The sequence below is a fragment of the Noviherbaspirillum saxi genome (assembly GCF_003591035.1).
In the GTDB taxonomy this organism is placed as follows: Bacteria; Pseudomonadota; Gammaproteobacteria; order Burkholderiales; family Burkholderiaceae_D; genus Noviherbaspirillum; species Noviherbaspirillum saxi.
Window position 1 is genome coordinate 749,571 of the sequence record NZ_QYUO01000003.1, and the last position, 115,343, is coordinate 864,913.

At 57.2% G+C, this 115,343-nt stretch carries 98 protein-coding genes and 12 pseudogenes (2 of these 110 cut by a window edge); 81 read left to right on the top strand and 29 right to left on the bottom strand.

The features are described from left to right. Both D3871_RS31580 and tnpA read left to right on the top strand, forming a co-directional pair. A pseudogene (locus D3871_RS31580) lies at positions 1 to 174 on the top strand (TonB-dependent receptor plug domain-containing protein) (its annotated part extends 183 nt beyond the left edge of the window); the annotation flags it as partial. A gap of 493 nt (positions 175 to 667) precedes the next feature. Continuing rightward, positions 668 to 910: pseudogene (gene tnpA, locus D3871_RS26545) on the top strand (IS200/IS605 family transposase); the annotation flags it as partial. Between the two features lie 275 nt (positions 911 to 1,185). Here tnpA and amrS read toward each other — a convergent pair. Beyond that, the gene (gene amrS, locus D3871_RS26550) at positions 1,186 to 2,262 is read right to left on the bottom strand and encodes an AmmeMemoRadiSam system radical SAM enzyme (RefSeq protein ID WP_119772082.1); all 1,077 of its coding nucleotides are present in this window, start codon (positions 2,260 to 2,262) and stop codon (positions 1,186 to 1,188) included. A gap of 324 nt (positions 2,263 to 2,586) precedes the next feature. Between amrS and D3871_RS26560 the strand changes: the two genes are divergently transcribed. Then, positions 2,587 to 3,996, top strand: coding sequence for an acyl-CoA dehydrogenase family protein (locus tag D3871_RS26560; RefSeq protein WP_158598076.1), 1,410 nt, complete (start codon positions 2,587 to 2,589; stop codon positions 3,994 to 3,996). Between the two features lie 260 nt (positions 3,997 to 4,256). After that, on the top strand, positions 4,257 to 4,727 hold the full coding sequence (locus D3871_RS26565) for a DM13 domain-containing protein (RefSeq protein WP_119772821.1): 471 nt from the start codon (positions 4,257 to 4,259) through the stop codon (positions 4,725 to 4,727). Positions 4,728 to 4,789: 62 nt separating this feature from the next. Here D3871_RS26565 and D3871_RS26570 read toward each other — a convergent pair whose 3' ends face one another. The 7 genes and pseudogenes from D3871_RS26570 to D3871_RS26600 all read right to left on the bottom strand — a co-directional run bounded on the left by D3871_RS26570 (position 4,790) and on the right by D3871_RS26600 (position 9,982). Beyond that, positions 4,790 to 5,176, bottom strand: coding sequence for a DUF488 domain-containing protein (locus D3871_RS26570; RefSeq protein ID WP_119772083.1), 387 nt, complete (start codon positions 5,174 to 5,176; stop codon positions 4,790 to 4,792). Between the two features lie 143 nt (positions 5,177 to 5,319). Continuing rightward, positions 5,320 to 5,448, bottom strand: a pseudogene (locus D3871_RS26575) (bifunctional glyoxylate/hydroxypyruvate reductase B); the annotation flags it as partial. Between the two features lie 2 nt (positions 5,449 to 5,450). Continuing rightward, positions 5,451 to 6,404, bottom strand: coding sequence for a sugar kinase (locus tag D3871_RS26580; protein WP_119772085.1), 954 nt, complete (start codon positions 6,402 to 6,404; stop codon positions 5,451 to 5,453). Between the two features lie 64 nt (positions 6,405 to 6,468). Next, positions 6,469 to 6,552, bottom strand: a pseudogene (locus D3871_RS31795) (amino acid ABC transporter permease); the annotation flags it as partial. A 106-nt stretch (positions 6,553 to 6,658) separates the two neighbouring features. Further along, positions 6,659 to 7,717: a LacI family DNA-binding transcriptional regulator gene (locus tag D3871_RS26590; protein ID WP_119772086.1), complete on the bottom strand. Its 1,059-nt coding sequence runs from the start codon at positions 7,715 to 7,717 to the stop codon at positions 6,659 to 6,661. Positions 7,718 to 7,844: 127 nt separating this feature from the next. Further along, positions 7,845 to 8,678: a DMT family transporter gene (locus tag D3871_RS26595; RefSeq protein WP_119772087.1), complete on the bottom strand. Its 834-nt coding sequence runs from the start codon at positions 8,676 to 8,678 to the stop codon at positions 7,845 to 7,847. A gap of 377 nt (positions 8,679 to 9,055) precedes the next feature. Then, a complete protein-coding gene (locus D3871_RS26600) occupies positions 9,056 to 9,982 on the bottom strand; it encodes a LysR family transcriptional regulator (protein ID WP_119772088.1) in 927 nt (308 codons plus the stop codon). A 100-nt stretch (positions 9,983 to 10,082) separates the two neighbouring features. Here D3871_RS26600 and D3871_RS26605 point away from each other — a divergent pair, with 100 nt between their 5' ends. From D3871_RS26605 to leuD (D3871_RS26615), 3 genes are read left to right on the top strand one after another with little or no spacing between them, the layout of a single operon-like run. Further along, a complete protein-coding gene (locus tag D3871_RS26605) occupies positions 10,083 to 11,051 on the top strand; it encodes a tripartite tricarboxylate transporter substrate binding protein (protein WP_119772089.1) in 969 nt (322 codons plus the stop codon). 20 nt (positions 11,052 to 11,071) lie between these two features. Then, on the top strand, positions 11,072 to 12,487 hold the full coding sequence (gene leuC, locus D3871_RS26610) for a 3-isopropylmalate dehydratase large subunit (protein ID WP_119772090.1): 1,416 nt from the start codon (positions 11,072 to 11,074) through the stop codon (positions 12,485 to 12,487). Continuing rightward, a complete protein-coding gene (leuD, locus tag D3871_RS26615; protein ID WP_119772091.1) occupies positions 12,480 to 13,136 on the top strand; it encodes a 3-isopropylmalate dehydratase small subunit in 657 nt (218 codons plus the stop codon). The genes leuC (D3871_RS26610) and leuD (D3871_RS26615) overlap by 8 nt, the downstream gene beginning before the upstream one ends. A 385-nt stretch (positions 13,137 to 13,521) precedes the next feature. Here the strand turns inward: leuD (D3871_RS26615) and D3871_RS31800 are convergent. Both D3871_RS31800 and D3871_RS31805 read right to left on the bottom strand, forming a co-directional pair. Further along, positions 13,522 to 13,797: pseudogene (locus D3871_RS31800) on the bottom strand (tyrosine-type recombinase/integrase); the annotation flags it as partial. After that, positions 13,695 to 13,955 (bottom strand): annotated as a pseudogene (locus D3871_RS31805) (phage integrase N-terminal SAM-like domain-containing protein); the annotation flags it as partial. The pseudogenes D3871_RS31800 and D3871_RS31805, both read right to left, overlap by 103 nt. Before the next feature lie 252 nt (positions 13,956 to 14,207). Between D3871_RS31805 and D3871_RS26630 the strand changes: the two are divergent. The 4 genes from D3871_RS26630 (at position 14,208) to D3871_RS26645 (ending at position 16,498) form a co-directional block, all read left to right on the top strand. Continuing rightward, entirely contained in the window at positions 14,208 to 14,585 is a 378-nt protein-coding gene (locus tag D3871_RS26630) for a VOC family protein (RefSeq protein ID WP_119772094.1), read from the top strand. 174 nt (positions 14,586 to 14,759) lie between these two features. Further along, complete coding sequence (locus D3871_RS26635) at positions 14,760 to 15,263, top strand: DUF421 domain-containing protein (RefSeq protein WP_119772095.1); 504 nt, start codon at positions 14,760 to 14,762, stop codon at positions 15,261 to 15,263. A 172-nt stretch (positions 15,264 to 15,435) separates the two neighbouring features. Beyond that, on the top strand, positions 15,436 to 15,663 hold the full coding sequence (locus D3871_RS26640) for an oxidoreductase-like domain-containing protein (RefSeq protein WP_119772096.1): 228 nt from the start codon (positions 15,436 to 15,438) through the stop codon (positions 15,661 to 15,663). A 352-nt stretch (positions 15,664 to 16,015) separates the two neighbouring features. After that, positions 16,016 to 16,498 carry an AAC(3)-I family aminoglycoside N-acetyltransferase gene (locus tag D3871_RS26645; protein WP_119772097.1) on the top strand — a complete coding sequence of 161 codons (483 nt, stop codon included), beginning with the start codon at positions 16,016 to 16,018 and terminating at the stop codon, positions 16,496 to 16,498. Positions 16,499 to 16,763: 265 nt separating this feature from the next. Here the strand turns inward: D3871_RS26645 and D3871_RS26650 are convergent, their stop codons facing one another. Then, positions 16,764 to 18,077, bottom strand: coding sequence for a serine hydrolase domain-containing protein (locus D3871_RS26650; RefSeq protein WP_119772098.1), 1,314 nt, complete (start codon positions 18,075 to 18,077; stop codon positions 16,764 to 16,766). 154 nt (positions 18,078 to 18,231) lie between these two features. On the opposite strand from D3871_RS26650, the gene D3871_RS26655 reads away from it, so the two are divergent. Then, positions 18,232 to 18,870, top strand: coding sequence for a Crp/Fnr family transcriptional regulator (locus D3871_RS26655; protein WP_158598077.1), 639 nt, complete (start codon positions 18,232 to 18,234; stop codon positions 18,868 to 18,870). A gap of 108 nt (positions 18,871 to 18,978) precedes the next feature. Here D3871_RS26655 and D3871_RS26660 read toward each other — a convergent pair whose 3' ends face one another. Beyond that, positions 18,979 to 19,977: an NAD-dependent epimerase/dehydratase family protein gene (locus D3871_RS26660; RefSeq protein WP_158598078.1), complete on the bottom strand. Its 999-nt coding sequence runs from the start codon at positions 19,975 to 19,977 to the stop codon at positions 18,979 to 18,981. Positions 19,978 to 20,082: 105 nt separating this feature from the next. Here D3871_RS26660 and D3871_RS26665 point away from each other — a divergent pair, with 105 nt between their 5' ends. Both D3871_RS26665 and D3871_RS26670 read left to right on the top strand, forming a co-directional pair. Beyond that, on the top strand, positions 20,083 to 21,069 hold the full coding sequence (locus tag D3871_RS26665; RefSeq protein ID WP_119772101.1) for a LysR family transcriptional regulator: 987 nt from the start codon (positions 20,083 to 20,085) through the stop codon (positions 21,067 to 21,069). A 496-nt stretch (positions 21,070 to 21,565) separates the two neighbouring features. Continuing rightward, positions 21,566 to 23,788 carry an OsmC domain/YcaO domain-containing protein gene (locus tag D3871_RS26670; protein ID WP_119772102.1) on the top strand — a complete coding sequence of 741 codons (2,223 nt, stop codon included), beginning with the start codon at positions 21,566 to 21,568 and terminating at the stop codon, positions 23,786 to 23,788. Between the two features lie 908 nt (positions 23,789 to 24,696). On the opposite strand, the gene D3871_RS26675 is transcribed toward D3871_RS26670, so the two are convergent. Then, positions 24,697 to 25,782 (bottom strand): IS110 family RNA-guided transposase, encoded by a 1,086-nt coding sequence (locus D3871_RS26675; protein ID WP_119767376.1) that lies wholly within the window; start codon positions 25,780 to 25,782, stop codon positions 24,697 to 24,699. 96 nt (positions 25,783 to 25,878) lie between these two features. On the opposite strand from D3871_RS26675, the gene D3871_RS26680 reads away from it, so the two are divergent. The 4 genes from D3871_RS26680 (at position 25,879) to D3871_RS26700 (ending at position 30,352) form a co-directional block, all read left to right on the top strand. Next, a complete protein-coding gene (locus D3871_RS26680) occupies positions 25,879 to 26,397 on the top strand; it encodes a hypothetical protein (protein ID WP_119772103.1) in 519 nt (172 codons plus the stop codon). Between the two features lie 297 nt (positions 26,398 to 26,694). Then, complete coding sequence (locus D3871_RS26685; RefSeq protein WP_119772104.1) at positions 26,695 to 27,321, top strand: tyrosine-type recombinase/integrase; 627 nt, start codon at positions 26,695 to 26,697, stop codon at positions 27,319 to 27,321. Positions 27,322 to 27,958: 637 nt separating this feature from the next. After that, positions 27,959 to 28,996, top strand: coding sequence for a TIR domain-containing protein (locus D3871_RS26695; RefSeq protein WP_119772106.1), 1,038 nt, complete (start codon positions 27,959 to 27,961; stop codon positions 28,994 to 28,996). 276 nt (positions 28,997 to 29,272) lie between these two features. Beyond that, positions 29,273 to 30,352 (top strand): SMEK domain-containing protein, encoded by a 1,080-nt coding sequence (locus tag D3871_RS26700; protein ID WP_119772107.1) that lies wholly within the window; start codon positions 29,273 to 29,275, stop codon positions 30,350 to 30,352. 147 nt (positions 30,353 to 30,499) lie between these two features. On the opposite strand, the gene D3871_RS30410 is transcribed toward D3871_RS26700, so the two are convergent. Beyond that, positions 30,500 to 30,664 (bottom strand): hypothetical protein, encoded by a 165-nt coding sequence (locus D3871_RS30410; protein WP_158598079.1) that lies wholly within the window; start codon positions 30,662 to 30,664, stop codon positions 30,500 to 30,502. Positions 30,665 to 31,446: 782 nt separating this feature from the next. Here D3871_RS30410 and D3871_RS26710 point away from each other — a divergent pair. The 20 genes from D3871_RS26710 to D3871_RS26805 all read left to right on the top strand — a co-directional run bounded on the left by D3871_RS26710 (position 31,447) and on the right by D3871_RS26805 (position 49,737). After that, the gene (locus D3871_RS26710) at positions 31,447 to 32,235 is read left to right on the top strand and encodes an ABC transporter ATP-binding protein (RefSeq protein WP_119772109.1); all 789 of its coding nucleotides are present in this window, start codon (positions 31,447 to 31,449) and stop codon (positions 32,233 to 32,235) included. A gap of 38 nt (positions 32,236 to 32,273) precedes the next feature. Next, positions 32,274 to 33,260, top strand: a complete 987-nt coding sequence (locus D3871_RS26715; protein ID WP_119772110.1) for an ABC transporter substrate-binding protein — start codon at positions 32,274 to 32,276, stop codon at positions 33,258 to 33,260. Next, positions 33,260 to 34,099 carry an ABC transporter permease gene (locus D3871_RS26720; protein WP_119772111.1) on the top strand — a complete coding sequence of 280 codons (840 nt, stop codon included), beginning with the start codon at positions 33,260 to 33,262 and terminating at the stop codon, positions 34,097 to 34,099. The genes D3871_RS26715 and D3871_RS26720 overlap by 1 nt, the downstream gene beginning before the upstream one ends. Positions 34,100 to 34,106: 7 nt before the next feature. Next, positions 34,107 to 34,877 carry an SDR family oxidoreductase gene (locus D3871_RS26725; RefSeq protein WP_119772112.1) on the top strand — a complete coding sequence of 257 codons (771 nt, stop codon included), beginning with the start codon at positions 34,107 to 34,109 and terminating at the stop codon, positions 34,875 to 34,877. 20 nt (positions 34,878 to 34,897) lie between these two features. Then, the gene (locus D3871_RS26730; protein WP_119772113.1) at positions 34,898 to 35,437 is read left to right on the top strand and encodes a cupin domain-containing protein; all 540 of its coding nucleotides are present in this window, start codon (positions 34,898 to 34,900) and stop codon (positions 35,435 to 35,437) included. A gap of 1 nt (position 35,438) precedes the next feature. Continuing rightward, on the top strand, positions 35,439 to 36,323 hold the full coding sequence (locus D3871_RS26735) for an alpha/beta fold hydrolase (protein ID WP_119772114.1): 885 nt from the start codon (positions 35,439 to 35,441) through the stop codon (positions 36,321 to 36,323). Further along, entirely contained in the window at positions 36,316 to 37,149 is an 834-nt protein-coding gene (locus D3871_RS26740; RefSeq protein ID WP_119772115.1) for an IclR family transcriptional regulator, read from the top strand. The genes D3871_RS26735 and D3871_RS26740 overlap by 8 nt, the downstream gene beginning before the upstream one ends. 5 nt (positions 37,150 to 37,154) lie before the next feature. Continuing rightward, positions 37,155 to 37,958, top strand: coding sequence for an SDR family oxidoreductase (locus D3871_RS26745; protein ID WP_119772116.1), 804 nt, complete (start codon positions 37,155 to 37,157; stop codon positions 37,956 to 37,958). Beyond that, positions 37,951 to 39,633, top strand: a complete 1,683-nt coding sequence (locus tag D3871_RS26750) for a thiamine pyrophosphate-binding protein (RefSeq protein ID WP_119772117.1) — start codon at positions 37,951 to 37,953, stop codon at positions 39,631 to 39,633. Before D3871_RS26745 ends, D3871_RS26750 begins: the two co-directional genes overlap by 8 nt. 13 nt (positions 39,634 to 39,646) lie before the next feature. After that, positions 39,647 to 40,453 carry an aspartate dehydrogenase gene (locus D3871_RS26755; RefSeq protein ID WP_119772118.1) on the top strand — a complete coding sequence of 269 codons (807 nt, stop codon included), beginning with the start codon at positions 39,647 to 39,649 and terminating at the stop codon, positions 40,451 to 40,453. Positions 40,454 to 40,475: 22 nt separating this feature from the next. Continuing rightward, the gene (locus tag D3871_RS26760) at positions 40,476 to 41,951 is read left to right on the top strand and encodes an aldehyde dehydrogenase (protein WP_119772119.1); all 1,476 of its coding nucleotides are present in this window, start codon (positions 40,476 to 40,478) and stop codon (positions 41,949 to 41,951) included. A 24-nt stretch (positions 41,952 to 41,975) separates the two neighbouring features. Continuing rightward, positions 41,976 to 42,941 (top strand): VOC family protein, encoded by a 966-nt coding sequence (locus tag D3871_RS26765; protein WP_119772120.1) that lies wholly within the window; start codon positions 41,976 to 41,978, stop codon positions 42,939 to 42,941. A gap of 13 nt (positions 42,942 to 42,954) precedes the next feature. Further along, positions 42,955 to 43,281 carry a hypothetical protein gene (locus tag D3871_RS26770; protein WP_119772121.1) on the top strand — a complete coding sequence of 109 codons (327 nt, stop codon included), beginning with the start codon at positions 42,955 to 42,957 and terminating at the stop codon, positions 43,279 to 43,281. Continuing rightward, positions 43,278 to 43,505 (top strand): recombinase-like helix-turn-helix domain-containing protein, encoded by a 228-nt coding sequence (locus D3871_RS26775; protein ID WP_199724938.1) that lies wholly within the window; start codon positions 43,278 to 43,280, stop codon positions 43,503 to 43,505. The genes D3871_RS26770 and D3871_RS26775 overlap by 4 nt, the downstream gene beginning before the upstream one ends. A gap of 21 nt (positions 43,506 to 43,526) precedes the next feature. Then, positions 43,527 to 44,552: an aromatic ring-hydroxylating oxygenase subunit alpha gene (locus D3871_RS26780; protein ID WP_119772122.1), complete on the top strand. Its 1,026-nt coding sequence runs from the start codon at positions 43,527 to 43,529 to the stop codon at positions 44,550 to 44,552. Then, positions 44,549 to 44,971 (top strand): RidA family protein, encoded by a 423-nt coding sequence (locus D3871_RS26785; RefSeq protein WP_119772123.1) that lies wholly within the window; start codon positions 44,549 to 44,551, stop codon positions 44,969 to 44,971. The genes D3871_RS26780 and D3871_RS26785 overlap by 4 nt, the downstream gene beginning before the upstream one ends. 14 nt (positions 44,972 to 44,985) lie before the next feature. Then, a complete protein-coding gene (locus D3871_RS26790; RefSeq protein WP_119772124.1) occupies positions 44,986 to 45,939 on the top strand; it encodes a PDR/VanB family oxidoreductase in 954 nt (317 codons plus the stop codon). 237 nt (positions 45,940 to 46,176) lie between these two features. Further along, on the top strand, positions 46,177 to 47,241 hold the full coding sequence (locus tag D3871_RS26795) for a porin (RefSeq protein WP_199724939.1): 1,065 nt from the start codon (positions 46,177 to 46,179) through the stop codon (positions 47,239 to 47,241). Positions 47,242 to 47,316: 75 nt separating this feature from the next. Next, a complete protein-coding gene (locus D3871_RS31475; RefSeq protein ID WP_274381787.1) occupies positions 47,317 to 48,864 on the top strand; it encodes a methyl-accepting chemotaxis protein in 1,548 nt (515 codons plus the stop codon). A 78-nt stretch (positions 48,865 to 48,942) separates the two neighbouring features. Beyond that, on the top strand, positions 48,943 to 49,737 hold the full coding sequence (locus D3871_RS26805; RefSeq protein WP_119772125.1) for an FRG domain-containing protein: 795 nt from the start codon (positions 48,943 to 48,945) through the stop codon (positions 49,735 to 49,737). A gap of 34 nt (positions 49,738 to 49,771) precedes the next feature. Here D3871_RS26805 and D3871_RS26810 read toward each other — a convergent pair whose 3' ends face one another. The 3 genes from D3871_RS26810 to D3871_RS26820 are packed head-to-tail and all read right to left on the bottom strand — an operon-like array spanning position 49,772 to position 53,038. Further along, positions 49,772 to 50,875, bottom strand: a complete 1,104-nt coding sequence (locus tag D3871_RS26810; RefSeq protein WP_158598080.1) for a porin — start codon at positions 50,873 to 50,875, stop codon at positions 49,772 to 49,774. 32 nt (positions 50,876 to 50,907) lie between these two features. Beyond that, positions 50,908 to 51,834, bottom strand: a complete 927-nt coding sequence (locus D3871_RS26815) for an MBL fold metallo-hydrolase (RefSeq protein ID WP_119772127.1) — start codon at positions 51,832 to 51,834, stop codon at positions 50,908 to 50,910. Between the two features lie 40 nt (positions 51,835 to 51,874). Beyond that, the gene (locus D3871_RS26820; protein WP_119772128.1) at positions 51,875 to 53,038 is read right to left on the bottom strand and encodes an FAD-dependent monooxygenase; all 1,164 of its coding nucleotides are present in this window, start codon (positions 53,036 to 53,038) and stop codon (positions 51,875 to 51,877) included. 263 nt (positions 53,039 to 53,301) lie between these two features. On the opposite strand from D3871_RS26820, the gene D3871_RS26825 reads away from it, so the two are divergent. The 7 genes from D3871_RS26825 to D3871_RS26855 all read left to right on the top strand — a co-directional run bounded on the left by D3871_RS26825 (position 53,302) and on the right by D3871_RS26855 (position 58,048). Further along, positions 53,302 to 54,120, top strand: coding sequence for an IclR family transcriptional regulator (locus D3871_RS26825; protein WP_119772129.1), 819 nt, complete (start codon positions 53,302 to 53,304; stop codon positions 54,118 to 54,120). Between the two features lie 203 nt (positions 54,121 to 54,323). Beyond that, entirely contained in the window at positions 54,324 to 54,767 is a 444-nt protein-coding gene (locus tag D3871_RS26830; protein ID WP_119772130.1) for an SRPBCC family protein, read from the top strand. 93 nt (positions 54,768 to 54,860) lie between these two features. Further along, a complete protein-coding gene (locus D3871_RS26835; protein WP_119772131.1) occupies positions 54,861 to 55,076 on the top strand; it encodes a DUF4287 domain-containing protein in 216 nt (71 codons plus the stop codon). Between the two features lie 106 nt (positions 55,077 to 55,182). Next, a complete protein-coding gene (locus D3871_RS31585; protein WP_158598081.1) occupies positions 55,183 to 55,308 on the top strand; it encodes a winged helix-turn-helix domain-containing protein in 126 nt (41 codons plus the stop codon). Between the two features lie 15 nt (positions 55,309 to 55,323). Continuing rightward, on the top strand, positions 55,324 to 55,521 hold the full coding sequence (locus D3871_RS31810) for a winged helix-turn-helix domain-containing protein (RefSeq protein WP_119772133.1): 198 nt from the start codon (positions 55,324 to 55,326) through the stop codon (positions 55,519 to 55,521). A gap of 367 nt (positions 55,522 to 55,888) precedes the next feature. Next, positions 55,889 to 56,569: a flavin reductase family protein gene (locus D3871_RS26850; RefSeq protein WP_119772134.1), complete on the top strand. Its 681-nt coding sequence runs from the start codon at positions 55,889 to 55,891 to the stop codon at positions 56,567 to 56,569. Positions 56,570 to 56,602: 33 nt separating this feature from the next. Beyond that, positions 56,603 to 58,048, top strand: a complete 1,446-nt coding sequence (locus D3871_RS26855; protein ID WP_119772135.1) for a 4-hydroxyphenylacetate 3-hydroxylase N-terminal domain-containing protein — start codon at positions 56,603 to 56,605, stop codon at positions 58,046 to 58,048. 15 nt (positions 58,049 to 58,063) lie between these two features. On the opposite strand, the gene D3871_RS31815 is transcribed toward D3871_RS26855, so the two are convergent. Beyond that, positions 58,064 to 59,017, bottom strand: coding sequence for a helix-turn-helix domain-containing protein (locus D3871_RS31815; protein ID WP_119772136.1), 954 nt, complete (start codon positions 59,015 to 59,017; stop codon positions 58,064 to 58,066). A 724-nt stretch (positions 59,018 to 59,741) separates the two neighbouring features. Here D3871_RS31815 and D3871_RS26865 point away from each other — a divergent pair. The 4 genes and pseudogenes from D3871_RS26865 to D3871_RS30040 all read left to right on the top strand — a co-directional run. Then, positions 59,742 to 60,656, top strand: coding sequence for an alpha/beta hydrolase (locus D3871_RS26865; RefSeq protein ID WP_119772137.1), 915 nt, complete (start codon positions 59,742 to 59,744; stop codon positions 60,654 to 60,656). After that, positions 60,653 to 61,999 (top strand): MFS transporter, encoded by a 1,347-nt coding sequence (locus tag D3871_RS26870; protein ID WP_119772138.1) that lies wholly within the window; start codon positions 60,653 to 60,655, stop codon positions 61,997 to 61,999. Before D3871_RS26865 ends, D3871_RS26870 begins: the two co-directional genes overlap by 4 nt. A gap of 408 nt (positions 62,000 to 62,407) precedes the next feature. Then, positions 62,408 to 62,608: a hypothetical protein gene (locus D3871_RS26875; protein WP_119772139.1), complete on the top strand. Its 201-nt coding sequence runs from the start codon at positions 62,408 to 62,410 to the stop codon at positions 62,606 to 62,608. 183 nt (positions 62,609 to 62,791) lie between these two features. Then, positions 62,792 to 63,043: pseudogene (locus D3871_RS30040) on the top strand (IS5/IS1182 family transposase); the annotation flags it as partial. Here the strand turns inward: D3871_RS30040 and D3871_RS31185 are convergent. Then, a pseudogene (locus D3871_RS31185) lies at positions 63,043 to 63,291 on the bottom strand (IS701 family transposase); the annotation flags it as partial. The pseudogenes D3871_RS30040 and D3871_RS31185 sit on opposite strands and share 1 nt — an antisense overlap. Here D3871_RS31185 and dcd point away from each other — a divergent pair. The 6 genes and pseudogenes from dcd to D3871_RS26910 all read left to right on the top strand — a co-directional run. After that, positions 63,276 to 63,653: pseudogene (gene dcd, locus D3871_RS26885) on the top strand (dCTP deaminase); the annotation flags it as partial. The pseudogenes D3871_RS31185 and dcd sit on opposite strands and share 16 nt — an antisense overlap. Before the next feature lie 497 nt (positions 63,654 to 64,150). Beyond that, on the top strand, positions 64,151 to 64,372 hold the full coding sequence (locus D3871_RS26890; RefSeq protein ID WP_119772140.1) for a hypothetical protein: 222 nt from the start codon (positions 64,151 to 64,153) through the stop codon (positions 64,370 to 64,372). A gap of 216 nt (positions 64,373 to 64,588) precedes the next feature. Next, entirely contained in the window at positions 64,589 to 65,236 is a 648-nt protein-coding gene (locus tag D3871_RS26895) for a LuxR C-terminal-related transcriptional regulator (RefSeq protein ID WP_119772141.1), read from the top strand. A gap of 296 nt (positions 65,237 to 65,532) precedes the next feature. After that, on the top strand, positions 65,533 to 68,502 hold the full coding sequence (locus tag D3871_RS26900; RefSeq protein ID WP_119772142.1) for an EAL domain-containing protein: 2,970 nt from the start codon (positions 65,533 to 65,535) through the stop codon (positions 68,500 to 68,502). A 232-nt stretch (positions 68,503 to 68,734) separates the two neighbouring features. After that, a complete protein-coding gene (locus D3871_RS31480; protein WP_119772143.1) occupies positions 68,735 to 70,474 on the top strand; it encodes a methyl-accepting chemotaxis protein in 1,740 nt (579 codons plus the stop codon). A 225-nt stretch (positions 70,475 to 70,699) separates the two neighbouring features. Further along, positions 70,700 to 72,976, top strand: coding sequence for a putative bifunctional diguanylate cyclase/phosphodiesterase (locus D3871_RS26910; RefSeq protein WP_119772144.1), 2,277 nt, complete (start codon positions 70,700 to 70,702; stop codon positions 72,974 to 72,976). Between the two features lie 54 nt (positions 72,977 to 73,030). Here D3871_RS26910 and D3871_RS26915 read toward each other — a convergent pair. The 8 genes and pseudogenes from D3871_RS26915 to D3871_RS26950 all read right to left on the bottom strand — a co-directional run. Further along, a pseudogene (locus D3871_RS26915) lies at positions 73,031 to 73,489 on the bottom strand (IS630 family transposase); the annotation flags it as partial. Positions 73,490 to 73,663: 174 nt separating this feature from the next. Beyond that, positions 73,664 to 74,656 carry a Bug family tripartite tricarboxylate transporter substrate binding protein gene (locus tag D3871_RS26920; RefSeq protein ID WP_119772145.1) on the bottom strand — a complete coding sequence of 331 codons (993 nt, stop codon included), beginning with the start codon at positions 74,654 to 74,656 and terminating at the stop codon, positions 73,664 to 73,666. A 33-nt stretch (positions 74,657 to 74,689) separates the two neighbouring features. Beyond that, the gene (locus tag D3871_RS26925) at positions 74,690 to 75,895 is read right to left on the bottom strand and encodes an FAD-dependent oxidoreductase (RefSeq protein ID WP_158598082.1); all 1,206 of its coding nucleotides are present in this window, start codon (positions 75,893 to 75,895) and stop codon (positions 74,690 to 74,692) included. Between the two features lie 76 nt (positions 75,896 to 75,971). Then, positions 75,972 to 77,036 carry a gentisate 1,2-dioxygenase gene (gene gtdA / locus D3871_RS26930; RefSeq protein WP_119772147.1) on the bottom strand — a complete coding sequence of 355 codons (1,065 nt, stop codon included), beginning with the start codon at positions 77,034 to 77,036 and terminating at the stop codon, positions 75,972 to 75,974. Positions 77,037 to 77,114: 78 nt separating this feature from the next. Then, positions 77,115 to 77,987: a fumarylacetoacetate hydrolase family protein gene (locus tag D3871_RS26935; protein WP_119772148.1), complete on the bottom strand. Its 873-nt coding sequence runs from the start codon at positions 77,985 to 77,987 to the stop codon at positions 77,115 to 77,117. Positions 77,988 to 78,709: 722 nt separating this feature from the next. Beyond that, positions 78,710 to 79,876, bottom strand: a complete 1,167-nt coding sequence (locus D3871_RS26940) for an acyl-CoA dehydrogenase family protein (protein ID WP_119772149.1) — start codon at positions 79,874 to 79,876, stop codon at positions 78,710 to 78,712. A 29-nt stretch (positions 79,877 to 79,905) separates the two neighbouring features. Next, positions 79,906 to 82,020, bottom strand: a complete 2,115-nt coding sequence (locus tag D3871_RS26945; protein WP_119772150.1) for an acetate--CoA ligase family protein — start codon at positions 82,018 to 82,020, stop codon at positions 79,906 to 79,908. Between the two features lie 21 nt (positions 82,021 to 82,041). After that, positions 82,042 to 82,902 carry a p-hydroxycinnamoyl CoA hydratase/lyase gene (locus D3871_RS26950; RefSeq protein WP_119772151.1) on the bottom strand — a complete coding sequence of 287 codons (861 nt, stop codon included), beginning with the start codon at positions 82,900 to 82,902 and terminating at the stop codon, positions 82,042 to 82,044. Positions 82,903 to 83,158: 256 nt separating this feature from the next. Here D3871_RS26950 and D3871_RS26955 point away from each other — a divergent pair, with 256 nt between their 5' ends. The 14 genes and pseudogenes from D3871_RS26955 to D3871_RS27030 form a co-directional block, all read left to right on the top strand. After that, positions 83,159 to 83,989 carry an alpha/beta fold hydrolase gene (locus tag D3871_RS26955; RefSeq protein ID WP_158598083.1) on the top strand — a complete coding sequence of 277 codons (831 nt, stop codon included), beginning with the start codon at positions 83,159 to 83,161 and terminating at the stop codon, positions 83,987 to 83,989. 75 nt (positions 83,990 to 84,064) lie between these two features. Then, positions 84,065 to 85,510 (top strand): NAD-dependent succinate-semialdehyde dehydrogenase, encoded by a 1,446-nt coding sequence (locus D3871_RS26960; protein ID WP_420799684.1) that lies wholly within the window; start codon positions 84,065 to 84,067, stop codon positions 85,508 to 85,510. 100 nt (positions 85,511 to 85,610) lie between these two features. Further along, on the top strand, positions 85,611 to 86,084 hold the full coding sequence (locus D3871_RS26965) for a MarR family winged helix-turn-helix transcriptional regulator (protein WP_119772154.1): 474 nt from the start codon (positions 85,611 to 85,613) through the stop codon (positions 86,082 to 86,084). 166 nt (positions 86,085 to 86,250) lie between these two features. Next, entirely contained in the window at positions 86,251 to 87,231 is a 981-nt protein-coding gene (locus D3871_RS26970; RefSeq protein ID WP_158598084.1) for a Bug family tripartite tricarboxylate transporter substrate binding protein, read from the top strand. A 665-nt stretch (positions 87,232 to 87,896) separates the two neighbouring features. Further along, positions 87,897 to 88,988, top strand: coding sequence for a porin (locus D3871_RS26975; RefSeq protein ID WP_119772156.1), 1,092 nt, complete (start codon positions 87,897 to 87,899; stop codon positions 88,986 to 88,988). Positions 88,989 to 89,071: 83 nt separating this feature from the next. Then, complete coding sequence (locus D3871_RS26980) at positions 89,072 to 89,821, top strand: electron transfer flavoprotein subunit beta/FixA family protein (protein WP_119772157.1); 750 nt, start codon at positions 89,072 to 89,074, stop codon at positions 89,819 to 89,821. 39 nt (positions 89,822 to 89,860) lie between these two features. After that, positions 89,861 to 90,793 carry an electron transfer flavoprotein subunit alpha/FixB family protein gene (locus D3871_RS26985; RefSeq protein ID WP_119772158.1) on the top strand — a complete coding sequence of 311 codons (933 nt, stop codon included), beginning with the start codon at positions 89,861 to 89,863 and terminating at the stop codon, positions 90,791 to 90,793. A 402-nt stretch (positions 90,794 to 91,195) separates the two neighbouring features. Then, positions 91,196 to 91,939, top strand: a complete 744-nt coding sequence (locus tag D3871_RS26995) for a TetR/AcrR family transcriptional regulator (protein ID WP_119772160.1) — start codon at positions 91,196 to 91,198, stop codon at positions 91,937 to 91,939. A gap of 111 nt (positions 91,940 to 92,050) precedes the next feature. After that, entirely contained in the window at positions 92,051 to 93,460 is a 1,410-nt protein-coding gene (gene leuC, locus D3871_RS27000; protein WP_119772161.1) for a 3-isopropylmalate dehydratase large subunit, read from the top strand. Beyond that, positions 93,457 to 94,095, top strand: coding sequence for a 3-isopropylmalate dehydratase small subunit (gene leuD / locus D3871_RS27005; RefSeq protein ID WP_119772162.1), 639 nt, complete (start codon positions 93,457 to 93,459; stop codon positions 94,093 to 94,095). The genes leuC (D3871_RS27000) and leuD (D3871_RS27005) overlap by 4 nt, the downstream gene beginning before the upstream one ends. Positions 94,096 to 94,945: 850 nt before the next feature. Continuing rightward, positions 94,946 to 95,024, top strand: a pseudogene (locus D3871_RS27015) (Y-family DNA polymerase); the annotation flags it as partial. A gap of 496 nt (positions 95,025 to 95,520) precedes the next feature. Continuing rightward, on the top strand, positions 95,521 to 96,561 hold the full coding sequence (locus tag D3871_RS27020) for an aromatic ring-hydroxylating dioxygenase subunit alpha (RefSeq protein WP_119772164.1): 1,041 nt from the start codon (positions 95,521 to 95,523) through the stop codon (positions 96,559 to 96,561). A gap of 45 nt (positions 96,562 to 96,606) precedes the next feature. After that, on the top strand, positions 96,607 to 97,578 hold the full coding sequence (locus D3871_RS27025; protein WP_119772165.1) for a PDR/VanB family oxidoreductase: 972 nt from the start codon (positions 96,607 to 96,609) through the stop codon (positions 97,576 to 97,578). A 255-nt stretch (positions 97,579 to 97,833) separates the two neighbouring features. Continuing rightward, positions 97,834 to 97,986 (top strand): annotated as a pseudogene (locus D3871_RS27030) (IS481 family transposase); the annotation flags it as partial. A gap of 405 nt (positions 97,987 to 98,391) precedes the next feature. On the opposite strand, the gene D3871_RS31820 reads toward D3871_RS27030, so the two are convergent. Beyond that, a complete protein-coding gene (locus D3871_RS31820; protein ID WP_119772166.1) occupies positions 98,392 to 98,523 on the bottom strand; it encodes a transposase in 132 nt (43 codons plus the stop codon). A 367-nt stretch (positions 98,524 to 98,890) separates the two neighbouring features. Between D3871_RS31820 and D3871_RS27040 the strand changes: the two genes are divergently transcribed. The 11 genes from D3871_RS27040 to folD all read left to right on the top strand — a co-directional run bounded on the left by D3871_RS27040 (position 98,891) and on the right by folD (position 112,828). Beyond that, positions 98,891 to 99,430, top strand: coding sequence for a MarR family winged helix-turn-helix transcriptional regulator (locus D3871_RS27040; RefSeq protein ID WP_119772167.1), 540 nt, complete (start codon positions 98,891 to 98,893; stop codon positions 99,428 to 99,430). A gap of 492 nt (positions 99,431 to 99,922) precedes the next feature. Then, complete coding sequence (locus tag D3871_RS30415; RefSeq protein WP_158598085.1) at positions 99,923 to 100,246, top strand: hypothetical protein; 324 nt, start codon at positions 99,923 to 99,925, stop codon at positions 100,244 to 100,246. 502 nt (positions 100,247 to 100,748) lie between these two features. Then, positions 100,749 to 101,546: an alpha/beta hydrolase gene (locus D3871_RS27050; RefSeq protein ID WP_233575907.1), complete on the top strand. Its 798-nt coding sequence runs from the start codon at positions 100,749 to 100,751 to the stop codon at positions 101,544 to 101,546. Positions 101,547 to 101,675: 129 nt separating this feature from the next. Then, positions 101,676 to 103,073 carry a carotenoid oxygenase family protein gene (locus D3871_RS27055; protein WP_119772169.1) on the top strand — a complete coding sequence of 466 codons (1,398 nt, stop codon included), beginning with the start codon at positions 101,676 to 101,678 and terminating at the stop codon, positions 103,071 to 103,073. A 46-nt stretch (positions 103,074 to 103,119) separates the two neighbouring features. Continuing rightward, positions 103,120 to 104,808: a DUF1302 domain-containing protein gene (locus D3871_RS27060; protein ID WP_119772170.1), complete on the top strand. Its 1,689-nt coding sequence runs from the start codon at positions 103,120 to 103,122 to the stop codon at positions 104,806 to 104,808. Between the two features lie 15 nt (positions 104,809 to 104,823). Further along, positions 104,824 to 106,182 carry a DUF1329 domain-containing protein gene (locus D3871_RS27065; protein WP_119772171.1) on the top strand — a complete coding sequence of 453 codons (1,359 nt, stop codon included), beginning with the start codon at positions 104,824 to 104,826 and terminating at the stop codon, positions 106,180 to 106,182. 149 nt (positions 106,183 to 106,331) lie between these two features. Further along, complete coding sequence (locus D3871_RS27070; RefSeq protein ID WP_158598086.1) at positions 106,332 to 107,309, top strand: WD40/YVTN/BNR-like repeat-containing protein; 978 nt, start codon at positions 106,332 to 106,334, stop codon at positions 107,307 to 107,309. After that, entirely contained in the window at positions 107,306 to 109,714 is a 2,409-nt protein-coding gene (locus tag D3871_RS27075; protein ID WP_119772173.1) for an efflux RND transporter permease subunit, read from the top strand. The genes D3871_RS27070 and D3871_RS27075 overlap by 4 nt, the downstream gene beginning before the upstream one ends. Before the next feature lie 42 nt (positions 109,715 to 109,756). Further along, positions 109,757 to 111,031 carry a glycine cleavage T C-terminal barrel domain-containing protein gene (locus D3871_RS27080; protein WP_119772174.1) on the top strand — a complete coding sequence of 425 codons (1,275 nt, stop codon included), beginning with the start codon at positions 109,757 to 109,759 and terminating at the stop codon, positions 111,029 to 111,031. 28 nt (positions 111,032 to 111,059) lie between these two features. Continuing rightward, positions 111,060 to 111,932 carry a formyltetrahydrofolate deformylase gene (purU, locus tag D3871_RS27085; RefSeq protein WP_119772175.1) on the top strand — a complete coding sequence of 291 codons (873 nt, stop codon included), beginning with the start codon at positions 111,060 to 111,062 and terminating at the stop codon, positions 111,930 to 111,932. Next, on the top strand, positions 111,929 to 112,828 hold the full coding sequence (folD, locus tag D3871_RS27090; RefSeq protein ID WP_119772176.1) for a bifunctional methylenetetrahydrofolate dehydrogenase/methenyltetrahydrofolate cyclohydrolase FolD: 900 nt from the start codon (positions 111,929 to 111,931) through the stop codon (positions 112,826 to 112,828). The genes purU and folD overlap by 4 nt, the downstream gene beginning before the upstream one ends. A 194-nt stretch (positions 112,829 to 113,022) precedes the next feature. On the opposite strand, the gene D3871_RS27095 is transcribed toward folD, so the two are convergent. Next, positions 113,023 to 114,057, bottom strand: a complete 1,035-nt coding sequence (locus D3871_RS27095; RefSeq protein WP_158598087.1) for a MarR family winged helix-turn-helix transcriptional regulator — start codon at positions 114,055 to 114,057, stop codon at positions 113,023 to 113,025. Between the two features lie 421 nt (positions 114,058 to 114,478). Here D3871_RS27095 and D3871_RS27100 point away from each other — a divergent pair, with 421 nt between their 5' ends. Continuing rightward, positions 114,479 to 115,343 carry the 5' portion of an aromatic ring-hydroxylating dioxygenase subunit alpha gene (locus D3871_RS27100; protein WP_119772178.1) on the top strand. It continues 188 nt past the right edge of the window, so 865 of the gene's 1,053 nt are visible here — the first part of the coding sequence; the start codon lies at positions 114,479 to 114,481; its stop codon lies beyond the right edge, outside the window.

A 115,343-nucleotide genomic window follows, 5' to 3' on the forward strand; every position in this document is an offset into this window, starting at 1 on the left:
GTGCGGGGCTTCGGTACGCGTTCGACCTTTGGCGTGCGTGGCGTGAGGATGTTGATCGACGGCATACCGGCCACCATGCCCGATGGTCAAGGCCAGGCCGCAACCGCCAGCCTTGCCGCTGCAAGACGCATCGAAGTCTTGCGCGGCCCAGTTGCCCAGCTATATGGCAACGCCGCCGGTGGTGTGGTGCAGGTATTTACGGCAGACCCGCCGCTTGCACCTGCAATGCCATTCGGTGCGGTGGCGGTCGGTGCCGGCGCCTATGGCCAGCGCATGATCAGTGCCTCCGCCGGCGGCGGTACGGAGACGATTGGCGGCGCATTCGATATTTCCCGTTTTTCAACCGACGGTTACCGCGACCATAGCGCCGCTGAACGTTTGCACATGAATGCGAAGGTGCTTGCGCGGCCTTCCGTCGATACAAGGATTACCGGCGTAATCAATATTTTCGATCAGCCGCAAGCGCAGGACCCGTTGGGCCTGACGCATGCGGCCTTCGATCAGAATCCGCGTCAGGCGATTCCTGCGGCTAGGCTTTTCGACACGCGCAAGAAAGTCGAGCAGCAGCAGGCTGGAATGACTGTCGAGCACAAACTCGCAGCCAGCGACACTTTGTATGCGCGAGTCTATGGAGGCACGCGCAAGATCAACCAGAACCTGGAATTCAGTGAAAGTGCCGCCGAAGTTGTCGATATCGGAGCTGATGGGTGTCCTGAAAGGACGTACGGCGATCAGGCTATTCAATGTATTTCCGCAGATGAGGAAGAAGCCGTATTGGGGCAATCATTTTTGGGCGAAAGGCTACTGCGTGGACACGGTGGGACTGGACAGTGAAATGATCCGGGAGTACGTCAATTTTCAGGAAAAAGAAGAATCGCATCAACAGGAACTGCAATTGCGGTCAAGTTAGCGGGCCTTCTACGAAGGGCCGCTGGTGTGCCCCCTCTGGGGGGCGTAAGGCAAAACCACGTTCTACGAACGTGGTTCATTTACTTCGACTATGGTCACATCACAGATGAAATGCTCCAACCCAAGCGAACGGCCTAGCATTCCGAAACAGCCACGCGCCGTCCTATTTCACTGGATATTCGCAAACGTCAGCTTGGGGTCGAGGCCAGAAATATGGGAGGACTGAAAGCATCAAAGACTGACTACTCGCCTCGACCACCTAAGTTACCGGAGACTCTACCTTCCGATCCGAATCGGAATTCGACGGCGCCCGAACTGACGGTCGAACTGTCCAAACCGCCCCGCAATCTGCGTGAAGCATTTGGGACACTTTCCTTCTTGAGTCAGGCGGTAGGATTCGATCTCATGCCAGTCGCGTACGATGAGCCGCGCGCGACATGCCGGGCAGTATGTTGAGCCGCCATCGGTGTCATGCACGTTACCCGTGTAGACATATTGCAATCCTTCCGCAAGCGCGATCTTGCGCGCGCGGGTCAGCGTGGACGGCGGCGTCGGCGGCACATCGGTCATTTTGTAGTCGGGATGGAAGGCCGTGAAATGCAGTGGCACGTCGTCGCCCAATTCCTTTGCGATCCATTGCGCCTCGGCGCGAATTTCGTCGTTGCTATCGTTTCTGCCGGGAATGAGCAGCGTCGTGATTTCGAGCCAGACATCGGTCTCGTACTTCAGGTACTTGAGCGTGTCCAATACCGGCTGCAAGCGCGCACCGGTAACCATGAAATAAAATTCGTTGGTGAATGCCTTCAAGTCGACGTTCGCCGCATCCATCTTGGCGTAGAAGTCGCGCCGTGCTTCCGCGCCCATGTAGCCGGCCGTCACTGCCACTGCCTTGATGCCGCGCTCGTGGCAAGCGTCGGCCACGTCCATTGCATACTCGGCGAAAATCACCGGGTCGTTGTAGGTGAAGGCCACGCTGTTGCACCCGTAGGTCGCTGCCGTCTCGCTGATTGCTTCGGGCCTGGCCACGGCGGCGAGGGTCTCCATCTCCCGGGACTTGCTGATGTCCCAGTTCTGGCAAAACTTGCACGCCAGGTTACAGCCAGCCGTGCCGAACGACAGAACGCTGCTGCCGGGGTAAAAATGGTTGAGCGGCTTCTTCTCGATCGGATCGATGCAGAACCCCGATGAACGGCCATAGGCGGTAAGGATCATCTGGTCATCGATGCGCTGGCGCACAAAGCAGGCGCCGCGCTGGCCGATGTGCAGGCGGCAGTTGCGGGGGCACAGGTCGCACTGGATACGTCCATCAGGCAGGAAATGCCAGTAACGACCTGGGTAAAGAACTTCCTTCATGGTAATGGCAGCGCTGACGGCTGCTTCAAAAAAGCTGAGGCCATGTTGACCCGCTCGTGTGTATTCAAAGCTACAGACTCACACTTAATCATTATCTGCCTTCCTGTCGCGCCCATCAATTTCCCCGAGCAACAGACGGAAGAAGATTGTTGTGCCCCATCCGGCAAGCGGCACGACCTTGGCTAACCATCAATAGCCCCCACCCGACTCGGGTGTCGTGCGTTTCCACCCATGCATTGAAACTAGACCCCTGAATTGTGCGCAGCGATGGCCGCCACTCACTAATCATTGTCCGCACGGCAAGCGGATTAACAGGAGATCCCGATGCATATCCACCGTACCGTCTACCGTGACGATCATGAGATGCTGCGCGAAACCGCGCGGCGCTTTTTTGAGCGTGAGTGCTTGCCGCGCCAGGCCGCATGGGATGAAGCCGGTTATGTCGATCGCGAAACCTGGCTCAAGGCCGGTCGCGAGGGCCTGCTGTGCCTGACCGTGCCCACCGAGTATGGCGGGGGCGGTGGCGACTTTGGTCATTCTGCCGTCCTGATCGAGGAGTTGCATCGCTCAGGCATCTCCGGCTGGAGCCTGGGAGTCCACTCCGACATCGTGGCCCCCTATATCGTGCGTCTCGGCACCGAGGAGCAGAAGCAGAAGTGGCTGCCCAAAATCTGCCGCGGCGAGACCATCCTGGCGCTGGCGAGCAACATGGAGAGACTTACATTGATTGGTAGCAGTACGATCAATGGTACGGGCAATACGCTTGGAAATGTCCTGATCGGCAATCGCGCGGCTAACACTCTCGAAGGCCTGACAGGCGCGGACAGTATGTCTGGTGGTACCGGTAACGATATCTACGTAGTGGATAACACCGGTGACGTCGTTACTGAAAATGCGGATGAAGGAACCGACCTTGTCAGGTCCGGCATAACGTACACGCTGAGTGCGAATACGGAAAACCTGGTGTTGACGGGAACAACCGTGCTTAATGGCACAGGCAACGTTTTGGACAATCTGTTGACCGGAAATTCTGCGATCAACACACTAACAGGCAACGCAGGAAACGATACGCTAGACGGTGGCGCCGGAGCGGACAAGCTTCTTGGTGGCGTGGGCAATGATGTATACCTCATCGATAACGCAAGCGACGTTGTGACTGAAAGCATCAATGAAGGGATTGATCAGGTCAGGTCCTCAGTCACGCTTACGGCAGCCACGAATGTCGAATCGCTGGCACGGACAGGAACTGCAGCTATCAACGGTACCGGCAACGCTTTGGCGAATCTGATTCTCGGTAACGGCGGAAACAATACGCTGGATGGGAGTAGCGGTACGGATCTGCTGCAAGGTGGTGCCGGTGTCGATACCGTCAAGGACACATCGGGCAACAGCCTGTTGGATGGCGGATCCGGTGCTGATATCCTCACAGGTGGTACAGGCAAAGAGCTGTTGATTGGTGGAGCCGGGAACGACACCATCACCACCGGCACCGGTGCTGATGTCATTGTATTTAACCATGGCGACGGCCAGGACACGATCGCAGCAAGTACGGGAAAGGACAATACGATATCGCTGGGACGAGGTATCACCTATGCAGACCTCGTGTTCAAGAAAAGCAGCAAGTATCTCGTTCTGGTGACTGGTACCAGCGAGCAGTTGACATTGAAGGGCTGGTATCTTACGACGAACAACCGGAATGTAGCGAATCTGCAGTTGGTGATCGAAGATCTTTGAAGCGACCCGGCATGGCTCCAGGGACTGACGGTTGGCAATCTATTCCCGAACGGTCACCGGAACATCGCATTAAGAAAGCGGTCAGCCTGATAAGAAAGAGCAATCACGTTTATCACACCGAACTCGCTCGCATTTCAACCCGGCTTGTGCAGGATCAAACTACAATGATTATGAGCCTACCACTGTAAATATCGGACTGCACGGTCCGTATGGCTACCGGTCGGGTGCCTTTTATCTGGTTTTACTGGACTTCAGCTCCCATGAAGAAACTGCTGCTTCTCGTTGCCTCTCACGCTGTCGCGCTAGGACTTGGCTTCGCCCTCGGCATCTACGCTCTTCCCATCCTTACGGCGCCAGCGGGGCCCAGCTCGGCCGAGGCGGCATCGGCAGCGAGTCAAGCCAGCTATAGCGGCCAGTTTCGCCGGGACCTCAAGGACAGCGATTTGCTGCACTGGGGAGAAGGCAAGGTCTCGGTTGGTCGTCAACACATTGTTCTTACTGGCAAGCTTGCTCCGGGGCCTGACTACAAGCTTTACCTGTCGCCGGAATTCGTGGAAACCGAGGCGGACTTCATGCGACTGAAATCGCGCATGGTGCGGGTGGGCGACGTGCGGACGTTCGAGAACTTCACGGTCGCGGTGCCTGAGGCGATCGACGTATCGCACTACAACACCGTGATCGTCTGGTGCGAGTCGTTCAGTCAATTCATTACAGCGGCCAAGTACCGATAGATCATTGTGTTGCTGTCGCGCCTAAAAGGATGAACGGGATGCAGAGACACATGGGCGTGAATTCAGCGCATATCGGCGCCGCGTTCGACCAGCAAAGCACGCAGTATCGATCGGTGGCAATGCGCTTCATCTTCGCAATAGCAGCCCATCGACATATTGGTGCGGTGCGATAGTGCGGCAAGCAGGTCCAGCGTCCGGGTCGCTTCGGGCTTCTTCATTTCGGCAATGAATTTACGCCTGAAGCTCGCCCAGGATTTGGCATCTCCGGCATGCTGACCTTCCTTCAATAGCTCTTCACTGGGCGACAGGTTAGGGTACCAGACGTCGTAGATATTCTTGCTTGCATAGTCTTCCTTTCGCACCCCTCTCGGTGGCCGGCGAACCGTTCCAATGCGAAGGCCTTCATCCTTGTCGCGCGGGCTTCCCAGTCTTACTATCTTGATTGCCATCACAGGTCCCTTTTTTAGATGAAAAAATAGTACCAGTGAAAGCTTGCAGGCTCAATCCGCCTCGTACACGGCAGGAGGCCTTTGCCCGGCCAGCGCCCTCAGCAGGTTGGTCGTCGCCAGCTTCGCCATCCGGTAGTGCGTCTCATGCGTCGCGATGTTGCCATGATTAATCCGAAGATGGTGTCTGCGGTGGTCTCGGTGAGCACTCCCGGCGTGTGACACAGCGTGATCCCGCGTTCCTTCATGGCGCCCCAGGGATAATTGTCGATGCCATTTACATACCTGCCGCAATGGTCTCTGCCCGTGTGGGTAATCCTTCCGTATCCCCGACAACCTGCACCGCACGAGCGCCTATCCACGCTGCGCGCCTGACCGCCTGCCGCACCGAGCGGCCTTCCAGTAACACACTGACGATGCCTGCGGCGAAGCCGTCGCCGGCGCCGACGGTGTCGACCACCTCGTCTACCGGAAAAGAAGGGAAGTATTCGCATACTTTCTCGCCATGCACGTCGCCATGGACAAACGCGCCGTCCGCACCGAGCTTCACTATCACCAGATCGGCCCCCTGGTCGCGATAAAACCGCGCGATACCCTCCGGTGTACTTTCCCCGGTAAGAAAGCGGCCTTCTTCGATTCCCGGCAATACCCAGTTCGCAAGAAAAGCCATGTTGTTGATGTTTTCTCTCATCAGCTCAGGCGTTGCCCATAAGGTCGGCCGCAGGTTGGGATCGAACGAAATCGAGCGGCCGGCTTCGCGCATCAATCGGAGGGAGGCAAACGCTACTTCGCGGCAGGTGTCCGAGATTGCGGCGAACACGCCGGTGGCGTGAAGATGACGTGCGGACCGCAGCCATTCCACATCGATGTCGTCGACCGTCATCTGGCTGGCGGCAGAACCCTTGCGATGGTATTCGACCGGCGGATCGCCGCCGTCCTCGACCCGGCCCTTGAACTGAAACGCGGTACGCTGGTCCGGTATACAGGCGACATGGGAACAATCGATTCCCTCTTCTTGCATCGCCGCGAGCAGGTAGCGGCCCATTGAATCGGTGCCAAGGCGGCTTGCCCATCCCACCTTGAACCCGAGACGCGACAGGCCGATGGCGACATTGGTCTCCGCACCGGCGGTACGCTTGTAGAAAGCCTGTGCGTTTTCGATCGGCCCGGGCCGGTCGGCGACAAGCAGCATCATTGCTTCGCCATAGGTGACGATATCGAGAGCGTTCATTGCAAGGCCTTTGCAGAGAGGGAGTCAATCATGATCTTGCGCGGCTTGCATGCCTGATGTCATAAATGAAGCGAAATATCTGCAACCGGTTGAGATTCAATGCCAGGCCTGCCTCGATCTGCCCCTTTGCGATTGATTCGATGCCGGCCATGCCGCAAGGGCCGGTCCGAAGACTGAAGATTCATTCTACTGAAACCGGTTTCAAAGTGCAAGAAACCGGTTTCAGATTTTTGCAGTCTAAGGCAGCGGATAATTCAGGCGGCCGGCTGGGATGAGCCGCGTAATATCAGCCTTCCCGGTAACAGCATTTGTCGCGGCGCGATATTGGAGCCGGCAATTCTTTCAATCAGGCATCGCGCCGCAGTGCGTCCGATTTCTTCGGTTGGCTGTGCGACCGTCGTTATCCCGGTGCCAATCAGCGGCGCCCATTCGGCATCGTCGAATCCGACCAGACCGGCGTCGAGCCCATATCGCAAACCCAGGCGAGCGAAAGCGCTCGCGACAACGAGGGTCATCACCGCATTGCCGGTAATGATGGCAGTGCGCGCGCCCGAGCGCTTGCGCAGTTTTTGAATGGCGCGATCGAGTGCCTTTGCGTCGTCTTCCATAATTTCAAAAGTCGTTCCCCGCACCGTTGAGGCATGCCGCTTCATACCATCCTGAAACGCCGACTCGCGCTCGAGGCGAGAACTGACATTGGCGAGGGGCTGCGTCACGAAAAGAAAGTCGCGGTAGCCGGCATCGATCAGGTGATCGATTGCAATTGTCATGGCATAGGCGTTGTCGAGCGAAACGAAGTCTTCATGCATGTTGGCATGTCGCCGGTCGACCAGTACTGCGGGCTTGCCATAATGATTTGTCTGACGCGATTTCATGGACCCATAACCCGAGGTATTGAGGATAAATCCCTCGACCTGGTAGGACGTCAGTGCTGCGATCGCCTCTTGCTCGCGGGCGCGGTCGTTGCCGAGATTGAAAATGATGACCAGATAGCCTGCTTCCCGGCAGGCCAGTTCCACACCGCGCAGTACCGCCACGGAATAAGGATTGGTGACGTCCGCCACCACCAGGCCGATCAGTCCCGACCGGCCGCGCTTGAGTGACTGCGCCATTGGACTCGGCGTATAGCGTAGCATTGCGATCGCGGCTTCGACGCGCGCGGCGATATCGTCCGACAGCAGCGTGTCGCGATGATTCAGAAAGCGCGAGACGGTCGCTTTGGAAACACCTGCCTCCTTCGCGACGTCGGCGATGGTGGTTTTAGGCGTCGGTCCCGGAGGTGTAGTAACACGCGAAGTCGTCTTTGAACGCATGAGCTGGAAAATAATTATGAAACCGGTTTCATAATCGTAGCATTAACTTGCCAGAATTGCCATTAAAAACCAGCGGCCGTACGGTAATCCTGGAAAGACGAGGCAGCCTTCGGGACGGTGTCAATTTTTACTTTCGAATAATTACCAGCGCCACGCCGCTCAGGACTGTGGCAGCGCAAAGCACCAGGCGTAGGCTGAGCGGTTCGGCAAGGATCAGGACGCCGCCGGCGCCCGCAATCACCGGTACGCTGAGCTGTACCGTGGCGGCTTCCACAGAATTCAAGCCGGACAGCGCCATGTACCAGATTACATAGCCGATGCCTGAAGCGAACGCGCCCGACAGAACCGCATAAGCAAGTCCCGCCAAATCGATCGAAGACCAGGGAAGCATGATGATGCTCAGTCCCACCGCGAAACACGCGGCACGGCAAAAATTTCCAGCCGTTACGGCGGTCGGATCGGTGGCGCCTTTTCCTCGTAATGAGTAAACGGCCCAGGCAATGCCCGATCCGACCATCAGGACAGAACCGGGCAAAGGCGGTGCGGATACGCCTGGCAGCAATAGTGCAACCAGCCCGGCCAGTGCAGCCAGAAATCCGATCAGGCGAACTCCGCGCAGGCGTTCGCCGTGCATTAAGCCATAGCCGATCATCGTCGCCTGTACCGAGCCGAACAGGAGCAATGCCCCGGTGGCGGCCGGCAGGCTGACATACGCGAATGAAAAAGCCGCCGCATAGCCGAATAGCGCGAACGCGGAGCGCCAGTTGCCCTGCATGCCGTGTTGAGGTGTCCGTAGCCGCGTGATGAGCCACAGGATCACGGCGCCGGACAGAATGCGAATACTGGTAAAGCTGGCCGGGTCCGTATCGCTATGGCTTAACGCATACCGGCACAGCAATGAGTTTGCTGCGAAAGCGATCATCGCAATCATCGTCAGGACCAGCGTTTGTGCTCGCAACATGCTTTGCCTCATTCAATAAATATCGATGCGCAAGCCGACCGATTCGGTATGCATTCAGCTGCCGCCTGAATATTAAGGCTACGCTGAACAAGTCCTCGCGTGTCGCACATCCTGATTTCGGGCGATCCGCGACGTTGCAAATCCTCGCCATGGCCCCGCCATGTCTGTGGTTTGCGCCTTGCGCCTCATCCCGAAATCAGGCCTGCGCCATCGCGGGACTTATTCAGCGTAGCCTTAACGTTCAAGCGTGCCTTCAACGTTAATGGATGCGCTGCCAAGAGTAGCATTCCCCGGCATGGAACTATGAATGACCGATATTAAATTCCGCCATTGCCGTATATATCGGGACGGTACACTGCGTTACTCATACAGCAGATTTACCACATAGACTGATTCTTTTCTCTCCCGCTATCGCGATATCTGGCAAAGGACTCCAACATATACTCAACAAATGCGCGCGTTTTCGCAGACAAGTTATGTTTGGTAGGATAGACAACATAAATATCCGCAGGTGGTACCTCCCACTCCTCAAGCAATCTCCTTAGTCTTCCTGAGCGTAAGTACGCGGCGACATCCCATTCCGAGCGGATGATGAGACCGTGGCCATCAAGTGCCCAGCCTAAGGCACTTTCCCCATCATTTGTGCTTAATTGTCCCCGTACCTTAACAGTCTCCTGCCGGTCTTTATAGCGAAAGTGCCACGTTCCATAGGTCTCGTCGCTTTCACGGATAAATATGCATTCGTGTTTAGATAGCTCCTTGGGATGTGCCGGAATACCGTGTTGAGAGATGTACGAATGGGAGGCGCATATGAAACGGCGGTTATTCGCCAGCTTGCGAGCCGTCATCCGCGTATCGGGAAGCTCCCCAAACCGAATCGCTATATCAAAACCATGCTCTGCCATATTCACCGGCCGGTCACTAAGATGCATCTGAACTTCTACGTCTGGATATTTCCGGGCAAACGTCGAAATGACCGGCATGATGTGACGACGTCCAAAACCCAAAGTGGCGCTTACTTTCAATAGGCCCTTTGGCGTATCTGCGCTCCCGGAAATTCTTTGTTCCAGAGCATCCAGATCGGAAATAATTCTTTCCCCTTCCGTTAAATACAGTTCACCTTCCGGGGTCAGACTTATGCGGCGGGTTGTCCGATTCAGCAAGCGAACACGAAGTCTTGTCTCAAGACCGGCCAAGCGCTTGCTAACGGACGAAGGCGTTACGCCAAGTTCCTGGGCTGCTGCGGCCAAGCTCCCCGACTTTACTAATATTGCAAAAAAGCTCAGGTCAGTGATTCCGTCCATTCATTCCTTGTACGACATAATGAATTGTGCAAGGGGAAATTATACGGCGCGAATTTACGAATAGTATAGCGACACATACGATTCGCCTATTGGAGACACCATGAATTCTCGCCGGAAGACACTCATTGCCCTTGCACTTGCATCATTAGCAATGGCGCCTGCCTATGCAGAGACCTACCCGTCGCGCCCGATCAGGTTGGTTGTGCCCTACGCTCCGGGCGGAAGTGCAGACATTGTCGCGCGCCGCATTTCCGAAGAATGGTCGAAACAGCTTGGTGGCTCCATATATGTTGAAAACAAAGCCGGAGCGGGTGGAAACATTGGGGTCAACGACGTTGCAAAATCGACACCGGATGGTTACTCAATAGGCTTGCACACCGTTTCCCTGGCGATCAATCCTTCGATCTTCAAAAAGATGCCGTATGACACTCTCAAAGAGATTGCCCCGATCGGTATGGTAGCTACCTCGCAACATGTCTTAATCGTCAACAACAACTTCCCCGCAAAAAATACAGCGGAACTGATTACGGCGGCCAAGGCTGCGCCCGGAAAATTCAACTATGGCTCAGCAGGGAGTGGCAGCACATTCCACATGTCTGCAGAACTGTTCAAGTCGGCGGCTGGGACTGATATCACGCATATCCCTTACAAAGGAGGCGGTCCGGCACTGATTGACACCATCGCAGGCCAAGTAGACATGAGCTTTCCCGTGCTTTCAGCGGCTCAACCACATATTCAAGCAGGCAAAGTGCGTGCGTTGGGTGTGACAGGTCCTAAGCGTTCCAGCCTGATGCCTAATGTGCCCACCTTGGCGGAATCCGGTGTTCCGAACTACAACTTCGAAACCTGGTTTATCGTATTTGCACCAGCGGGCACTCCGAAGGACATCGTCGATAAGCTTAATGCGGCTCTGAATAAGACATTGAGCAACGCCACGCTCAAAGAGCGCATGGTGAAGGAAGGTTTTGACCCTACGCCATCGACGCCGCCGCAGGCCCAGGAAAAAGTCAAAACAGAAATGGATGCATGGGCAAAGCTGGTAAAAACACGTGGCATCACAGCGGAATAGCAATCTGGAGTAGTTAAAACATGGGTAAGACTTTATATCAGAAGCTGGTAGGCTCGCATACCGTCGCAAAGCTGGACGCGGACAATGTCCTGCTGTTTGCGGACCTGCACTTGATGAATGAGTACACCAGCCCACAAGCCTTTGCGGGACTGGAAGAGCGTGGCCTTATGACATTGATGCCAGGGCAGAACGTCTCAACGGTAAGCCATATTATTCCAACGAAGCCTCAAGCCATCAGAGTCATCGCCGACGGCCCGTCTGCACTACAGGCAAGCAATTTGAAGCGCAATTGCGATCGCCACGGGATCCCGCTGTTTGATACCAACGACGTATGGCAAGGGATTGAACATGTGATTGCGCCAGAACACGGGATGGTTCGCCCTGGTATGGTCATCATTTGCGGCGACAGCCATACGACGACATACGGGGCATTGGGCGCTCTGGGATTCGGCATCGGAACTACCGAAGTCGAGCATGTATTGGCGACGCAAACCTTGGTTTACCGTCTTGCAGGCAATATGAGAATCCGGCTCGATGGCGAAATCCCATCAGGTACGACAGCCAAGGACATCATCCTGATGATCATCAGTCGTATCAGTGCACAAGGTGCACGCGGCTATGTGGTCGAATATACCGGATCCGCCTTGAAAGGATTGAGTACCGAAGCAAGGTTCACATTGTGCAATATGACTGTCGAGGCAGGTGCCAGGGGAGCCCTTATCGCGCCTGATGACGTGACGACGCAGTATATTCTGGCCAAATGCCCTGATATTGCGGAGAACCCTGCCTGGCTAGCGCAAGCGCGCGAGCATTGGAGCACACTCCATTCCGATAATGACGCGGTTTTTGACGTTGAACATAGCTTCGATGTATCAGCTGTCGAGCCTTACGTCACATGGGGAACAAGCCCGGACCAGGCGATACCCATTTCAGGCCGCACACCTCTGGTCGGTGACGCCAACGTCGAAGATCAAGCCAACGAGCGTGCACGGCGTTACACCATGCTTGCGCCAGACTCGGCAATCGACGGCGTCAAGATTGATCACGTATTCATCGGATCTTGCACCAACGGCCGTATCGAGGACCTTAGAGCGGTAATAGATGTGGTAGGTGACAGAAAAGTGGCCGACGGTGTCAGGGCCATGGTGGTACCCGGATCTGGTGCAGTGCGTGCGCAAGCGGAACAAGAAGGTATTGCAGACAAGTTGATCGCTGCGGGCTTCGAGTGGCGCAAGCCAGGTTGTTCCATGTGCCTGGCGATGAATGACGACGTACTGGCGCCAGGCGTGCGTTGTGCATCGACTACCAATCGCAATTTCGAGGGCCGGCAAGGGCGAGGAGCAATCACGCATTTGATGAGCCCGGCAATGGCTGCCGCCGCCGCGGTCACAGGAAAAATTACCGATTTCAGAAAGCTTTTAGGCAGTCATGAATAAGAATGCGATCATTGAGGGCGTTGCCGTACCACTTCCCATTGCGAATCTGGACACAGACCAAATCATGCCAAAGCAGTTCTTGCGAGGCATTGACAAGGCGGGATTGGCCCAGGGACTGTTCTACGACATGCGGTTTGACGAGCAGGGTAAGCCGCGGCGAGACTTCGCATTGAACAAACCCGAGTATGCCCAGGCTACCATCATCCTGGGTGGCAAAAACTTTGGCTGTGGCTCAAGCCGTGAACATGCGGTATGGGGTCTCCAGCAGGCCGGCATACGGGCCGTCGTTGCCTCCAGCTTTGCAGAAATCTTTTACTCCAATGCCATGAATAATGGCTTGATGCTCGCGAGCGTGTCTGAAGCAGATATGCAGCGTCTGTTTGAGGCCGCATCCTCTTCGGCGTCGCCGTTACAACTCCGGATCGATGTTGAGAACCTGCAGGTAATCAGTTCCACAGGTTCGGCCGCCTTTACGTTGAGCGACCGACATAGGAGCATGTTTCTTCATGGTCTGGACATGCTCGGTGCATCTTTGCTCCACAAACCGGAAATCGAAGCATTCGCAAAGCGCTGGTACGATACTTATCCCTGGCTGAAGAACGTCGCCGCCGTTGCTCGCAATAGACTTGATCGAAGCTCCAACACATAGCAGGGGCATGTTCTATGTCGGGGAAAGCAGTGCTTCTTAGCGTGCCTTTCTTCCACATCAGCTTAGCTGCCAGGAATGCAGCTAAGCTGGCTAATGGTAAAGCTTTTCTTTCAACCAATCTCCATATTGCAAAACACGTCCGCTCTTGCGTGGAGTGCACGTGCCGGCGAACGACGCCGCTACGCGGGTCGGTCGACTCGTGATCAGACGGGAAAGCCCAGAACCTGCCCCATTGGATACCAGCGGACGGATACTTGCGCTCAAGGGTGCCGGGCAGCATGACGCCGTTACGGCGATACAGCCGATCCTCCTCATACATAGACTTCGCACACACCAGTTGGTCGCGCAATGGCTGAATCAGCGACGACGGCAGCATGGTGAGCCGGTCCTTGCCTCCTTTGCTGCGCCGGATCGTGGTTTCCCGCCGTTGAAAGTCGATATCGCTGACTCGCCGTTGTGCGCATTCCACCAACCGCATTCCGGTGCCATACAACAGTCTGGTATTCAATACGTGCGTGCCTTCCATCTGCGCAAAGATGAGATCGACATCTTGTCGGGTCAGTACGGCCGGTTGCCGTGGCAGCTTCGACGGCTTCGGCAGGTTATCGATCCAGGGTAATTCGACTTGCAGCACATGCTTGTACAGAAAAGCAAGACGCATGGCGCTTGATGATGGGTGGATAAGGAGACGTTTCTTTCGTTGGCCAGGTACGACAAAAATGCATGGATTTCATGCTCTCCCATATCAGCGGGATGGCGGAGCTGGTGGACGCGGATATACCATCTTGCCCAGTACACATAAACGCGTTCGGTCGGTAGGTTATAGTGCTTGCCTCAGAGGCAACGTCGTAGCTGATCGAGCAGTTTTGGCGGTTGCTTCGAGGCAGTGTTTTCAGCGACGTTTTGTATATTAATTAACGTTGTGCATATGCACAGTATTCCGCTATATGGTAGGCGGCATGCACTTTGCGGAGGATCAAGCGAAATGGTTTTTCAGGCAGCACACTGATTTATCAGTCAGACCACGCCGATGAAATCTAGTTAGGCATCGGGCATCAGGAAGGAGCACTAATGCACAGAAGCAGACTGGGAAACATTGTCATTGATTGCCAAACGGACGATCTTTTGTCAGAGGCTCGATTTTGGAGTGCTGCACTGGGTTATCCGCTGCCCCAAGATTTGGATGCAACCAGCAACTTTATCCAGCTCGTAACGCCACCCGGCGACATGCAGGTCATCCTTCAGCAAGTTCGTCACGAACCATGGGCACATCTTGACATTGAGACGGACTCAATAGAGTTAGAGGTTGCGCGCTTGGAGCGTTTGGGGGCAACGATCGTGTCCCGCAAGGATAAATGGGTGGTAATGCAAGCTCCGAGTGGGCATCGGTTCTGCGTCGGCAGCCCTTATCGTGACGGCTTCGATCAGGGAGCCAACACATGGGAGTGATGCCTACAACTCATTCAAGCCGAGGCCGCTTTGCGGCGCGCCTTAATTCGGGCGTTAGGCTTTAGCCTTGACCCGTGTATTAGTGGTGTCGGGCGTGCGTTGCCTGCCGATCTGGATCGACTTAGCTTGCAAAGTCTGAGCAAACCTTGGATGAAGTCTTGAATGGAGAGCCCCATGGGTGAGTTATTCTGGAGCATAGACTGGCACGGCATCTTCACGCCCAAGAATTCGTTGATGGAGTTGGTTGTGCGAGGCACGATCATGTACTTAGTCCTCTTCGGTCTGCTGAGGTTCGTGCTGAAACGGCAGGCCGGAGGAATCGGAACGACAGATGTTCTCGTCATCGTGCTGCTGGCCGAAGTTGCTGGGAACGGATTTTCGGCAGAGTACACCTCAGTGGTGGAAGGTAGTGTCCTTGTCGGCACAATTCTGTTCTGGAGCTACATGCTCGAATGGGCTGCGCATCGGTATCCGGTAATCCAGCGGATTCTTCATGCACCGACACTGTTACTCATCGAAAACGGGAAAATGATTCGAAAGAACATGAGGGCCGAACTCGTCACGAAGGAAGAGTTGATGGCCCAGTTACGCGAGAAGGGTATTGAGGACTGTGCTCAGGTGAAGCGGGCGTGCATGGAGGCCGATGGCATGATCAGTGTCATCAAAATGGAGCGGTAAGTCCGTATGCCAGCGCCCATGCCTAACTATAGTTCGAACGGACGCACTAAAGCGCGCCGCTCAACATGGCGTTAAATCGTGCATCTATGCGCGGCTGTTATGACATCTTTGATCAAACGATTACATTATTTCTTGAATCGGTACGCACAGCGCACTCTACTCAACTAAACGCATGAATGACGAGCCACAAATTCCCTTACCCTCCAATGCTTACCAAGCGCGGCAATGGATTGCCGACCTCAGTGTACAACTGGCTCAGAACGATATACTTTTTCGCGATCCACCGGAAGAGCCAACCAGTTGCTGCGGGCGCGGCTGCAATGGCTGTGTATGGGAAGGTTATTTCCAGGCAGTTGGATATTGGTGTGAGCAAGTGCGAGGCATTTTACTCAAAGAGTAGTGAGCCTTGGACGTGCTCCCTCAATCATCATTCACCTGCAACGCGCATAAGATGTAACGGGAGTAAGGGCGCATCTCGGCTTTGAAGGGTCTTCTGTAAGCGGTTTCGGAAATCCGAATGCGGCGCCGATGACATGTCGCATGCTCACCGCAAACCTATACTGTCGCTGGCGCGAAGGGCAACGATGTTGACAGGGCCAGGGGATATCGATGCTGCCAATTATGCCGATGTCCAGGTTGTTCTTGCTCACCCACTTTCCCAGTTAGGAATCATAAGTCGGAGTATGCTAGTTTGTGTGCTGCTGGTGCTTTCCGCCTGCACTTCGGTAAACAAATCAGTCTGGGAGTTAACCATGTCCTCACCACCTGGCTTTAGCGTTCACCAACTTACCCGCGACGACATAGCCTTGACGGAAGCCCTTTTGGCGACCTTCGGAGAAGCTTTTGACGAGGTGGAAACCTATTCCAGGAAGCGACCAAGTGCGGCTTATCTCCGGAAACTGCTCTCCAGCGACTACTTCATCATGCTCGTCGCACTGAAGGGAAAAGAAGTCGTAGGCGGCATTGCTGCCTACGAGCTGAAAAAATTCGAGCAAGAGCGCAGCGAGATCTATATCTATGACCTGGCGGTAGCCGCCGGACACCGACGCGAGGGCATTGCGACCGCAATGATCCGGGAACTCAACAACATTGCGGCAAGGCGCGAAGCCTATGTCCTGTTCGTACAGGCGGATATCGGTGACGATCCGGCCATCGCGCTGTACACCAAGCTGGGAACGTCTGAACATGTGCTGCACTTCGATATAGAGGTCGAAGCCGGCAATGGCGCTGGATGATGATGGATGTCCGTCATCACGGGCGGTTTAGGCATGAAAGTATGGCGCTTGCAATGCCAAGTCACAGCGATGTCAGATTCCACAGTAAAGCCGAACGATGTGGTCATCGATGACGTTGTAAAGTCGAGTTAGTTGCTCAAGCAAGATTCAAGCTCGAGACTCAACTGCTGGGTTGGATCGCGAGATAGAAAAGCTGCGCACTCAGCCTAAGAAAAGGAACCCGAGGGCGTGCTGCAAGCACCCCCGGATTCATCGGCCTGATCTATCAGTCGTTCATTAAATGGGCCGCCACGGCCTCGATGGCCCGGTCGGTCAGCGGGATATTGGCCAGGTTGCTGGCCACCGGATGGGACGATAGTTTGACGACTACCAGGTCAGCCTTCGGATCGATATAGATACGCTGGCCATGAATGCCACGCGCGTCGAACACTTCATGAGCGTTATGCGATACCCACCACATACTGCGATAGGACGAACCTTTCCCATAGCCGGGCACATCGGGATAGGCTGCCTTGGTGAACTTGGCTGGGTCGCCACCCTTACGGATGTCATCGATCACGGTCTGAGGAATGATTTGCCGGCCGTTGTACTTGCCGCCAAGCCGCATCATGTCGCCGAATCGGGCCATATCGCGCAAGGTCAGGTTCAGGCCGCCGCCTCCGCCTTCGGTACCGATCGCATCCACCGTAAAGTAGGCATCGTTCTCGACGCCGAGCGGTTGCCAGATTTTTTCGGACATGAGCGCGGATAAGGATTTTCCGGATACACGCTTGATGATCCAGGCGAGTACTTCGGTGTTGACCGTCTTGTAAGCAAACGCTTCACCGTGGCTGCCTTCCTTCTTCAGTGTGAGCAAAAATTCATAGAAGGTTTTTGGCCCCGCATAGTCCGCCGCTACCGGAAGTGAACCGCCGGCACGCGAGTAATCCCATATTTCGGCCTTCGGATCGGCATATTTTTCGGAGTAGCGGACACCGACTGTCATGTCCATCAGATTGCGTACCGTTGCATCCCCATAGGCGCCGTCCTTGAGTTCGGGAATGTATTTGACGACAGGAGCGTCCAGATCCAGTGTTCCTTCGGCCGCCAGTGTTGCTGCGAGCACGCCCACGAATGACTTGGTGATCGAGAATACCGAATGCGGTACTTGCGGCTCGGCGATGTTCATGTACTTTTCATACACTATCCGGCCCTTGTGCAATACCAGGATGCTGTCTGTATAGGTGCGGGTCAGCATCTCGGCCCATGTGGTCTTTCCGCCTTTATCGTCGGTGAACGAAATGGCGTCCAATGGACGCGGCGCGGCCGACAGCGGTGTCGCGGCTGAAGGGCCGCGCCATACATTGGCGGTGGGCCACAATTCGCGGACATGGGAAAAGGTCCAGCGGGTACGCGGAAATTTATAAAAGCTGCCATCTTCAAAGCGGATGGTCTTTTCCGGAGCGGGCGGAAAGCCTTGCATCCAACCCAAGGTCCGAGGATCGGTCGTTGCCGGATCGGGCAATGGCTGGGCAGGTTGGGCTAAAGTGGTGCCACAGACGAATGTCAGGATCACCGAAGCAAGCGGTTTGATGCTCATGTCTTGTCTTTCTATAATGGTTTTGTCCAACTTCTCATTGGTCCATTGGCCGCAAGTCCCAGGGCGGGGGCGTTGCCAACGCGACGGAAGTCGTGGAAAACAGTACCTTGCGTCGGCGCGTGGCGCATTCAACTAGTTGAAGAAAATGGAAAACATGTATCTTGAGCAAACAAGACGATTTCAATCCACGATGCTGGAACGATTCGGTTTTAGCGAGAAAGCCTATTGGGATGCAGCGTATGTGCTGGCCGAACTGGCACAGCCTGTGTCTTTCCGGAAAGGCGAATACCTGCAGCGGCAGGGTGAGCCGGCAAAGGCGTATTACTGGATCACTCGTGGTATTGCGCGGACGGGATACCTTGCGGAAAACGGCGCTGAAGTCACGCTCAGATTCGCCGCTGAAAGCGAGATTGCCGGCACCCATGACGATTTGCTGGACGCGGAAACCGGGACGCCCGCGCGCTGCTTTGTGGTTGCGGAAGAATGCATCGAGTGCTTCAAGTTCGATTGGTTTGTCTCGCGGCGACTGGAGGCGGAAGGCGTGCTTCCATCGGAAATGTCGGCAAGAATCATCGAATACAATCTGCGCAAGCAAGCCCGGAGCGGATATATCAATGGCGTAGCATCCGCGCAGCAGCGTCTCGCTGCCTTCAGGAACGACTATCCCGGACTTGAAGCCAGAGTGACGCGCAAGGTGATTGCATCCTATCTCGGAATCACTCCGCAGTATCTGTCGCAATTATCGAAAAGCTCATCCGGGTCGTACGGGGGCAATGACGACACCGCTGCATAAGGCGTGATGCTGATGTGCGTGCTTCTCTTCATATCGCTATTGAATTGCGAGTGAAGCCATCGCAATCGGTCCCAGCACTTGTTCGTAAAACCGGTTCATGCCGTGCGATCACTTATGGATGGCATGCGATTCGATAGCCTGGCCAATGTTCTCTTCTCCTCCCATTGAGTTCGGAGCAATGCAGTGGCGCAGAACTTGATCGAGGGACGTATGCGGCACCTCACCGATGAGCGAAGCCAGTTTCGTTTCGTCCAGCCGGTGCGGACGCAGCCACAGATACCGCATCTCCAGCACAGCCTTGCACATCGGCACCACCGGCGACAGGAGACGCAAAAGCCACCACGGCATCTGCTTCAGCTGTAGGGCGCGACCTGTGACGCGCTCCATCGCATGGAACAGTTCCCGCCCGGTACAAGCCAGCCCGCCATAGTGAAGCACCTCGAATGGCGGCAAGGCGTTCCGATGCTCGCCGACCGCGACGAACACCCGTGCCAGGTCCGGCAGATAGGCCCAGGCATGCTCAACATCGGTTGGCCCCAAATACGTGAATTGCTGCTTATTCAGTTTTTTTGCCATCACCATATCCATCCAGGTGCCGGGACCCGCGCCACCCAGGAAATCACCGGCTCGGATTACTACGCTCCTTACCCCTTCCGCAGCGGCCAACTGCATCTGCCGCTCCAACTCAATGCGTACTCTTGCCTTCGAGGTATTCGGTACGGATGACGTGTGCTCGCTCAAGACTTCCGGCAGCGCGGAGCCGAAGTTATAGACATTGCCGGGCAGCATGATCATTGCTCCGGTCTCTCGGGCGAGTGCCAGAACGCTCGCTGTGATCGGCGGCACCAGTTGTTCCCACTTGGTATAGGCAGGATTCAAGGCATTGACGATCACCTGAATTTTGCCGGTACACGCGCCGTGTATCCGGTCCGTGTCCAGGGCCTCGCACACCAAGGGAACCGCATTACGGGGAAGCGCTTCCGAAGGCGCCGAGCGACTTTGTGCAATCACATGCCAACCGGCGCGGCTGAAGGCTTCCACTGCCACCCGTCCGAAACGGCCGTTGGCGCCAAGAATCAATACGGAAGAAGGTGAATTGGCTTGCATGACACTTCCAATAAAAAAGAAAGAATGGATTGAGCTTATTGAGCACATTGTCATGTAGTGCAAAGGCCATCACAATACGCATATCTGAAATCCTGCTATTCATTCATGAATACCGATAACGCGAAAAAACATTTGATCACTGCCAGCAAGTCGGGGCAGGGCTTCCTGGATCCCCAGCAGATCGACTGGAACCTGCTTAAAAGCTTTTACCTGGTGGCCGACCTCGGATCCCTGACCCGCGCGGCAGCGGTACTCGGTCTGAGTCAACCCACGCTGTCGCGGCAAATCGCGGAACTGGAAACGCACGTGGGCGCTGCGCTGTTCGAGCGGCTTTCCCGAGGTTTGCGCCTGACCGAAGCCGGGACCGCGCTCATGGAACCCGCCCGGCGTATGCTGGCAGCCGCGCAGGCGGTCAGCCTGGCCGTCACCGCGCAGCATCGGGACGTGGCGGGGACGGTCCGCATTACCGCAAGCGAAATCATGTCCGCCTATGTGCTGCCGCCGATCTTTGCCGCGTTACGCGCCGCATATCCCGCCATCCAGATCGAACTGGTCGCGTCGAATCGGATCGACAATCTTTTAACGCGCGAGGCCGACATTGCGATTCGCATGATCCGGCCACAACAGGCCGGTCTGATTACCAGAAAAATCGCGGACTATCCGATGGGCTTTTATGCGCACGAGGTTTACCTGGCCAAGCATTCCGTAGTCGAAGGCAACGACGAATGGATGCAGTATGACTGGGTCGGGCTTGACCAATCCAACCAGTTGATCGAAGGCTTTCGGGAAGTCGGCTTCAAGGTCGACAAGTCGTTTTTTGCGTTCCGCACCGATAACCATATCGTGGGCTGGCAGGCGGTCCTGGCAGGCCTGGGCGTCGGGATCACCCTGCAGCGCGTGGCGCAATGCTATCCGCAACTCAAGCAGGTCATGCAAGATCAGCCCTTGCCGCAACTGCCCGTCTGGCTCACCGCGCACCGCGAGCTGAGGGATTCCATTCGCATTCGCGCCGTCTTTGATTTTTTGGCGGACGCGCTGGTGCCGCCGGCGATCTGCTCCGGAGAGCATGCCGACCGGGGCAAGGCACTTTAATCATCTCGTGCCTATGCAGTCGTCATCACGGGCATGGTGTCCAATGTAGACAGGGACTGGTTATGAAAGTAAACCGGCCGGTCAATCACAATTAAACTCTTTAATCATGCGGGTTCCAGAATCTGTCGATGATCGAGTGGGAGTAGACATTCCAATAGGAAACATTCTTCGCTAGTTGACTGACTATTAAAGACCTATTTTTACAGGGCTTTATATTTTGGATTGTCGCTTGGCAGTACTCGCATTCTGAAGAATGTTGGCGGAACTCGTGGCGATCCAGTCCAGTTTAGTGCAACCGCACTTGGCACTGCCGTGGATATCGCCATGGCGCATGGAAGCTCGCCGGTTCCAACCACGTCCTGCGCAATGGTGTTCGTCTGTCAAATTATCCGTATGCGGCAGCGTTTGTGGAAAGCATCGATATATTACAAGGCACCGGCGTGGCGACGGATAATAGCGGCTACATCATTTTGAGCACCATTTTTGGAAATCCCCCATGGAAATTAAGGTCAATTTTCTCGATAAGCTTCGTCTTGAAGCCAAGTTTGATGATTTTACGGTGGTGGCCGACCAGCCTATCCGCTATAAGGGCGATGGCTCGGCGCCCGGTCCCTTCGATTACTTTCTCGCCTCATCGGCCTTGTGTGCGGCTTACTTTGTCAAGTTGTATTGCGCCACTCGCAACATTCCGACCGATAATATCCGCCTGTCGCAGAATAATATTGTTGATCCGGAAAACCGTTACCAGCAGATTTTCAAGATTCAGGTTGAGTTGCCGACGGATATCTCCGACAAAGACCGCCAAGGTATTTTGCGCTCCATCGACCGTTGTACGGTGAAAAAGGTGGTACAAGCTGGGCCCGAGTTTGTGATTGAAGAGGTAGAAAACTTAGATGCCGATGCCCAGTCGTTGCTAACCTTGAAGCCAGCTTCTGACGCCAGCACCTATATTGCTGGCAAGGATCTGCCATTGGAGCAAACCATCGCCAATATGTCGGGCGTGTTGGCGGGCTTGGGCATCAAGATTGAAATCGCTTCGTGGCGCAATATCGTTCCCAATGTGTGGTCGCTGCATATCCGCGATGCCCACTCGCCGATGTGTTTTACCAATGGCAAGGGAGCGACCAAAGAAAGCGCGTTGGCGTCGGCGTTGGGAGAGTATATCGAGCGACTCAATAACAACCATTTCTACGCCGGTACGTTTTGGGGCGAAGACATCGCCAATGCGGCGTTTGTACATTACCCGAACGAGCGCTGGTTCAAGCCTGGTTCTAAAGATGCGCTGCCGGCTGAAATTCTCGATGAATACTGCCTGCCCATTTACAATCCCGATGGCGAGTTACGTGGCTCGCACCTGGTCGACACCAACTCGGGAAATGTGCAGCGCGGTATCTGTTCGCTGCCGTTTGTGCGGCAGTCGGACGGCGAAGTGGTGTATTTCCCGTCCAACCTGGTCGAAAACCTCTATGTCAGCAATGGCATGAGTGCCGGTAATACGCTGGCCGAAGCGCAAGTGCAATGCCTGTCCGAAATTTTCGAACGGGCGGTAAAGCGCGAAATTCTGGAAGGCGAAATGGCACTGCCTGATGTGCCGCACGAAGTGCTGGCGAAATACCCTGGCATTCTGGCCGGCATTCAGGGGTTGGAAGAGCAAGGCTTTCCGGTGCTGGTGAAGGATGCGTCGTTGGGTGGAATCTACCCGGTGATGTGCGTCACCTTGATGAACCCACGAACTGGCGGTGTCTTTGCTTCGTTCGGCGCGCACCCAAGCTTCGAGGTGGCGCTGGAACGGAGTCTGACAGAATTGCTACAGGGGCGCAGTTTTGAAGGCCTGAACGATTTACCTCAGCCCACCTTTGAAAGCAACGCGGTGACTGAGCCAAACAACTTTGTTGAACACTTCATTGATTCCAGCGGTGTGGTGTCGTGGCGCTTTTTCAGCGCCAAAGCGAATTTCGATTTTGTCGAGTGGGATTTTTCCGGCCAGGGTGAAAACTCCAATGCCGAGGAAGCCGCGAGCTTGCTCGGCATTCTTGAAGGCATGGGCAAAGAGGTGTACATGGCGGTGCATGACCAGCTGGGCGCCATTGCTTGCCGGATTTTGGTACCCGGCTATTCGGAAGTTTATCCTGTAGAAGATTTGATCTGGGATAACACCAACAAGGCGCTGTTGTTCCGCGCCGATATCTTGAACTTGCATCGCCTGGACGACGCAAGCCTGGAAGCGCTGCTTGAGCGTTTGAATAACAATGAGCTCGATGAATACTCCGACATCGCCACGTTGATCGGCATCGAATTTGATGAGAATACGGACTGGGGGCAGCTGACAGTTCTCGAGTTGAAGCTGCTCATTCATCTCGCCTTGCAGCAATTTGAGGCGGCGCACGAGCTGGTGGGCGCCTTCTTGCAGTACAACGACAACACGGTCGAGCGCGGATTGTTTTATCAAGCCTTGAACGTGGTGCTGGAGGTGCTGCTCGATGACGACCTGGAACTGGACGATTACGTGGTAAATTTCCGCCGGATGTATGGCAATCCGCGGATGGACGCGGTGCTGGGCTCAGTGGACGGCAGCGTGCGCTTCTTTGGCTTGACGCCAACCAGTATGAAACTGGAGGGGCTCGACAGGCACCGCCGCTTGATCGACAGCTACAAAAAAATGCATATGGCGCGGGCCAAGGTAGCGGCTACAGCCATTAGGGTTAGGAGTCATGGCTGAATGCGATGATGCCGTTCAACCCCCAGCACAAAGGTAGGTTCGATACCCGAGCGACCATCTGGGCCGGCGTGCATCAGTGTCGATGTCGCCAGCGTTGATGGTCAGATACGAAGGACAGATCGAGGGCCCTCAATATGAATCCCATCTTTGGATTATGTCGCCGGCCGGAAGGTCAACCGGAATTGATGGTACGTTTGATGGGATACGAGCTACTGTGCCTGACAAATCCTTTTTAAATTCAGGCACCTGAAAGTGCAATTGATAATCGAGTGGGTAGCCGCATAGTTTCTCCATCGTAGCAGACGTCAACTATCGGGCAGGAGCGGACGCAAAGTGCCCCATACATTTGGTATTGTTGTGCCAACTTTGGCGTGGCAGGATAAGCAACGCTGCCGTCACGACCAAACGTTGGAGAAGCTGTGGTTTCGATGGATTCGGTTGGCTTGCAAGTCGGGCACGACCAGCGGTAACAGGCACTCGATTCCCCGCTCTCCATGCACATACGCTTCTTTCTGTTAGCGGGCACAAATGACGAACATAACTCTCAAGCTTTGCAGAAATATCTTATTGGTCTTTTTTGCAGGGCTAATTTCAGCCGCTGCAGCAGGTGAATCAGGCACTCAGACGAACTTTACATATATGGACTCCCTCCGAAGTACAAGGGACTGATCGACAGGGATGACATGAGGGATAAGCCTGCAGTCGTATATCCGGCATCTGAAGTGGACTCTTTTTTGGTCCGTGCCGACATGGAATCTGCGTCACCGCTGCGCCAATCGATACAAGCGGCAGGCGTGAAGCTGCCGGAAGAGTTATCGGCGTCAAGCGGTGTGGGTGCGTCCCGGTGTGCCATGATGGGCGATCAATCTCTGTGCAAAGGCGGGTGGGTCAAACGTGGTCCAATCGATTCAGGCTGGCATCGCGTAAGCAGTGCGTTCCATTTTCTTGCTCATGCGCGTCACCGTTCCGGTATAGGGTTCCCCGTCGCGCAGCGTCGCGTAGCAAATGCGAGCGAGTTTGTTGGCCAGCGCACAGGTGGCCTTGTTGTGGTTCGACCTTCCCTGAACAGTGAGCGCCCAAATTCGCAAGTGATCGATGCGCTTGCCGGCGGCCTGTGCAACACTGGCGGCACGCAGTATCGACCGGGCACCGTGGGTGAGCAACATGCGCAGGTAGCGGTCGCCGCGCTTGGAGATGTGGCCGAGAGAGCGGCTGCTGCCGGAGGAGTATTCCTTGGGTGTGAGGCCGAACCAGCTGGCGAAGTGGCGGGCATCTCGGAAGTGTTCGACGTTGCCACTGGTGGCGGCAACCATGGCGGTGGCAGTGAGCAGACCGACGCCGGGGATCGACAGCAGAGTGGTGCAGGCAGGGCTGTGCCTGGCCAGCTCAGTCAGTTCGCGTTCCAGTTGCGCGATGCGCGCTTCGAGCAGGTGGATTTCTTCGACCAGCAGTTTCATGGTGCCGCGGATCAATACAGGAACAGCGGAATTCGGATCGGCCAGGACACGGCTGATTTGTTCCAGGCCGTTGCGGCTGCCAGCCGTAACGGAAATACCGAATTCCCGACAGAAACCGCGCAGTGCATTGATACGCGAGGTGCGGGTGCCCATCCACAGGGAGCGGGTGCGATGCAACCCTTGCAGCGCCTGCTGCTCAATCGACTTGACCTTGACGGGTACGATGTCGGCGCAGCGGGCGGCCTCGAGCAAGGCACAGGCATCAGCGGCATCAGTCTTGTTGCGCTTGACGTAGGCGCGGATGTAGGCCGCAGGCAGCAACTTGACGGTAATGCCCAGGGCATTGAACTGGCGCGCCCAGTGGTGAGCCGAACCGCAGGATTCCATGATGACGAGGGAAACATTACGATTGACGAACCAGCGCTCGAACTGGCTGCGGGTCAGGCGGTGCTGTTCAATGACATGCCAGGAGGAATTGGCCACGGCGAGCTGAAAGACGGATTTGGCCAGATCGACGGCCACAGTAGTAGCATTCATAGTGGGCTCCTTTCGTTAACTGATTCCCGTCTCCACGTGAACCAGTACGCCTACTTTGGCGCAAAAAGACGGAGGGAGTCCATCCCATCAATCAAGATGGATGAACGTGTGTTCTCTATTTCTACTCCAATTCCTCCGGACAACGAGTTCGTCACGTATCGTCCGTCACTCTCGCTGCAGGACAGTGCGCTGTTCGAGAAAGCAAACGAAGTCAAGGCCCTCAACGTGCACTGGACTTTCCGGAGCGGGCTGCTTCGTCAGGTTGCCGGTGTGGCTGAACTGAAAGTCCACCTATATCCCGCCCATGAGAACGAAATCAAGTCGAGTGCGGACTTAAGGGCAGAACTGCTTTCGGCTTTCAAACGGGAACTGGTTAAAGTGGGTTATACAGGCGGGCCGGTTCAGTTCTACCGGGTAGTCATCAACGGGCGGACCTGGCTTACCTACGAGGTTCCCGTGATCGGAGTGAGGGAATTCGCGATCGCGGTCTCGGACACACGCTACCTGACGGTCCAGCTTGCGTACATCGACAACACGCGAGAAAAGCCGGCCGCCTGGCGCAAAGAAGCGGCCGAGCTCATGGAAAAGGTCATTGGGTCGATACGGGTGGATTAACAGCGACGGGGATCAGTATCAACGTTACAAGGCGGCGTAACCATCGCACATTATGGCCACATCACATGCAGTACCAATGTGGACTGTCATCGTGTGAGAGCTGACACCGCCGATGATCGTCGACTTTTGAAAACACTGAATGTCAGTATAGGGTCGTGTTGCGCCTGTTGGGCATTGACTGCTAACCGCTACATTTTTGCCGTTCCATCACATGTCACATCTGGGCGGTAAGTTCCATGAGGTTTTATAGTAGCCCGTTGAGAATGAGGTTCCTTTCATCGATTGAAGGAGAACCTCATGGACTCGCATTCCGTTCAGCCACACCGCCAGGTACCGTGGAACAAAGGGCGCCTTACCGGTCAGAAAGCCCCGTTGAAGCAAAAGGAAATCTGGGCCATTCGTGTCCGTCTCCAACTTGCGTACCGGATCCGAGACCTGGCTTTGTTCAATCTCGCCATTGATAGCAAGCTACGGGCTTGTGATCTGGTTCGCTTGCAAGTGGCAGATGTGACGCAAGGAGGTGCAGTGTTACGACGCACCATCATAATGCAGCAGAAAACAGGTCGTCCCGTACAGTTCGAAATCACAGAGCAAACCCGGCAGGCAATTGCAGACTGGACCACCCAGGCACAGCTCAAACCCAACGGGTACTTGTTCCCCAGCCGCATACGACGCTCGCCACATTTGTCGACGCGCCAGTACGCCCGCATTGTGGACTCTTGGGTTGCATCGATTGGTCTCGATACTGCAGCCTATGGCACCCATACCATGCGGCGAACCAAGGCGACACTGATTTACCGAAGGACCAAGAATCTGCGCGCGGTACAGCTTCTGCTTGGCCATACCAAGCTGGAGAGCACAGTGCGACACCTCGGCATTGACGTCGACGATGCATTGGAAATCGCAGAGCAGACGGAGGTGTAGTGCGCCAGGCCGGTAGTCCTTTGGAAAAGGGGGCTGCCGGCCAAAGCGGCCCATTGGTTTCCGCTATGTGCAGCATTGCTGCCCTTCAGTAGTAGTCGCATGCCGGCCAGAAGCGGCCGCTCAAAAACAACTGGCAATCATGCACCCGGTCGCAAAGTGGTGAAGTGTAATATGGCAACTACCCATGTTATATTGCTATTTTCAATGTATATCCGTTAGATCGCTCAGTTACCATCGCGCCACAATGAGGATTACAAGCAATGCCGTGGATTGAAATAGCCTTGCCAGGAGTCTTGCTGCTCGCGAAGTTCTTGGTGAAGCTGGTCGTTGATCGGTCAGCTACCTTGCCTGATTTTATTTCGGCCATTCTTGCGCTTCCGGTAGATATCGTTTTCCTATCAGCATCTCTTCTTGCTGGTTACGTCATCTCTTCGCCAAACAACCTGAAGGAGGGCCTTGTACTCTTCATGGGGTGTATTTGCCTGTCCCTAGTCATTGTCCTTCTCTGGCGTAGGTCCGATGGACAATTCACGAAAGACAGGTACATAGCTGCAGCCACATTCGGTCTTCTAAACATGGGAGCGGCGACGGCAACTCTTGTCTATTCACTCTCGCTCTTAACTTCAGGAGCCAGTCGATGATCTCCTTCAGCGTCTCCGATCTGATCAGCGTCGTTGGCGTGGTCATCGCTTTCACCGCGTTGCTGCTCACGGTTATGGTGATATACAACAATCGCCGCCACACACGGTACGATGACGACAGACATCGAATTGAGCTCGAACTGATGCGCCGCTCAATCGAGTCTCAAATGTATGGCTTGAACGAAAAGTTGCTGGCAACTGAGGACCGTTGGCGAGACGTAAATCACCTTCTGATTTCCTCTCAGAGTCGGCAGCCAGATGCGTTCGAACCGTCGAAGCAAGTCGTGCCATCAGTCTTTCTAAGCTCCGCTGGCATCTCGCCTGACGATCTGAAGATTGAGCGGGACTTGGTCTTCGTGCTTACGCCGTTTCACCCAACCTATAAGAAACAATTCGAAGTGGTCGCTTCAGTCTGCAACGGCCTCGGATTGAGAGCAATGAGAGGCGATGAGGAGTTCGTTCCAGGTGACGTTTTTCCTCACATCCTCCGTCTGATAACACGAGCTAGGATCGTTGTGGCAATTATCGACGGCCGGAACCCCAACGTGTTCTACGAGCTGGGTATCGCACATGCACTAGGAAAGCCTGCCATCTTAATCGCTCCGACACCGGAAGATGTGCCTTTCGACATCCGAACAAAGCGTCTCGTATTGTTCCAATCCTTGGACGAACTGCAGGAAAAGCTGAAAGACGAGTTGGCGCGTGTCGTAGTTGCTAGCGAGCAGCCAATCCAACCTGTGGCCGAAGCAAGGACTGGAGTACCGGAGCTTCTGCCGGAAGCGCGCGTCCTTTTAAAGGAGGCTAGTCTCGACCCGCAAGGCGCAATCATTCTCGCCCGCTATATCGGAGGGACAACGTTGCAGACTAACGGAAAGAACCTCATTCCCTCGAACGAGCGAAGAGAGGTTGCGAGGTGGGAGCAAGCGCTGGAATTGCTAACCGCCAGAGGTCTAGTTGTAGCACGCGGTCACAAGGGCGAGATATATGAGGTGACAAACACAGGATACCAAGTTGCGGACATGATCGACCTTTGAGACACGAGACTACCCTACTCACGCTTATAGTGCCAACGCCCAGCAACTAATAGGTGCGAGTGTCAGAGCGGCGAAGGTCAGTCCGCTTAGTGTCGCGAGTTGCTGCCCGTGGGTGAGCGGGTGCCGTTCGGAGTCGACAGGGCGGTAGTGCTGGACCTAGCCGACGCTGGGATGGCGCAGCGGCCGTTCGGCGCGAGCTGACGATCTTGCGCGCGGTGCTGCCAAATCGGTGCGCCATGCCCGCTCGCGACCACTGACACACAGAATAGGATCAAAATGTTTGCAACAGCCGAGGCGTTCCAAGATATCGTCGTGCGGCTCTCCGTGCTGCGTTATGTCGTAACATCCAATACGAAGCGTGGCAAGCATGATATCGCCACGGATGCCGAAGATTTCTTTGCCGGTTTTTTCAACCGACTGTTCCCCTGGACGCTGGTCAACCTGAATAAGACCGAGCGCAAGAATTTCCCGGCCATCGATCTCGGCGACACGAAGCATAGAGTCGCCATTCAGGTCACGGCGGAAAACAGCGTCGATAAGATCAAAGCCACGCTCGACGTGTTCTACGACCACGGCCTGCGTGGTTCGTACGACCGGCTGATCATCCTGATCCTGTCGCGCAAATTGCAATACACGACGAATTTCGAGGTCCTTAAGCGAGACTTGCGCTATCTCGATATATGGGATATCGACGACGTGCTCGCTCTGGTCGAAACTCACCTCATCCAGGATGAATTGCACGACCGTGACCACAACTTGATCGAGGTGCTTGAAGAATTTACCCGACGTGAACTGCCGTCGATCGTGCGCACGCTGGCCTCCGACCCGAGCGGGAAATACCCGGGACTGCTGGCGAATCTCGAGGTCGTGATCGGTCACCCGCCAACATCGGCGCATCGATTCCTCGACTCGCTACACCTGTCAGGCGCAGATGAGCGGGCTGCGGGTCTCGAGGCGATCATACAGCTGTACGTGCAGCTCAAGGACCGCAGCTATATCGGCAGTCGCATGATCCTTGCTCACGCCATTCAGTATTCGATCGACGCCAGCGAATTCAAATGGCGGTTTTCAAACTATCACGGCCCGTATATTTCCGAGGATACACTGATATTCGCCCCGCATCTGGTGGCTCTGCACATGACCTACCAGAGGCGAGAGCAATTCTGGAAGCAGGTCGATGGCTTGCAATTTCTTGGCTGGGCGACCCAGCTCGAGGACACTAACTTTCTGAGCATCTGCTCCTATTCGCGAGGGCTAGAGCTGAACCTTTTCTACTATTTGAAAAAATTTCTCGGCAACGATATACAAAAACTGCGCTCGGTTCTGGTCGACCTCGACTTCCGTCACCTCGATTGATCTCCTCGAAGAAGCCGTTCTGCTGGAATCGACACGCCGCAAGCAGGTGGCCTGTATCTCGGGCAGGATCGCTTTGCAGCGCGGCCGAATGGCGCGATCACGCGCAACATGTAAATCGGCAGCAGAGCCGGGCGTGTTCGATCATTCCTAGTCCTTCCACAACACCGCCAGCGCGCTGTGCCATTTTTCTCCGCTGCGGCCGGTCACCGTGATGTTGATGGCCTCGCGCTCCCAGCAGATAACCTTGTAGATTCCAATGTTGGTCCCCGGTTTGTGGATCTTGACCTTATGACTGAAGAGTGGTTTCGCCAAACAGCTGTGCGATCTTCTGGACCGATTTGACCTGACGCCATCGACCGTGTACATCATGCTATTGATAGGTATGAAACCAGCGCAGGCCATCTAACCCGCCGGCTAGTTCGCCGAAACGTTCGAGCGAGCTAGACTGAATGACCGCAATGGGTCGTTCTCTGCCGGCCGCCCAGTTTAGGGCAATGACCGAAGTTGAGCACGTTGTTGACGAGGCTCATGAGCACCGGTCTAATGGCTGACCGTGTCGAACCAACTGCGGACGAATACCGGAATACGCAATTACTGCCTTCGGTGAGGCGGTGACGCCAAGCAGTCGATCAGGATGTTCCACGAACAAGTACCGCCACAATCAACCTTCAGCCGCTTGCCTGTCAGAGGCGGCTCCCTCTACACCACACCGAGCGCCCGCTGACCGCCGAAGGCTCATGCCGTCCGATGCCTTGCGCGGTCTCTTCGACTACGGCTATTGATCCACGCACTCTCCCTCGGCCTTAAGGCCGTCGAAACGGCCCGTAGTTGCGCTTTAACCTATCAAAGTGCACTACATTCCATCTATTTGTTCCATATATAAAACAACGGTTCAAATAAAGAACAAAATGGGCTGGTATTCCAAAAAATATCTGGTATATTTCAAGCGAATGACAGCCCATATATAAATCTTTGTTTTATATATGGAACAAAAGCAGTGCCGATGTCAGTGTGCCGGGTAAGCATGCTGATTGGACATGAAAGGCATGCAGTCTCCGCCGGACGCATGTGGGTATAACCGACTCAGAGGCATCATGATCGAAATCGAATTCCGCAATGTCGGCAAAAGCTTTATCGACCGACAAACATCCGAGCCGCGCGCTGCGGTGAGCAACCTGAACATCTCCATCCGCAGCGGGGAGGTGGTTTCGATCATCGGGCCGTCCGGCTGCGGCAAAAGTACGCTGCTCAACATGGGCGCTGGCCTGTATCTGCCGACGACGGGCGAGGTCTATATCGGCGGCGAACGCGTGACCAAGCCGGTGCGCAAGGTTGCCTTCATGTTGCAGAAGGATTTGTTGATGCCGTGGCGTACCATCCGCGCCAACGTTTCGCTAGGCCTCGAAATCGACGGCGTCGCTGCGTCCGAACGCAAGCGTGTTGCCGATGCATTGCTGGCGAAATGCCATCTCAAAGGTTTTGAAGAACACTTTCCTTATCAGCTATCGGGCGGCATGCGCCAGCGCGCGGCGCTGGCCCGCACCTTGGCCGTCGATCCGCAGGTGCTGCTGCTGGACGAGCCATTCTCTGCACTGGATGCGCAGACAAAAATGGTGCTGCAGCAGGACCTTGCCAAAATGGTTTACGAAAAGCGCAAGACCGCTCTCTTCATTACCCACGATCTGGTCGAGGCAATCGCCTTGTCCGACCGCCTGCTTGTCATGAGCGAGCGACCGGGAACCATTATTGAAGAAATCGAAGTCAATCTCCCGTTCCGTGATAACCCGCTCGAACGTCGCAAACTGCCTGAAATCGGTCCGCTGCAAGGCCGTTTGATGGAGCTGCTCAAAGTCGGCAAGGAAGAAGCCGCAGCACTGCACTAAGCACGCAACCCAACTGATCAACCAGGAGTGAAATGAGTATGAATAAACTTCTCGCATCTCTTTGCTGCAAGGTGGTATTCGCGGCCGCAGCAATTGTCCCGATCTACGCGCAAGCCGCAATCGAGGAAGTGACTTACCTGTTGCCGGCACCCCCGAACTCGCCCGCCTTCGCACCATGGATGATCGCGCAGCAGAAGGGCTATTACACCGATGAAAATCTGAAGATCAATTTCGTGACCGCCAAGGGCGGCGTTGACGTTGCCAAGCAGATCGGTGCCGGCAATGCCGTCATCGGCGGCGCGATCGGCGACACGCCGATCATCGTGCGAGCCAACGGCGTACCGGTAAAGGCCATTGCAGTCCTCGGTGCCGGATCGCTGACCATGGTCGGCGTGCACCAGAACGAAGGCATCAAATCGCTGCAAGACCTGAAGGGCAAGACCATCACGGTGATGTCGTATACCGACACCACTTACTATGCGTTGCTGGGCAACCTGAAGACCATTGGCCTGACCAAGAACGATGCGTCGATCCAGGCCGCCGGTCCTTCCGGCGTCTGGCAGATCTTTGCCGGCGGCAAGGCGGCGGCGCTGGCCGGCGTACCCGACTGGATCGTCAGCGCCAGCGATGCCGGCGCCAAAGTCGATCTGATCGAAACCACCGGCTTCAAGAGCATGGCACAGGCCATCCTCGCTTCCGATGAAACGATCCAGAAAAACCCGGAACTGCTGAAGCGCCTGGTACGCGCAACGCTGCGCGGGATGGAAGACATCATGAAAGACCCGAAGGCAGCAACAGCCGCCTACATCGAGGCGGTGCCCTCCTTCAAAGGCAAGGAAGCAAGCGTCGAGCAGATCTTCAATCTGTATCGCAAGCACGTCTATGCAAATCAGCAACCGCTCGGCCAGATCGATGCGGCGCGCATGGAAAACGTGCAAAAGTTTTATGTCAGTGAAGGCATCGTCTCCAAGGCGACGCCGGTCAAGGATTTGTTCACCAATCAATTTGTCGGAACAGCTCGATAATGGACACCGCAACTACGGCACCTAAGCTTGCCATGCCTCAGCCACCGAAACACCGTCGTGTGCTCAGCGAAAAAACCCGTACTGTCGCCGGCAGCCTGATGGTGCTGGTCGTATTCCTGGCAGCGTGGCAATGGGGTCCTGGCCTGCTCGGCATGCCGGAATTCATTCTGCCCAACTTCACCCGGGTTCTGCAGGAATCGGTGGTGATGTGGAACAACAGCAATTTGCTTGGCCATTTTGGCATCACCGCATTGGAAGTCGTGATCGGTTTTGCTCTCGGCTCCTTGCTCGGCCTTGCCGTTGGCGTCGCGCTCGGTCTGTCGCCGCGCGCGGAAGCGATGCTGTCGCCCTACATCCTGGCTTTGCAGATTGCGCCGAAAGTCGCATTTGCGCCGCTGTTCGTGATGTGGCTGGGTTACACCATCTATCCAAAGATCCTGGTCGCGGTCTTGATCGTCTTCTTCCCGGTGATGATCAATGTGCTGTCGGCAGTGCGCACCGTCGATCCGGACATGGTCAACCTCGTGCGTACGCTGAATGCAACCCGCTGGCAGATTTTCCATCTGGTCGAGTTCCGTTCGGCGATGCCGGCTTTGTTTTCCGGGCTGCGCATTGCGTCGACCCTGGCGGTCATCGGCGTGACCGTTGGCGAACTCGTCGGCGGCAACAAAGGGCTCGGTTATCTGCTGGTCGACGGCGAGGGGCAGGGCAATACGGCAGCGGTATTTGTCGCTATCTGCGCACTGACCCTGATCGGTATCGTGACCTATGGCGCAGTGGTCTGGGCCGAGCGCCGCGTGCTGCACTATCTGCCCAAAGTCAATACGAGCACGGTGTAAGGGAGCAATGACAATGTCTTCTACTAATCAGCTTCTGGCGGGACGGCGGGTGCTGGTCACCGGTGCGGCTCGCGGCTTGGGACTGAGCTTTGCGACAGCCATCGCCGAAGCCGGCGCATCGGTGGCGATGGCCGATATTCTTGAGGATAGCTTGAATGAGAGCGTAGCTGTTTTGAAGAGGCGCGGTTTCGACGTGCACGGCTGCAAGCTCGACCTGGCGGATCCGATATCGATCGATGCCTGTGTGAAGAATGTAGTTGAACGCCTCGGTGGCCTGGATGGACTGGTCAACAATGCTGCGGTGACCAACTCTGGCGGCCGCAGCTCGGAGCAACTCGACATTGCCATGTGGGACAAGGTCATGACAGTCAATGTGCGCGGTACCTGGCTGATGACCAATGCCTGCCTCCCGGCCTTGCGCGAGTCCGGTCGCGGCAGCATTGTCAATCTGTCTTCCGACACACCGCTGTGGGGAGCGCCGAATCTGCTGGCCTATGTGGCGAGCAAGGGCGCAATCATCGGCATGACACGTTCGCTGGCGCGCGAGGTCGGGAACGACAACATTACCGTGAATGCGGTGGCACCCGGATTGACGCTGGTGGAAGCGACCGAATATGTGCCCGAACACCGTCATCGTACCTATCACGATGGACGGGCGCTGCAGCGCAATCAATTACCCGACGACGTATCGGGCGCCGTGGTGTTCGCACTGTCCGATCTTTCCCGCTTTATCACGGGGCAACTTCTTGCCGTCAATGGCGGCTTTGTGATGAATTAATTGAATCTTAGGAGCTAAGGATGAGCGATATGGCAGAACAGCAGAAGATGAAGCGTAGCTGGGATCAACCGGAGGGCGCCAGTTTTTCCGATTGGATGGATAGCCGCGTTGCGCGTTTTTCGACACGCCAGTACGACTGGAATGCGCTGAAGTTTCAGGCCGACTATGACCCGAAATACCGCCGGGCGCAAATGCGTTATATCGGCACCGGCGGCACCGGCGTCGCTACGGATTCCAATACCATTCCATCCGAACACTTTACGTTTTCGACCATGATCATTCCGGCCGGCCATGAAGGTCCGTCGCATCTGCATATCGACGTCGAAGAAGTGTTTTTCGTCATGCGCGGCAAAATCAAGCTGGTGCTAGAAAAAGATGGTGAACGTTATGAAACCATTCTGACCGATCGCGACGTCGTCTCGGTTCCGCCGGGCGTCTATCGCGAGGAAATCAATATTGGCGAAGAAGATGCGCTGATGTGCGTCATGCTCGGTTCGAAAAAACCGGTGACGCCGACCTATCCTCCCGAGAGCCCACTCGCGAAAATCAAGCGTGGCTGAAATGACGACTGCCAGCACATCCTCTGCCCGCTCCGCCGATCTGCAGGAATCGCTGTTCCTGCTGAACCAGCGATTCCCCGAGCGCGCCGTTGAAGTGAACGGCAGCGTCGTTTCATATCGGACCTGCGGCAGCGGGCCGGCGATCGTGTTACTGCATGGGATCGGGTCCGGCGCCGCATCGTGGCTGCCCTGCGCACTGCGCCTGGCCGAAGAAGCCACGGTGATTGCGTGGAATGCGCCGGGTTACGGCGCTTCATCGATGTTGTCCAGCCAGTCTCCAACCGGAACGGAGTACGCCGCGCGGCTTGAGCAATTGCTCGCGGCATTGGGTATCGAGCAATGCGTGCTGGTCGGCCATTCGCTGGGAGCCATCATGGCGGCGGCGTATGTTGCTTCGGGCACGACACGCATCTCGCGCCTGGTGTTGATCAGCCCGGCACAGGGCTACGGCAGCGAAGAAAAGCGTGCGCGCGGCGAAGCGGTGGCGCAGGAGCGGATGACGGCATTGCAGACGCTGGGCATCGCCGGCATGGCGGAGCACCGCTCGCGCCGCATGCTGTCGGAAAATGCGAGCGATGCGCAGCGCGCATGGGTGCGCTGGAATATGCAGCAGTTGCATCCGGAGGGATACACGCAAGCCGTGCATCTATTGTGTGGCGATGATATTTACCGCTACGCGCGGCGCGGCATGCCGGGCGCTGTATATTGCGGCAGCGCCGATGCCATTACCACGCCGCAAGACAGCAGGGAGCTGGCACGGGAAATCGAATTGCCATTCGCGCTGATCGACGGTGCAGGCCATGCCTGCTACGTCGAGCAAGCCGACGCGGTGGCATCGGCCATCCTCGAGAACTCAACGTCCAATCAAATACAACATCATGAATAAAGCAGAGCTACCAGAAGAAGAGTCGCAAGAAAAATATTCCGTACCAGGGCTGGAGCGCGGTTTGCGCCTGCTGTGCGAGTTCAACCGCCAGGACAAGACCCTGTCCGCACCGGAACTGGCACGCCGTCTCAGTGTTCCGCGTTCGACGGTATTTCGCCTGCTTACCACGCTGGAGCGCATGGGTTTTGTCGAGCGCACCGAAGGCGGCCGCGACTACCGGCTTGGCATGGCAGTGCTGCGTCTCGGGTTTGAATATCTGGCATCGCTGGAACTGACTGAAATCGGCCGTCCCTTGCTCGACCGGCTGCGTGATGAAATCGGTTATTCCTGCAATCTGGTGGTGCGCGACGGCAGGTCGATAGTCTATGTGGCCAAGTCGGTCACACCGACCGCATTCGCCAGTTCCGTGACCGTGGGGACTCGCTTGCCGGCACACGCCACCGTGCTTGGACGCGTGCTGCTGGAAGACCTGTCACTGGCTGAGCTGCGCAAGATTTATCCGGAAGGACAGCTGGAAGTCTTTTCCGAAAACACACCGAAGACCGTTGTCGACCTCTTCAATATGGTTCAGCAGGACCGCGAGCGCGGTTATGTCCTGCAAGAAGGCTTCTTCGAGCGCGGCATTTCGACGGTCGCCGCACCGGTGCGTGACCATACCGGCAACGTGGTGGCGGCGCTGGGCGCAACCATCCCGGCTCCGCATATCGATGCCGACAAGCTTGAAGTCATCGTGCGCCGGGTCCGTGAAACCGCAAGCGAATTGTCGCGCTTGCTTGACCATGCGCCGGAACGTTCGGGCAAGGTTGTCAACATGTGGCAAGGATAAGCAAGATGCAACTGATTCATCTCGACGGCAAGGTGGCCGTCGTCACAGGAGGCTCTTCCGGCATCGGTCTGGCGACGGTCGAGCTGTTGCTTGAAGCCGGCGCCGCGGTGGCCTTCTGCGGGCGCGACGCCGAACGCCTCGCAACGGTCGAGCACCGTTTGCGTGACCGTTTTCCGCAGGCGCGCCTGCTGTCGGCGGTGTGCGACGTTCTTGTGCCGGAACAGGTTAAGGCCTTCGCCGCCAGGGTTGAACAGGAACTTGGCACGGTCGGGATGCTGATCAATAACGCAGGCCAGGGCCGCGTCTCGACCTTTGCCGATACCGAAGACGCGGCCTGGGTGGAAGAACTGCAATTGAAATTCTTCTCGATCATTCATCCCACGCGCGCCTTCCTGCCTCAGTTGCAAAAGGCTGCCGATGCAACCGTCGTGTGCGTCAATTCCCTGCTCGCGGTACAACCCGAGCCGCACATGGTGGCAACCTCCGCCGCGCGCGCCGGCGTGCACAATCTGGTGCGCTCGCTGGCGACTGAATTCAGCCCTCATGGAATCCGCGTGAACGGCATTCTGATCGGCCTGGTCGAGTCCGGCCAATGGCGCCGACGTTACGACGCGCGCAGCGAGGAAGAGCGCGACCTTTCATGGCAGCAGTGGACGGCCAGACTGGCGCAAAGAAAACAGATTCAACTCGGCCGTCTTGGCCTACCAGAGGAAGCGGCACGCGCCATCGTGTTCCTCGCAACACCGCTTTCTTCGTACACAACAGGCAGCCACATCGATGTTTCAGGAGGACTATCCCGCCATGCCTAAGCAAAACAAAGTTACCGTCGGCTGCGCCATCGCAGCTTTTCTCGAGCAATGCAATGTCAAGGCTGCGTTCGGTGTGATTTCCATTCACAACATGCCGATCCTCGACGCCTTCGGCGAGCGCGGCAAGATCCGATTCATTCCGGCGCGCGGCGAAGCCGGCGGCGCCAACATGGCCGATGCCTATGCGCGTACGACCGGCGGGCTGGGCGTCTGCCTGACCAGTACCGGCACCGCCGCTGGCAACGCTTCCGGCGCCATGGTCGAGGCATTGACCGCCGGTACACCGATGCTGCACCTGACCGGCCAGATCGAGACGCCGTACCTCGACCAGAGCCTGTCATACATCCATGAAGCACCGGATCAGCTGGCGATGCTCAAGGCCGTGTCAAAGGCGGCGTTCCGCATCCGTAGCATCGACACTGCGATCAGCACCGTGAAACTGGCCGTACAGACCGCTCTGACGCCGCCCATGGGTCCGGTCAGCGTAGAAATCCCCATCGATATCCAGGCCGCGCTGATTGATATGCCGGCCGATTTGCGTCCGCTGCCGATTGCTTGTCAGGAACCTTCGGCGCATGCCCTTGACGAATTGGCTGCACGCTTGATGAAGGCCAAACGGCCGATGTTGTGGCTGGGCGGTGGCACACGCGGCGCCGGCGCACAAGTCAAGCGCCTGATGGACATGGGCATTGGCGTGGTAACGACAACACAAGGCCGGGGCGTGGTGCCGGAAGACGATGCGCGTTCGCTCGGCGCCTTCAATCTGCACAAGCCGGTGGAAAATTTTTATCAGACCTGCGATGCGATGGTCGTCGTCGGCTCCCGCCTGCGCGGTAATGAAACCTTGAAGTACGAGCTGAAGCTTCCGCGTCCGCTGCTGCGTATCGATGTCGACCCTGCCGCCGAAGGCCGCTGCTACCAGAGCGACTACTTCGTATGCGGCGACGCGGCGCTGGCACTGCAAGGCTTGGCCGATCGACTGGAAGGCAAGATGCAGATCGACCCATCCTTCATCGGCGACTTGCAGAAGGCGCGCGACACCGCCGTCGCCGGCCTGATCGACGGCCTGGGCCCATATAGCGCCTTGGTGGCGAAGCTGCAGGAAGCGGCCGGCCGCAGCTTCAATTGGGTACGCGACGTTACCGTATCGAACAGCACCTGGGGCAATCGCTTCCTGCGCATATTCGATCCGACAGCCGGCGTGCATGCATTGGGAGGTGGCATAGGTCAGGGCCTGGCAATGGCGATCGGCGCTGCAGTCGGCGCGGCCGAGACGGCGTCCCGGAAAAAGACCTTCTGCCTCGCCGGTGACGGCGGTTTCATCCTGAACCTGGGTGAGCTGGCGACCGCGGTGCAGGAACGTGCAGACATGGTGATCGTCTTGATGAATGACAAGGGCTATGGCGTCATCAAAAATATTCAGGATGTGCAGTACGGTGGCCGCCGCCATTACGTCGATCTGCATACGCCGGATTATGCGCTGCTGTCGAAGTCGCTGAGCCTGCGTCATGCACGCATCAGCAACCTGGCCGATGTGGAAACCGGCTTGCGCACTGCGTTGTCCGAACCGGGTCCTTTCCTGCTCGAAATCGACATGCTGTCTATCGGTAGCTTCAAGACTGCGTTTGCCGGGCCGCCGGTCAAGGTCGAGGAAGCTGCGGCTGCTGTGGTCTAAAAAGGAAAAAGCCATGTTGCACGTATCGATGATTGGTTGCGGCGCCATTGGCGTCGGTGTAATGGAATTGCTCAAGAGTGATCCTGAAGTGAGCTTCGATCTGGTGATCGTGCCGGAGGCCGGGCTCGACGCGGCGCGTCCGGTAGTGTCATCGCTGGCACCGCAGGCACGCGTCGCAGCCCGTCTCGATGATGATGGCGTGCGGCCCGACCTGCTGATCGAATGCGCAGGCCATCGTGCAATTGAAGAGCACATCTTGCCGGCATTGGCGAGGGGAATCCCCTGCATGGTGGTATCGGTCGGTGCCTTGTCCGAGCCAGGCCTGGCGGAACGGCTGGAAGCGGCGGCAAGGCAAGGCAAGACACAGGTGCAATTATTGTCCGGCGCCATCGGCGCCATCGATGCGCTGTCGGCTGCAAAGATCGGCGGTCTCGATTCCGTCATCTACACCGGCCGCAAGCCGCCGCAGGCATGGAAGGATACGCCGGCCGAAGCCTTGTTCGCGCTCGACAGCCTGGAGACGGCCACGGTCATTTTCGAAGGCACCGCACGCCAGGCTGCGCGCCTGTACCCGAAGAACGCGAATGTCGCAGCCACGTTGTCGCTGGCAGGTCTCGGCATGGACCACACGCAGGTGCGCCTGCTGGCCGATCCGGGTGTGACAGAGAACGTGCATCACGTGGAAGCCAAAGGCGCGTTCGGCGGTTTCGAACTGACCATGCGCGGCAAACCGCTTGCCGCCAATCCTAAAACCTCTGCGTTGACGGTATTCAGCGTGGTGCGTGCGCTGGGTAACCGCGCCCATGCGCTTGCAATCTGAGTCATACGACATAAAGGCAGACATGAACCTGAGTGAAACACTTCCTATCTGCATCGCCGGCAACTGGCGCGTGGGCCAGGGCGATCGGTATGCAAGCCTCTACCCGGCTACCGGCGAGCCGGTGGCTTACCTGAATGCCGCCAATCTCGACGATGTGGAAGAAGCGATCCAGGGCGCGGACAAAGCGTTCCGTACCAGCGGCTGGGCACAAAAGAAGCCGCATGAACGCGCTACCGTGCTGTACCGGGTTGCACAGCTGATTCGCGAGCGCGGCGAAGAGCTGGCACAGCGCCAGCGCCTCGACAACGGCAAGCCGATCAGCGAAACGCGCAATCTGGTCGGCAGCGCCGCTGCGACATTCCAGTTCTTTGCAGCGGCTTGCGAGACGCTCGAAGAAACCATTACCCCTATGCGCGGCGACAACCTCACGATGAGCGTGTACGAGCCCATGGGCGTAGTAGCCGCGATTACACCGTGGAATTCCCCGATCGCCAGTGAAGCGCAAAAAATGGCGCCGGCGCTTGCCGCAGGCAATGCAGTCGTGGTCAAGCCGGCCGAAGTTACTCCGCTGATGGCGCTGGAGCTGGCAAGGATTTGCGAAGAAGCCGGCGTGCCAAAAGGCTTGATCAGCGTGTTGCCTGGCAAAGGTTCGGTGATCGGCGACGCCATCACGTTGCATCCGCTGGTGCGTCGCGTGTCGTTTACCGGCGGCACGACTACCGGCAAGCATATCGCGCATATCGCCGCCGACAAGATGATGCCGGTATCGCTGGAATTGGGCGGCAAGTCGCCGACCATGGTGTTTGAAGACGCCGACCTCGACCATGCGGTGGCCGGCGTGTTGTACGGGATTTTCAGTTCATCGGGCGAATCGTGCATCGCCGGCTCGCGGCTGTTTGTCGCGCACGGCATTTACGATGCGTTCATGGAGCGCCTTGCCGCCGGCGCGGCCGCGCTGCGCGTCGGCGATCCGGCCGACGAGCGTACGCAACTTGGCCCATTGATCACGGCGCGTCATCGCGAATCGATCGAAGCTTACGTGGCGCTGGGCGTGGAAGAGGGCGGCCGCTTGCGTACCGGCGGCATGCGTCCGCAAGGCGCGGCCTTCGAGCGCGGCTACTACTACACGCCGACCATCATCGAAGGCGTACGCAACGATCAGCGCATCTGCCAGGAAGAGATTTTCGGGCCGGTACTGGTGGCGATGCCGTTCAGCGATGAAAACGATCTGATCGAACAGGCTAACGATAGCGTCTATGCGCTGGCCGCCGGCATCTGGACGCGCGATTACAAGAAAGCCTGGCGTTTCGCCCGCGCCGTGCAGGCCGGCAATGTATGGATCAACACCTACAAGCAGTTTTCGATCTCGACCCCGTTCGGCGGCTGGCGCGACAGCGGCCTCGGACGCGAAAAGGGTCGTCTCGGCATTCTGCAATACATGGAACAGAAGAGCCTCTACTGGGGCATGAATGAACAACCGTTGCCCTGGGCGAACTGAGCCTGCCGGGTGAGGAGAAATGCAATGGATGTATTAGGTATCGATGAAATCACCTACGGCGCGGATGATCTGCCGCTCTGCAAGACGTTCTTCGCCGATTGGGGCATGACGCTTGCCGAAGAAAACGAAGGCTTGCTGGTGTATGAAACGCAAAACGGTTGCCGCGTGGTGGTCAAGCGCAGTGACGCCGCCGACCTGCCGCCGGCAATCGAGCCGGGCCCGACGCTGCGTGAAGTCGTGTGGGGCGTCTCGGCACCCGAAGTGCTGGAACGCTTTGCGGCCCGCATCGCCGATGCACCGGGTTATGTGAATACCGGCGACCGGCTCGGCTGCACCGATCCCAATGGCCTGGCTGTGCGTTTTCAAGTCACGCGCAAACGTGAAATCGACGTCGAATGCGCGGCAATGAATACCTGGTCGCACCGGCCGCGCGTCAATCAGCGCAGCCCGGCCTACGAGAACGCCGCACCGATCGAAGTCGGTCACGTGGTGTTCTTCGTGAAGGATGTGAATGCCTGCGAAGAGTTCTACTGCAAGAACTTCGGTTTCGTCCCCTCCGACCGCTACCCGGGCCGCGGCGCCTTCCTGCGCTGCGCGGCCGAAGGCGGCCACCATGACCTGTTCCTGCTGCAGACGCCGGAACGCCGCGCCGGCCTGAACCATGTGGCCTTCACGGTGCGCGACATTCATGAAGTGTTTGGCGGCGGCATGCATATGGCGCGCAAGGGTTGGGACACGCAGCTCGGCCCGGGCCGGCATCCGATTTCGTCCGCTTACTTCTGGTATTTCCGCAATCCGGCGGGCGGCCTGATCGAATACTACGCCGACGAGGACCAGCTCGATGCCGAGTGGGAAGCAAGGGAGTTCGAGCCTGGTCCGACCGTGTTCGCCGAATGGGCAATCGAAGGCGGCATCGACGGCAACACCCGTCGCCAGCGCAATGCCGATGCCCCGAGCGGCAAGTTCCTGACCGATAAACCGAAGCACTGAACCGGAATCAAGCATGCCGAACGAAGCGAACACCATGCTGCTGACCGTGATCCTGAAGCATGACCAGTCGAAAAACCTGGATGCGATCCAGGAACACATGAAGCAGGTCGACTGGTGGGAACGTTTTCCGGTGGAAGGCACGCGCGTCGTCTCATGGACGGTGGCGATGGGCCTGGGCCAGATCGTCACGCTGGAACTGGCGCCGGAACTGCTGCCGCTGGTGAACGTGGAACTCGAGCGTTCGGCATGGGGCGTATTCCGTACCGAGTGCTATCCGACTTACGACTTTGTACCCGTGCGCGAGCGTATTCGCGAGCGCGTTAGAAATGGAGGTAAATGATGCAAGAGCTCTATCTCAATCCCCACCAGGCGCGCCGTCGTCAGCCTACCGCCTACGAAGATTTGCTGGGCGACTCGATTGAACGCGCCTACGCGGCAGGCGTACATGACCTGGCCGGTCTGGTGGCACACCTGAACCGCACCGGTCCGAATTGTCCGGCCGGCGGCGTATGGACTGAAGACTCGTACCGGGCAGAGATCGCGCGTCTGGCCGCCGAGTGCTGATTATTTGAGAAGGATAGTGTGATGAGAACGAATGCAAATGATCCGGTTGACGCAGTGCTCGCCGTTGGTTTGAAAGATCTGTGGTATCCGATGTGCCCATCCAGCTTCGTCGCCGAGCGTCCGGTGTCGCTGCGCCGCCTCGGTCGCAAGTTTGTGCTGTGGCGTGAAGCGTCCGGTGTGCTGCATGCGCTGGAAGATCATTGCCCGCACCGCGGCGCACCGCTGTCTCTGGGTATCGCGCTCGGCGACCGTATCGCCTGCGGCTACCACGGCGTGCAGGTACGTGCCGATGGTGTGGTGATGAGCGTGCCCGGCAGCCCCGGCTGCAAGCTGGAAGGCGCAAAGGCCACCCGTTCGTATCACGTACGTGAAGCAGCAGGCGCCATCTTCCTGTACAACTCCAGCGTCGACATCACCGATCCGCCGCCGCTGAATCTGCCGACCGAATTGACCGACGACGTGCACTCGCATTTCTTGTGCTACACCGAATGGAAAGGCGATTACCGCTACGTGCTCGACAATGTGATGGACCCGATGCACGGCACTTTCCTGCACAAGCAGTCGCACTCGATGGCCGAAGGCGATTCGACCGCTGCTTTCCGCGTGCGTGAAACCGATACCGGTTTCGTATTCGAGAAGGAAGGCCAGCGCGGCGTCAACTTCGACTGGACCGAGTGGGCCGACACAGGCCTGCACTGGATGCGTCTCGAGATTCCGTATCCGAAGACCGGCGGCCCCGGCGGCAACTTCATCATCATCGGCAGCTACACGCCGATTTCCGAAAACGTCTCGGCCGTGTTTCACTGGCGTTGCCGCAAGGTCGATGGCTGGCAGCGCGACACCTGGCGTTTCCTGTACCAGAATCGGCTCGAAGCGCGGCACTGGGCAGTGCTTGAACAGGACCGTGCGATCCTGGAAATGATGGAGCCGGACGCCAACCAGCGCGAGATGCTGTATCAGCATGATATGGGCATCGTCCGCCTGCGCCGCCACTTGCGCAACCTGGCCAAGGCGCAGCTTGAAGCCGGTGCGGAGAAGGCAGCATGAGAGAGCGGGTTCCGGTCCGGCATGTGAAGACCGATGAGGTCGCTGAATTGCCGATCGCGACGTGGTCGAATTGCCTGGTAGTCGGCAATGAAATTGCACTGTCCGGCATGACTGCGCATCCGGCTTCACGTCAAGCCGAACTCGGAACTTACGATCAGACGATGACGGTGCTGAAAAAAATCCGCGCGCTGGTCGAAGCGGCCGGCGGCGGTATCGAAAACATTTACAAGCTTGTCATTTACGTCACGGATATCGCCGACAAGGACGAAGTGGGACGGGCACGGCGCGACTTCTTTCAGGCGCCGTACCCCTGTTCGACGCTGATCGGCGTCAGCGGCCTGGTGTTCCCGGAACTGAAAGTCGAGATCGATGCATTCGCGCGGCTCGACATTGATCTGCGCACTGCCGTGCAATCTTAATTTGAGTAGTCATCATGAATACCAGCGCCCTTATCTCCGTCCGCGTCCAAGCGATGCGCTTTGAAGCCGCCGGCATCGTCAGCGTTGAACTGGTGTCGCCGCAAGGCGGCGAGCTGCCCGCATTCGAGGCCGGCGCGCATGTCGACCTGCATCTGCCCAACGGCATCGTGCGCAGCTATTCGCTGCTGAATTCGCCGCAGGAGCGCCATCGCTATGTCGTCGGCGTGCTGAACGACCGCAACAGCCGCGGCGGATCGCGTTATGTGCATGAACAATTGCGTGTCGGCGCGACGATTCCGATTTCGGCGCCCCGCAATAATTTTCCGCTCGATGAGTCGGCAGCGCATTCGGTCCTGATCGCCGGCGGTATCGGCATCACGCCGATTTCATGCATGTTCAGCCGCCTGCGCAGTCTTGGCAAACCGGCGGAGCTGCTGTATTGCGCACGCTCACGCACGGAGGCGGCGTTCTGCGACGAGTTGCTGGCGCAGGACGGCGTGCAGGCGCATTTCGACCAGGACAAGAGCGGGCCGCCCGACCTGCGCAGCTACCTCGCCAGCAAGCCGAAAGACGCGCATTTTTATTGCTGCGGACCGACACCCATGCTGAATGCGTTTGAAAGCATTTGCGAAGAACTCGGCTTGCCGAACGTGCATATCGAACGTTTCGCAGCGACCGAACAGGTCGAAGCAGTACAGGGCAGCGACTATGTCGCCTATCTGGAGCGCACAAAGAAATCGATTACGGTGCCGGCCGGGAAGTCCTTGCTGGATGCCCTGCTCGAAGCAGGAATGGATGTCGACCACAGCTGCCGCGAAGGCGTCTGCGGCGCCTGCGAAACCAAAGTGCTCGACGGGATTCCCGAGCACCGGGACGGCGTATTGAGCAAAGCCGAACGCGCGAGCAACAAGACCATGATGGTATGCGTGTCCGGATGCCGGGGACAAAGACTGGTGCTGGATTTGTAAGCAGCGAGCGCTTCAGGAAACACCCGATTCGAATCGGGTTTTTTTGAACCTGATGAAAATTTCGAAACGTTGTTTTATAGGTGAAACGAGATGGCGATCACTCGTTTCCCGATGACTTGCTTTTGCCGGGATCGGCGTTATGCGATGCATGTGCCATGAGGTATGCCGTCCACACGCAATGCGCATGTGGATACAACAAAGCGGCGTTTGCCGTGTTTTTCAACGAAGGGGAGTGAGATGAAGAAGGTTCTGATTGCCGTAGCAGCAACCGGCTTGACCGCCGGTGCATTCGCGCAAAGCAATGTAACGATCTACGGCAGCATGGATGCCGGCGTTGCGTACATCAACAACATTGGCGGCAACTCGGCTGTGCGTCTTGATCAGGGTACGATGCAACCGGACCGCATCGGCTTTCGCGGCGTCGAAGATTTGGGTGGCGGATTGAAAGCCAACTTCCAGCTTGAGACAGGCTTCTTTGTCGACACCGGCGCAATGACGAACGCTGGACGATTGTTCAACCGGGCCAGCACGGTTGGCCTGTCCGGCAATTTTGGCGCAGTCACCCTCGGCAACATGCCTGACATCGTGTTCGATTACGCAGGCAAGCTCAGCAACGGCTTCCAGCTCACCAATTTTTACCTGTTCCATCCGGGTAACCTCGATACGCTGGCCAATACCTACCAGTTTAATAATGCAATCCGCTATACCTCGCCGACGTTTTCCGGCCTGACGGTCAGCGGTATGGTCGGTTTGGGCGAAGTGGCCGGCGACAGCGGCCGAGGCCGCAATGTGAGCGCCGGCGCGAATTACGTGCAGGGTCCGCTGCGCCTGGCCCTGGCGTACTCGAAGCAGAACGATCGCCCTGCAGGTTTCGCAGGCACCTTCCTCGGCAGCCTCGGCCTCGGCAATGGCGGAACGGTGTTCGACAGCCTGACCACTATCGCGGCCGGCGCCGGCTATGCCATCGGCAACGTTCGCATGCACGCGTTGTACACGCAAAGCAAGATCGAACTGCCGACCATCAGCCCCACCCAGAAGAACGTGGACATCGGCACCAGCTGGCGCTATACCCCGGCCAATGCGCTGAATGTCGGTTATTCGCATTCCAGGCTTGAAGGCGCACGCTATAACCAGATCAGCGTCGGCAATGCGTACTCACTGTCCAAGCGCACGGAAATCTACGCACAGGCGGCTTACCAGCGCGCAGGCGGCACCGCACGCTTCGCCATCCAGAACAATACGGGCGTGTCGAGCAGCGATAGTCAATTGGTGACGACGGTCGGCGTGCACCATTCCTTCTAACCAGCTTGCGGACCGGTGTCCCCGGTCCGCAATCATGGCTGTCTGTAGAATTTATCAACGCGGATGGAGTCTGGCATGATGGCTAACCTGAAGATAGGAAAGCGGCTTGCACTGGGATTCGGCGTACTGGTCCTGTTAGTGGCCGGCATCGCGGCGCTCGGTGTGCAAAGCCTTGGCGTACTCCACGAGAGCACCGATACGATTGTCAAGAATCGCTATCCGCAAGTCGTTCTCGCCACGAATGTCTTGTTGCAGGTTGGCGAAAATGCGACGTCGATGCGCAACATGCTTTTGCTCGACGACCGCGAAAAACTCAACAGCGAAATCAATGCGATTCAGATCGGCGAAAAAAGTATTGCCGACAACCTCGCCAAACTGGAACCATTACTGTCAAGCGCACCTGGCAAGAAAGCATTTCAGGACATACTTCAGCTGCGCAGCAGTTACCAGGTCCGTCAGGCCGAATTCATGAAACTCGCGGCAACCGGCGGCACGCTGGATGCCACGGCACTGATGCTGGGTCCGCTGAAAGTCGACCAGCAAAATTATGTCAACCGTATCAAAGCCTTTATCGACGGCGGCGGCCGCATCATGGAAAAGAGCGGTGAAGAGGCTGCAACGCAATACCGGCATAAGGCGGCCACGATCCTGGCGTTGAGCGCGGTCGCCGTGCTGCTTGCATGCGCCTTCGCCTATCGGATCGCAAGGTCGATCACGGTGCCGGTCGTTCATGCGGTGACGGTCGCCAGAGCGGTAGCGGCCGGCAATCTGACCAGCACGATCGAAGTCCGTACGCGCGACGAGACCGGTCAACTGATGCAGGCCCTCCACGACATGAACGCCAGTCTGCAAAAAATCGTTCGCGAAGTACGTTCAGGCACCGAAACCATTGCCAGCGCATCCAGTGAAATTGCGACCGGCAACATGGACTTGTCGAGACGTACCGAACAGCAAGCCGGCTCGGTGGAAGAAACCAGTTCGACGATGGAAGAACTTACCGTCACTGTTGGCCGGAATGCAGACCATGCGTATGAAGCGAACCGTCTTGCAGCCGCGGCGTCCGACGTGGCTGCCAACAGCAGCAAGGTCGTGTCGGAAGTCGTCGCAACGATGAGCGCAATTGATGAGTCGTCGAAGAAAATCGTCGATATCATCAGCGTCATCAATGGCATCGCGTTTCAAACCAACATTCTTGCATTGAATGCCGCGGTTGAAGCGGCGCGCGCAGGCGAGCAAGGGCGCGGCTTTGCGGTCGTCGCGGGAGAAGTACGTAACCTCGCCCAGCGATCCGCCGCGGCCGCCAAGGAAATCAAGGCCCTGATCGACAATTCGGCCAGCAATGTCAGCCACGGCAGCAAGCTGGTCGAGCAGGCAGGGAGGACCATGCATCGGGTAGTGGACAGCGTCGGCACGCTGAGCGGCATCGTCAGCGAAATCTCCGCCGCGAGCAAAGAGCAAAGTGCCGGCCTGGGCCAAATCAATCGTGCCATCATGGATATGGACCAGACCACGCAGCAGAATGCCGCACTGGTGGAGCAAGCCGCTGCGGCTGCGCAATCGCTGCAGAACCAGGCCGCGCATCTGGCGCAACTGGTCAGTGTATTCAAGCTGCAGCCGAAATAGAATGAAACACGCTGGCGGATACTGTCGGACCGCCAGCGATGCCAACAATGCCAACAATGCCAACAAAAGGGCCGCTACTTGGAAGAACTTCGTGTTTCAAGCTGGAATGAATTTGTTGCATTGAATGCCCAACTCGATGGGTGGGCATTCCGTGGCCAGCAGGACGCGCGCTGGGCGCTGATCAGTTCGCTCTCGCGCTATCTCGAGGCGTTCATTCCGGAACGGCCCACCTGGCGCATACGTGAAGAGCGGGCGATCCGCATCTTCAAACGCAAGGCGCACAACTATCTGACCAACCCGGCAGTTCTGGACAACGACCTGCGATGCCTCGCGCTGATGCAGCATCACGGCGCGCCGACGCGCTTGCTCGACTTTACCAAGTCTCCTTTCGTTGCTGCCTTCTTCGCGATGGAAAGTGCGGTCACCGATGCAGCGGTCTTTGCGCTGAACACGCCGAAATTGTGGAATGCGACACCGGTCAACAATTCGCTGCTGGATCGGGAATACATCGATCCGCGCACTGAAGGCAATTTCGAGCGCTATTTCCTGCGAAACGATCATCAGATCCTCTGGATCGGCGAGCCGACCGAGATGGACCAGCGGCTGGTCGCACAGTCCGGCACGATGGTCGTGCCAGGCGTCCTCGATAAATCGCTTGACGAGATCCTCTGCGAGTACCCGGAGAAGGATTCGCTGATCAAGAAAATCGTCTTGCCTCATTCGATTCGCGAAGAGGCGATGAAAGCGCTATATCGCATGAACATCACCAATGCGACGCTATTCCCGGATCTCGACGGATTGGCGCGGTCGATCCGGGTTGAGCTCGAAATCATCTGGCCGGGACCGGCGGGTGGTATGTCACTCGGCTATTAATACCGCGAGGATGCCGCATGATAGGGGCTCGTCATCAGAACAAGTGATGCACACCTATGCGAATCGCCGACTGGCGTTGGCCTGTTGCGTAACCGAACGAATTGACTGCGGCGACCGTACCCGTGCCGGATGCGCGCTGGTGGAGGGCCTGTGCATACACAGCAGTTCTTTTGGAAAGCGAATACACATTATTGAGCGTCAGCTGGTCCCAGCTCATGTCATTGAGCGAGGTATGGGCGACGCCCAGATTAAGCGAGTTGGCCGGAGTGATCCGGTAATTGACACCGAGTTCGCTGCTCTTCATGGTCGCGGTTGCCGCTGCGACACTGATATCGGTTTGCACATGCAGCGCATGCAGTAAAGCCGGGCCCATGGCGTAACTGCCGCTGACTGCAACACTGCGAACCTTGTCGGTTGCCAGCGCTGAATAGACCGGAGCCTGGGCAGAGCCCGAAATCAGCGTGCGTCCGAGCAGTGTCCTGATGCCGGTGGTTTGGCCAAGCGTGAGACTGCGATTATTGCTGTCGCTGAGGGCAGCGGCAATCTTGAAAGGCCCGGCGGCATAATTCGCCCCCAGGCTGAACGCGCGGTTCCTTGCCGAGTCGCCGCTTTGTTCTCCCAGTGCATACATCGCACCCAGTGTCACTCCTGATATTGGTGCACTGACCAGTTTGACAGCATTGTCATAGGCGCCGGCGTTGGTAAGGTCGTCGATATTACCCGGGTGGAAAGCATAGAAGCTGCCGAGTAAAAAACCGTTGCTGTACTTGCCGACCATATCGAACATGAAATTGTTCTGGCGGCCGAAAGTCAGCGTGCCAAAATTATTTCCAATGCCTACGTAGGCGCCGCGATTGAAGAGTTTGGCGGGATTTAATTGCGCTCCGGTGTCGGTCACATAACCATTCTCGAGCTGGAACACGGTTTTGACGCCGCCGCCGAGGTCTTCGCTGCCGCGTATGCCGATCCGGTCCGGTTGTCGGTTGCCGCTGTCGACACGCGTCAGCTTGGTGCCAGCGACGTTGCTGATATGCGTGACACCGGAGTCGATGCTGCCATAAATAGTCATGCTGCCTTGCGCATGGACGTTAAAGATCCAGACCGCGAATGTCGCGGCAAGCAATGTTTTTTTCATCATGTCTCCTCTGGTTTTTTGGTGGCGGCGTCGCTTCATTCGCTCGCTTTGGTGGTGCTGACCTTGATCTGTTCGCCGATCTCGAATGTCATCAGGTCCTCGCCGATGGTCAGCGGGCCGGCATAGGTCTTTCTGGTGCGCTGTTCGAGCTGAGCTTCTGATACGCCGAACAGGACAATGTGCGAATACACGGCCATGCGCGGTGCCGTCTCCAAAAATACCTTGCCGGCCATTTCAGGCTCGGTATGGATGCCGACGACATTGCGAACCATGGGAGAAGTGCGCATCAGCTCGTCCGATCCGGCGGCGACTTCATGTACCAGCAGGTCGACGCCCTTGGCGTGCTTTACGAGGGACTCGGAATACCTGGTGTCGCCGGACAGGATGACGCTGCGGCCCTTGTAGTCGATACGAAAACCGAATGCGGGTTTGACCGGACCGTGATCGACCTCGAACGCGGTAATGGTGACATCGTCTTTTTGATATACCACGCCTTCGGTGAACTCGGTGGTTTCCACTTTTGATCCAGCGTTCTGATCGAGCCGGATCTTGATGTCATAGTCGAAAGACTTGACCATATGTTCCATCATATGGCGAGTGCCGGCTGGCCCCCATACCTTGAGCGGAACCTTACGCCCACGCAGCCAACCGGTCAGGTACAGATCGGGAATGCCGATGGTATGGTCGGAATGCAGGTGCGTCAGGAACAGCTTGTCGGCTTCCGCGAACGGTATGCCTAGCGTATGCAGCCGCTGTATCGGTCCGCGTCCTGCATCGAAAATGAACTTCTGTTGGCCTGCCTCGACCAGTATCGAGGGACCGAAGCGTAGCGTTGCCGGAAGCGGGCTGCCGGTGCCCAGCAGGTGCACACGCAGATCGGCGGAGATCTTCTCCTGCGCCGCGACGGCGCTGAAATGGATCAGGACCAGCAGACTGGCGGCCAGGGTTTTGATGAAAGACATTTCGATGCTCCTGTATTGAAGGCGCGGATTGCTGACTGCTTCAAGTCATGCTTGTGCATTCCGGCGCGGCTTCGCGTACCGGCACTGTCCAGGCGTCATAGGCATATACCCAGTCGGCATTCCCGCCCTCCCGCAGCCAGTTGTTGCCGCGAGAACCGATCTGGATCTTGGCTGCGCGCTCCATGCGCAGAGACTCGTAGTGACGCAGCGCATCTGCGACCTCCGACGGCTGTCGTACATGCTGCAACGCGCGCGAGAGAACCACCGCATCTTCGATCGACATGCCTGCGCCCTGTGCCATGAACGGCATCATCGGATGGCAGGCGTCGCCCAGCAGCGCCATATTGCCCTTGGCCCACGCAGGCATCGGATCGCGCTCATACAAAGCGGTCTTCAAGACTTCATCGCAGGCGTCGAGCAGCGCGCGTGCGTCCGGGTGGAAATGCGCATAACTGTCACGCAATTCCTGGACACTGCCTTGCGTAGTCCAGGATTCGAGGTGCCAGCTTTCCTGCGCGGTGGTGGCAAAGATGAAAATGTCTTTGCCGCGATTCAACGGGAAGGTCACGATCTGGCTTTGCGGATTGGGACCCCACCATTTGGTGAACGCCTGGAGGTTCGGCACGTCGGCGACGCGTTCGGCCGGTACCACTGCACGGAACGCCACGACGCCGGTAAAGCGAGGTTTTTCCTGGCCGAACATTGCAGTGCGCACCGCCGAGTGAATACCGTCGGCGCCAATCAATACGTCGACCTGGTCTGAACTGCCGTCGTTAAATTCGATGGCGATACCGTTCGCGTCCTCGCGTAGCGCTTGCGCGTGCCTGCCAAACCGCACGCGCTCCGCCGGGAATACCTCAGCCAGTGCCGCAAGCAAGTCCGCGCGATGGATCGTCAATTGCGGCGCGCCGTACTTTTTCTCGGCGGTGTCTGCCATTTCCAGCCTGGAGGTTTCTTCGCCCGTATCCCAGGTGCGGCTGATGCGATGCGTGGGTCGCGCCGCCGTCCGGCGCAAGCCTTCGCCGATGTCCAGTGTGTCCAGCGCGCGCACCGCGTTTGGCGTGAGGTTAATGTCTGCGCCCACACGCAGAAACTGTTTCGATTGCTCGAACACGCGCACATCGTGCCCCATCTTATGCAGCGCAATCGCAGCGGTCAGACCGCCAATGCCTGCCCCGACAATACCGATTTTTAGCGAACCCATGATGTTGTCCTATTGAAAGATATGAAATGCCGGCTGGAGACTGATCGCGCCTTGACGAGCCTGCTTGAACTTGAATATAGCAGCATTTCTTCGATTTGAATACTTTTTGAACTATATGTTCAAAAATGAACAACGAGCGGTGCAGGGCCTGCCAAGTAGAAAGGGGGTAACGCGTGCGTCGAAAGCTGCAGAGCGGGGCGGTTATACTGGCGGCAAAATTTCAACTGCAACAATGACGTCCACACCAAGCAAGAGGAACATCGATGCGCCCTTCCAAAAAAAACCTGTCGTCCGACTCAACGCCGGAAGACAGTTTGCAAGAGGACAGCAAGGGTGGGCCGGTCTCGCGCGCGTTCCGGGTACTGCGTTATGTCGTAGAGGGTGGTTCGACGGCAAACCTCAGCGACTTGGCGAGGCAAGTCGAGATCAATCGCATCACGGCCACGCGCTTGCTTGCAACGCTGGAACAGGAAGGTATGCTTGAGCGTCTCCCGCAGGGCGGACACCGGATCGGCATAGGCTTTCTATCGTTGGCGGCCACAAGCCTGGCAAGCGGCGACATGTTTGGCCACGGCCGTCGTCTCCTGGCGCGCTTAAGTAAGGAATTGCAATTGTCCGCATACTTGGTCGTGCCGGACGGTGCATATGTGCTGTATGTACTGCGCGAAACGCCGCAAACGCCTCTGGTCAGCAATATCCAGCCTGGTAGCCGTATCCCCGCGCACTTGATGACGCCGGGCCGCGTGTTGATTGCGCAGCAGCCGTCCGAGTCCTGGGCCGCGATGCTTGAGGCGACGCGAGACGACGAGCGCAGCAGGAAGATCACGCTCGCCGGCCTTGAAACCATGTTGAAAGAAGATCGTGAGCGCGGATGCGCATGGAGTTTTTCGGGTTTTGAGTCGGGGATCGACGCATGTGCGGCACCGGTCTTCGATGCCCACGGACAAGCGGTCGCCGCCATCAGCGTCGCGGGGCCGGACAGCCGTTTTGAGGGAGATCCGGATTTCAAGGATCAAACCGAGCAGGCCGTGAAAGCTGCTGCAGCACAGTTGTCGCAGCTGCTAGGATATGTGGGCAGATAGCTTTTCCTGCGCGTAAACGGTGTCCTGCATACCGGGCAGGCAACATGCCTGGAAGACACTGGTTGTCGATTCAATTCTGAAGGAGATGGCAGTCGCGGTCGCTGCCGGAATAAATTTTTATTCTCCGTCCATCAGATTGTCGATTTTGGCGCTCGCCGATCGTCGTGCATTCAGAGGGCCTTCCTCTTTTTTCGGGAAATAACATGTCTACCAACACCGTCCGGCTTCACCGCGTCATTCGTACCACGCCAGAAAGTATTTATCGAGCGTTCCTCGATGCCGACGCAATGGCCAAATGGCTTCCTCCGAACGGATTCACCGGCAAGGTCCATCACATGGATGCCAGGACCGGAGGCAGCTACAGGATGTCGTTCACCAACTTCACGACAGGGCATAGCCTCGCATTCGGCGGGGAGTACCTCGAGTTGGTGCCCGGTGAACGCATACGCTACACCGCGATGTTTGAAGATCCGAACCTGCCGGGGACAATGCAGACAACGGTCTCGTTGTTAAAGGTTTCTTGCGGAACCGAAATGAGTGTTGTGCAAGAAGGAATTCCTGAGGTTATTCCTGCGGACTCTTGCTATCTGGGCTGGCAGGAGTCGCTGACCTTGCTGATAAAACTCGTCGAAGCCCACATCGAATAGCAAGCGAGAATCCGCTTTTCTGCTTTTCCGGTGATCCGGCCTGATACCGAGGCGATTAACCCGGCTGACTCAGACGAAAAAAGGAAATCCATAATGACCGCAAGCGAAAAACCAAAAGGCCCCGCGTCGTACTTTCCATCGATCGAAAAAAAGTATGGACATCCCATCGAGCACTGGCTGCGTCTTCTGCAGGGATCCAAGGGAATGAAGCATATGGAAATGGTGAATTGGCTCAAGACGGAACATCGCATGGGGCATGGTCACGCCAATGCTCTCGTTGCCTATCACCTGGCTGGCATGAAAACCTGAGCAGGTTTAAAAAACTTCTTTGACTTCACGGTAGCCTTTCTAGGTTCGCGCGCTGGCCGCAGACAAGCAGGCATGGCGGCGCAAGCCATTAGGAGTTCGATCTGCTTTGGGTGCAGCCGAGCGCAAGTTGTTGCTGCAAGGCGCGGTAGCGAATGGATTTGCGACCGAACTGTGGACACTGCAACGCATTGCCGAGGTGATCGAACGCGAGTTCGGCGTGGCTTATTGCTAAGCCAACGTCTGGCTCTTGCTCAAAGCCCTGCGGTTCTCTTGCCAGCGGCCGACCCGGCGGGCCAGCCAGCGTGATGAGAAAGCGATTCTGGAATGGAAGCGCAAGCGCTGGCCGATGTTAAAAAAAGCCCGCCGAGAGTGGAGAACGATCCCCTTAAAACAGCAATGGGTAAGAAACATCCCTCAATCCGCTATGCATTTAACAAGCAAATAGAAGCGTCTTTGGGGAGCAGGGCTTACGACCAGACAGCAAATGTATCGCACATAAGGTTCAGGCGTGGAGCAAAGTAATTTTAGCTACATTTTTTGAGGCATTTCCCTCTGAAGCCTCCGATTTTCAAATTGTGGGGGCACGCACACCATACTGGTTGAATGCTTTTTTACTGGATGCAGCGTACCGGTGTAGTAAATGTCGTGAAATCTATCTCGGCACGCTGCCATCACTATCGAAAAGGTCGCCGATGCGGAAGTGGGAGCGAACGGCAATTACGCGTGTCCGATAAGGATGCACGTAACTTAGTTTCCACTCCGTTGAGGACTCATGGGCCGCGAGCCGATGCGCCCCTGGCTTTGAATACCCGGTGGTAGGCTGGAATGGAGCGCTCCGGATCTATTGGATACTGACCGGGGCGGATGGTTCAACGACTCACAACGATTGGCAGCTATCGAACGAAGGGGTAGAACGCACCTTCCAGCACAGTCAAATATGCTTCCAAACCAGACAAGCGGCGGCAGTACAACTTCCCGATAATCTCGGTATGCAAATTCAAATCCCTCCGTTTGACACGCGCGAACTTCGCTCGGTTTTTGGAAAATTCGTCACAGGTGTCACTGTCATCACGACTGTCGACGCCTGTCACAAAGCCCACGGCCTAACCGTCAATTCGTTCGTTTCCGTCTCGCTCGATCCGCCACTGGTTCTGTGGAGCCAGTCCAAGCGCGCTGCGAGTTATCCAACGTTCATGGAGGTTGACGAGTTCGCGGTGAGCATCCTGTCCGAGGAGCACATCGGAGTTGCCACCACCTTCGCCAAGCCTCACCCCGATAAGTTCGCTGATGTGAGGGTGAATCGAGCGTTCTGCGGCCTTCCGGTAATTGAGGACAGTTGTGCGTGGCTTTACTGCAGGACGATCACCAGAGTCGAGGGGGGCGACCACACAGTCCACATTGCCGAAGTCATAAAGGCCGCAAAAAGCACTGCGCGTCCGCTGGTATTCGGTGCCGGCGAGTTCCTTGCCGCACAACCTCTTTCAATTACCTAACTTTCACAAAAATCATCAACAGGAGATCGATGTATGACTGCACGCACTGGCCAACAATACTTGCTAGGCCTGAAAGATCAACGAAGGGTTTGGCTTGGCAATCAAGCTGTGAGCGTCACGGAGGAGATGCGGTTTCAGGGCTCCCTCGTTGGTCTCGCGGGCTACTACGATTGGCAGCACGAATACGCTGAGGATTGCCTTGTTCCCGACCCCGAAACCGGTCAACCAATGAGTGCAAGCTTGCTGGTTCCTCGACGGCCCGACGACCTAAGGGCGCGTCAGCGCTGCTTTGAAAGCATCGCGCGCTACTCCCGCGGGATGATGGGACGAACGCCGGATTACGTGAACTGCACACTCGCGGGCTTTGTTGCGCGGGCGGATGCACTTTCCAGCAGCGGCGACACAACGCCGGGTGAGCGCCTGCGCAAATTTCACAGAGACGTAATCGCTGGCGATTTGTCTCTTACTCATGCGTTAGTTCAGCCGGCCATCGACAGAGGGGTCGACGAGGTGAGCGGCCTCAATGCAACGTTGGCCGCGCACGTCACGCGGCGAACAAAAACTGGCATCGTCATACGCGGTGCGCGGGTTCTGGCAACCCTTGGGCCGTTTGCGGACGAGATGTTCGTCTATCCGGCCGCACCACTTCCAGCCAATGCGGACCCAAAGTATGCCGTGATGTTCTCAATCCCTGTGAACACGCCCGGGTTGATTCAAGTATGTCGCGATCACTATGGAGTCCCCGGAGCTGGGAGTGATCACCCCTTCTCGTCCCGATTCGATGAGCAGGACAGCTTCGTTATCTTTGACGATGTTGAGGTTCCCTATGAGCGGGTCTTCATTGACGGCGACGTCAAGGCATACAACGGCCTCGTTCGGACAGGATGGTATGCAAACATCTCTCAGCAGACGAACACGCGTGCAGCGGTCAAGCTGGAGTTCGCGTATGACCTCGGGTGCCGTATGGCAGAGATCACCAATACTGTGCGGCGGCCCGAAGTTGCAGGTATGCTCGGAGAGATCCTTGAGTACGCTCGTCTCGCCCGCGCAGCGGTCAACGCAGGCATAGCCGGAGCTCGAGACTGGGGAAATGGCGCGCTGTTTCCGGACGACTTGGCAGCTCGAGCAACGCGTGCCATGCTACCGCAGTGGATGGTTCGGACCAATGAGATCCTCGTGACTTTGGGATCGCATAATCTACTTGCGACCCCATCGCTGGAAGCGTTTGACCACTCAGAACTTGGTCCCCTCTTGGAGCGGTATCTCCCAGGCGCTGATGGGCATAGCGCAAAAGAGCGAGCAATGATTTTCCGAACGGCGTGGGACTTTGTCGGCTCGGCGCTGGGGTCACGCATCGCCCTGTATGAGCGCTTCTATCTCGCGAGCCAATTCAGGGCACTGTCTGGAGATCATATGGCATGGTATGGCGCAAACGCGTCGAACGCCGAACGCCCGGTAGCACAGTTCCTTGGTGATTGAAGCTTGAGAAACGAGCTACGGGGCAGGGCCAAGTAATTGGCGCGACTCCTGCCCGCGCCAATTACTTGGCCCTGCCCCGTAACGTTTCTTGAAGAGTCGGCTGAAGTGTGCGCTGTCTGAGAATCCGCAAGAGTATGCGACTCCGGTCACGCTGCTCGCCGAGCCAAGCATGGTTCGCGCAGCCTCGAGCCGTTGATGCCAAATCGCTGCTGACACGGTTGTGCCCACGATCCGGATGAACAGTTCGTCAAGGCGGCGGCGACTCAGCCCACGCGCCGCCGCCACGACCCCAGCATTCAGTGCAGGATCAAAGAAGTGTTCACGAATATGGGAGAGTGCAGCATGGACATGATTGGTCGCGTTACTTGCCTCTTCGCCGTCGTGCAGTCCTGAGCAAGGTACTGCCAGTAGCTCAACAAGGGAGAGCAAGACGCCTGATCGCTGAGTGGCGTTCAGTTCAGGTGCTACCCCGTGCGCGTTGATCAACGCCGAGCGAAGTACCGAGGTCCCTGCAAGATCTGCGGACAGCTTGTGGCGCAAAATGTTCCAAACTGGGAGTCGGCTTCGAACCAAGTCGCCCGGGACATGGAACAGAAGGACCTCGCCGCCGGCAGGGATGTCCACTTCGATGTCGTCTCGGCTACTAAGAAAGATTATGTCTCCGGCCGACAGCGAGGAAATGTCGCCTGCGATCGATATCCGACTACACCTTGAGAGTTGTAGCCACACAGTGATCCGGGGATCAGATTTAGCTTGCGGGCGTAAGCGAACGCCGGAAAACGCGCAGACAATCCGGCATAACTGCCCATCCCCAAGAAGTGTGCCGCGCATCGAGCCTGCGACCACTTCCTCATGGGACTCAGGCAAGACAAGCCGATCCGCGTATAGCGCGTCGTGCCACTCGCGCCAGGCACTGGCTCTGCCTATCGGCGAAACGCGTCCCAAGTCGAGGTCAAACGTTGTCTCCATCGCATCCCTTACAGAAACGAAAGCGTGTCAAGGTTCAAGGGCATATCAGGCCTGCGGTTGGTTCTGTCCATTGAAGGGAGAGTCGATGTGTAACCAATGCATACGCGAAGTCGCAGGGGCACGGCTTCGTCGAGCATGGTATGGAGAAATTCCACCAGCGACGCCTCCACTCCGCGCGGGCTGATGGCGCTACGGCTAACTGAACAGAAATCGGCATCAAACTCAGCAATACTGAGGATAACACATCAAAGTTTTAAATTTAGCGTTATATGACTTTTCTCGTATATTCAGTGATTGTGCATTGATAAAAACGCATTTAAATTTAATTTGACTGATTTTCTTGACATGGAATATCTAAAAAAATAGGATATCTTACCAATCAGCGAATGCTCCCGCAATGTGAACGAGTTCGCCGAACGAGCACCACCGCACATTGATGAAAAGGAGGCCCCAGATGACTGCGCCGTTCCTGCCCAGCGAAAGCTTCTATGGGCAGCAAGCCACCTTGCGATTCGAGGTCGACGTCCGCGACTGCTAAGTGATCGGCGCCATCGCGAAGGCTATCGAGGGCCGCTACTACCGGTCTGGCCCGGACACTGCCTACCCCACGTTGGCCAACGATGCCGTGGACCAGGGAGCGACGCTGCGTCTCGGCGGAGAGCGAACTCAGGGGCCGGGGTTGTTCTTCCAGCCAAACATCTAAGAAAGCCTGCAGCTTTTCACCATGGAAAAAGAAATCATTCAAGCTCTTCGTGCCATCGGAACCACGCTGTCGCCCGAAACCATTGGCGCAACTGTGAAGCTCCTTGCGTCGCACGCCATTCGCCCCGAAAACAGCAACCTCATTGAGCGTGACCACATGTATGGACCCCACGTCAGGCATCGCCTCGACGTGTTCCGTCCTGACGCCGTCACCACGCGCCGTCGGCCCGCATTTGTCTTCGTGCATGGCGGCGGGTTCATCGGGGGCGACAAAGGAACCTCCGATGCCCCGTTCTACAGCAACGTCGGCGCATGGGCCGCGAAGCAAGGCTGGGTGGGAGTCACCTTGACCTACAGATTGGCGCCGGAGTTCAAGTGGCCGGCTGGATCTGACGACCTCGAAACAGCTATCGATTGGCTGACCGACCATGGTGAGACGTTCGGAATTGATCCCGCTCAGATCATTCTCTGTGGCCAGTCGGCGGGCGCAACCCATGTGGCCGGCTATGTCACAAGGCCGAGAGCTGCTCAAACCCTCGCGGGTGCAATCATGCTGTCAGGTATCTACGACCTGGTGAATGACGACACGAGCCCGATGGAGACAGCGTATTACGGAAAGGACATGAACTCCTACGCAGCGGCCTCTACCTGCACCGCGCTTCCCATGCTCTCCATCCCTTGCCTTTACTCTGTCTCAGAAATGGATCCTCCGAAATTTCAACGTCAGGCCGCGGCTTTGGTCCAGGCACACATCACGAGCAACAAGACGTGGCCCCGGCTCGAATACCTGCGCGGGCATAACCACCTGAGCCCGGTCCAGTTGCTAGGAACCGACGGTGATTATGTTGGCTCACTCATCGCCTCGTTCGTGAACGAAGTGTTGGAGCTGACTCCCTTAGCTTTTCCTCAACAACGCAAGAAAGTGACAAGACCATGAGAATTGACGTTACAGAGAAGAAGGAAGTCGTCCGGCTGAATGGATTTCACTACCGGGTTTTAACACTATGTACCTTGCTGATGTTCTTTGATGGGTTCGACCTCATCGCTGCGTCTTACGTCGCCGGGGACATAGCGCGGCAACTTTCATTATCGCCCCAGCAACTGGGTATCAGCTTCTCCGCGGCCGTGGTGGGAGGCGTGCTTGGCGCGGTGTGTATTGGGTTGCTCGGTGACCGATGGGGGCGACGCCCGGCAGCGATCCTTTCATGTCTGATCTTCGGTATCGGAACCGTTGCCACCGCATGGTCCGACTCGTATGCAACGCTGCTCGGATGGCGATTCATTGCCGGAATCGGGCTTGGGGGTGCTACTCCCATTGCCTTGTCCATGGGAGCGGATTTCGGGCCAAAACGCCTGAAGGGAACGTTGAGCTTGGTCATGTACTGCGGATTCATCCTCGGCGGATTGGCTGCGGGCGCAGTGAGCGCGGCAACAGCAAGCGCGTTGGGTTGGAAGGGCCTGTTTCTTATTGGCGGGGGAATGACTCTTCTTCTGGTCCCATTCTTCGTCCTCTGGCTTCCGGAGTCACTCGAGGTGTTGGTACGCCAGGGACGGAAGGCACAGGTTGCACTCACTCTACGGCGCCTCTCTCCCGGCTTCGTGCCGCTTGCCGATGATGAGTACGTCATCGAAACAGACACATCGTCGAAGGGTGCCCGGCTGAGCTCCCTGTTCTTGGAAAACAGGGCTGCTGTAACCGTAATGCTCTGGGCAACCTTCTTCTTCACGTTTCTTGCGCTCTATTTCTATGCAAACTGGTTGCCAACCCTTTTGCGCGAGATGGGACTGACCCCCGACCAAGCCATCGCGGCGACGGTCGCGGGCCAAGTCGGCAACCTTTGTTGTGCCGTGTTCTTTGCACGCCTCATCATGAAGCGGCCTGTCTACAACGTGTTGGGCCTGACGTACATCGGCGCCGCCCCAATGTTTTGGGTAATTGCGACCATTGGGGGGAACTTCGACTATCAGCTAGTAGCCAATCTGATCGGAGGAGGCTTGCTTGCTGGATCATTGGGGTGTCTTTATGCACTGGCGCCGTTGGCATATCCGAGCGACATCAGGACAACAGGCTCTGGATGGGCGATCGGCGTGGGCCGCATCGGTGCAATCCTTGGGCCGATGCTTGCTGGTTATCTCCTGAGCAAAGGCTGGTCTGCCGCTGAACTGTTTCAGCTCTCAGGAATACCTCCCCTTATCGCGGGGGGCCTCTGCATCATGCTTGGTGCAAGGCTGAGTAGAGCACGTGGTGCTTCTATGGCGAAGGTGGGTGCAGCACTTTAGGTCACTACCTTGCGATCTCGCCATCGGCGACCATAAGAACCTTACATGGACGCCGCCATTTGCCAAGTACTAAACGCATGATCCAAACAGAACAGAGATTGCGAACTTACATCCGGCCTTTGATCGCGGTATGAGCCGCTGGCCCCTATGGAATTCGCTGACGACCGCCCTATTTGTTCGCCTAGCTTGTCCGCTCGCGGTTCTTATCGGATTGATGCCGTCCCGGTCCTGTTTGCGATCACTTGTTTCTTACCTGCGCAACCTGTTGACGTGTCTCGTTATTGCTGTGGTTAATCAAGCCTTTCGCGGATAACGAAGGCTGCCTATGTCTCGGTCGGAATGCGGGCAGGGATGTTGACTCCGTGCATTATTTATTCGACTGCTAGACCGGGCGATCCGGAACCCCCAGTGATCGCCAATGACCAGCGTGCTATTTCGGCCGGTGTGCGGTGGGACTTTGCAAAGAATGCGGCGCTGAAGCTGCAGCTTGACGATGTGCAGGTACGAGAAAGGGCAGGAGGCAACGGGTATTTCATCAATATTCAACCCGGATTCTCGCCTGGAAGCGCGTCTAAGGTCGTCAGCGTTGTCCTGGATTTTGCGTTTTAGCGGGGCACGGGATAAAAACGGCTAACATGCTTGTAGGCGGATGGATCATTGCCGCGGGATTAATACCTGCCGCATGCTCCGGTGCGGCCGAAATTGCCTTCATCGTCTCCAGCAAGAGCCCCGTTAGCAGCATCACGCCCAATTTCGGGGATCTGCTGTGTGATATCTTGTGCAACGACGTGGCTGGTGACAGCGGCCAATGTGCACGTCAAGCACCTGTTGCACGGCCGGGAAAGGCGGGTATATGGCGACAACGCCTATGGGAGTCAGAAGGTGCTGATTCGCGAGAAGTCGCCGCTAGCCAAGGGCTTCACCAACGAGCGCGTACGCGGACGCAAGGACGAAGAAGCGGACGACGCCAAGCGTGCGAAGAACCGGAACAAGTCGAGGAGTCGCGCGAACGTCGAGCATATGTTTGCGGCAGTCAAGCGGCTGGCGCAGGCGATGTGGTTGCGCTCGATGCCAGTGGGTTGTTTGATTTCACGATGAAACTGCTCGATCTTCCAGCGCATGCCGCACACCTCTTGTGTGGCATCCAGGGAATCCTGAGCCAGGTCGTTGGTCACGACCCAGTCCGTGCAGTGGGTAGACACCGCGACCCGGAACAGTTTTACCTAGTATTCTTTAGGAAAGCCCTTGATCTTGATGACTTTGCCATGTTCCCACCGTCGATCCGAAGAATTTGAATGAAAAATCCTGCGTCGATTTCAAGGCCGATGTCTGCATCATTCCGCCCAATTAGTTCGCGCTGGCGCGCACGGTGGAATACTTCCGCATTCCCCGCAGCGTCCTGACCATCTGTCTCGGCATATCGACCTATGCGCGCCGCGGAATCATCGTCAACGTCACGCCCTTCGAACCCGAACGGGAAGGCTACGTGACGCTGAAGTTTTCCAACACCACGCCGCTGCCGGGGAAGATCTATGCGGGCGAAGGCTGCGCGCAGGTGCTGTTTTTCGAGAGCGACGAAGTGTGCGAAACCTCGTACAAGGATCGCGGCGGCAAGTACCAGGGGCAGCGCGGCGTGACATTGCCGAAAACCTGATGCCGCAGCCAGTGGGCTGGCAACGTTCAGAATAGGCGGCTCCTCGTTGGGGCCATTCCGTGCACAACAGGTACCGGCATTCCCGGATGCGATTTGCCAAGCACGTTCGGTCCCCTCGCAAGCTCATCGAACGCTTCTCTATATGTCCAAGACCTTTCCCCATATCGCTACGCGACGACCGGCTCGCCGCCAATTTTCGCGTCTTCTTGTCACTCGCCCGAGCTCTGCGCGGAAGTCTTGATTGCCCGCACCGCCTAAGAAAATCCAATCTGATTTAGGCGGTTGCATGCATGCACCAAGATGGCGCGAGTGATCCTCGATGCGAGGATATAACCGTGCGCGCCGAGCCATCCTTGTGCGCCCACAGCTTGGTTTGAAATTTGCTTAAAGGAAACTACACAAGGCTAACGCTTACCGCTTGCGTCCGAGCTGGCGACACGTGCCGGCATTTTTGCATGCTTTTTTACGGAGATGTTTGCTCGATGCCGAGAGACTCCATGGAGATCCCGTTGCCCTTGGGAGGCGACCACGAATTCCCGATCGTGGCCAATGTCCGCGCGCTATCGCGCGCAGGCCATTCGGCCTATGCCATTGCGCACTTCCGTGCCGTGCGATTTGGAAACAGACTGCGTGGCTGTTCCGCGCTGTACCAATGCTCAGGCAACGACGCCTGGGCCGGTCGGCGCATATTCACGCCGCAGTGTCGCATCGCCGAGTAATTTCTTTAATGCGATTACTCACGACTATTCAACGACGGATAACACAGTTCGCTGTCGGGCAGGAAGGTCATGAAGCGGATATTCCCGTGCGCCACCTTCAGCCGGAAAATCGGCGCCATCTTTCTCCTTGTCTCGCTGGCCGCTGGCGTCAACATCCTGATGGCGCATACGATGCCGCGCGACTAGCACGCACGTTTTTACGGAGGTACTCACGCGATGCCGCGAAATCCCAGGAAGATCCGGCTGCTGTTGGTAGATGACCATGAACTGATCCGCACAAGTCTTGGTCATCTTCTGGCGGCGCTGGAATTTCAGATCGTAGGCGACGTCGGCACGCTATCCGGCTGCATTGAGCAGGTCGCCCGCCTGCAGCCGGATATCGTGCTGATGGAGAGTCGGATGGCGGACGGCGACGCGCTTCGCACCTGCCGTGAAATACGCGCCGCCTATCCCGAGGTGCGCGTGATGTTCCTGACCTCGGCCGAAAATCAGGATGCGATGCTGAACTACATACTGGCCGGGGGTGATGCCTATTTATCGAAGAATATTGCGGCAAGCGTCCTGACGGATGCCATTGTGGCGGTCGCGTCGGGACAGCCGAAACTCGACTTTGCAACGATGCAGCGACTGCGGGAGCGGATCTCTTGCGGCACCCCGCAGCGCATGCAGCAGGATGCCTTGTCTCCGCAAGAACGGAGAATCCTGCCGCTCGTCGCCGAAGGCAAGACCAACAAGGAAATCGGCAAGCAGCTCGGACTCAGCGACAAAACCGTAAAGAATCATCTCAGCAGCGTCTATCAAAAACTGCAGGTGAAGCGGCGCGCGCAGGTGGCGGCGCTCGTCGCGCACGACAGGAGTTTATAAACGAGCATCCGGCGACGGCGAGACGGACAAAGTATGCGTCGTCATTGGCAAGGCCATTCGGCTCATGCCATTCGGCACTTCCGTGCCTTGCAGTTTGGCAACAGACTAGGTGGCTGTTTCGGGCGACGACGTCCACAGAAGGGGGTTGCGCCAGGAGCGAGCGGAAGAGATGGCTGCGGAGACCGGTCGGCGCCTATTCTGGCAGCAGCATCGCATCGCCAAGCACGTCCTTTAATACGATTACTCACCGACTATCCAATGACGGATAACACACTTCGCTGCCGGGCAGACAGGTCATGAACCGGATACTCTCAGGCGCCACCTTCAGCAGGAAAATCGGCATCGTTTTCCTCCTCGTCTCGCTGGCCGCCGGTGCCAACATCGTGGTGGCGCATACGATGCTGCGCGACCAGAACGGAGTAGCCGAAACGGTCAACGTCGCCGGCAAACTCCGCATGCTCAGCCAAAAGATCGCCTTCGAAAGCATTTTGGCCGCACGCGAAGATGCTGGATCAGAGGACAGGCTGAAACGCTCGATAGCCGATTACGAGACGGCGCTCGATGCACTGGTGCGCGGCGGCCACGCGTTCGGCTACCAGGTCAAAGAGCCGTCGTTCATGCTCGACGCGCACCTCGCCCCCCTACGCCACGAATGGGCTAACTATCGTACGAAGGTTGAGCGTATGTCGGCCGCGCACGGTAATGAAGCCTGGCTTGCGCCGGCGCGCGAACAGATCGCACACAGTTCGTCTGTGCTGCTTGGCCGTGCCGAGCAGATCGTGCAGCTGCTGACGGAGGAAACCCGCAAAGCGCAACGGACTGCGCTGATGAAAATGTATGCGCTGCTCGGCGTTGACGTGCTCGTGCTGCTGTTTGCCTTCGTCATGGCCCGCAGGACGATTGTCCTGCCATTGCGCGCGCTTGCGCATCAGAGCCGCGCGCTGGCGGAAGGCAACTACCTGGTGCGCGCGCACGTCTATTCGCGGGACGAAGTCGGCCAGCTGTCGCTCGCCTTCAATCATGCCACTGCTCGGATCGGCGAACTCGTTGCGCGGCTGGACGCTGACCGCCGCAATCTGATCCGGACCGAATCAATGTTTCGCGGCCTTGCGGAAAACTCGGTGGTCGGCGTCTACATCGCGCAGAACGGCAAATTCCACTTCGTCAATCCAAAGATGGCCGAACTGTTCTGCTACGAGCCAACGGAGATGATGTCGGCTGTCTGCGTACTCGACATCGTGCCGGAGACGGACCATGACCTGGTCAAGCACAACGTGCGCAGGCGCATCAGCGGCGAAGTGAATGAAGTGAAGTATGAGCGCCAGGCGCAGCGCAAGGACGGCACGCTGTTCGATGTCGAGGTGTTCGGATCGAAAATGGAGATCGACGGCCGGCACGCGACCATCGGCGTCATACTCGACATTACTGAACGCAAGCGCACTGAGCGCGCATTGAACATGTTGAGCGCCTGCAATCAGGCCCTGGTGCATGCGCATGAAGAGTCGGCGCTGCTGGAGCAAATATGCCGCATCGTGCGCGAGGTGAACGGGCATCCGTTCGTCTGGGCCGGCTACCTCGACGAGAAGGAAGCGCAAGACGTCTATCCGGTCGCATGCGTGGAGGCCGAGCGCGGCGCGCTGCTGGCGGCGATCGCAGCCGCCGACACCGACGAGGTCACCGCGAGGGCAATCCGCAGCGAAACGATGGTGTTGACCCAGACCCTGCAGGCCGACACCGGAGACGCCGTGTGGCTCGCGTTTTTCCGCGAGAACCGGCTGGCCGCGGCGCTGTCGCTGCCGATCAGGGTCGCCGGCAAGACGATCGGCGCGTTCACCATCTACGCCACGGCGGCCGCCGCCTTCACTGCCGACGAGGTGAAGGTCGCCGAAAAAATGGTCGATAACCTCGCGTTCGGCATTGCTGCATTGCGCGCCGACACGGCGCGGCGGCTGTACGCCGATCAACTAGAGTACAACGCTACTCATGACGCGCTGACCGGACTTGCCAACCGCACGCTGCTGGGTGACCGTTTGGGCAAGGCAATCGCGTCGGCGCAGCGTTACGGTCATCAGGTCGCGGTCCTGTTGCACGACCTCGACAATTTCAAGGTCATCAACGATAGCCTCGGCCACGCAGCCGGCGACGAGTTGCTGTCGGCCGTCGCGAAGCGCATGCGCGCGTCGGTGCGCGAAAGCGATACCGTCGCTCGGCTGGGCGGCGACGAGTTCGTGATCGTCATGCCCAACGTCGCCAAGCCGGACGATGCGGTGGTGGTCGGCAAAAAAGTCCTGGATGCGTTATCCCAACCCTTCTGCATTGAAGGCCAGAATGTCTACGTCAGCGCGAGCATCGGCGTGAGCCTGTATCCGCAGGACGGGACCGACGAGCGCATTCTGCTCAAGAACGTCGATCTGGCGATGTACCGGGCAAAACGGGACGGGCGCGGCACCATCCGTTTCTATACGGAGGAAATGAACCAACGCAACCGCGAGCGCCAGACGCTGGAAGCGGAACTGCACCATGCACTCGAGCGCGGCGAGTTCGTGCTGCACTATCAGCCGAAAGCCGACATGCAGCATGGGCGGATCACCGGCGTCGAGGCGCTCGTCCGCTGGCGGCACCCGAAGCATGGTTTGGTCGCGCCGGCGAAGTTCATTCCACTTGCCGAGGAAACTGGATTGATCGTCCCGCTCGGCGCCTGGGTGCTGAAGGAGGCATGCCGGCAAAGCCGGCGCTGGCAAGACCAGGGCTTGCCAGCCATCTGCATGGCGGTCAATCTGTCTGCGCGCCAATTGCATCCTGACGACCTGGTGACGCTGGTGGCGCAGGCGCTGCAGGAAGCGGACCTTTCGCCGCATTTACTGGAACTCGAACTTACCGAAACCGCCATCATGGAAGATGCGGAGCAGGCGATACCCATTCTTCAGAAACTCAAGGGACTCGGCGTCAAGCTGTCGCTGGACGATTTTGGCACCGGCTATTCATCGCTCAATTACCTGCGGCGTTTTCCGTTAGACACCCTGAAGATCGACAGGGCATTTGTAAAGGAAATCGACTCCGGCAGTTCGACCAGTCAGGACGCGACGATCATCAAAGCCATGATCGCGCTTGCGCGCAATCTCGGCCTCACGGTAGTCGCCGAGGGTGTCGAAACGAGGGAGCAGGCGGATTTTCTTCGTGCGCACGGCTGTCACGAAACGCAAGGATATTACACCGGTATGCCGCTGCCACCCTTGCGGATGAAGCGCCTGCTTAGGGCCTGTTAAGGAACAAATCGCTCATTTTTTCTGGCCAAAGCTGGCGCACTGCTGCGTTGTTCGCTGCTTGCAGTGCTCGCACTGCGGCGCAACGAACGCCTTGCATTGCATCCAGCTGTGGCCGCCAAAATGCACGATTTATTCCTTAACAGGCCCTTAGCGAAGAGTCAGCGTCAACCGATGTTGCGTCAGCGACTGCGGCCGGCATAACCGGAACGGATTCCACTCTGGAGGAGAAACAATGAATATTGCTAAGTTGAAGGTAGGTACCCGACTTGCCATCGGTTTCGGACTGGTGTTGTCTATGATGGCGATGTTGAGTATCGCCGGTATCGCGTATCTGGCGCAGATCGATAGCGTCACTACAAGAATCATCACAAAAGAATGGGTGAAAGCCGATGCCGCCGGCACACTCAATGCGATGACGCGCGAAAACGCACGGCTGACGCTGCAGCTCTTCATCGCGCCGGACCGACCCGCGCAGCAGCAGATCCACGCTCAGATCAATGCCAACAAGGCGATCATCGACAAGGCGCTGGAGGCGCTGGAGCGGACTATTTATATGGAGCAGGGAAAACACCTGCTGGAAAACATCCGCGACAGTCGCCAGCGTTACGTAGCCTCGTTCACCGGCGTCGCCAGGCTGTTGGAAGAAGGGCGTGAACAACAGGCGGAAGCGCTCATGACTGGCCAAACGCTGCCGCTGCTGCAGCGCTTGCAGGACAAGGTAAAGGAATTGTCCGACCTGCAAAAGAGCCTGGTAGAGGCGGGTCGCGCGGAAGTCCAGCAAAGCATCGACGCCGCCCGTTTCCTGATGCTGGCCTCGGGGCTAGCGGCCGCCGTAATCGGCATCGCGGCGGCGATCGTTATCACGCGCGGCTTGACCAGGCAACTCGGCGGCGAGCCCGGTGACGTGGTCGAGATCGCCGCGCGCATTGCGCAGGGCGATGTCGGGGTGAATATCGACATCCGCGCCGGCGACCAGTCGAGCCTGCTGTTTGCGATGAAATCGATGCGCGACAAGCTCGGCACGATGGTCGGTCGCGTACGCGCCGGCGCCGACACCGTTACGGCAGCGTCGGTGCAGCTTGCGGCGGGCAACCTCGACCTGTCCGTCCGCACGGAGGAACAGGCCAGCGCGCTGCAAGAGACCGCTTCGTCCATGGAGGAACTGGCATCGACGGTCGACAACAACGCGGCAAATGCACAGCAGGCGCGGCAACTGGTGCAGTCCGCCTCCGATGTCGCGACGCAGGGCGGCAAGGTGGTCGAGCGAGTGGTCGCCACCATGCATTCGATCAACGAGTCGTCGATGCGGATTGCCGATATCACCGAAGTAATAGACAACATCGCGTTTCAAACCAACATCCTCGCGCTGAATGCAGCGGTCGAAGCCGCGCGCGCCGGCGAACAGGGACGCGGATTTGCCGTAGTCGCCTCGGAGGTGCGCGCGCTGGCGCGGCGCGCGGCCTGCGCAGCGAAGGAGATCAAGCAGCTGATCGACGATTCGGTAGAACGGGTGCAAGCGGGAACGACGCTGGCCGGCGAAGCAGGCGCGACGACGGACCGAATTATCGCGAGCGTATGCCGCGTCGCCGACATCATGAACGAGATTGCGGCGGCGAGCGGCGAGCAGAGCAACGGCATCCAACAGATCAATCAGGCGATCAGCCAGATGGACGAGGTGACCCAGCAAAACGCCGCGCTGGTCGAACAGGCAGCAGCGGCGTCGGCATCGCTGCAGGAGCAGGCGAAAGGCCTGGCGCAAGCGATGAGCGTATTCAAGGCCGGCGAGGGTGCCGCCGCCACAGTCATTGAACCGGTACCGGAGAAGGTCGCCGCAGCCACCAGATCTGGCGATACGCCCTTGCTTCTCATGAAGGGAGGCCGGGACGCAAGCCCGGTGCGCGTTGCGGCGGCACAGCGCGCAAGAACAGTTGGCGCACCGGAGGGTCATCGCCAGGAGTGGGAAGAGTTTTGAGGGCTGCGCGTACTCGCGCATGATTCTCGGCGGTGCACCGATGCACCGTAAACAAACATGCCGCATCGGCGTGCAAGCCGCGCACTGCACATGCTGCCGTTGTGGCGCACGACGAATACCATTTCGCAATATAAAAAATAGCGCAACCAGTATCGGCACGGAACTTGCAATACGGAAATAGCGTTTTTCCTTTCCGTTTTTTGTTCGCTCAGGTCCGCCGCCATCATGCACAATCGCCGATTCGCCATCCGTCATCAACCCAGGTTACCGTTGCCTGCGATTCCGGAAGGATTGCAGCAGGCGGCATCCTTCGGTCTCTGGCAATACGACGGTAATACCTTTGAGCTGAGGCTATCCTCCACCGCCGCCGAACTGCTGGCGGTGGAGGAGGGCTGCTACCGGGACGTGCACCGGTGCTTCGTTAATGCCGCCGCGGAAGAAAGGGATACCCTTGTAGCGGCATTCGAACAGCATCTGCGCAGCGGCAGCGTGCTCGACTGCAATTTTCGCGTGTCCAGTCGCACGCGCGGATTGCGTTGGCTGCGCTTGTCCGCGATTCCGCAACTGTCCTCGCAAAGCGGTGCGGCCAGCGGGATGGTGGCCGACATCACGCCGCACAAGCTGGCGGAGATGCGCGAACGTTTCATCTTCAAGTTCATGGAACTGCTGGTCGGAGCGCATACGGTGGACGAGGTGATTGCCAAGGTTCTGCCGGTCGTATGCGAAAGCCTAGGCTGGGACTGGGGCGCCTATTGGTCGACCGCGCCGGACCAGCCGGATGTACTGCGGTGCCGGCAGCATTGGCGTAGTCCGGCAATCAATCTGGCGGCGTTCTCGCAGGCCAGCGCCCGCACGCCGATCCCGACCGGCCTCGGCCTGATCGGCAAAGTATGGAGCAGTGCGCAGGCTACGTGGATCGAGGACATGGCGAGCGACACATCCTTCCTGCGCCAGAAGGCGGCGCAGGCTTCCGCGCTGCGTTCCGGCTACGCTTTCCCGGTCGGCTACCAGGCGGCCGACGGCGGTCAGCGCAGGCTTGGCGTGTTGGAATTCTTCAGCAGGCTGCCGCGGCAGCCGACCGCGCAACTGCCATACGTTGCGACCGCGGTCGGCGGATTGATCGGACAGACGGTGCAGCGGCTGGTACATGAAGCATCGATCCGCCACATGGCGCAAACCGACAGTCTCACCGGTCTTGCGAATCGCGCGCATTTTTACCAGATCATCGACGCGGAATGCTCGAACGCGATGGCAGACAAGAGCAGCTTCGGCTTGCTGTACATCGACCTCGACCAGTTCAAGCCGATCAACGATGCGTTCGGCCATGAGGCTGGCAACGCGGTGCTGAAGGAATTCGCCACCCGCGTGCTCGGCCTGCTGCCGCACGGCTGCTTTGCCGGACGGCTAGGCGGTGACGAGTTCTGCGTACTGTTGAAGGCGAAGGACTTCGCCGCGGCGGTTGCGCAGGTAAGCGAGGCCATCCTTTGCGCGGCGCGCACGCCGGTCCCGTTCAACGACTGCCCGCTGGTCATTTCGGCCAGCATCGGCATCAGCGTGTTTCCGGAAGACGGCACGACGGCGGCGGAACTCTTGCGCAATGCGGACGTCGCGATGTACCGCAGCAAGAAAAGCGGCCGCAATCTCGTCAGCTTCAGCGCAAATGTGCCCGGCGCGAATTCGGAAGCGCGCCAGTCGTTTCTGATGAAGCGAATGACGATCGAAGGCGCGCTGCACAAGGCGCTGGAACGATCGGAATTCTTTCTCGATTACCAGCCGATCGGCGATCCGGCGGCCGGCCGTATCGTCGCGGTGGAAGCACTGATCCGGTGGCGCCGGTGCAATGGCGAAATCGTCCGTCCCGACGAGTTCATTCCTGTGGCGGAAGAAGCCGGACTGATTTCCCACATCGATGAATGGGTGGTGCGGCGCGCGTGCGCCGACCTCGCCGCGATGCATCGGGCCGGCCTGACGGACCTGCGCGTGAGCGTCAATATGGCGGCACCCGAATTCATGCGCCAGACGCTCCCTGCGGATCTGCTGGCAGTGACGCGCGCAGCCGGCATCGAGCCCGAGCATCTCTGTCTTGAATTGACCGAGCGAATGATGATGACGCAGGCCGATACGATCATTCCGGTGATGCACGCGTTGCGCAGGCAGGGATTCCGGATCAGCCTCGACGACTTCGGCACCGGCTATTCATCGCTGGCGCGCCTGAAAATTCTACCGATCACCTCGGTGAAGATCGACCGTTCGTTCATCAGGGGTTTGCCCGGCGATATGCATGACAGGGCAATCGTACGTGCGATGCTGGAACTCGCGAGCGACATGAGGCTGGCTATCGTTGCCGAAGGCGTCGAAACACTTGAGCAGATGGAGGCACTGGCAGAACTCGGCGATCCGCTGATACAGGGTTACCTGCTTGGTAAACCTGCATCGCCGGAACAGATCGTCAGTGCATACAGCCGCCGCGCATGGCAGCCGCAGGTTAGCGCGATTGCATAGTCCGAAGGATGTTACTACGTATATGATCCAAACCCGGAAAAAATTGCCGCTTTGCTAGTGTCCTGTGCCAGAAATAACTTTACATAAACGTTCGATCTTTGCGAGGATGGACTCGGCTGTAGCGGTCCAGACGAAAGGTCTTTTGTGGGCATTGTAATGTTCCACGTAGCGCTGAATTTGCGACATCAGCTGGCGCACGCTTTCAAACGAGCCTCGTCGGATTGCCTGCTGCGTAATCAGGCCAATCCAACGCTCGACTTGATTGAGCCAGCTTGAGTAAGTCGGAGTGAAATGCATGTGATAGCGCGGTCGTCTGGCTAGCCAGGCTTTGACTTTCGGGTGCTTATGCGTGGCATAGTTATCCAAAATCAGATGCACATCCAAACCAGCAGGAACTGCCTTATCAATATGATTAAGGAAGGCGATGAATTCCTGATGCCTATGACGCGGCTTGCATTGCGCAATCACTTCACCATTAGCCGTGTTCAGTGCCGCAAACAGTGTGGTTGTCCCACGGCTCAAGAGTGATGGGGCAAAGACAGATGTTGACGCGTTATCGTCGAGATGCCATCGATGAGTGTGCGATCAATCGACGCCGCCGTTGTCCACGTCGCTTGCCTGTGCGGGCAACAAGGACCGCGCTCGCCGCACCTTCCTTGTCGTCCGCGTTGGCATTGCTGATGACCGTTATTCCGGCTGGATATTCGCCGCCTTGATAATGCGGCCCCAGTGTTCGTACTCGGCACGCGCAATCTTGTTCAGCTCTTCCGGCGTACTCGGCGTGATGCTGACCCCTTGCTGGTCGAGCTTTGCCTTGACTTCGTCATTGCCCAGCGCCTCCTGCAATGCGGTTGCATAGCCCGTCACCAGTTCCTTCGACATGCCTTTCGGGCCCCAGACCGCGTACCAGGCATCGTTGTTGAACGCAGCGATGCCGGCTTCCTGGAGCGTGACGATCTTCGGATGCGAGCGATCGCGCTCGGCACGTGTCGCGCCGATAATCTTTAATTTTCCCGCCGATTCCAGCGGCGCGGCCACGTGCAGCGGCATGATTGCGAGGTCGACATGGCCACCCACCAGGTCGGTGAACATGCCGGCCGATCCTTTATACGGCACATGCGTGATCGTGGTGGCGGTCTGCGCGGCAAACTGCTCCATGACCAGGTGGTGGAAGGTGCCCTTGCCCGGCGAGCCGTAGGTCACCTTGTCGGGGTTTTTCTTGAGGTAGGCGACCAGCTCACGCGCATTGGCCACCGGCACGGAGGAATGCGCGACGAGTGCGAAATTTGTGCGGCCCACCATGGTGATCGGCTGGAAGCTCTGGATGACGTCGAACGGGATCTTCTTATAAAAGTAGGGAATAGTCAGCGCGGTCGAGGTGCCGATCATCAAGGTGTGCCCATCGGGCGCGGCCTTGGCGACGGCGTCCATGCCGAGAATGCCGGAGGCACCCGGCTTGTTGTCGACGATGACTGGCTTGCCGAGGCGCCGTGCGAGCTTCGGATCGAGCAGTCGTGCCATTAAGTCGGGGGTGGTGCCCGGGCTGAAGGGAACGATGATTTTGATCGGACCCGAGCCACCGGTCGACTGCGCGAAGCCGGTCAATGCGGTGCCCAGCAACAGGCCGCCGCCCGCAGCAGCGAGCAGCCGGCGCCGTTTTGGATAAAAGGAATGATTCATGGGGTTCTCTTCACGGTAATTGCTGAAGCTTGCTCAGCGGATTTCCTCGGCGCGACGAATGCTGTTGATCATGGAAGAATTCAGCAGGAATGCCCGGTGCTGTTCCGGGTCGGCCGCAGTCTGGCGCATTTCATCGAGGCGCTGGGCGCGGACGCCGGGATCGCGCTCCTCGAGCAGGTTCTTGTTGCGGATGGTGATGGCTTGCACGTATTCTATGTTGGTTAGGCGACGTTGCCTGTCGTAGAGATCAAGCACGCTGTCGTCACTCCTCTGTTCCAGCACGGCCAGCAGCTTGTCCACCAGGTTCATCGCATCGTGAATGCCGCTGTTAAGGCCCATACCGCCGAGCGGGTTGTTGACGTGCGCCGCATCGCCGGCGAGCATGACGCGGCCGACCCGGAACGTCTTGGCGACGCGCTGATGCACGCGGTACACGCTCTTGTAAGGAATGTCGTATTCCATGTCGGGAGAGAGAAAGCCCTGAATGCGGCTTTGCACGAAGCGTTCCGACAACACCTCTTGGTCGTCCATTTCCGACGTGATGGGAAACGCAATGCGATAGATGCCAGGCGGGCCTTCGTGTGGTTGCACGAAGATGGCGCACCATTCATCCGGATCAGCGATATAGGCGTTGCCGGTGAATCCCTGCTCGCGCAGGTCATACGTGGTGGCGAAGACGAGAAAGCGCTGCGGCCAGGTGAAGCCTTCGAATTCGATGTCTAGCGTCTTGCGGACGATGCTGTGCGCCCCATCGGCGCCGATCAGGTAGCTGCCGCGAATCTCCGTATGGCCATCATGGGAAGCGGCCCTGACCGTGACGCCGTCTGCGTCGTGTGTAAAGCCGGTGCACTTGTGTCCAAACAACACACGCGCATTCGGATAGCGCGACAGCGCCGCGAAGGCAATCTGCGACAGCTTGTGCTGTTCGCAGTGCAGGCGAAATGGATAGGGTGTCTGGTCGGCGATTACGCCGAGGTCGAATTGCGCCACGACCCCGGTACGGCGATCGCGTATCTGCCATTCCGGCACCTTGATGCCCTGTGCCAGCAGCTCGGCGCCGATCGACAGACGGTCCAGCATTTCGACGGTCGGCGGATGGAAGGTGCCGGCACGCAGGTCCCGCGGGATATCGTTGGCGCTTTCGAGTAACACCACCTGGACGCCTTTTTCCGCAAGGGCGAGGGCGGCGACGAGTCCGACCGGACCGCCGCCTGCAATAACAACTGGTTTCTGTTCCATATCTTTACTCATAAGGGTGGGGGGCCCACCCGGTATATCTTTCATGCAGGGCACATGATGCGTAGGTGAAGGTGCACTAGTTGGCGTTGCGCTGTTCGCGCCACAAGCCGAGCGCTTCCTGCACCGGTCGGTCAGAGAAACTGAACAATACCGTCCTTTCCCTCACCTTGAATTCATGCGCGACCCAGCTCGGAATGACAAAGACATCATTCGGTCCGGCATCGAAGGTCTGGTCCGGCGTGGTGACCGTGACGCTCCCCTCGATGACCGCAAAGATGGTCCCGGCGGAACAGCGATACGGCGCGCTCGCAAAGTGGGCGGGAAGTTGTTGGATATAGGCACCAATGGTGGGCATCGCCGAGCCGCCGGTGAGCGGATTCAGATAGCGCAGCTTGTAGCCATTGCAGGCATCAGGCGTGCCGGAGGTCGCCATCGCGGCGAGCGATGCGCAAGCATCCACATAGGCGTAGCTGAACAGGGGCGAGGCCCGGTTCGGGGTCGGCTGCGCGTCGACCGGGGCCATGTTGTTCCCGAAGCGCAGCGCACTGTCACCGGGCGGGCGCAGAAAGGATTGCGCTTCGGTGGAGCCGGACTCCGCGAAGCTGGCATCGAGCATCGCCACCATGGGCACGTCGAGGCCGTCCAGCCAAACCATCGGCTGATCCGTATGGTTACCGTGGTCATGCCAGGTCCAGGAAGGCGTGATGATGAAGTCGCCGCGCTTCATCAGTGACTGTTCGCCGTCCACGGTGGTGAACGCGCCGTCTCCTTCAAGAATGAGACGTAGCGCTGATTGCGAATGTCGGTGCGCCGGCGCGACTTCGCCAGGAAGGATCATCTGCAGGCCCGCGTACAATGCCGGCGTGATCGCCGCCTTGCCGCGCATGCCAGGATTTTCAAGTATTAGGACGCGCCGTTCGGCTTCCTTGGCGGTGATGAGTTTGCCGGCCTCATCCAGATAGGCGCGCGCTGTCGCATACTGCCAGTGCGCGGTACGGCATGCCGATGTGGGAACCTTGGTCACAAGACTGTGCAATTGTTCCCACAAGGGAGCGTAATCGTCGCGACCGATTTTTTCATAAAACCGCTCCCGTTCGGCGCGGACTTCCGGCGATATCCGGTTTTCTGTCAAAGTAGCCATAGTCGTCTCCTTCAGACCTCAAACGTCATGCGGCGGCGCACTGCGCGCCGCCACGCTTTTCTCGCGCTAGCGAATGATTTAGCGGATATGCACTGCCATTTCCCCGATCTGCTCCATCCGCGCGGTCATCAGGTCGCCGGACTGAATCGATGCCACGCCTTCCGGCGTGCCGGTCATAATTACGTCTCCGGGGTAGAGTGTGTACACATGGGACGCTACTGCAATCAGTTCCTCCACGCCGGTGATCAGGTCGCGCGTGTTGGCGTTCTGGCGGACAGCGCCGTTGACATGGATTGAAAAAGCGAGTTCGCCTGGATTCGGGATTTCATCCTCGGTCACGAGGTAGGGACCGAGTACCGAATAGGTATCCGCCGACTTGCGATAGCTGCGGTCTTCGGTGCCGCGCACGGTCATGTCCAGGCCGATGCAGTAACCGGCGATGACGCTCTTGGCATCTTCCGCCTTGACGTTCTTGCACTGCTTGCCGATAACGACGGCCAGCTCGACTTCATGGTCATTGCGGCGACCGGGGAAGTTGATGACCACGCCTTGCGACGCACCGACCAGGCTGGTGGCATTCTTCAGGAACACGCCGAATTTCGCGACCGGACTAGCAAAGCCTTCATAACCCGGGTTGTGGACATTGTTATGAATCTGCGCGTCCGCTGCCGATTCGTCGACATGCAGCTTGTAATTGAGCGGGGCCGCGATGATCTTTGAAGGCGTCGCCACCGGCGACAGCAGACTGACGTCGGCTAGTTCGTACACCTTCGCATTTTTCTTCGCCGTGCTGATTGCCTCACGCAGGGAAGGCAGGCGCTCGATCAGCAAATCGCCAGGCGCGACCGGCCATTTCAACGCCGGCAGCGATGCAAGCACCGCGCTTACGTCATATACCTTGTCTTGTTCTACCAGGCCGAGGCGGCCTTCATTGAAACGGCAGATTCGCATTACGTCTCCTTAATACATTCCAAAAGATACATACATTTGCATTTAAATAGAGCATGCTCAAAATTGAGCGTGCTCTATTGTATAGTCGAGTTTTCGCGAGCGTCAATCGCTTTTGCGTTTTTATAGAGCGCGAGATAGCCGGACACCTGTGGACACTTCCGTTTGTATCAGTCCGTCACTGCAAGGTGCACGGCAAGGCATTGACGGTGAGAGATTCATTGCGGTTTTTCTTGCACAGGAACTGCCGTTCGATGCTGCGCGGATGAGCCTGAACCCCGAAGTTTTTTGCACCAGGCGCGCTAATCCTTCGAAGCGCAGAGAGGGTTCGGCAATACATGCCTGAACGAGAAATTCTATGACCGCCGATGTCAAGTTGTGGCCGCTGAGTGGCGCAGGCTTCTGCGGGATCAGGCCGACCAACCCGCTTTGTGCAAAAAATCGTTGTACTGAAACAGCGGGTGTCCGGAAGTTCCGGGGATGGTATCGGGATGCTCGGTGCCGTACTCGTAGGCGGTGGTATCAGTGGTCCATTTGGTGTCGATTCCGCCGCCTACGAGTATGGTCTTAAACCGGCCTCCACCTGGCAAGGCACATCACACGGATGCCATTACCGATTCAGGCGGCCGGCATCGCGTGCAGCCAAAGCGGTCTGTACTTGGACGGACCGTAGTTTTCCATGAGTGACGGACCGCTGTGCTTGTCGCGCTTATATCCATGCGGCTTTACTGCTCGTAACGCTTCAGCATCGTGCGGGCGATGACGAGTTGGAGAATCTGGCTTGTTCCCTCGTAAATGCGTACGCCGCGTGCATCACGATATAGCCGCTCGACTGGGTAATCCGCGACATAGCCGGAGCCACCGTGGATCTGAACGGCGCGATCTGCGATACGTCCCAATGCTTCCGAACTAAAGTATTTGGCTGCGGCAGCCAAGGTCCGTGCATCTTCCCCTTTTTCCAATACCTGCGCCGCATGCATTGTCAGCGCATGGCTCGCAAGATAGTCGGTCTCTGAATCGGCCAGCATGGCCTGGATCAACTGGAAGTTGGCAATGGGTTCACCGAACTGCACCCGTTGCGTCGCATATCGGGCCGCTTCGTCAATTAGCCGTTTAGCCATACCTACGGCGGACGCCGCCACGCTAACCCGGCCGGCATCGAGAACGCTCATGGCAATCCGGAAGCCTTTGCCTTCATTGCTCGGCCCGCCGATGATATTGGCGGCGGGCACCCGCAGATTGTCAAAGGTAACATCGCATATGGGCGAACCGCGCTGACCCATTTTCTTCTCCGATTTGCCGATAATGAGCCCCGGCGTATCGCGTTCGACGATGAAGGCGGTGATACCCTTCGGACCTTTTTCGTTCGGATCGGTACGCGCCATGACCGTGAAAATCCCTGCCCGCGACGCATTCGTGATGAAACGCTTCGTGCCATTGATGACGAAGTGATCACCATCACGCCGGGCGGACGTGGTGATGCTTGCTGCGTCCGAGCCGGATCCGGGCTCGGTTAGGCAAAATGCGGCCGGCAATTCTCCCGTTGCCATGCGCGGCAAATAGAATTGCTTTTGCTCTTCGGTGCCGAAAAGTACGATACCTCGCGAGCCAATCCCGACGTTGGGCCAAAACACCAGGCGAAACGCTGGAGACGTTTCGCTGAAGGCCATCTGTATCTGCATTTCCTGGAGCAGGTCGATTTCAAATCCGCCGTACTGCTGTGGAATCGATAGTCCAAATAAGCCCATCTCGCGCATTTCCGCGATCACTGTCTGCGGTACTTCGTCATTTTCCTCGACTTGCCTCTCCAGTGGCAGCAGCCGCTTTGTGATGAACTTGTCGACCATGTTGAGGAGGTCTTGAAAACTATCCTTGTCAAAGGCAGAAGCCATAAGTGTTTCCTTTAATGATAGATTGTCTGTTAGCGAGGTCCTGCAATGGCGAACAGGGCATCGAGCGCGATCCCGTCACGTCCGGATGGATAGGCTATGAATGGATTGATGTCGACTTCCGCGATTTCCGGATTGACAGTCATGAGATTTGCTACGAGGCGAACCGCACGTGCGACCGGTGCCAGATCAACGGGCGCTTGACCGCGCAGGCCGCTGAACATGGCTGCGCCTTTCAGCTTTTTCAACGCTGCGATAATTTCTGCTTCGTCCAAATCGGGCGCTAGTAGACGCACATCCTTGAGCGCTTCGATCCAGATGCCACCAAGGCCGACCAGCATGATCACACCCCATAGCGGATCACGGCGGCTGCCGATAACCAGTTCCAGTCCCGGCTTTGCCATGCTTTCGATCAGTAGACCCTCTAAGCGAAGATCGGGGCAAGCGTTGCCGATCGAGTCATGCATTTTTTTCCAGGCGCCGCGCAATGCCTCATTGTCTTTGATCCCGACGGCGACACCGCCGACATCGCTTTTGTGCGTCAGGCTATCCGCCTGCGCTTTGATCACAACGGGAAAGCCGATTCGTCCAGCGATATCGATGGCCTCATCGACGGTGCGGGCAAGGCCGCCCTCCGGCGTCGCAAGACCGAGCTGCCTTAAAATTTCCTTGCCCTTGTATTCGGCGATGGGGCCCGGTTGAAGATCCATGAGTCTCGGAACGGAAGCCGATGCTCCGTGTCTGCCGCTGGAGGCTACAAGTTGTCCGTAGCGATGTACATGTGCCATCGCCCTCAATGCACGATCTGGTGAACGGAAAAACGGCACGCCGCCTTCGAACACCATCGCATTAAATTCATCGGCCAGTGCATTCCCATCGCCCATGATGACAAAGGCCACAGGCTTGTCCGATTTTTCGATCACAGGCAATAGCGATTTCGCCTTGGCGACCTGCTGCGGCGCCGAACCTCCCATCAGCGCTACCACGACGCTGCCAACGCCGCTGTCGTCGAGCATGGCCTGCACCGTGGCGCCGAACAACTCCGGTTGTTGCATGCCAGCGGAGGTCAGATCAAGCGGATTATCCGGTGTGGCGAAGTCCGGCAGCATTTCCTTGAGCGCGTTCAAGGTTGTCCCCTGCAAGCTTGCCAGCTCAAGTCCGAGATCAGAACAAAAGTCGATTGAGATTCCACGAATGGCGCCTGAATTCGAAACGACAGCAGCATTGCCGCTCGTGACCGGCTTGGGAAAGCGGGCCAGAATATCGGTGACATCGAATAGCTCGTCGAGCGTATCGACCACGACAACGCCCTGGCGTTCCACCAGCGTGCGCATGACCTCGTAATCGCCGGCCAATGCTCCAGTATGGGATTGCGCCGCTTCGCGCGCTTTCGGACTGCGGCCAGGATGCATGAGCACGACAGGCTTGCCGGCGGCGCGCGCCTTTCCGCATGCGGAAAGGAAGACATCGGGCTTACGAATCATCTCGACGAAAATTGCAAAGGCGTCAACTTCGCTTGCCTCTACTAATTGGGTGAGCAAATCCTCGGCGCTGAGCACAGCTTCGTTTCCGGTCGAAACGGAGAACGAAACGTTGATTCCCTTGGCGGCAAACGCTTGGCGAAGGTTGGCGTTAATCGCGCCGCTCTGGGCGATAATGCCGATCCGTGGACCGGAACGGTGGAGCAACGGCGAGACCGGTTCGAAAGTCAGCGGGACGCCATCGGCGAAATTAACAAATCCCATGCAGTTCGGGCCCAGCAGGGCGATGCCGGCTTCGCGCGCCGTCCTGGCAATTTTCTCCTGCAGCTCGCGACCTTCACATCCGAGTTCGGAAAAGCCGGATGCGAACACGACTGCGCCGCCGATGCCGCGCGCGGCGCATGCTGAGATTGCATCGAGCACACCTGCCTGCGGCGTGATGATCACTGCGGCGTCGATGCCCTCGGGCAGATCGTGAATCGATGGAACACAGGCCTTGCCGTTGACTTCAGGTCGGCTGCGACTGACCAGATGCACCTCGCCCGTATAATTGAATCGCGAGAGATTTGCCTGCACCAAGCCCGACACCGACCTCGGATCATCGGATGCTCCCACCACCGCAAGCGAACGCGGTCGAAGCAAGCGATTAAGATTATTGCTATTCATATCGAGTCTCCTGCTTGCAATTTATTTGACATCGCGTTTGTAGGAACCTAGGCCCGGGCGGTAGGTTTTATCGTCTAGAAATTGCGACATGCCAACATTGCGGCCGTTCTCCGGATCTTCGATGACTGATTGTGCATGTTTTGCCATCAGGTAATCCGCACCTTGTTCCCAAGTCATTTCGGAAGCGATGCGGTATGACACTTTCGCGGTACGTAGAACGGCGGGGTTCTTCTCCATTAACACCTTGGCCAATTGCGTGGTTCGTGCACGCAGGTCTTCAAGCGGAACCGATTCGTTGACGAGGCCGATCTCGGCAGCGCGTTTGCCGCTGAAGGTTTCTCCTGTCATGACATAGTACATCCCATCCCGTTCACGCATGAGTTGCGAAACCGCGCGGTTAACCACGCCGGCGGGAATAATGCCCCAGTTGATTTCGGAAAGACCGAAAGTGGCGTCGTCCGCAGCGATGGCCAGGTCACAAGCGATCACTGGCGTAAAAGCGCCGCCAAAACACCATCCGTTCACCATGGCGATCGTTGGCTTGGCGTAATGCCGCAGCTGACGCCATTGCCATTGGCCATTAGCGCGAAACAGTTTGAGACGTTCAGCCGGCTTGTCGTCCGTGGCACGGAAATATTCGCGCAGATCCATGCCAGCCGAAAAAGCATCGCCAGCGCCGGTCAATACCAGGACCTTGCAGCGATCGTCGGATTCTAGGTCGTTGAGGATATCGCACATTCGGTAGACGATGGCTGGATTGATGCAATTGCGTTTGGCCGGCCGGTTCAGCGTCACCCAGGCAATGCCATCTTCGAATGTAACGGTCACAGGTTCTTCGTTTGTGTTTGTGTCAGCTGTTGCTTGAGATTGGGATTTCGTCATGATTTCTCCTCGGTTGGATCAAGTACTGGTGATCTGAAATTTTCGTATGAAAAGCTACTTTATATAAACTAACATTATTCTGTCAAGTGCAGATTTGACGCAGAAATCGACATTCTCAATAGGCATTGAACTAGGATGAAAAAATCGCTATGCAAATCATATTTATATAAGGTAGCATTATTCATGTTCCCATTGCATACGCATGTTCAAGAGGCGATCACATTCCCGGAACACTCAAAAAAATGAAGGAGATAAGATGGCTCGATCCGTAGATGTCGACGAATTAGCATCCAGCGCCACGCTTTTGACGACGCCTTGTGGACATGGAAAAATAACTTGGCGCAGATGGGGAAGGGGCTCTCCGGTCGTGTTACTGCACGGTACTGCAGGATCGTGGACCCATTGGGTTCGCAATATTGGTGCGCTAGCAGTCATGCACACGGTGTATGTTCCCGATTTGCCAGGGTTTGGCGACTCTGACTCGTTAGCGGAGCCGCATACTTTCGCCAACATTGCTGCGACACTATGGGCCGGGCTGGATGAATTGTGCCCTGACCGTCCATCAATTGCGCTAGCAGGCTTTTCTTTCGGTTCCGTTGTCGCTGAAAGCATGGCGCTGGAACGTGGCGACCAGATACGCAGGCTAGTACTTGTGCGCGGCAACTTCAACGACCAGACGCCGCGTCTGCCAGGGACCTTGAAGAAATGGCGCGGCCTGGCCGATCCGAAGGATGTGGAGGCTGCGCACCGCCACAATCTAGCCGTCATGATGTTCCACGACAGTGCGAAGATCGATGAGCAAGCGGTAATGCTGCATGCGGAAAACTCCAGACGCTCCATGCTTGATCCGGCTCTTTTCTTTCCAAGCAGGCCGCTGGACGCGCTTAGAAAGATTGCAGGGCCTGTCGCGGGCATTACCGGGGAGTTTGATAGCTACGGATTACCCGATCCGCGAAAACAGGGGGAAGCCTTGTTGGAGGTCCGGCCGGACGCTATTTTTCATATTATCCCGACTGCGGGCCACTGGGCTATTTATGAATCCGCAGAAAAGGTAAACCCTATTCTGCTGGACATGTTCAGTCGTTGATCGTCAAGGCTGCTGATGTGGCCGATTGAATTGCATCGCAGGGGCGATACCGATCCCTGTTATAGGAGAATCACTTTGAATCCGAATCTACGGACTATGCATCTATATATCAATGGTGAATGGCTGGGCGCGGAAGGACGCAAAACGCAGAGTGTGCTGAATCCAGCTACCGGCGAATCGCTCGGCGATCTGCCGCATGCGAGCACGGCCGATTTAACGCTGGCACTTGCATCGGCGCAGGCCGCTTTTCCGAAATGGCGTGAAACGTCCGCACTAGTACGTGCCAATATTTTGCGTAAGGCAGCGCAGCTTATTCGCGAACGTAGTGAGAGCATTGCCACCATCATGTCCCTTGAACAAGGGAAAACCCTATCCGAGGCACGTATTGAGGTCGCCGTTTCGGCCGACATTTTTGAGTGGAGTGCGGACGAGGGCCGGCGTGCATATGGCAGGCTCATACCCACGCGTGAGCCGGGATGGCGGCAGTCAGTCATCAAGGAACCAATCGGTGTCGTGGCGGCGTTTACGCCTTGGAACTTTCCAGCGATGCTTCCGGCGCGCAAAATCGCCGGGTCACTTGGCGCTGGCTGTACATGCATCATCAAGCCATCGGAAGAAACTCCCGCGTCCGCATTGGAGCTGGCGCGTGCCCTACATGATGCCGGACTTCCTCCCGGGGTCCTTAACGTTGTCTTCGGCGTCCCAGGCGAAGTATCGGAATTCCTCGTCAAGTCACCAATCGTCCGCAAGGTCACATTCACGGGCAGTGTTCCTGTCGGCCGCCATATCGCTGGCCTTGCCGCCGCGGGTGTCAAGCCTGCCACCCTGGAACTTGGCGGCCATGCGCCGGTGCTGGTATTTGACGACATGGCTATCGAGCGGGTCGCCAAGCTGGCTGCCATAAATAAGTTCCGAAATGCTGGGCAGGTCTGCATTTCGCCTACTCGATTCTTTGTACAGCGACAGGCCTATGCCAGTTTTGTGGAGCACTTTGCCAAGGCTGCTGCTTCGCTAAAAGTGGGAGCTGGCATTGACCCCGATTCACAAATGGGCCCGCTGGTGAATGAGCGGCGTGTTGCGGCCATGCGTGCGATCGTTAGCGATGCCCAATCTCTCGGCGCGGAAGTCGTCACGGGTGGTTCGGCTCCTGACCACGCCGGTTTCTTCTATCAGCCCACGGTACTCACCGAATTGAATGAACAATGCAGGGCATTGCATGAGGAACCGTTTGGGCCGATCGCTCTGATCATGCCATTTGATGATGAGGACGAAGCGATTGCACGCGCGAACGCGCTGCCATTTGGACTGGCGGCGTATGCATTCACCTCCAATGCGGACAGAGTCATGCGTTTGGAAAATCGCATCGAGTCCGGCATGTTGGGTGTGAATACATTTGCCATAGCTAGTGCTGAAACACCGTTTGGCGGCGTAAAGGATAGCGGGTATGGCTCAGAGGGCGGAATGGAAGGGGTGGAAGCCTACATGAACACAAAATTTGTCGCTCAGGCACCGGCTGGCTGATTTACGAAACGCTTTTTTCCATTCCATGGCAGGCCGGCCATGAAAAGATGCTCATGTGCGCGCCCATGCTACCCGTTTTATATTTTTACTACAGATTTTTATGGCACAGCGAAAACCTTCCGAGCAAACTTCGCGCCCACCGGTTCGAACCACTTATCTGGTTTCGCAAACATGGTTCGCGCTACGTGACCTTACAGATATCGCGTTAAAGCAACACGGCATTACCGGGATTCAATATACGGTACTGTCCATTCTCGCATCCAGGAATAATCTTTCACCTGCGCAGCTGTCCAGGCGATTCTATGTCACACCGCAGGCCATGGGACAGATGCTGACGCTCTTAGAAACTTCAGGCCTGCTTAATCGCACCGAAGATCCTGCGAATCGCCGCATACTGCGCGTCACCCTCACCAAGGCAGGGCTTGATCTGGTAAAGGAATGTGATGCGGAAATGAAAGTGATCGAGGAAGATGTCTTTTCCATCCTCACTGCCAAGGAAATTACCATGCTGCGGTCAATGTTGCAAAGCGTGGCGGAGCACGCTCGGAAAGACGCGACCACCTCGGCTGCATGACATCTCGTTACAGCCATCGATGCGCGAGCGGGCAGAGCGCCTTTTGCAATCGATGGACAAAACATTTTGAATTTCTATGCAGTATGAAAGAGGCTCTCTACACAAATTTTACTAATTTCCCTTTGACATATGCGGCATGCCGCCACCTATAAAACATGGAGATATAATGCATCGATCACTCAAGCTTGCAGCAGGTTTTCTCGCGCTTGGATTCACATTGTCACAGCCGGCCTGCGCGCAGAATACGCCATATCCTTCAAAGCCGATCAAGATCATACTGGCATTCCCGCCCGGCGGAAGCGCCGACCTGATTGCACGTTTAGTCGCGCCAGCCATGTCCGAGCGTTTCGGTCAACCGGTCATTGTTGAAAATCGTCCCGGCGCGGGCGGCGCGATCGCCATTGGTGCCGTGGCGAAGGCTCCGCCTGATGGATATACCATTGGCGTAGGCGCGGCAGGCGCACTTGCTATTAGCGGCATAGCGAATAAACGAACATTGTATGATCCGTTGAAAGATCTGGCACCGATCGGTATTATGATTCAGGCGCCTTTCGTTCTCGTCGCCAATAACGCCTTTAAGCCGAAGACGATTGCCGACGTTATTGCCGAAGGCAAGAGCAAGCCCGGCACACTGTCTGTCGGGCATGGCGGTCCGGGGACGATGATGCATTTATCGACTGAGCTATTCAAACATATGTCTCACGTGGACGCAGTTGTGCTTCCCTATAAAGGCACCGCTCCGGCGACCATGGATGCTATGGCAGGTCAAATTTCTCTCGCGATGAGCGATATACCGACAGCTTTACCTTATATCAAAGGAGGACGCTTGAAGGCTATCGCGGTAACTTCTGGAAAGCGCAGTAGTTCTCTTCCCGACGTGCCAACGTTCGACGAATCCGGACTGCCCAAATATTCGGCGACCGGATGGATTGCGATGGTGGCGCCGGCCGGTACGCCGCCTGCAATCGTTCAGCGCTTGAATACGGAACTGGTTGCAGCACTTAACCAACCCGCAATCCGTGAAAAAATTATTGCAAGCGGATCCGATCCTGCGCCGGGCACACCTGCAGAGCTTAGTCAGTTAATGCGTACCGAAATCACAAAATGGGAAACCCTCATCAACGAAGCAAAGATCAAGATTGAATAATGCTCGTCGGCCGGACTTAGCGGGATGACATTCATCTAGTGTCCTGAGTTAGAAGTTCGCCGAATAAAACCGATGAAATGGACGTCACCTTCGCCTTGCCGGCCGCGTTCAAATACTCGCAAGGCACCCGGCCTTGCTCCGTCTTGCGCCTCGCCTGACGCCCATTGCATCAGTTTTATTTTTCAACGAACTTCTAACTCAGGACACTAGCCTGCAAACCGAATACAAAGAAAGCATTGGCGTAAAGCAATTATCCGCCTTTCTCTGCCAACGTATGCGGGGCTTTCGCATCGAGACTCACTATTTTCAATAACCTGCAAGACTGGTTGTCGCCCATAGAAGAAAGACATCTGCTATGCAATTTGCACAGGTGGTGCCCATGGCTGCGACTGTTCATGGGGCCGGACACCAGGGTAACCGCGATGCTTAATACGATGAGTTGCCAGTGGGGCAACCATTGATCGTGCTAAATCCTTGCACAAAGCAAGGTATGGGGGTTAGGGATTATTAATTAACCCCCCATTATTAAATTAAATCGAGTAACCACCCTTTTTTTGCTTCTTTATTGCAATCCGTTTCTCCACATTTGCCACCGTTAACTTGCGGTCGGAACTGCGGCCTGCGCTTTAGAAAAACCTAACCATAATTTATACGAGGAGAAACAAATGATTCAAACCGGGGGAAGGATTGGCGCCGCAGCCCTTATGGCTTTGGGCTTGGCGGTATCGGCATCGAATACGCTAGCCCAGGCAAACACCAGCGTCCAGATCTACGGCATTGTGGACGCTGGCGTCGAATATCTGAACGGTGTTGCCGACGGCGGCACAAAACGGACCTTGTTCCGCTTGAACCCGAGCAATCAGGTGGCGTCGCGCTTAGGAATTCGCGGCAAGGAAGATCTGGGCGGCGGCACGAGTGCAGTCTTTAATCTTGAGAACGGCTTCTCACCGGATACCGGTACTACGCTGCAAAACGGTCGTCTGTTCGGCCGCGCGGCGGTGGTAGGCCTTGAGGGCAACTGGGGCAGCGTCCTGATCGGCCGTCAAAGAAATACGATTTTCGACCTGACCCTGATTTATGATCCGATGGCCTATGGCACCTATGGCTTCACAGCGACCGACAATGCCTTCTTTACTCAGCGTCCGGACAATTCCATCAAGTACACCTTCAGGCAAGGACCGATTTCCGCATCCGCGCTTTACAGCTTCGGCCGTGACGCTTTAACCGGCGCCCCGCCCGGCAGCCAAAGCGAAGTACCTGGCGCATCGAAAATCGGACGCCAAGTGGGTGCCAATGTCAATTATGCCGCAGGGCCTTTGAGCGTCGGTATCGGTTACGATCAGCAGCATGGCGTGACTGCCGCGCTGCAGTCCGAAATCGATCGCCGCCTGTTCGTAGGTGCGAGCTACGTCATCTCCGGGACTAAGCTTTATGCAGGTTTCCAGCGGCGCAACAACGACATTCCAGCCATCGATCTCCGGAGCGATCTGTACTGGCTCGGCGTCAAGCAGGCACTGACCTCGAATCTAGGTTTTATCGCCTCCCTCAGCCATACCAAGGAGAAGCATTCACCGAATAAAGCGACCCTGCTCGGCACTTCGCTGTATTACGATTTTTCGAAGCGCACACAGTTGTACCTGAATGTTGGCCGTTCAACCAACAGCGGCACCAGCGCCCAAGGCGTGACGGGCACGACCTTCGCCCTGCCGGGCCAGAACATGACCGGTATCGTGACAGGCGTGATGCATCGATTCTGAGATTTGAAATGGACAAGCTCGAGAGGCGGGCAACAACAAAAGCAACGAGTGTCCCAACGTAGATATTTATCCTTCAATATTCCATGAAAATATTAGTTTCCGTGAAGCGTGTCGTTGATTACAACGTCAAAGTCCGCGTGAAATCCGACGGCAGCGGCGTCGATATCGCCAACGTCAAGATGTCGATGAATCCGTTCGATGAAATCGCGGTCGAGGAAGCGACCCGCCTGAAAGAAGGCGGCAAGGTCACCGAAGTCATCGCAGTGTCGTGCGGCGTGACGCAATGCCAGGAAACCCTGCGTACCGCGATGGCGATCGGCGCCGACCGCGGCATCCTGGTCGAGACCGATGTCGAATTGCAGCCGCTGGCGGTGGCCAAGCTGCTGAAAGCGGTGGCCGACAAGGAGCAGCCGCAGCTGATCATCCTGGGCAAGCAAGCCATCGACGACGACTGCAACCAGACCGGCCAGATGCTGGCTGCGCTGCTGGGCTGGGGCCAAGCCACGTTCGCCTCCAAGGTCACGCTGGACGACGGCAAGGCCACAGTGACGCGCGAAGTCGACGGCGGCCTGGAAACGGTGGCGCTGCCGTTGCCGGCGATCGTGACGACCGACCTGCGCCTGAACGAGCCGCGCTATGTGACGCTGCCCAACATCATGAAGGCCAAGAAGAAGCAGCTCGATACGTTCAAGCCCGCCGATCTGGGGGTGGATGTGACGCCGCGCCTGAAGACCTTGAAGGTCGCGGAACCGCCCAAGCGCTCGGCCGGCATCATGGTCAAGAGCGTCGAAGAGCTGGTGTCCAAGCTCAAGAACGAAGCCAAAGTCATTTAAGCGCGCGCGCCTTCACCCTATTCAGATCAGGAAACCATCATGACCGCACTCGTCATTGCTGAACACGATAACGCTTCGCTCAAGGGAAGCACTCTCCACACCATCACCGCGGCCGCCCAGTGCGGCGGCGAGGTCCATGTCCTCATCGCCGGTGCCAACTGCGGCGCTGCCGCCGAAGCCGCTGCCAAGATCGCCGGCGTGACCAAGGTCCTGGTCGCCGATGCCGCGCATTTCGCCGAAGGCCTGGCCGAGAATGTCGCCGAACAGGCACTCGCGATCGCTTCCGCGTACGCGCACATCCTGGCTCCCGCGACCGCTTACGGCAAGAACATCCTGCCGCGTGTGGCGGCCAAACTGGACGTTGGGCAAGTGTCGGAAATCACCAAGGTGATCTCCGCCGACACCTTCGAGCGTCCTTTCTATGCCGGCAATGCCATTGCCACCGTGCAGTCGGCTGATCCAGTCAAGGTCATCACTGTGCGTACCACTGGCTTCGATGCGGCAGCCACCGGCGGCAATGCCGCAGTGGAAACCATTGCTGCAGCCGCTGATGCCGGCAAGTCGGCTTTTGTGTCGCGCGAAGTGGCCAAGTCCGACCGTCCGGAACTGACCGCCGCCAAGGTGATCGTGTCCGGTGGCCGCGGCATGGGTTCAAGCGACAACTTCAAGATCCTGGAGCCGCTGGCCGACAAGCTGGGTGCCGCCATGGGTGCGTCGCGCGCAGCGGTCGATGCGGGTTTTGTCCCGAACGACTGGCAGGTCGGTCAGACCGGCAAGATCGTGGCACCGCAGCTGTATATCGCGGTCGGCATCTCCGGTGCGATCCAGCATTTGGCCGGCATGAAGGATTCGAAGACCATTGTGGCGATCAACAAGGATCCGGACGCGCCAATCTTCTCGGTGGCGGACTACGGCATCGTCGGCGACTTGTTCGAATTGGTGCCACAGTTAACAGCTACGGCCGAACGTTAACCACTGCTACCTGTTCATGGAACTCGGATAAAAGTTCTGGATGACGTCGCAATGGCTGCGAGCAGGGAGGTCTGGCACTCGATTAGAAAGTCGCCGGGGGCAACCGGCCATTTCAGGGCCGGGAGCGATTCCAGAACTGTGCTCACGTCATACTCTTTATCGACTTCCATCAGGCCGAGCCGGTTATCGTTGAAGCGGCAGATTCTCATCACCCCCCTTGATGTATTGTAAAAATCTTGCCTATAATTCGGCATAAACAAATCATGCTCAAAATTGAGCGTGCTTCATTTTAAAACATGCTGTTTTATCCTGTGAACTGGTTTTACTGGCTTGTGCCTTGCAGTGACTCGGGACACCATGATTAAAACGTCTATCATCGCTGCCTCATAGAAACTGCCAACAATGGATATGCAGAAGATAACCGCCAGTACGGAAGAACGGCTGGAGCCTCCGCCCACGCTTGGATTGCGGGAGAAGAGCAAACTGGATAAACGGCGTCGAATCAAAGCGGCGGCGCGCTCAGTGTTTGTGGAGAAAGGTTATGACGCAGCAACGACACGCGAGATCGCTGCACTCGCCGAGGTCGGAATCGGGACATTGTTTGTCTATGCCAAAGACAAGCGCGAGCTGCTGATGATGATCATTAATGATGACTTGGACGAAGTGAACGATACTAGCGCCTATATCGTCGACCACAAAGCGCCACTGGTCGATCAGGTCACCGCTTTTTTCAAGGTCCGGTATGCTTACTGGGCCTGCGAACCCAGTCTCGCACGACCCGCGGTGAAAGAGACCTTCGATTTCCTTGGTAGCGCCAATGTGCAGGGTCCGGAAACCGCGCGCTTTTATGCGCGTCGCCCAAAGATCCTTAGTATGTTGACCGGGATTGTCAAAGACGGGCAGGAAAGTGGGATGATCGCCGACGACGTGTCGGCGGATCTGATTGCCTCCTTGTTCATAACGATTTATCTGACGGAAGTCAGGCGCTGGTTGAGTCAGGATGAACCGCTTGTCGAGGCGGGGATTGCACGGTTGCGCGAATTGCTAGCACTGGCGATTCGGGGAATAGAGCCGCAGCGCGCGGTATCTTCTTCTCACCAAGACAGGGCTATGGTCTGTCTGACAGAAGTCACAGCAGTCAGATGACCATTGATGGAACGCCTTACCACATGCATCTCACGCCGGCATATTCGAGCTGACTCAATCGGGTCGAGTGTTAGTTTGGCCTGATCATTTCTTTGCTAATACCCTTATCCCATGCAAAAAACCTTGTATGACAAGCTCTGGGAGAGCCATGTCGTGCGCGACCTCGGAGACGGCAACGCGCTTTTGTACATTGACCGACACCTTGTACACGAAGTTACCAGCCCGCAAGCCTTCGAAGGGCTTCGGCAAGCTGAACGGCATCCATGGCGGCCGCGTTCGATCATCGCCACGCCAGATCACAATACGCCGACGAGCGACTGGGATCAGGACATAGCCGATCCTTATTCACGGGAGCAGGTGGATACGCTGGATCGCAATGTTCGAAATCTCGCCACACTGGCGTATTTTCCCTTCCGCAGTGACAAGCAGGGAATCTTGCATGTGGTCGCGCCGGAACTCGGGGCGACGCTTCCAGGTACCACCATCGTGTGTGGCGACTCGCACACATCGACGCATGGGGCGTTTGCTGCCCTCGCCTTTGGCATCGGCACCTCAGATGTCGAACATGTTCTTGCGACACAAACGCTAACGGCGACACGGGCAAAAAACCTCAGGGTGCAGGTAGATGGTGATCTCCAAGCAGGGGTGGCTGCCAAGGATATTGTGCTTGCGATCATTGGTCGACTCGGCGCTGCAGGTGGTACTGGTCACGCTATCGAGTTTTGCGGCAGCACCATTGCAAAATTATCGATGGAAGAGCGAATGACCGTATGCAACATGGCTATCGAGGCTGGTGCACGCACAGGACTGGTGGCGTTCGATACGACGACCATGAATTATTTGCAGCACAAACCGTATGCCCCTAAAGATGCGCGATGGGAACGCGCCGTTGCGTATTGGATGACCTTGCACTCGGACCCCGATGCCCCGTTTGACAAGGAGGTGAGGATCAATGCCAACGAGATTGAGCCGCAGGTAACGTGGGGGACCTCGCCGGATATGGTGCTCCCGATCCATGGCTTTATTCCCGACCCTGACGTAGAAGCCGATCCTCAGCGCCGCCAAAGCTTTATGCAGGCATTGTCCTATATGGGACTGCAGGGAGGCACCCGCCTGCTCGGCTTGCCGATTGACAAGGTCTTCATTGGATCGTGCACGAATTCCCGCATAGAAGACTTGCGGGCAGCTGCATCCGTCGTCTGCGGTCACCACGTCGCCGATTCGGTAATTCGAGCGATGGTGGTGCCTGGTTCGGGACAAGTCAAGCGGCAGGCGGAACAGGAGGGATTGGACAAGATCTTCATCGATGCCGGATTCGAATGGCGACAACCCGGCTGCTCGATGTGTCTTGCGATGAACGACGACCGTCTCATGCCGGGAGAACGCTGTGCATCCACATCCAACCGAAATTTCGAAGGCCGCCAGGGTGCCGGTGGCAGATCACATCTGATGAGCCCTGCCATGGCTGCGGCGGCCGCACTCGCGGGCTGCATCACAGATATCAGGGAGTGGATGCAATGACACCTTTCACATCAATACACGGCCTAATCGCGTCACTGGACAGGAATAACGTCGATACCGATGCGATCATTCCGAAACAGTTCATGAAAACCATCGGCCGTACTGGCCTTGGCCCCTTCGCATTCGATGCGTGGCGTTACCTCGATGAAGGGTCCTGGGGCCAGGATTGCTCGAAGCGCCCACTCAATCCAGACTTCGAGCTAAACCAGCCGAGATTCGCAGGTGCGTCGATTCTTTTGACCAGAAAGAACTTTGGCTGCGGCTCATCGCGTGAACATGCGCCATGGGCACTAAAAGATATGGGCTTTCGGGCTATCGTCGGCGAGTCATTTGGCGATATCTTCCGCAACAATTGCCTAAAGAACGGCATCCTTGTAGTGATTCTCCCGGCGGCACAGGTACAGGGACTGGTAGTACGGGTTGCGGCCCAGCCGGGGGCAACCATGGCGATCGACCTGGCGACGCGCTCCCTGCATTTTGACGGCTCGGAAGTGATCAGGTTCGATATCGATACCACATGGCAGGAGCGCCTCCTGAATGGCTGGGACGATATATCGATGACCTTGCAGGAAGCAGAAGCCATTCGCCACTTCGAAGAAAAGCATCGCACCGCTCAGCCCTGGCTTTACGACTAGGCCGATCATGGCTTGGCGTAGCCAGGCCGTACTCTTACTGCTCACGAAAGCGTCAAATGACCATCAACAGGGCGCTGAGCGAGAAATTCCTCCAGTGGACGTGGATTATCACCACTCTGATGCGACCAATTAGTCGGAGACAACCAGCGGCGCACAAGTAAACAAATTGAATTAGCGACTGCGCTATCCGGCTTGATGGAAAGGCCAGCGTGTGCCGAATGTTTTACTGAGCAAGATCTTGCTCAAGTAGAATTTGACGATGTAGAATCAGCTCGCTGTAATTAACGAGAAGGGCTCATGACTGGACCACCAGTTGTCAGCCCTTTTTGCTTTAACGTTCGCGTGAAACGGTGGCGCCATTTATGCGCCTGCACGCTTGACTCCGATCGGTGCCATGACCTGAATCACGCATCGGGGAGGGTGGCCTGGGCCGATGCCTTTACCAGATTTGGCGCCGGCGCATCTTTCAGTCGTCCGCCGGGGATTGCCTGAAAATCCTGGCGCGTCCTCACCACGACAGTTGAGCCAATCGTCGTATTCCTCCAGTTCAGGTAATACCAGCATTCTCGTTTCACCTTCCGGTTGACGCATGCGCGCCATCAGCGCATGGTCGGCGTTGATCGTCAGCATTGAAGAGCTCAGCATTGAAGAGCTCAGCAACGGCAAGCCATTGTCACCATCGCTTCGATACGCCCCGATTCCCGTCACGCCAATCGGTTCGTCAGTCTGTTCCATTACTCATGGCGCAGGGCAGACCAACCGGCCATTCTTCTCCGTGCAATCCGATTCCATTTTTGCAGGTATTTCAGAGCCATTGCAAGTGCCTCACCGCCGTATTGCGCATCTCGACATGGACTCCTTTTTTGCGTCGGTCGAGTTGCTAAAATATCCAGACCTGAAAAGATCTCCAGTGGTGATTGGGGGCGCAATGAACACCAGCCAGGGCAACTGCCGAATGGAACCCGACGCTATGCCCGTTGGCGGGATTATGTCGGACGCAAAAAATTCTTTGAAATAGGATACACATTTCAAAAAACATTCAGTACACTTATCTTATACCGTAAGTGTGCTGAACAATATCCAAAGGAGACATGATGGAAACCTTGAAATCAGCTCGTTCTAGCAAGAGGTCCAAGAAGCCCCCCGTCGGGCCAATGCACGGAGCTTTGTGGCTGCGTCCAACACGACGCCAACGCCTTGCCGGCGCTATAGGGCGTAGTTCACAGCGCATTTAACTTGACGCGCAGCGCCGCATATGGAAGAGGCGGGTAGGGCTTAGCCGAGTAGATGAAATTAGTTGGTAGCGACTGTTCCCATGTTGCTGGCGCGATACTCGGACCAGCCATCTAGATCGTGACACAAACATAGCGCGGCAAGAGATCCCAGTAACGTGATTTCGTTTTTGATTCGTCAAGAGAGATTGTTATGTTCCCTAAAAATACCTGGTACGTGGCCTGTACTCCAGACGAGATCGTCGAGAAGCCACTAGGAAGAAAGATCTGCGGTGAGAACATGGTTTTCTACCGTACAAGCGAGGGCAAGGTAGCTGCGCTGGAAGATTTTTGTCCCCATCGGGGCGCTCCCCTATCCCTTGGATTCATCCGAGACGGAAATTTGGTGTGCGGTTACCACGGCTTAGAGATGGGCCCAGATGGGAAGACCATCGCGATGCCAGGTCAGCGTGTGCGCGGTTTCCCGTGCATAAAATCATTCCCCGTTTTCGAGCGCTATGGCTTCATCTGGGTATGGCCTGGGGATGCTACGCGTGCCGATCCAGCACTCATTCATCACCTTGAATGGGCAGAAAGTCCGGACTGGGCTTACGGCGGCGGGCTCTACCATATCAAGTGCGACTATCGTCTCATGATCGATAACCTGATGGACCTGACACACGAGACTTACGTTCACGCGACGAGTATCGGGCAGCGGGAAATCGATGAGGCTCCCGTCAATACGAAGGTCATAGGCGACGAAGTCATCACAAGCCGCTATATGGAGAACGTCGAGGCTCCGCCGTTTTGGAAAGCAGCATTACGCGGCAACGGATTAGCAGATGATGTGCCAGTCGATCGTTGGCAAATTTGCCAGTATCTGCCACCGAGCCACGTCATGATCGAAGTCGGAGTCGCCCATGCGGGCCACGGTGGGTACGATGCTGCGCCTGAGCATAAAGTTTCGAGTATCGTTGTCGACTTCATGACGCCAGAAACAGAGACATCTCATTGGTATTTCTGGGGTATGGCTCGTAACTTCAAACCCAACGACCCGGCACTAACGGAAACAATCCGGGAAGGCCAAGGCAAGATCTTTGCCGAAGACCAGGAAATGCTTGAGAAGCAACAACGAAACATCCTTACTTATCCAGAACGGAAGCTACTCATGCTCAATATTGATGCAGGTGGTGTCCAGTCACGACGCGTCCTTGATCGCATTCTGGCCGAAGAGCAAGCCATTTCAGCAGCTTGAGGAAATATTCCCGGCCGCCTATAGGTATTCAAAGATCGATGAAGAATGAGTGAGACAAAAGTGGAAACTATCGACGTTAAGGTTGTACGTAAGACCAAGGAAGCGGATGGCATTGTAAGCTTCAAGTTACAGGCCGCTAATGGTAAGCCGCTGGCATCGTTTAGCGCAGGTTCGCACATTGATGTCCATGTGCCCGGTGGAATAGTGAGACAATACTCACTTTGCAATGACCCGCACGATTCCAGTCACTACCAGATCGCGGTCTTACGCGATCCTGCCTCTCGGGGCGGCTCGCTCGGTATGCATGAGCAAGTCAATCAAGGCGACGTGATCAAGATTAGTCAACCAAAAAATCAATTTCCTTTGGTGCCTGCCGAGCGAAGCCTTCTGCTAGCAGGGGGGATTGGTATCACGCCGATATTGTGCATGGCTGAGCGCCTCACGCGCATAGGTGCCCGGTTCAAAATGCATTATTGCAGCCGATCAGCAGAGCGGACTGCATTTGTTGATCGCATAAAAGCAAGCGCATTCGCGTCGCACGCTCAGTTTCATTTCGATGATGCTGGCTCAGAGCAGAAATTAGATTTACCGGCCATCCTGAAAAAGGCTGGTAAGGAAACGCATATCTACGTTTGCGGGCCAACAGGCTTTATCGAGCACGTCGTTGCTACTGCAAAGGAGCTCGGTGTAGGTGAAGAGTTCGTCCATTTTGAATATTTCGGTGCCAAGCAGGCTGATACGACCGGCGATACTGCATTTGAAGTAAAGATAGCGAGTACCGGCGCGTGCTATCAGATACCCGCTGGGAAAACGGTCGTGGCGATATTAGAAGAGCAGGGCATTTCCATTCCCATATCCTGCGAGCAGGGAGTATGCGGAACTTGCATCACACGTATATTGGATGGAGTTCCGGACCATCGCGATATGTATTTTATGGATAACGAGAAAGCGCAAAATGACCAGTTCACACCTTGCTGTTCGAGGGCAAAAAGCACTTCCCTTACGCTTGATCTCTAATTTTGCTTTTATGGTCCTATAAAAGGAGATGCGTGGCGCGGCCAACTTGATTTGGCGACGAGGCTAGTGGGGCCCAAACTAGCCGTTGATAGAGCCAAAAACTTCCTACACATCCTAACAAATATTCAGTACTTTCAACATAGACGTTGAGTGTACTGAGCGATAGCGAAATATGCGTTCGGGATAAGGCAAAACCAGGAGACACCATGAAGACGATAATGATAACGTCTGCTCTTCTAATCTCTATCACTCGCGGACGAATTGCAAGTCGACCTGGACGAATGGCTGGCGTACTACAACAACGATCGCACGCACCAAGGAAAGATGTGTTGTGGTAGGACACCGATGCAAACACTGTTGGACGGAAAGGAGGTGTGGCGCGATAAGATCACCACATTGAACAGCTGAATTTGAATTGACAATCGCTAGCGTCAAACCGGGCAACTGTCAGATCAGATCGCGACTACTACAACTAATTCAACCAGCCCATTCATGCCCTTGCGCATGCTGGTCATGCCGACCACAATCCAGATGCGTGTACCCGCCGGTGGGCCTATCATCCCTGTCACACCGAGAGTACAGCCCACAGACGAATCACGTCGACTTCTCCTTCGACCCGAACAACCGTTCCAGCAATCCTGATTTCGATTAGGGCCCGAGCGGCTTGCTTGCAGAGGCGTTATCAAACCGCGTCGCTGGGCTGGGCAGTTCCACGATCGGTGCATCTGTTTGCGCAACCAGACTGACTGGAAGCAGTGCCGGTTCAGACGTAACAGGCGCATAAAATTCGCCGGCACGATACTCTCGCCTCCATCAGGACAGCAGATTGGGATTGAGGCCATGCTCGCGAGCCAGCTTTGACACTGACACGCCAGGTTCGCATGCAAGAGCTGCGACGCGGGCTATGAATTCGATTGGAAAATTAGGCCGCCTGCCCGACTTCATCGACGCTAATGTCGCTTTCTCACGCTAACTTTTCCATCCGGTGCTCACCGAACTATTACATTCAGAGCTCTGATCAGAGGGTGGATTGCCAGGATCGTAATTACCTCTTGGAACTAACGCGTGCGGGGGAAGGCGCGTTCATGATGAGTGGTCAACTTTCCAAGAGTTGGTGTGCATGAACCTATCGAACGCAGAGAGTTGCTTCTATTCAGTCGGAATTACCACGGTACGAATCTTTGTCATAATATGCATAAAGTAATCTTTCTCATCAATACATCGCCAATATGCACTGGCTTTCGCATCGTTATCTCATTCAATATTTTAGTGATTTAGCTACTCGGGACATCGTCCATATTTGCAACAAAACATGAAAACGTCATCCAACGATCACAACAAACAAACCTTGTCCGAGGATCTCTATGCACAGCCTGGACACTTGCTTCGTCGTGCTCAGCAGATTTCCGCATCACTCTTCTTTGATGAAATCGATGCCGATATCACCCCGATTCAGTATGCGGTTCTGCATACCCTCATGGAGCATCCGGGCATTGACCAGGTCTCGGTGGCCGGTCTTGTCGCAATTGACACTTCTACCGCAGCGACGGTCATCGTTCGCCTTGAACAACGGGGTCTTCTAACGCGCGAAGTGCATGCTGTTGACCGGCGGCTGAGAGTTGTTAACCTTACCAAAGCAGGCGAAAAGCTCCTTGTGAGTCTCATTCCAGCTATTCACCGGCTTCATCAGAAGATCCTCGAGCCCTTCACGGTGACGGAAGCCCAGCAATTTATGAAACTGCTCCACAAGTTAGTTCACCTTCAGAACGAACAGAGCCGGGCGCCTTTTAGCGAGATGAAACGCGATCTACCGGTGGATCGTACGCCTCGTAAGCGAGGAGCCCGCTCTTGATGTTCAACGATGTACTGTAATGCAAGTTATGAGACTTTGCCCTACGGTGAAAACTAAAAAGCTCAAGCGGCATTTTTGAGCATTTGATGGGGATCGATAACAAATTTCGTCGGTACTCCGGCATCAAATTCGCCATAGCCCTTACAGCGCGTTGGGCGAATTCAAGCCTGAGGTGCGATGAAATGAAGGTTTCTATCTTTCCAAGCCTCAGCCACCGGTCGAACGCCAGCCTAGCGTGCCGAAGTATGAATTCCAAGCCACATTCTGAGTCTTCGGCAAGCGGATACCGCGGACGGCGTTGCTCGCTGCGATGCTGCTTGAGTCTTTTGTGCCGGTTATCGTTCAGGCGCAGGAAACGCCTCTGCGCGAACCATTGTCCTTGCGCGGCTACGGCTCTAAGGGCGTCGCGCATTCCTCTTCGCGGGACGCCGATTTCGTAAGCGTGGCACCAAGTTCACCCATCACTTTCGCGAAACAGGTTCCGAAACAGTAATGGGTGATTTTCGTGATTTCCGGGGTGAGCAAATCCGGGAGCGGATTTTGCACGCCTTCGCTGCGCGGACAGCCGGTGGCGACCGCACCCGCAGCATGCTCGCCGGAGCGTCCCAGCGCATCGATCTAGCGGTCGACCTGCAAGCCATCCAGATTTCCCATGGCATTTACAGTAAATCAGACATGATCTCAGCAACGGTCTGCTTCCGGACCAATCGTGTTTGGCTGCCTTCAAGCCCTGCTGATGTTTATTCCGCAACCAGCCCGCCGCCATCGTTGCATTCGAGTTACCCAAGAGACACCGTGACGCACCGAGGTTACTGATTTCGTCACGGTAGGCGCGGTGCAAAGCGGCTGACTTCCTTTGGATATTGAGCCTTAGGGCTCGGCTCCTCGTCGCCCGGAAAATCTACACACGCTGCGACATCAATGCCTCGCCAGCAGCTTGTGGCGTTTGCACTGTGAGAGAGGAACAATTTCGTTCGTAAGGACGATGTTAAACGCTTAGACGAATTATTCGTTTTCTGCTGCAGATATAAAGTATGGATATCATACAAAGTTAACAGAAAACCGGAATAGCGCGTATGAAAAGCTAAATATGAAATATGTCTTTGTGATATTTGAAAAAGAAACTATCGCGTTGACGCTTTAATTGCGAAAAATAAGTATGTCTTACTAATTGACTGAGATCTTTTTTGGATGCAGAATGAGGACATAATACGAATGCATCCGGAGACAATTTCTCATGCAACCTCATCTGCGTCAAGCGTTGGCCGCATTGGGCCGCGCTATCACTCCAGAGCTTATCGGAGGCACGTCCGCCTTGATGGCACCCCACGCGCCGCGTCCTCAGGCGGATGCGTGCACCGTGCTCCGCGACCAAAGCTACGGCCCTCACGACCGTCATCGCCTGGATATATTTGTGCCGAACGGGGCGCCGCACGCGCGGCCCGTGGTGCTGTTCGTGCACGGCGGTGGCTTTACCATGGGGCAGAAGGGCGGCCCTGATGACGTTTTTTATAACCATATCGGCGCCTGGGCTGTAGCACAGGGCTGGGTTGGCGCGACAATGAATTATCGACTCGCGCCGGACCATGTTTGGCCTGCTGGTGCTGATGACGTCACCTTGGCGGCCCGCTGGTTGCAGCAGCACGCACATTCCTGGTGTGGTGATGCGCCCGCCGTGGTGCTCATGGGACAGTCCGCTGGCGCTGCACACGTGGCCGGTTGCCTCGCGCGGTGGCCAGCGCAACAGCCTCGACCGAGCGGAGCGATTCTGCTCAGTGGATTGTATGACTTAAGTACGCTGCGCCACAGCGAGCGGGAACGCCTTTACTACGGCACGGACAGCAGTCTGTTCGCCGAGCGTTCGAGCTTGCCGAGACTGCTGGCCGGCGACTGGAACTGCCTGTATACCGTGTCCGAACTGGACCCGGCGGAATTCCAGCAGCAGGCAGCGCAGGTCGTGGCCGCCTCCATGGAGCGAACTGGCCGATGGCCGGAGATGATTTATCTGAGCGGCCACAATCATTTATCCAGTGTGCAACATATTGGCGCTCCACACGATACGCTGGGGCCGGTGCTGGCTGAGTTCGTTGGCCGTATCACCGCACGCGTCGGCTGAGGTGCGTATGTGGACGCGGCATACGTCATCCTCCCAAGCCAAGGCCGTTGCGCCCAAGGCGCGCAGCCGCCAATTGGCTTCCGCCAAGTCTCCTGATCGATTCACCTTCCAACATCACTAGGAGTTCCCATGAGTGAACCATTTCACGCCGTACAAAGCTTTTACGGTACCGAAACCCCATTGCGCTTCGAGGCCGACGTGCACGACTGCGAAGTGATCGGCCGTATTCCGGCCGAGCTTGAGGGCACGCTGTACCGCGCTGGTCCCGATACGCAGTTCCCCACTCTTTCGGCCGATACCATCGTCAACGGCGATGGCATAGTATCTTCGTTCGACTTTCGCGATGGACACGTCGCGTTCAAATGCCGCTATGTCAAGACCGAGCGCTTTCTGAAGGAGCGTGCGGCGAGAAGCAGGCTGTATGGTGCTTACCGGAATCAGCATACGGACGCGCCGGAAACGCGCGGCACTGACCGGGATAACACTGCGAACACGACTGCCTTCTTCCATGCAGGGCGCCTGCTCGCGTTGCGCGAGGATTCGCACCCGCACCAGATAGATCCCGATACGCTGGAAACCCTGCCCAAGTGGGACTTCGCCGGCCGACTCAAGGGAACTGCGCTCACCGCGCATCCTAAGATCGATCCCGTCACGGGCGAGTGGTGGTCGTACGGCTTCTACTGCCGCGGCACCCTGGACGCCGACATGGCATTGCAGGTGATCGACGCAAAGGGCGACCTGGTGCGCGAGGAATTTTTCCGCTCGCCGTACGCCGGCCTGGCGCATGATTTCGGCGTCACGCGAGAGCACGTCATCTTTGCCGTCATGCCGCTCACGACAGACCCAGCGCGCATCGCGGCGGGCGGCGACTTCTACGCCTACGATCCGGACCTGCCTTCACTGTGGGGCATTATGCGTCGCGACGCGAGCGTGGATACGATCCGCTGGTTCAAGCTCCACGAATGTATGAGCGGCCACATCATGAACGCGTACACCGAAGGCGATGTGGTCCACATCGACGCGACCATCAGCCCGGGCAGCGCTTTCCCGTTCTTTAATGATGTCCACGGCAATAAGGTTGACCCGGCTCGTGGTATCCCGCTGATCACCCGCTTGAGCTTCGATCTTTCCAGCGCCGACGATTACGTGGTCCGCACGCCTTTCCCCGGCGCGATGGGTGAAATGCCGCGCTGCGATCCGCGCTACGTGATGCAACCCTACCGCTGGGGGTTTATTAAAACCCGCGACGGCATCGGCCGGCTGGACTGGAAGACGCGCGAACTGGTGGAACACTTGACGCCAGGTGGAAGTGCGCAGGAGCCCGTCTTTGTGCCGCGCCGCGCCGACAGCATGGAGGGCGACGGCTTCCTGCTGAGCGTCGTCAATAAGCCGGCGGAAGGCTGCGCTGAGCTCTATGTACTTGATGCGCAACACATGGAGGCACCGCCGCTGGCACGAGTTCGATTGCCGTTTAAACAGCCGATGGCTTTCCACGGCAACTTTGTTCCGCGGGCGGATCGGAAATGAGTCACTGACCTGCGGCGCTTTTCATAATAAAACAAGGAGACAGTTGATGGAGACAGGATACTTAGGGCAGCATGCACAGCGTGCTGAGGGCAAACAAGTAACGGGGCGCACCGTGCGTCATGCATTGTTGCTGCTAGCGTCGTTGAGCCCGCTGGCGCAGGCTGCGCCGTTGATTGATGATGCGGAATCCGGCCTAAAGGTGAATTGGGACAACACGGTCAAGTACACTGCCGCAGCGCGTGTGGGCGACCGTGACAGCGTGTTGACGGGCCCGATCAATCTCAATGATGGCGACAATAATTTTGGTCGCGGCCTGATTTCGAACCGGCTGGATTTTTTCACGGAGTTGGACGCCGTGTACCGCGACGTGGGGGCGCGCGTCAGCGCGGCGGGATGGTACGACTCCGTATATAACCGTCCCAATGACAACCCCGGTCCGCCCGGAGCATTCGTCAATCATAGCTCGGCGCCCTACAATGAATTCACTGCGGCCACCCGCAAGCTGCACGGACGCAATGCCGAACTGATGGACGCGTTCTTGTTCGGAAAGTTGCGTCTTGGCGGCGGCGACTTGGCCGTTCGTCTGGGCCAGCATTCGCTGCTCTGGGGCGAAAGTCTTTTCTTTGCCGGGAACGCGATCGCCGGCGGGCAAATGCCCACCAACGTTGCCCGGTTGGTATCCGTGCCCAACTCGCAGGCGAAGGAGTTCGTGCTGCCGGTGCCGCAGGTTTCCTCGCAATGGCAATTGAGCGATGACGTGTCGGTTGGCGCCTACTATCAATTCCGCTATCGCGCGAACCGACTGCCTGCGGTGGGCAGCTATTTTTCCCAATCCGATACCAACTTCGATGGCGCCGAGCGTTTGTTGTTGGGGCCGGTAGCTGCCGCGCCGCGTGGACCAGACATGGATCCCAAGGATAGCGGTCAGGGGGGAGTGCAACTGCGCTGGCGGATCGCCGACACGGACCTGGGCTTCTACGCACTGCGCTTCCATAGCAAGGGGTTCCAACAGGTCACCCGCCTAGCGCCTGGCGCTGCAGGACCGGTCCCGGCCAGCTATTACCTCACGCACCATGAAGGCATTCGCGCTTATGGCCTTAGCGCCAGCCATACGTTTGGCCAAGCCAATGTCGCTATCGAGGCGTCGGTGAGGCACAACCAAGACCTGGCTAGCGCCGGCGCGGTGGACGCATCGGCGCTGGCCCCCGCTGGTGTGGTTCCTGCCAACAATAACCGGGGCAATCCGGCATACGCAGTGGGCAGGACCGCGCATGCGAACGTTTCGATGTTGTGGACCTTGCCGCATACCCCCCTGTTTGACGAAGCCAATCTGGTGGCGGAGGGCGCTTGGAACCGGGTCCTGAGCTGCCAGACGCAATGTGCGCGCATCGCGCCAACGGCGACACGTGACGCCGTGTCGTTCCGTCTGGTGCTGGAACCAATCTACCGGCAAGTAGTGCCCGGCCTGGACCTTGGTGTCCCGCTGGGTCTTGGTTTTACCCCGAAGGGGTCGCGTTCCATGGCGCTTGGTCCTGGCGGCTTGCCGGCTGAGAACGGCGGTGACGTGAGCATCGGAGTCAATGGTCTGTTCAGATCGGTTTGGAAATTCAACCTGAACTATACGCATTACTTCGGTCCGGTAGGCCCATTCCTTAACAGTTCAAACACCTTCAGCTACAAACAAGGCTTGGCTGACCGCGACGTGATGGTGTTCACACTGACCCGCACTTTCTGATTGATGGAGACACATATGCATACCCCACTGACTCTGCGTGCCCTGCTGCTGCTTTTGCCGCTGCTTGGCGCCACCACAGCACACGCCGCCACCACCCCTGAAGAAGCGGCCAAGCTCAAGACTGAACTTATGCCGCTGGGCGGCGAACGGGCGGGCAACAAGGATGGCAGCATCCCCGCCTGGACCGGCGGCTACACAACTGCGATCCCCGGCGATAAGGCCGGCGGGCGCCGCGGGGATCCGTTCAAGAACGAGAAGCCGCTGTTCTCGATCACGGCACGCAACATGTCGCAGTACGAGGACAAGCTGAGCGACGGACAAAAGGCGTTGCTGAAGAAGGACGCCGATTACCGAATCGACGTATACAAGACGCATCGTACCGCTGCGGCGCCGCAAGCGGTATACGACAATACGTTCCGCAATGCCACCCGTACCAAGCTGGTCGATGAAATGCCGAGCAATGCGTTCGGTGGCATTCCATTCCCGATACCGAAATCGGGCGCCGAGGTGATGTGGAATCACATGTTGCGCTGGCGCGGCGTTGCCGTGCAGATGAACACTCAGTCGTACCAGATGACAGCTGACGGTCGCAGCATCCTGACCAACATTAACAAAGGCGAAGTCCAGATGCCTTACTACTTCCAGGACAGTTCGCTGGAAGAATTCAGCAAGACCGGCGACTACTGGACCATTCGCGTCGTCAGCGAAGGCCCGCCCATCCGCTCGGGCGAGGCCATGGTCGGGCGTCGTCAGTTTGACGGCGACAAGGACCAAGGCTGGATTTACCTGACGGGCCAGCGCCGTGTGCGCAAGCTTCCCAATACTTGCTGCGACACCCCACATCCGTCGACGATGGGTCTGATGACTTTTGACGAGATCGAATCATGGTCGGGCCGCCTGGATCGCTTCGAATGGAAACTGGCGGGCAAGCGCGAGCTCTACATTCCTTACAACGGCAATCGCTTGCTGCAGCCGACCAGTGAAACCGAGGTGCTCGGAAAGGGCTATCTGAATCCAGACCATGTGCGTTGGGAGCTGCACCGGGTGTGGGTGGTTGACGCGGTGCTGCGCGATGGACGACGCCATGTGGCGCCGAAGTCACGCTACTATTGTGACGAGGATACATGGCTGTGCGTTCTGGGCGACCGCTGGGATGCAAAAGGGCAGCTTTGGAAAACGGTATGGACCCAGACCATAGTCGCCCCGGATTTGCCAGGTACCGTCGGCGGCGCATACGGCTATACCGATCTGATCGCCGGCAATGGCTTCGCGGGTCAGCTGATGAACACCAAGGATGCGCAGATGCCGATCAAGCCGCGTTTCCAGAGCAGCGTGTTTACTCCTGACTCCATGACTGGCGACAGTGTGCGCTGACCGCTATGGCCAAGTTTTCAATTAGTATGCCCAGCGGCCCGGCGCCGCTGGCCGCCCGCCGCCGCTTGTGCGCAGCATTGTTGCTCTCTGCCTTGGTGGCTGGGCACGGGCTTGCAAGCGCTCCCACGGCGGCGCCTGTGGGAGATGCCTTGGACCGCGCGGCCTTGCAGGCGCGCCAACCAAGTCGGGTCGTGCTGCTCGATGCGGCCTACGCGGGCGACACGGTGGTCGCGGTGGGCGAGCGTGGTCTTATCGTACGTTCCGCAGACGAGGGGCGCAGCTGGCAGCAGGCCGTCGTGCCAGCCAGCGCGACGCTGACCGCAGTTAGTTTCCAGGACGAAAAGCATGGTCTGGCGGTGGGACATGGGGGGTTGGTGCTCGCCACGGAGGATGCGGGGCGCAGTTGGCAGAAACGGATGGACGGACGTCAAATCGCCCAGCTCATGCTGGCCTCGGCCGAGCGATCGGGCCAAGAGCGCGCGTTGGCCCAGGCCCGGCAATTGGTTGCGGACGGCCCGGACAAGCCGCTGTTTGCACTGCTCCAGCTGGATGGACGGCGCATGTTGGCTGTCGGCGCCTACAACATCGTACTGCGAAGCGAAGACGGCGGCCGTAGCTGGACAGTGCCCGACGCGCCGCTGGACAACCCCCAGGCCTCGCACATCTACGCAGCTCGCGCCCGCGGCACGCGTGTGCTCTTGGCTGGGGAGCAAGGGCTGATCCTGCTGTCGGAGGATGGTGGCAAGAACTTCCGACGACTGCCAGCGCCCTACCGTGGCAGCTTCTTTACAGCCGAAATCACCGCGGACGGTGGCATTCTGGTTGCGGGCCTGCGCGGTAACGTCTGGCACTCGCCGGACGGCGGGGCGCACTGGCACGTCAGGCGCACCTCGTCGCAGGCAACGGTAACCCATTCAAGCCTGCTGGGCGATGAGCCGCTGTTGTCGACGCTGTCCGGGCAGCTGTTGCGCCGCCAGGACGACGCCTTGATACCGTTGCTGGGCACTCCACTCCCATCCATTAATGCCATTCTGCCTCTGCGCTCTGGCGGTGTGCTGGCATTGACTGGTTCGGGCGCCATTGCGCTACCCGCTACCGCTTTTCAGAATTTCGGAACCACCAGATGAGCATTTCACCTAGCAATACCGAGCAAGCAGACGGACTTGACGGATTCGATCCACGCAGCGGTTCGCTGCTCGAGCGTCTGCTGTTCAATCACAGAGCGTGGGTGTTGGGCGTCTGCGTTCTCATTACGTTGCTGCTGGGCTGGCAAGCGACCCGCCTACAACTGCAAGCGAGCTTCGAGAAGACGATCCCAGACCGGCATCCCTACATCGTCAATTACCTCGCCCACCAGGCGGAGCTTACAGGGCTGGGCAACGCGCTACGCATTGTGGTGGCCAATCCGCGGGGCGACATCTACGACAAGGAGTACATGGAAACCTTGCGCCGTTTCAGCGACGAAGTTTTCCTGATGCCAGGTGTCAACCGCACCCAGATGAAATCGTTATGGACGCCCGGCACGCGCTGGACCGGCGTCACCGAGGATGGTTTGGATGACGGCCCGGTCATTCCGGAGGGCTGGGATGGGGGAGCGGCCAGCCTTCAGCAACTGCGAGTGAACGTGCAACGCTCCGGCGAAATCGGCCAACTAGTCGCGCTTGACCAGCGTTCCAGCGTCATCTACGTGCCGTTGCTGACACAGGACGCTGCAGGGCAGCCTATCGACTACGGCGCCTTCGTCCACAAACTCGAGGAGGTGCGGGCGCGGTACTCGGAGGCGGGCGTGCAGGTGCACGTCACCGGCTTCGCTCAAGTCATCGGCGACCTGATCGCTGGCGTAAAGACGGTGCTGGCTTTTTTTGCCGTGGCGGTGATGATAGTGACGGCAATGGTCTACGCCTACACGCGTTGCGTGCGTTCCACGCTGCTGGTGGTACTTGCCTCGCTCATCGCGGTGGTATGGCAGTTGGGCTTGCTACCGGCAATGGGGCAGGCACTCAATCCGTACTCGATCCTAGTCCCATTCCTGGTGTTCGCCATTGGTATGAGCCATGGGGCGCAAAAAATGAACGGCATCATGCAGGACATCGGCCGTGGCATGCACCGGCAGATCGCGGCACGCATGACTTTCCGCCGGCTGTTCCTGGCAGGGCTTACCGCTCTCCTGGCCGACGCTGTTGGATTCGCCGTTCTGCTGGTGGTGGAAATCGACGTAATCCGCGAACTTGCTATCGCGGCCAGCGTTGGCGTCGCCGTCCTGATTTTCACCAACCTGATTTTGCTGCCTGTCATGCTTAGCTATTCCGGCGTAAGCGCGGCCGCCGCGGCGCGCAGCTTGCGTGCGGAGGAAGGGGGCGTGTTGCGGCGTCTGTGGGCCGGCCTGGCCACGCTGACCGGATCATCGCGGGCGCTGTTCGTCCTGGGCGCTGCAGTGGTGCTGGCGATTGCCGGTTTTTGGTTGAGCCGTGACTTGCAGATCGGCGATCTCGACCCCGGTGCGCCAGAGTTACGGGCCGACAGCCGTTACAACCGCGACATCGCCTATGTCCGGGAACACTATGGCGCCTCCAGCGATGTCTTGGCGGTCATGGTCCGTACGCCGGAGGGGCAGTGTTCCGGCTATGAGACGCTCAACAAGATGGATGCGCTCGAGTGGCAATTGCGCCAGGTTCCAGGTGTCGAGAGCACGCAATCGCTCGCCTTGATGTCGCGGCGCTTGCTCTCGGGACTAAATGAGGCGAGTCCCAAGTGGTATGAATTCCCTCGCAACCAAGACATGCTCAACACGATAGCCGTGCGGATGCCGCGCGGGCTCTACAACGATCGCTGCGACTTACTCACCTTGTATGTCTACCTGAGCGATCACAAGGCAGCGACGCTGGAACGCGTGGTCGGTTTCGTAGAGGCGTTCGCTCAGGTCAACAACACGGCCAGCACCCAGTTCATCCTCGCGGCCGGTTCAGCGGGTATTGAAGCGGCAACCAATCAAGTTGTGCGCTCGGCGTGGAGCCAGATGCTTTTGCTCGTGTATGCCGCAGTCGCTGCGCTGTGTTTCGTCACGTTCCGATCGTGGCGCGCAGTGGTGGTAGCGGTGCTGCCGCTGATGCTCACCTCGATATTGGCGGAGGCCATCATGGTGCTCATGGGGATGGGGGTGAAGGTCGCCACCCTTCCGGTTATTGCGCTGGGCGTGGGGATTGGCGTGGACTACGCACTTTACATTTTGAGCATCACGCTGGCGTCACTGCGGGCCGGTGCCACATTGATGGAGGCCTATCACCGGGCGCTGCTGTTTACTGGGAAAGTGGTGACACTGACTGGCGTAACGTTGGCTGTCGGCGTGCTGACGTGGATATACAGCCCGATCAAGTTCCAAGCTGACATGGGGCTGCTGCTGGCCTTCATGTTCGTCTGGAACATGGTCGGCGCCCTGGTCCTCGTGCCGGCGCTGGCGGCTTGGTTGCTGCAGGGCAGGGCTCAGGCGCGCTTGCAGACGGCGTCATCGGACGCCATAGGGGCATCAGCCTGAACAGCTAAGCGGTACTGAATTTTTTAACATTGGAAAGAAATCATGAGCAAACCGATTATCGAACGCCTGCGGGCGAATATCCCAGTGGCGCACCCTGGCTGGGGTGCATCCGAATACAGTGGCTGGCAGGACGAGCAAATGTCCTGGAAGGAAAGCTGCTATATCGGCGACTGGTCCTTCCTGTGGGACATTGAAGTGGAAGGCCCGGATGCGTTGCGTTTTTTTAGCGACACCAGCGTTAACAGCTTTGCCAAGTTTGATATCGGACAGGGCAAACATTTGATTCAGTGTAGTGAGCGGGGCAAGGTCATGGGAGAAGGCGTGCTGATGCGGATGGGTGAACAGCGCTTCCGTACTCAGGCCGGGCCTGCTACCTGGTCAGCTTTCCTGTTGAACAAGGGCGGCTACGACGCGCAATGGAAACAAATACAGACATTCCAGTTCCAAGTGTCGGGACCCAAGGCCTTGGCCGTGTGCCAGGCCGCCACGGGAGAGCCGCTGACGGATGTAAAGTTCATGCATTTTATCCCGGTCACTATCGCCGGCAAGCCGTGCTATGCGTTGCGACAAGGTATGGCCGGGGAGATCGGCTTTGAGTTCCACGGCGATGCTGCCGATGCGCCGGAAGTGTACGCGGCTCTGCTGGCGGCCGGCGAGCCGCACGGTATCCGCCGCCTGGGCCGGCGCACAGCAATGATCAATCATCTGGAAGCTGCTTTTCCTACGATTACCTGGCATTACTTGAACGACATCTTCAGCGCCGATGCCGCCGGCTTCCGCGAATTCATCGCCCAGCACTTTGACATGAAAGGGCTGGTGCCGGCGATCCGCGGCAGCTTTCAGGGACAGGATATCAGCGACTACTGTTACAACCCGTTTGAGCTGGGATGGGGCAAGAGCGTCAAGTTCGACCACGAGTTTCGAGGACGTGCGGCACTGGAAGCGGAGGTAGCGGCCGGCGCGCGCCGGACGCGCGTCACGCTGGAGTTCAATAACGCAGATGTCATTGATCTGTACGCCTCGCTGTTTGGCGAGGAAACCCCCTACGATTATCTGGATATCCCCCATCCGCAGCGCTGGATGATATGGGCCGACGCGGTGCAGATGAATGGCAAGACTGTGGGTGTATCCACCAGTCCCGGCTACAGCTACCACTTCCGCAAGGTCTTGGCGCTGGCGTACGTGCATCCTGAACTCGCCGAGCCGGGTACACCGGTCCACGTGCTGTGGGGCGCGCCTGGATCGCGGCAAAAACTGATCCGCGCGAGAGTGGCCAACGCGCCGTACAAACAGGACCGCCGCCGCGAGGCGCTTTGATTTTCCATAACCGACCTTCAAATCGAACATGAACACAAATCCTGAGTACATTATTCGGCTGGCATGCGCCAATCGACCGGGTATCGTAGCTGCCGTTGCCACCGCGCTATTCGAGGGCGGTTTCAATATCCTTGATTCGCAGCAGTTCGACGATACCGTCAGCGACCGCTTTTTCGTGCGCATTCATTTCGAGCAGACGCGCGCACACGCGGAGATCGACATCGGCACCTTGATGGCCCCTGTTGCCGATCGCTTCGGCATGCAGTACTCGGTGCATGACTGCCGCAAGCTGAGCAGGGTATTGCTGATGGTCTCGAAGTTCGACCATTGCCTCGCCGATCTGCTGTACCGTTGGCGTACAGGCGAGCTGGCGATGGATGTCGTCGGCATCATATCCAATCATCCGCGCGACACCTATGCTCACCTGAACTTGGGCGACATTCCCTTTCACCACCTGCCGATAGATAAAAACGCCCCTAACGGCAAAGTCGAGCAGGAGCAGCGCGTTTGGCAGGCGGTCCAGTCGAGTGGTGCCGAGCTGGTTGTGCTGGCCCGTTATATGCAAATCCTGTCTGATGATCTGTCTGCCAAACTGGCTGGCAAATGCATCAACATCCACCACAGCTTTTTGCCTGGCTTCAAGGGCGCCAAGCCGTATCACCAGGCGCATGAACGCGGGGTCAAGTTGATCGGCGCAACTGCACACTACGTCACCGCCGATCTGGACGAAGGTCCCATCATCGAGCAGGATGTGGAGCGCATCAGCCATCGCGATACGCCAGAGCAGTTGGTGCGCAGGGGGCGTGACATCGAGCGCCGTGTACTTGCCAGTGCAGTGCGCTATCACCTGGAGGGTAGGGTGCTGCTCAACGGCCAAAAAACAGTGGTGTTCCCGGGATGAGTGCGGCAATGATAGATGGCAAAGCCCACGCTGCGGCGCTGCGCGCTCAGGTCGCAGCGGCTGGCGCAAGATTCCGCGAAGAGCTTGGCAGGCCGGCAGGTCTGGCCGTTGTTCTGGTTGGTGATGATGCGGCCAGTGGGGTTTATGTGGCGTCCAAGGCGCGTGCCACGCTTGAGGCGGGTATGGAAAGCTTCACGCACCGCTTACCTGCCAGCGCCACACAGGCGGAGGTCCTCGAGCTGTTGGCCAGTCTGAACCAGAATGAAGCAGTGGATGGGATTCTGGTGCAATTGCCTTTGCCGGCGCAGATAGATGAGACGGCGGTAATCGATGCGATTCACCCGGACAAGGATGTGGACGGCTTCCACGTCCTAAATGCTGGTCGTCTCGCAATAGGGCAGAACGGTCTGGTGCCTTGCACGCCGCTTGGCTGCCTGATGCTGCTGCGGGCCTGCCGAGGATCGCTCGCCGGCCTGCGGGCGGTCGTGGTGGGGCGCTCGAACATCGTCGGCAAGCCGATGGCGCGGCTATTGTTGGCGCAGGACTGCACGGTTACAGTGGCACATTCACGCACTCGCGATTTGCAGTCCGTGGTGCATGACGCGGACATACTGGTAGTCGCGATCGGCCGGCCCCTGTCCATACCTGGGGCCTGGATCAAGCCCGGCGCCACGGTGATCGATGTGGGTATCAATCGCATCGACGATCCCACCGGGTCAGGCAAGAGCCGGTTAGTCGGTGACGTCGACTTCGATTCTGCGGCATTAGTGGCTGGTGCTATCACCCCGGTCCCTGGCGGGGTTGGACCCATGACTATTGCTGTGCTGCTTCGCAACACCGTTGTGGCTGCGCGCCGCAGAGCGGGGCTGTCGCCCGACGCCATGCTGAGCGTATAGGCACGCGGTGCCAACGGGCGCCCTGGACACTGGCCTTGCCGCCTGAGGACGTCACAGTTTAGGTGGTCGACCAGGGCGCTCGGGCTTGAACTGGCACATGGAAAGCAGCGCTGGCATCGGGCGCATTGGCATAGCCTTGTTCGCATCGCACTTTCCTTCCGAGCGGCGCAACGGCGCTTCAGCCAACGCTTCGTTTACGCCGGTTCCTTTTGCCGGTGTGCGCGATTGTTCAATTCGTTAAGCGCGTCACGATGCTCGACCACGTAGGTATGCGCCGGGGGGAGTGGCCAGGAGGGCAAGGCCACCACTTGCGCGAACGCCGCGAGAGGGGCTTTCACCTTGTCGCCGTGGTGCAGAATAAGCTGGCCTAGAAGGCGCTGCAGGTGCGCAATGTCGTCGTCGCTAAAGCCGCGCACGAACTCAGTCGCTATGGCAGCCAGTTTCGGTTCCACTGCCAGCAGGACATCGCGGCCCATCGGAGTTGCATAGTAGCGCTTGCGGCTGGCAGAGGTACCTGATTTGGCGTTGATCAGGCCCTTCTCGCGCAACAGGCCCACAACCAGCGTCGCATTGGTTATTTCGTAGCCCAACAGCTTGCGAATGCTTGGTTCGCCGATGCCCGGATGGCAAAACACAACGTGAAGCGCGCAGAACTGGCGCAACGTCAATCCGAAAAGGCCCGCTTCGTTGGACAGATGCGCCTCGACGGCCTGTAAGCAGCGCCGCATGAGCCAAGAGGCAGTGTGTGGCGCTGGCTGCTCGTCGGCCAGGCGTTCCAGCAATGTCATCAGCTTCTCGCGTTGGTCGGGGCGCATTGCTTCAAACAGGATGTCTTCAGCCTCCAGCTGTTTGGTTTTCGCAATCGCGAGCGCAGCTTGGCCGCTTTCCGTGATCATCACGCGTTTGCGACGTTTATCCTCCGGATCGGTGTGTCGGTCAACCAGGTGTTGCTTAAGCAGGTTGGTCAACACAAGTCCGGCCGTGGATTTGTCGGTGCCTGCCAGGTTGGAGAGCTCAGTCTGCATCATGTGGCCATGCTCATCAAGCAATCGCAATATCTGCAGCTGTGCCGGTGTAATTGGCGTCGTACTTTGCTGCTTTGCAAACAGCGCTGTAGCAATCTGGTAGGCACGCTGAATTTGGAAGGGTACGCGCGAATACAGATATGCCAACGCCTCCAGGTTGAGCGTGATGTTGTGGCCGACTGCGTTGGTTATTGTGGAATCCAATCGTGTCACGTCCTTTTTCAAGCGTGATGGAGACAGCAAGGGGAGACCCCTCCAAAGAGTTAAAAGAGGAATTATATACATATTTAAAAATGCGCAAAAAGAAAGGATATCTTATTAAACTGTTCGCACAGCAAAATCGGCAAATAGTTGTCATAGGCATATCAAATGATTATCGTATTTACATGTGTATGGCAGAGGAGTCATGCTTCGTTGCCTTTGTGTTAAATTATATTCTGCGGATATCAAACTAATTGACTGAATGAATTTTGCGCCCTAACATGAGGACATCTTACTTAGTAAGAATGGAGACTGTTCTCATGCAGCCAATCATTTGCCGCGCTGGCAAATCTTGCACCAGCCCGGTTAACCATCGCTGACCACAGTCGGGTGTTCTCGAGTTGCGCAAAAAAGGGAGACTTTTATGTATGTCAAGAACTGCTGGTACGTCGCTGCGTGGAACTACGAAGTGACCGGGAAGGCGCTGTTCAAGTGTTCAATCATCAATCAGCCCATCGTCATTTATGTCAAGGACGATGGGCAATACGTGGCCATGGAAGACCGCTGTTGCCATCGTGCGCTTCCGCTGTCGATGGGGCGCCTGGAAGGAAACGACTTGCGATGCATGTATCACGGACTGAAGTTCGCGCCAACGGGCCAGTGCGTGGAGATGCCGGGCCAAGACCGCATACCACCCGGCGCATGCGTGCGCACTTTCCCTGTGGTGGAAGCCCATAGCTGGGTTTGGGTATGGATGGGCGATCCGGATAAAGCCGATCGTGAGCTGATCCCCGAGTGCATCGCGCTTGAGACGCCCGGCCTGCAACACCGGTCCGGCCATATTGAGTACGACGCCGACTATCAGCTTATCAACGACAATTTGCTGGACTTCTCTCATCTGGGCTATGTGCATTCGGCGTCGTTCGGTACGAGCGAGGATTGGGCTTATACGCGGCCCAAGATTGTTCGTTTGGAGCGTGGCGTACGTGTGCAGCGATGGGTCACCAATCAGGCTTCCCGCATCGCAGGTCCGGAGAACAAAGTAGACATTTGGGGAACCTACGACTATATGCTGCCCGGCGTGATGATCATGAACATGCGCGTTACTCCCGCGGGTAGTGCACAGCTGAACAATATGGAGCCGCCTGACCTGACTAAAACGGCGACGTTGTTCAGCCAGTTTTCCTGCCAAGCAGTCACACCAATCAGCGATACCCGCAGCCGCTATTCCTTTTCCGTGCTGACATCGGATGAAGACGCGGAGCGTGGATTGCTGGACGCATTCTGGG

Bases quoted from the DNA above. Each gene is read 5' to 3' on its own strand.
- D3871_RS26715 (WP_119772110.1), top strand. From the start codon at position 32,274: ATGAATAAACTTCTCGCATCTCTTTGCTGCAAGGTGGTATTCGCGGCC.
- D3871_RS26785 (WP_119772123.1), top strand. From the start codon at position 44,549: ATGAGAGAGCGGGTTCCGGTCCGGCATGTGAAGACCGATGAGGTCGCT.
- leuD (WP_119772091.1), top strand. From the start codon at position 12,480: ATGAATAAGAATGCGATCATTGAGGGCGTTGCCGTACCACTTCCCATT.
- D3871_RS26640 (WP_119772096.1), top strand. From the start codon at position 15,436: ATGAATGACGAGCCACAAATTCCCTTACCCTCCAATGCTTACCAAGCG.
- D3871_RS26580 (WP_119772085.1), bottom strand. From the start codon at position 6,404: ATGAACGCTCTCGATATCGTCACCTATGGCGAAGCAATGATGCTGCTT.
- D3871_RS26735 (WP_119772114.1), top strand. From the start codon at position 35,439: ATGACGACTGCCAGCACATCCTCTGCCCGCTCCGCCGATCTGCAGGAA.
- D3871_RS26910 (WP_119772144.1), top strand. From the start codon at position 70,700: ATGCACAATCGCCGATTCGCCATCCGTCATCAACCCAGGTTACCGTTG.
- D3871_RS26945 (WP_119772150.1), bottom strand. From the start codon at position 82,020: ATGAATAGCAATAATCTTAATCGCTTGCTTCGACCGCGTTCGCTTGCG.
- amrS (WP_119772082.1), bottom strand. From the start codon at position 2,262: ATGAAGGAAGTTCTTTACCCAGGTCGTTACTGGCATTTCCTGCCTGAT.
- D3871_RS26795 (WP_199724939.1), top strand. From the start codon at position 46,177: ATGAAGAAGGTTCTGATTGCCGTAGCAGCAACCGGCTTGACCGCCGGT.
- leuD (WP_119772162.1), top strand. From the start codon at position 93,457: ATGACACCTTTCACATCAATACACGGCCTAATCGCGTCACTGGACAGG.
- D3871_RS30415 (WP_158598085.1), top strand. From the start codon at position 99,923: ATGGGTGATTTTCGTGATTTCCGGGGTGAGCAAATCCGGGAGCGGATT.
- D3871_RS26870 (WP_119772138.1), top strand. From the start codon at position 60,653: ATGAGAATTGACGTTACAGAGAAGAAGGAAGTCGTCCGGCTGAATGGA.
- leuC (WP_119772090.1), top strand. From the start codon at position 11,072: ATGGGTAAGACTTTATATCAGAAGCTGGTAGGCTCGCATACCGTCGCA.
- D3871_RS26670 (WP_119772102.1), top strand. From the start codon at position 21,566: ATGGAAATTAAGGTCAATTTTCTCGATAAGCTTCGTCTTGAAGCCAAG.
- D3871_RS26765 (WP_119772120.1), top strand. From the start codon at position 41,976: ATGGATGTATTAGGTATCGATGAAATCACCTACGGCGCGGATGATCTG.
- D3871_RS26685 (WP_119772104.1), top strand. From the start codon at position 26,695: ATGGACTCGCATTCCGTTCAGCCACACCGCCAGGTACCGTGGAACAAA.
- D3871_RS26760 (WP_119772119.1), top strand. From the start codon at position 40,476: ATGAACCTGAGTGAAACACTTCCTATCTGCATCGCCGGCAACTGGCGC.
- D3871_RS26565 (WP_119772821.1), top strand. From the start codon at position 4,257: ATGAAGAAACTGCTGCTTCTCGTTGCCTCTCACGCTGTCGCGCTAGGA.
- D3871_RS26630 (WP_119772094.1), top strand. From the start codon at position 14,208: ATGCACAGAAGCAGACTGGGAAACATTGTCATTGATTGCCAAACGGAC.
- D3871_RS26745 (WP_119772116.1), top strand. From the start codon at position 37,155: ATGCAACTGATTCATCTCGACGGCAAGGTGGCCGTCGTCACAGGAGGC.
- D3871_RS26790 (WP_119772124.1), top strand. From the start codon at position 44,986: ATGAATACCAGCGCCCTTATCTCCGTCCGCGTCCAAGCGATGCGCTTT.
- D3871_RS26590 (WP_119772086.1), bottom strand. From the start codon at position 7,717: ATGCGTTCAAAGACGACTTCGCGTGTTACTACACCTCCGGGACCGACG.
- D3871_RS26985 (WP_119772158.1), top strand. From the start codon at position 89,861: ATGACCGCACTCGTCATTGCTGAACACGATAACGCTTCGCTCAAGGGA.
- D3871_RS26925 (WP_158598082.1), bottom strand. From the start codon at position 75,895: ATGGAACAGAAACCAGTTGTTATTGCAGGCGGCGGTCCGGTCGGACTC.
- D3871_RS26890 (WP_119772140.1), top strand. From the start codon at position 64,151: ATGGAGATCCCGTTGCCCTTGGGAGGCGACCACGAATTCCCGATCGTG.
- purU (WP_119772175.1), top strand. From the start codon at position 111,060: ATGAACACAAATCCTGAGTACATTATTCGGCTGGCATGCGCCAATCGA.
- D3871_RS26725 (WP_119772112.1), top strand. From the start codon at position 34,107: ATGACAATGTCTTCTACTAATCAGCTTCTGGCGGGACGGCGGGTGCTG.
- D3871_RS26770 (WP_119772121.1), top strand. From the start codon at position 42,955: ATGCCGAACGAAGCGAACACCATGCTGCTGACCGTGATCCTGAAGCAT.
- D3871_RS26830 (WP_119772130.1), top strand. From the start codon at position 54,324: ATGTCTACCAACACCGTCCGGCTTCACCGCGTCATTCGTACCACGCCA.
- D3871_RS26700 (WP_119772107.1), top strand. From the start codon at position 29,273: ATGTTTGCAACAGCCGAGGCGTTCCAAGATATCGTCGTGCGGCTCTCC.
- D3871_RS27020 (WP_119772164.1), top strand. From the start codon at position 95,521: ATGTTCCCTAAAAATACCTGGTACGTGGCCTGTACTCCAGACGAGATC.
- D3871_RS26975 (WP_119772156.1), top strand. From the start codon at position 87,897: ATGATTCAAACCGGGGGAAGGATTGGCGCCGCAGCCCTTATGGCTTTG.
- D3871_RS27055 (WP_119772169.1), top strand. From the start codon at position 101,676: ATGAGTGAACCATTTCACGCCGTACAAAGCTTTTACGGTACCGAAACC.
- D3871_RS26955 (WP_158598083.1), top strand. From the start codon at position 83,159: ATGGCTCGATCCGTAGATGTCGACGAATTAGCATCCAGCGCCACGCTT.
- D3871_RS26750 (WP_119772117.1), top strand. From the start codon at position 37,951: ATGCCTAAGCAAAACAAAGTTACCGTCGGCTGCGCCATCGCAGCTTTT.
- D3871_RS26755 (WP_119772118.1), top strand. From the start codon at position 39,647: ATGTTGCACGTATCGATGATTGGTTGCGGCGCCATTGGCGTCGGTGTA.
- D3871_RS26645 (WP_119772097.1), top strand. From the start codon at position 16,016: ATGTCCTCACCACCTGGCTTTAGCGTTCACCAACTTACCCGCGACGAC.
- D3871_RS26650 (WP_119772098.1), bottom strand. From the start codon at position 18,077: ATGAGCATCAAACCGCTTGCTTCGGTGATCCTGACATTCGTCTGTGGC.
- D3871_RS26635 (WP_119772095.1), top strand. From the start codon at position 14,760: ATGGGTGAGTTATTCTGGAGCATAGACTGGCACGGCATCTTCACGCCC.
- D3871_RS26940 (WP_119772149.1), bottom strand. From the start codon at position 79,876: ATGGCTTCTGCCTTTGACAAGGATAGTTTTCAAGACCTCCTCAACATG.
- D3871_RS26570 (WP_119772083.1), bottom strand. From the start codon at position 5,176: ATGGCAATCAAGATAGTAAGACTGGGAAGCCCGCGCGACAAGGATGAA.
- D3871_RS26605 (WP_119772089.1), top strand. From the start codon at position 10,083: ATGAATTCTCGCCGGAAGACACTCATTGCCCTTGCACTTGCATCATTA.
- D3871_RS26695 (WP_119772106.1), top strand. From the start codon at position 27,959: ATGATCTCCTTCAGCGTCTCCGATCTGATCAGCGTCGTTGGCGTGGTC.
- D3871_RS26900 (WP_119772142.1), top strand. From the start codon at position 65,533: ATGAACCGGATACTCTCAGGCGCCACCTTCAGCAGGAAAATCGGCATC.
- D3871_RS26680 (WP_119772103.1), top strand. From the start codon at position 25,879: ATGGATGAACGTGTGTTCTCTATTTCTACTCCAATTCCTCCGGACAAC.
- D3871_RS27065 (WP_119772171.1), top strand. From the start codon at position 104,824: ATGCATACCCCACTGACTCTGCGTGCCCTGCTGCTGCTTTTGCCGCTG.
- D3871_RS26665 (WP_119772101.1), top strand. From the start codon at position 20,083: ATGAATACCGATAACGCGAAAAAACATTTGATCACTGCCAGCAAGTCG.
- D3871_RS26920 (WP_119772145.1), bottom strand. From the start codon at position 74,656: ATGAATCATTCCTTTTATCCAAAACGGCGCCGGCTGCTCGCTGCTGCG.
- D3871_RS31815 (WP_119772136.1), bottom strand. From the start codon at position 59,017: ATGGAGACAACGTTTGACCTCGACTTGGGACGCGTTTCGCCGATAGGC.
- D3871_RS31480 (WP_119772143.1), top strand. From the start codon at position 68,735: ATGAATATTGCTAAGTTGAAGGTAGGTACCCGACTTGCCATCGGTTTC.
- D3871_RS26780 (WP_119772122.1), top strand. From the start codon at position 43,527: ATGAGAACGAATGCAAATGATCCGGTTGACGCAGTGCTCGCCGTTGGT.
- D3871_RS26675 (WP_119767376.1), bottom strand. From the start codon at position 25,782: ATGAATGCTACTACTGTGGCCGTCGATCTGGCCAAATCCGTCTTTCAG.
- D3871_RS26655 (WP_158598077.1), top strand. From the start codon at position 18,232: ATGTATCTTGAGCAAACAAGACGATTTCAATCCACGATGCTGGAACGA.
- D3871_RS26835 (WP_119772131.1), top strand. From the start codon at position 54,861: ATGACCGCAAGCGAAAAACCAAAAGGCCCCGCGTCGTACTTTCCATCG.
- D3871_RS26980 (WP_119772157.1), top strand. From the start codon at position 89,072: ATGAAAATATTAGTTTCCGTGAAGCGTGTCGTTGATTACAACGTCAAA.
- D3871_RS26825 (WP_119772129.1), top strand. From the start codon at position 53,302: ATGCGCCCTTCCAAAAAAAACCTGTCGTCCGACTCAACGCCGGAAGAC.
- D3871_RS27025 (WP_119772165.1), top strand. From the start codon at position 96,607: ATGAGTGAGACAAAAGTGGAAACTATCGACGTTAAGGTTGTACGTAAG.
- leuC (WP_119772161.1), top strand. From the start codon at position 92,051: ATGCAAAAAACCTTGTATGACAAGCTCTGGGAGAGCCATGTCGTGCGC.
- D3871_RS26965 (WP_119772154.1), top strand. From the start codon at position 85,611: ATGGCACAGCGAAAACCTTCCGAGCAAACTTCGCGCCCACCGGTTCGA.
- D3871_RS31820 (WP_119772166.1), bottom strand. From the start codon at position 98,523: ATGAAGTCGGGCAGGCGGCCTAATTTTCCAATCGAATTCATAGCCCGC.
- D3871_RS26720 (WP_119772111.1), top strand. From the start codon at position 33,260: ATGGACACCGCAACTACGGCACCTAAGCTTGCCATGCCTCAGCCACCG.
- D3871_RS26660 (WP_158598078.1), bottom strand. From the start codon at position 19,977: ATGCAAGCCAATTCACCTTCTTCCGTATTGATTCTTGGCGCCAACGGC.
- D3871_RS26970 (WP_158598084.1), top strand. From the start codon at position 86,251: ATGCATCGATCACTCAAGCTTGCAGCAGGTTTTCTCGCGCTTGGATTC.
- D3871_RS26775 (WP_199724938.1), top strand. From the start codon at position 43,278: ATGATGCAAGAGCTCTATCTCAATCCCCACCAGGCGCGCCGTCGTCAG.
- D3871_RS26595 (WP_119772087.1), bottom strand. From the start codon at position 8,678: ATGTTGCGAGCACAAACGCTGGTCCTGACGATGATTGCGATGATCGCT.
- D3871_RS26935 (WP_119772148.1), bottom strand. From the start codon at position 77,987: ATGCGAATCTGCCGTTTCAATGAAGGCCGCCTCGGCCTGGTAGAACAA.
- D3871_RS27080 (WP_119772174.1), top strand. From the start codon at position 109,757: ATGAGCAAACCGATTATCGAACGCCTGCGGGCGAATATCCCAGTGGCG.
- D3871_RS26600 (WP_119772088.1), bottom strand. From the start codon at position 9,982: ATGGACGGAATCACTGACCTGAGCTTTTTTGCAATATTAGTAAAGTCG.
- D3871_RS27060 (WP_119772170.1), top strand. From the start codon at position 103,120: ATGGAGACAGGATACTTAGGGCAGCATGCACAGCGTGCTGAGGGCAAA.
- D3871_RS31475 (WP_274381787.1), top strand. From the start codon at position 47,317: ATGATGGCTAACCTGAAGATAGGAAAGCGGCTTGCACTGGGATTCGGC.
- D3871_RS26810 (WP_158598080.1), bottom strand. From the start codon at position 50,875: ATGATGAAAAAAACATTGCTTGCCGCGACATTCGCGGTCTGGATCTTT.
- D3871_RS27050 (WP_233575907.1), top strand. From the start codon at position 100,749: ATGGCACCCCACGCGCCGCGTCCTCAGGCGGATGCGTGCACCGTGCTC.
- folD (WP_119772176.1), top strand. From the start codon at position 111,929: ATGAGTGCGGCAATGATAGATGGCAAAGCCCACGCTGCGGCGCTGCGC.
- D3871_RS26855 (WP_119772135.1), top strand. From the start codon at position 56,603: ATGACTGCACGCACTGGCCAACAATACTTGCTAGGCCTGAAAGATCAA.
- gtdA (WP_119772147.1), bottom strand. From the start codon at position 77,036: ATGGCTACTTTGACAGAAAACCGGATATCGCCGGAAGTCCGCGCCGAA.
- D3871_RS26895 (WP_119772141.1), top strand. From the start codon at position 64,589: ATGCCGCGAAATCCCAGGAAGATCCGGCTGCTGTTGGTAGATGACCAT.
- D3871_RS26710 (WP_119772109.1), top strand. From the start codon at position 31,447: ATGATCGAAATCGAATTCCGCAATGTCGGCAAAAGCTTTATCGACCGA.
- D3871_RS26950 (WP_119772151.1), bottom strand. From the start codon at position 82,902: ATGACGAAATCCCAATCTCAAGCAACAGCTGACACAAACACAAACGAA.
- D3871_RS26820 (WP_119772128.1), bottom strand. From the start codon at position 53,038: ATGGGTTCGCTAAAAATCGGTATTGTCGGGGCAGGCATTGGCGGTCTG.
- D3871_RS27075 (WP_119772173.1), top strand. From the start codon at position 107,306: ATGAGCATTTCACCTAGCAATACCGAGCAAGCAGACGGACTTGACGGA.
- D3871_RS26730 (WP_119772113.1), top strand. From the start codon at position 34,898: ATGAGCGATATGGCAGAACAGCAGAAGATGAAGCGTAGCTGGGATCAA.
- D3871_RS26865 (WP_119772137.1), top strand. From the start codon at position 59,742: ATGGAAAAAGAAATCATTCAAGCTCTTCGTGCCATCGGAACCACGCTG.
- D3871_RS26995 (WP_119772160.1), top strand. From the start codon at position 91,196: ATGGATATGCAGAAGATAACCGCCAGTACGGAAGAACGGCTGGAGCCT.
- D3871_RS26560 (WP_158598076.1), top strand. From the start codon at position 2,587: ATGCATATCCACCGTACCGTCTACCGTGACGATCATGAGATGCTGCGC.
- D3871_RS27040 (WP_119772167.1), top strand. From the start codon at position 98,891: ATGAAAACGTCATCCAACGATCACAACAAACAAACCTTGTCCGAGGAT.
- D3871_RS26740 (WP_119772115.1), top strand. From the start codon at position 36,316: ATGAATAAAGCAGAGCTACCAGAAGAAGAGTCGCAAGAAAAATATTCC.
- D3871_RS26815 (WP_119772127.1), bottom strand. From the start codon at position 51,834: ATGTCTTTCATCAAAACCCTGGCCGCCAGTCTGCTGGTCCTGATCCAT.